We start from the raw sequence: 113961 nt of genomic DNA on the forward strand, positions 1-113961 counted from the left end.
TGTCAACGCCGGACGAAAACTGACCCCCTGTTGCCGATCGAAAATTGACCCCTCTCATGGTTGTTGTTGGTTCTACTTGGTTGGTTGGCGACGGTGGCCGCGGGTGCGGTAGGAGTCGCCGTCGAGCCCGATGACGTGGGCGTGGTGGACGAGGCGGTCGATGGTCGCGGCGGCGACGACGTCGTCGCCGAGGGTTTCGCCCCAGCGGCTGAAGGGCAGGTTTGAGGTCACGATGACGGTGCCGGTCTCGTAGCGTGAGGCGATCAGTTGGAAGAACAGGGCCGCGGCGGTGGTGTCGAAGGGCAGGTAGCCGACCTCGTCGATGATCAAGGCGCGGTAGCGTTTCAGCCGGCGCAGCTCGCGTTCGAGGGCGCCGGAGGCGTGGGCGGCGGCGAGCCGGTTGATCCAGCCGGTGGCAGAGTCGAACAGCACGGGATGGGCTGCTTCGGCGGCCTTGATGCCCAACGCGATCGCCAGGTGCGTCTTCCCGGTGCCGGGTGGGCCGAGGAGGACCACGTTCTCGCGTTTCGGGATGAACGTGCAGGTGGCCAGGTGCGCGATCAGGTCACGGGACGCGGCGGGGATGTGGTCGAAGACGAAGTCCTCGACGGTCTTGACGGCTGGAAGGTGAGCGGCCGAGATCCGCAGCCGGGTGCCGTTGGCGGTGCGGGAGGCGACCTGGCGGCCGAGGACGGCGGCGAGGTACTCCTCGTGGGACCAGCCCTCGGCGCGGGCCCGGTCACCGAGGTCGGTGAACGTCTCAGCGATCACCGGGGTCTTCAGCTCCCGGGCCAGGAACCCGATCTCGCCGGTCAGGTCCCTCGCGGTGAGGCTCATCAGGCCACCGCCCCGGACGCGCTCGCCGGGTCGATGCCGGGCAGGTCGAACAGGTCGTCGTAGACGCTCAACGGCCGGAGTCCGACGTCTTCGCCCACGCCGCGGGCATCGACGCGGACAGCCTTCTGGTGCGCCGCCCGCAGCGTCTTCGCGGTCGCGACGTGGGCAGGGTCGGTGAGGGTGCGCCGCTGGTCCCAACACCGCGCATGAGAGGCCACGGGTTGGCCGGCGCAGGTGACGGTGACGGTGTCCATGTCACAGCCGACGTCGACGAACCGGCCGATCACGGCGGGGTCGACCGAGTAGTCGTTACCCGCGACCCGCACGTAGTAGTCACGGCCCAGCCGGACCCGGCTACTCGACCCGACCAGCGGCGCCACCGGCGGCAGGCTGCTCATCGCCGCCACCTCCGACGCCAGCATGTCTGCTGGTCTAGCGCCGGTGCGGCGCAGCAGCCGCTGATTCGCCCGCGGTAACCAGTCCGCGAGTTGGGTGTTGAAGTCGGCCGGGGAGACGAACTCGCGGCCCGGCATGAACGACGTCTGCAGGAACCCGTTGGCCCGCTCCACCACCCCCTTCGCCTCCGGGTCACGGGGATTGGTCTGATAGATCCTGGTCCCCAACGTTCCGGCGAAGCCCCTCGCGGGCACCGTGAGGCGTCGGTGCTGCCCGATCCCTGCCTCGTTGTCCCACACCAGCATCCGCGGGACCGCCCCGAAGCTCCCCGCCAATAGCTGCCACATGCCCGCCAGCAGGTCCCCGGTCTGACGGGTCGGCAGCAACAGGGCGGCGATGAACCCCGACCAGGCGGCCACCATCGTCAACACCGGCGGCGCCGCGAGCACCCCGTCAGCCACCGGCACGACCCTCGGCGGGAACCACAGATCGCACTGCACGATCTCCCCGGCCCGATACTGGGTCCGATCCGCCGGGTCCGCCGGCAGATACAACGGCCGCAACTCAGCCACCCTCGCCCGCAGCACCGACGACGAATGCTCCCAGCTGATCCGCTCCGCGATCACCGTCGCCGGCATCCGCGGCGTCGCCGCCAACAACGCCCGGATCTGCGGCTCGACGGCATCGACCAACGACCCCGGCGACTCCCGCTCATACCTGGGCGGAACGTCCGAGGCCAACGCCGACCTCACCGTGTTCCTTGCCACCCCCAACTGGCGCGCGATCGCCTTGATCGCCAACCCCTCCGACCTATGAAGCCGTCGGATCTCGGCCCAATCCTCCACACTGATCACTCCCTCACTCTGACGGAGAGGGGTCAAAATTCACTCGGCGCCACGGGGTCAGTATTCACTCGGCATCGACATGGGGTGGTGTGGCGGGCGTGCGCGGCTCGTCCCGGCCAGGGTTGGTGTTTCCCATCACATGCGCGGCGCTGGTCCGCGGTGCGGTCGAGGTAGCTGGGCAGGGCGTAGCGGTGCCATTCCTCGAGCGGCATGGGGCCGAGGGCTTCGCCGGCTTGGTAACGCAGGGCGGCGAGGGTGGAGAGTTCGCGGATGAGGCCGGGGTGTTCGGGCCAGCAGGCGGGTGTGTGGTCGGCGGAGTACCAGGCGTGTTGGGTGTTGAGCCAGGTGACGAAGGCGTCGAGCCACTGCCAGGTGTCGGATCGCAGGTGGGGGTCGGCGATCGTGGTGAGGTCCCAGGGTCGGGGCAGGATCTCCCCGGTGGCCATGATCGCTTCAGCGCCGCCTCCACCGCGGGCGAGGTAGGCCAGGTTGACGTAGGCGGCGAGCATGCGTTCGCTGGGTTCGGGGAACGGTTCGAGCTGGGCAACCATGGGGGGTCCTTCGTCTAGTCGGTGAGGCCGAGTTGTCGGGAGTAGGAGTGCGCGAGCCGGGTCTTCTCCCCCACCGTCAACGGCTGAGCAGCTCCACCATCTGCTGTGGCGAGGAGGGCGCGGGCTACGCGCTGCTGCGCGAGGAGCTGTTTGCCGGGTTTGCCGTCGATGGCGCGGTGGAGGGTGGTGAGGATGGGTTTGCCGTTCTCGGCGACGATGAGTGCGGTGCGGGTGGGGAGTTCGCGGAGTTGTTCGGGGCGGATGACGGGGGTGTCTTCGCCGTGGGTGGAGATCGAGCCGTGGCCGCCGTGTTGATGGTTTCGGCGGGTGACGCGTCGGGTGCCGAGCAGGTCGCTGATCTCGCGGTTGAAGGCGGCGTCTTTGGAGCCGCCGAAGATGATCAGCGAATTGGTCAGGTCCTTGATCGCACGGGCCTGTTGTTCCCCGAAGATGCGGGTGAGCTGCGCCCACGTCTGGGAGGCCCAGATGAACGAAATCCCCAACGCCCGCTCGTTCGCCATCCGCGTTGCCAACGTCGGCAGCGGCGCCGTCGACGGGAGCTCGTCGAGGCAGGCCAGCATCGGCGGACACAACCTGCCGAACCCGCTCCCATTGGCCAGCTGGAGGGCGGTGTCCAGGACATGCTCGGCGACGGCGGTCATCAACGGGGACGCGGACACGTAGGGATCCTCGCGGCCGAGCAGGTAGATGGTGCCACCCTGTCTGATGACCTCCGCGATGTCGACGGCAGGCCGGCCTTTAGTAGGCACGCAGCGTTCGCGGCGATCCTTGGTGGCGAAGAGGGCCAGGGCTTGGTCGACGGTGGATTTGGTGTTGCCAGCGGTGCGCTCATCGGTGTTGCTGACCGCGCCAGCCAGCAGACCGGACCAGTTCGGCTCGGCCATGGGGTGGGCGCGGAGGATTTCGGTGGGGGTGGTGGCGGTGCGGGGGTTGGCGGCCCATTGCAGGACCTGGTTGAGGGTGTGCCCGGCCAGGGCTGCGGCGTGGAGGTAGCACTGGATCACTTTCGCGGCTTCGGCGGCGTAGAAGCGGGCCGCCGAGTCCCCACCCTCGATGTTGCCGAGGGTGCCGGCGCAGAAGGCTTTGGCGCGTTTCTCAGCCACCGTCGCGTCGACGCAGCCATCGATCGGGTCCCAGATCAGCTCCGGCAACCCCGGCGCGGCGCCGAAGGGGTCGAGGACAGCGACGGGGCCGCGGGCTTGGCGGGCGGCGAGGGTGAGGAGCAGGTCGTCGGGTTTGGTGAGGGTGACCAGCGCGGCGCCGGGGGCCTGGAGCAGCGCTGGGGTGAGGATGTCGAGGGTCTTGCCCGATCCTTGGGGGCCGATGACGCCGGCGGTGCGGTCCCACGGCTGCCACAACGCGACCCCGACCGGCACCTTGCTGGTGCCGATCCGCCACCCGACCTCAGTTGGCGTGAAGCGTCGTCTCATGGCCGGCGTGTCTTGCGGTAGAGGTCGGGGCGGATGACGGCCCGGTTAGCCCGGAGGCGGCCGAGGCCGAGGAGCTGTTCGGCCTGTCCGGTGGTGGCCATGCCCTTGAACCGGCGCCCGGCCGTGACGCGCAGCGCGATGATGATCGCCGTGGTCAGGCCTGCTGTGAACAGGAGGCCGGCGATGATCCAGGCCGTCCATACCGTGCCGTCGGGGGTGTGGGTGGTGAGGCCGGCGTGGAGGTTGCCGGTGAGGATGCCCCAGCTGCTGGTGACCAGCGCGGCCGACGGTGGCCAATGCCAGCCGGCGCCGGCGGCCGCGAGGGTGAGGCTGCGGCCGCCCTGAACCGCGACCACCGCGAGGAGCGCGATGGCGGTGAAGGCGCCAGCGGCGGGTTCCCACGTCCAGGCGTAGCCGTCCTCGTGCTGAGCATCTGTCATACCCCTGACGAACCCGGACTTGGCCGGCCTACAGCGTGACAAGCGGCTGCGGGTGGGAGCGCGGAAGCCTCCGGCGATGGGGGGTTCGCTGGAGGCTTCCGGCTGGACGGTGTCGCGTTGGGGGTCGACACCGGTTCTGGGTGTGCGCTCGACGTTAGTCGGTCACCGCATGAAGGGTATACCTACCATCGGCTGGACCTGCGCCTCCCCTTCGGGGGGATCGGGTCCCCGGGGGCGGGTCGGGTGGTGATGGTGATGGCGATCCAGCCGTGGGTGGCGTCGGGGTCGAGGATGAGGGTGACGTCGACGACGGTGCCGGTGTCGAGGCGGTGCCGGGTGGTGATCTGCATCGGGTCGGCCTCGATCACGTGTACGGGGCCGTGCTGGGTGACGGCGACGGGGGTGAACCGGGGATCGTCGAAGGCGGCGATCAGCGCCTCCGCTGCCACACCCTCCAAGCGCTGCCGGCGCAGTCCTTGGTCCGGGGTGAGCCAGCCGAGGATGAACTCGGTCGCGGCGGTGACCGCGGCCGCGAGCTCGGCATCCTCGGGCGACTGGGGATGCACGTCCACCTGCGAGTGGGTGGCGTGGAGTTCGTCGTCGCCGATCCAGCCCTCGGCCGGGCCGCTCTCCTCCACCGACGCGGGCGGACTGACCGGGTGGGAAGCGGGCGTGGTGGCGGGTGGGGTGGGCGTCTCGGTGGGGTCTGGTGTGGTGGTGCAGCCGGCGAGCAGCACGGCGAGCAGTGTCGCGGTGAGGAGGCGGGCGGCTGGGTGTGGGTTCATGGGGTGAGTCCTTGGGTGCGGAGCCAGCGGTCGGGGTCGGTGGGGATGCCGGCGATGCGGACTTCGAGGTGGAGGTGGGCGCCGGTGACGTTGCCGGAGGTGCCGACGCGGCCGATCACGGTCCCGGCGGTGACGCGTTGTCCGGTGGTGACGTGGATGGTGGATTGGTGGGCGTAGTAGATGACGGTGCCGTCGGTGGCTTGGATGGTGGTGAGGTTGCCGTAGGCGCCGGCGGGGTCGGCGCGGGTGATGGTGCCGTCGGCGATGGCTTTGATGGGGGTGCCGGTGGGGGCGGCGAAGTCGAGGCCGGTGTGGGCCTTCTTCCAGTGGGGTCCGGTGTCGCCGAAGCGGGAGGTGAGCCGGTACTGGTCGAAGGGCAACACGACAGAGCCCTGCCCAATTGAGGTGGTGCTGGTGCCTTGGTTGCCGTGGACGGAGATGTGGACGTGGTCGAGGTGCGCGGCGGACGGGTCGGGGCCGGTGTAGCAGGACGCGGCCTGGCCGCAGCGTCGCCACCCTTCGCCGGCCCTTGCGGTGGACCAGAGGTGCTCGCGCCAGATCACGTAGGTGACGCCCAGAGCGGCGGCGTTGGCGCGGGCCCATCCCGCGATCTCGGTACCCAGCGCGATCCCGGCGGGTGAGAAGTAGTTGGGGATCATGACGTCGACGGCGCGACCGGTCCCGTGATCGCGTGGGTCGCCGGGGCGGACGCCGAGCAGCGATCGGATCTGCGGCCACCGGCTGTGGATGCAGCGCATGACGCGCAGCGCGTCGGGGGTCTGGCCCTGCTCGGAGGGCAGGCCGGTGGGGGCGCAGTCCAGGTCGGCGTCGAGGGGTCCGCAGGTGGCGAGACCTGCGGGTTGGCCGGCGAAGAGGGCGACGAGGGTGCGGGCCAGGGCCTCGTGTTGGGCGTAGGCGTCGGGGTAGGCCGATACCTGCACCTTCTGCGCCGCTTGGGTCACCGTGAGCTGCTGCCAGCCATCGATGTCGGTCAGGCCGGGGATGTGCCAGCCGCCCGTGGTGGTGTGGCCGAGGAAGAAGCTGCGGGCCTGATACCCGTGGTCGGCGAGGATCGTGAGGTTCTCTTGTTGGGTGTTGCCGTCGGCGTACCAGCCGACCAGGGAGCGTTGCTGAAACAGGCCGACATCCCCATCCTGGTTGGGGGTACGACTGGCGGGGTGGGCGCCGAGGGTCGATTCCTGCATGGCGGTGGCGATCCCGACCACCGCCCCCGCCGGCCCGGCGCCGGTGTCGAGGGCGGCGGCGTAGATGATCGCGGCGGCGTTCATCTGCCCCGCATCCAACTCGATGCCGACCGGGGTGTCGCCCGTCCACCCGGCACAGGTCGCAGTGATGGTCTGGCTCTGGACTTGGGGTCCGGTGAGGGCGCCGGCGAACACGAGGATCGGGGCCAGGGGCAGGGTGAGCGCCGCCCCGATGGAGAGCAGTGCCTTCCACATCAGGTCTGGAGTTTCTGGTTGGTGTCGGTCAGTGGGAGTTCGAGATCCGGGTGGAGGGTGAGGGCCACTTTGTGGAGGCGGGGTCCGACGGCGATGAGGGCTCGGCCTGTGCCGCCCATGGCCCAGCCGGTGACCAGGTCGCGGGCGATAGGGCCGAGGTCGAGGAGCTGCTCGAGGTCGTCGGCGACCTCGGCGTCCTGGCCGAAGAGGACCTTGATGTCACCCAGGTGCAGCAGGTCCTTGGCGATCTGCTGCGCCTGCGACCCGGCATGCCCCGCCCCGAGATAGTCCGACGGCTTGTGGGCGTTGGCGATCTCAATGTCGCCATGCGAGCGCGACAGCCGCAGATCGGCGTCGAAGGAGGACACGGCCCCGGTGCCGAGGCGGAGTTGGCGCCAGACTTCGTCGCGGACGTTGATCCTGCGCCGACCGGACACGTGGCGCATGGCGGTGCCCCAGGAGTTGAGGCACATCAACGCCATCCCGACAGCATCATCCCCCAGAGGCATCAATCGCGAGAGGGACAGGGACTGGATCGGGGCGGTCCAGTCGATCGTCACGGTGGTGGGGGCGTCGAAGATCCCCGCGAACACACCCGAGATCAGTTGCGCCACCGCATCCCGCAGCAAGCGGGTGTCGGCGAGGAAGCTGTGCCGGTCGGGGTAGCGCAGCTCCGCGATCAGCGAGTCGCTGGGTGAGTGCAGCTGTTGCCACACCTGCGGGATCACGATCGGCCGCAACTCCCGCACATCCGTCCCAGTGAGCTCGGTGAGGACGGCTTTGAGGACCTGCTCCTCAGTCGGGCCCACAGCGACCTTCTTGTCGCCGATGCTCTGGGACCCGACCAGCGAACGCAGCAGGACCAGCCAGCGGCCGACGATGATCGAGGCGCGCCGTTCGCGCTCGTCACGGTCGAGGTGGCTCCAGCCGGTGGCGAGGGGTCCGGGGTCGAGGGGGTTGAGGCGGGTGGGCATGCCGGGGCCGATCGCGAAGGGTTCGACGCCGAAGTGGCGGCACATCAGTTCGTACTCGTCCTTCGGGTCGCCCAGGATCAGCGCCTGGTAGCCGAACGCGAACATGCGGTTGAGGAACGCTTTGACCCATGCCGACTTACCCCGGCCGGGTTTCCCGAACACGAAGATGTTCGGATTGGTGACCGGGATGGCGTCGTTGAGGACCCAGCCGTGGGGGTCGACGTAGAAGGTGGCGCCGTTGCTCAGGTCGGTGCCCATGGCCGCCCCGGTCGGCGGCAACCCGCCACCGGTCAGGAACGGCCAGAACACCCCGGCCTGGTCGGAGGTCATCCGATACCGCTTCACCGCCGGCCGCGACGCCACCCACCCCGCCCCTTTCGCCGGGCGGCCGCGCCACGATGGGGCCGTGGTGAACTCCCGCACCGGCCGCTCGTCGACGGTGGCTGGTTTGGTGGGGAGGTCGTGGCCGAAGTCCGCGAGGAGGCGCTGAATGCTGCGGGGCATCACTGCTGCCTGGTGGTGAGGCTGACCCCGAGCGGGAGGGTGCAGGCGGCGAACGCCAGGTCCTGGGACATGTCGAGGCGTTGTGGGGCCATGCCGCCGCGGCGGATCGCCGCATCCAGCCGGCGCCCGAACTCCGCCACCGGCGCGCTGCTGGGGACGGTGACCGAGCAGAGGGCGTAGGGGTGGCTCATCGTGGCGCCCATCGCGAGCTGGGTCTCGACCCGATCCAGTTTCGCCTGCCGTCGCTGGTCCTTCGCGCCGGTGCGGACCCCGAGCCGGTCCTTCAACCCTTGGCCGAGGCTCTGGCCGAACTCCTGCTGCGCCGCCTTCCGATCCGCCGCGGACTGCTTCTCGATCGGGAACACCACCGCCACACTGCGCCGCTCGACCGCCTCCGAGGGTGCCAGCACATTCCCCCACATCCCCATCGACGCGCCCCGCTCCGGCAGCTTCACCGTCGAAGTGACCGTCGCCCACGCATCATGCGCATAGTGCCGAACCGCGGTGTAGGCCTGGGAGGGGCCGGCCAACGCCCACGGCACCCCCGCGTTGACCGACGGGTCGTCCGCGGCCTCATGTGCGGCCCGCACTAGACCGGCGCGGTCGTCAGGGGCGAACCCCAACCGCACTGCCTGGGCGAGTTCCGGCGAGGTCAACCATGAGATGCTGCGGGCGCCGAGGGAGCCCGTGACCACGGCCCCGATCTCGGCGGCCAGGGACAGGAGGGTGTTCATCCGGCCGTCGGTGGCGCCGCCCATGTGACGCGCCTCCTTCGCCAGCCGGTTGTCGGGGATGACGAGGGTGATGAACGCTTCGGTGCGGACCCCGGCCTGGGACCAGCGCAGGTGCTCGATCTGCGTCGCCACGCTCGTGACGGGGGCGTCGGGGGTGATGTTGGCGCGTAGCCACAGTTCCCGTTCCGTGCAATCGTCGGGGGTGGTGCGCACGATCAGGTGGATCTCGGAGATCAGCTCGCCGCGGGCGGCGGTGTCCAGCAGTTCGGTCAGGCCGTCGGCGTAGCGGTGGCAGGCGGCGTCGGTGGCCATCGCGATCCCGTCATGCTCGAGGCGGGCGGTGATCGCCCACGTCCGGGCCGCGCGGTGTTTGATCACCGCGATCCGGCGTTGGGCGAGGCCGACCGGTGGCCCGTCGAGGACCTCCACCCCGGTCAAGGCGCCGGGCATGTCCAGCTCACCGAGGTCCCGCAGGGTGCCGGTGGCGGCCGTCGACCGGAACGCGGACCAGCCGGTGAGGCCGGCGACGGCGAACGCGGTGGCGGCGGCCAGCCAGCCGACGGCGGGGCGGCCGCCGAGGGGGACGACGGTGAGGAACAGCAGCAGCAGCCACACCGGCACCCACACGATCCCCGCCAGCCAGCGCTGCGCACTGATCGCGATCCACGCCGGGAACGTCGCCACCGACAGAAACAACAACTGCGGGACCGTGAGGCCCCAGATCACCCCCGCCTTCGGGGTGGTGAACGCGTCAAAGGTTCGAGCCGCCACTGTGATCCTCCGCTTCTCTCACAGCCACAGGAGGCCGCGCCGCACCCTGCGGCCGGGAAGTTGATGTGCCGGCGCCGGGCGGGGCCGGGCGAGGCTGAATTGGGGTGCGGCGGATGTCGCCGGCCGGGTCATACGGATACGACGGATCCCCCGCCCCCATCCCGGAGGTGGTGTCGTTGACCAGCCCCGTGGCCCGCGCGCCGACCTGCTGGAACCCGTCGACGAGCTTCTTCGCCCCGAGGATCACCCCCGCCGCAACCACCCCCACCGGCCCCGCCACCGCACCCACACCCACCGCCGCACCACCAGCAGCAGCACCACCCGCCGCAGCGCCACCCGCGGCCGCGCCACCGGCACCACCAGCAGCTGCAGCTCCGCCGGCTGCAGCTCCCGAACCGGCCCCGGCACTGGCGGCGCCGGCGGGGGTGAGGCTGGAGCTCTGCGCGGCGGCGGCACGGCTCGCGGTGGCCGACTCCCCCGCACCAGCCACTCCCCCGCGACTGCCGCTGCTGCTGGTGGTGCGGGTGACGGCGGTGTGGGCGTGGCCGGCGGCCGACGACGCGCCGGTGGGGGCGGCGAGGCCGGCGCGGAACGATGCGCCGCTGGTGGTGCCCGGATCCACGAACGCCAACAGCCGAAACAGCGCGACCGGGGACACCGCTGCGACCGCGATCATCACCACTGACGGCAACGCCAGGGCGACGGCCTCCTGGGCGGAGTCCTCCAACCCCAGCGACACGCCGGTGGACAGCTGCACCCCCAGCCCGAGCATCAGGGTCATCAGCAGCGGGGCGATCGCGGCGGCGTGGAACCAGCGAAACGCCTTCCAAAACCAGGCCTCGAACGGGGTGAACATCAACCCGGCCGCGGCGATCGGTGCGGTCGCGGCGATCACGATCAGCGACACCGCCCGGCCCAGCATCACCACCAGATGCGCCAACCCGGCCAGCCACAACACCAACCCCAGCAGCAACAACACCGTCGCCGTGGTGCCGGTCATCACGCCCTCGGTGAAATCCAGCCCCGCCGGCTCCCACCCGGCCAGATCATCGGTGCCCAACAGCTGACGCCGCAGCGCAGTGTTCAGGCCCTCGACGGCGGTCACCACCGCCGCGCCGTAGGAGTACCACAACGCGCACACCAGCAGGAACTTCACCGCACCCACCAGCGCGCTACCCAACGAGGCGGCGTCGCGGCGCAGCACCGTGCCCACCAGCTGCACCATCATCAAGATCAGGGCCAGGGACAGACCCAGCCACAGCGTCACCGAGTACACCGACCACAACGCCGACGACCCGTCCGGGTTCAGGTTCGGGGTGAGGAACCAGTCCCCCAACGCGAGGATCGCCCGCATCACCCACAGCCCGGCCCCCCACACCGCCATGCAGATCGCCACCCACGCATCCACCACGATCTGACCCCCGGCGGCGGCCAGATCACCGAACAACTCCCCAATCTGCTCCCACACGGCTGTTACACGTCCCGCCAGGTCAGCCAGCCAGCCGCCACGGCGAGCTCCGTGCCCGGCCACGTCGACGGCCCCGGCACCGGATGCACACCCTCGGCGATGACCCACCGGTCCTGCTGCCAGGTCATGCGTTCGCAATGCCCATACGCGAGGCGGGCCTGGTCACGAAACGTGTAGGTGATCTCCACCAACACGCACACCACATGCCAGCCGTCGCCGTCGGAGCCCTTGATCTGCCCTGCGGCCGGGATCACCGTCAGCGACGCCCCCGGCTCCAGCCCGCTCGGCATCTGCCCGGCGGTCAGGAACGACTGGATCAACCCCAACACCGGCCACGACCCCGCAGCGGCAGTGGGGTCCTCGAACCAGGTCTGCTGCACCCGCTGCGCATGACCCAGATCCATGGCGCCGAGGACGGAGACCAGGATCTCCCCCAACTGCCCCACCGCCCCCTCGGGCGTCTGCGGATACCCGGTCGGGATCCCCTGAGGCCCAACGCGATCGGCCAGGGGGATGTCGATCGTCGGCAGTTGCCCCAGGGCAGGGGTGCCGCCCGTCGCATCCGACGGCGACGCCGCCAGCATCGGCGCGGCCGCGATCTCATCGCGCACCGAGACATCCCCGGACGGCAGCGCCTCGACCGTGTCAGCTGCGCCGGGGGTGGGTGGGTCGGTGATGGCGAAGTAGGCGGCGAACCCCAGCCCGGAGAGCAGCAGCAGCGCCACCGACGTCACGGCGGCCAGCAGGGTCAGATGCGCACGTGCGGGCTTCATGGTTAGCGGGTGACGCAGCCGTCGCCGAGGAACCCCGACAAGATGCCGGGGATCACGAGGTAGAGCAGGGCGGCGCCGAGGACCACGAACACCCCGATCAGGCCGCCCTTCGACACGTGCGGCATCGAGAACACCTTCCCCAGGATCACCGCCGCCACCGCGGCCAGGATCCCCGCCGGGAACGCCACCCACACCAGAGCCCACGAGAACCAGCCCAGGAACTCATCCACCAGCACCTGCGCCCCTGCCGGCGCGACCGGACACACCATCCCCCGCCCCTCCGCCGGAACCAGCACACCCGCCGACACGGCCGCTACGAGTTGATTGATCATGAGAGTTCCTCCACACACGACACGATGGCGCCGGCCGCGGACTGCAGCCGACGCGGAAGCGGACCAGCGGTAACCCCACCGACCCGAAGACTCGAACACTCCGGCACCACCACCAACCGCCCACACCCTGCGGCCGCCCGCAACAGCGGGCCGAACGCCGAACCGACCGGCTTCGGCAACGCCCGCCCCGGCACGCCCGTGATCACCGGCACCACCGGAACCGACGAGTCGAGCAGCTCCAGGCGCGCCTCGAGGCGCCGCACACCAGGCACCGAACAACCCGCCACCCCCACCAACACGGCAACGCCGGTGCCGGCCAGGGTGTCCGGCCACACACCGAAGTCCACGACCGTCACCCCGCCAAGATCCGTTGGGGTAAGGATCAGCGCGTCCGGGGTGACGCGGCGCGCCAGCCGCAGCCCTCCACGAGTGCCGATGGTCCAGCCGTGCTGGGTGCCGAGCTCGGCCGACGACGCGGCCGCCAGCCCCGACAACCCAGGGTCGCTGAGCTCGACCAGCCGTGACGCGCCCATGGCCTCAGCGACAGCCAGCGCCACCACCGTCGCCCCGACCCCACCAGAGACCCCCACCACCCCCACCACCGCACCCGTGATCGACCTGGCGGTCGGCGGCGCTGGCACCACGGCGTCGGCTGCGGTCGTCGGGTCGATGTCGGTGGTGAAGGTGCCCTCCTGGAGGGCCGCGTAGGCGGCGCGGAGTTCGGCCAGGGAGCAGCCGGTGACCGTCACTTGCCCTCCAAGGCGGCCTTCAGGCGAGCCGGGGGAACCTCCAGCAGCCGACGGCGAGCCTCCAGCGCCTGCCGCAGCCGCTGGGACCAGAACACCAGCTGATCACACGCCTCCGCCTCACCCTTCGCCACCACAATGAGCTGCTGCGTCTCGTCATCCGCCATGACCGGCACCACCCTTCCAACCCGTCCTGCCACCCAAGAACCCCCACCCACCCCCGCCAGCGCGTCACCACCCCGGCACCAATCCCCTCAACCCGGCATGAACGAAGAAGGGGCGGTCTGCCGGTCGGCGGCGGCGTGGTTAGGCGGCGGCGCTGCTGCGGGCCGCGGCGCGCAGCACCTTCAGCGCCTTCCTCGCGCGGTACTGCACCTGGTCGGCAGTGTGACCCGGTTCGACCACCTGCAGGCACGCCGCCCGCGCGGTCAGGCCGGCGCTCCCCCGCGCAGCGATCCCGTCATCGGCCGCGGTCACCGCCAACGCCACCAGCAGATCCATGTCCTCGCGGGTCAGCCCGGCCTCGCTCAACGCCCACCAATACACGTCGCTGCTCTTCAACGCGTCACGGTCCTGCCCCGGCACGGTCCGCTCCAACACCCCCGGATCCACCGCCGCCCGATCCCGCCACACCCGCTCCGCCGACATCCCCCAGCCGAACTCCCGATCCAACGCCCGACCCACCCGCCGCGCTACCCCCTGCGGGATCCACCCCTTCAACGGGTCATCCCACGGATACTCCGCCACCTCCGCCCACAGATACCCCGCCGCCACATCCTCCACATGCCGCACATCCCCGCTGTTCCGCGACCGGAGCGCCACCACCGCCTCACACGCCGGCAACAACAGATGCACCAACACCGCCGTGGCATCCACCCGGAACTCCTCGACCCGAGTCAACCGGCCCAAAGCCAGCAGAACCTCCCGATCCTCCCGCCACTCCGCGTCCACCCGCCACTCCGCGACATCACCACACGACCCGAACCGCGACAACACCGGCTCACCACTCGTCCACACCCCCCAACGCTCATCCGCAGCATCCAGCAGGGGATCGATGTTCAACGCGGCCCGCACACTCATCACGAGGTCCTTTCGAGTAGGTTCACACCGCAGAACCTCCCGCCCCCGCATCCCCCTTTCCCTACCCCCCACCCACCCCACGCACCCCCAACCCAGCCACCGAAACGGCGCTGACTAGGGCCGACAAACCTACCCCCAGAAGTTCGTGGCAACTCTCAGACGAAGAGCCACCCGCGACGGCCCAGCCGTCGACACGTGCGCCCGCACGTCACCGCAGGCGCCGCCCGGCGTCACGTCGCCCCTGAGTTACACGCACCCCGCACCTCAGCTGTGGACGACACTGTGCACAACTGCACCCGGCTCGGTTGAGTTCCTGTCCCGCTCAGCGCCGCGCAGTGGTCTTCCAGTCAGGACGCGGGAAGTTCCGCACCATCCACTTCCGCCGGCGGCCCAACACCTCGGCGATGGCCACCGACGTCACACGACTCATCTGCAGCTCCGGTACCAACACCGCGAGCTCCTCAGGCCCAGCACAACGAAGCGCCTCACGCTCCGCCTCCGTCAACACCCGCCACCGCTTCCGCGGCGGCTTCGGCACCAGTGCAGCGGCCCGCCGCTCCTCCAACTCCGTCAGGCGTTGCTCCCGACTCGCCCCACACAGCTTCCCCGGCACCATCAACGACACCCCACACCGCCGACACGGATGCGGCCTGCGTCGCGGCTCGCCCGGTGTAGTCACTGGAAGCGCCAACGACTCTCCCCTGACGATGCCGTGCCGCTCCCGATACACACCCATCCCAAGACGATGGGCGCGCACCACATGCGGGCCCACCTTGACGAACCTCTCGCCGCACTCATGACACAACACCCCATCCGGTGCGACATCCACCACGCCAAAGACCCCGAAGCCACTCCGATCACCGGGCCTGGGGTCGGCAGCCGTAGGCAGACCCAAACCCAGCCTCAGCCGCCGCGCATGAAAACGACACAACCGCCCACGCGTCTCCGACTCACACACGGACGCCACACACCCCGACATGCGCCAGACACTAGCCGGACCCACCGAGCACCCACACCTGCAGGTGCACAATCCTGGTCTTGGCTGGTTTCGGTTCCAACCCAAGCCCAGCCAGCAAGTATCGCAGCTGCGCGAGCGCAGCCTCGGCCCGCCGCTGGGTCTTGCACATCACCACGAGGTCGTCGGCGTCCCGGATCAGTACCCCGTATCGACACGCGTCCCATGCCCGGTCCAGCCGGTGCAGGTACACGTTGGCCAACAAGGGCGACACCACCCTGAACCGCCTGAGGTTTCGTGCCGGTTCTTTCTGAGTCAGGAAGGATGGCGCTATGCCAAAGAAGATCGATCCCGCGGTCAAGGAGCGGGCGTTGCGGTTGGTGCGTGAGTACCGGGGCCAGTACCCGTCGTTGACGGCGGCGTGCGCGGCAGTTGCCCGGCAGGAACGCGTCGGCGCGGAGACCGTGCGCAGGTGGGCGGTGCAGGCCGAGATCGACGACGGAGCCCGCCCCGGGACCACCAGCGAGGAACACGAGCAGATCAAGAAGCTGAAGGCGGAGAACGCCAGGCTCCGTGAGGACGTGGCGATCCTGAGAGCTGCAACGACTTTCTTCGTGTCGGGGAACTCGACCCCCGCAACCGCTGATCGCGGGGTTCATCGACACCATGAGAAGCGAAGGTCACGCGGTCGAGTCGATCTGCCGGGTCCTGTCCGACCAGGGCTGCCAGATCGCCGCGCGCACCTACAGGGCCTGGCGCACCAGGCAACCCTCCGCCAGAACGCTCAGCGACGCGACCGTGGTCGAAGCGATCACACAGATCGCCTACACCCTCGACATGCGCGGTCGGCGGCGGTTGACCGCTGAGGGCCTCTACGGGCGACGCAAGATGCTTGCCTGCCTGCGACGCCATGGGGTGGCCGCGACACCCGGTGCGGTCGACCGCGGGATGCGGCATCTGGGCTTGTCGGGCGTGGTGCGCACCAAGCAGGTCCGCACCACCATCCCGGGCAAGGACGGGCATCGAGCCGGGGACCTGCTCAACCGCAACTTCCGGGCCGCGGCCCCGAACAAGGTGTGGGTCAGCGACTTCACCTACGTGCGCAGCTGGGCCGGGTTCGTCTACACCGCCTTCATCGTCGACGTGTTCTCCCAAAGGATCGTGGCCTGGCACTGCGCTACCACCAAGCACGTCGAGCTGGTCGCCACCCCGCTGCGGATCGCGTTGTGGGACCGTGACCGGCAAGGCCACCCCGTCGGCCCCGACGAGCTGATCTGCCACTCCGACGCCGGCTCCCAGTACACCGCGATCCGGTTCACCGAGCATCTGGCCCTGGAGGGGATCTCCCCATCGATCGGCAGCGTCGGCGACGCCTACGATAACGCGCTCATGGAGACCATCAACGGCCTCTACAAGGCCGAGTGCATTCGCACCACGGTGTTCCGCGACGGGCCTTACAAGACCCTCGCGGACGTCGAGTACGCCACCGCCGGCTGGGTCGACTGGTACAACCAGCGACGCCTCCACTCCACCCTCGGCTACCTCACCCCAGCAGAGTACGAGGACACCCATTACGCTGCTCTCAACCAAGAGCTGCTCCCCACATGAGAGCGGCACGAAACCTGGGGCGGTTCACCACCGCAACCTTGCTGATCACCGCGGGAGACAACCCCGACCGGCTCCGCACAGAAGCATCCTTCGCCGCACTCTGCGGAGCCGCCCCGATCCCCGCCAGCTCCGGGAAAACGACCCGGCACCGCCTCAACCGCGGCGGCGACCGGCAAGCCAACTGGGCCCTACACCAGATCGCGCTCGTCCGGCTGTCCACCGATCCACGCACGAAGGCCTACGCCGCCAAGCTCACCGCCGCGGGCAAGAGCAAGAAGGACGTCCTGCGCTGCCTCAAACGCGCCATCGCCCGCGAGGCCTGGCACCTCCTCGTCCACCCCGCACCCGCACCACGCATCGACGACCTCCGTCCCCTCCGACACCTGCGAGGGCTCACCCTCACCCAGGCCGCCGAACACCTCGGAACCGTCCCCGCACGCATCAGCGAACTCGAACGCGGCACCCGCCTCAACATCCCACTCGCGAACGCCTACCGCGAATACCTCAACGCCGCTTGACATCCATAGGATTAGACACCTTCATCCTGCCAACCCGAGGGCCCCCACCCGCCCCCGGCCCCGTCGAGATCAGCGCGCCGAGCCAGTCAACCACGCCCCTTCGCTCCACCGCCATCTGTGAAGAGCCGGATTACTGATCCTCCCACCGACGGAGGGTCTCCAACGTAGTCTGCTTCTTGGGATGTGTCGGTTCCAAGAATCTCGCTTGGTCGTTTGCGACCGCACGTAGCTCATCAATCGCCCGATCCTTCAATCCCTGACGATAGTGAGCGTAAGCCAGCCTGCCTCTTGCAGTCAGCAACTGCGGGTGCCTTCTCTCTAACACTGCCGGTTTCCCTGCGTCGCCTACCATCTCCGCGTTAACAATTGTCAATAACTCAGCCGCCCGACCTGCGTCTTGCTCGATCAGCCAGCGTCCATGATTGGATCTGAGGAAGAGCCATTCTGGATGGCGAGCCACCCAGATCTCGCTCGCCTCATTGCTGATCTCGTCGTATAACGCGCATGCTGACGCAACCTGCCCAGTAGCACCCAGACAGAAGGCGCGATTCGCTTTGATTTGCAGAAGCTGTGGATGCGTGATTGACAGTCGGCTTATGCGTCGCCTGAGGCTATTGTATCCATCCAGGGCTTGCCGTTCACCTCGCGGCCCCGTCTTGCTCAACCAGTAATAGGCGGCATTCTGCGCCAATATCGTCTCCACTTCCTTCTTGCCGAACTGCTGTGTCATAACGTCGGCCACTCGTTGAAAGAGCTGCGAAGCTCTTTTGGGATTACCTAGGTTTCCGATGGCCTCGAACTGCCATTCCCACACCGAGTACGTCTGCGGATGCAGGAATCCATGTGCGGAAATGACGTCATCAGCCACGCTTCGAAGACGAGACAGGGCCTCGGTGGGGAATCCACTCCGGCATCGCCACTTCTCGCGGTTCTTCTTCGCCGCAACTACCCTTGGTGCATCCTGATCCATCACAAGCTCAAGGGCCTCAATAACCTCGTCATGCGCACCCACTGCCGCCCATGGACTTCCCGCGTTGCCGAGCCAGTCAGCTAGGAACCTTCGCGCGTCTAGCGTGTCTAGATGGTCATGACCAAGTTCCATCTCCATAGCCGGCAGGATTGCTGAGAGTGCAACGACGGCCGCCTCGGGATCCCCGGCATGACCCAGCATCACCGCTCTGGTTCGGCGCGCCGCCAGCGTTTCCCCATGCTCGTCGCCCAAGTAATGCCCAGCCTTCTCAACGACGTCGGCCATCAGACTGACCGCGATCTGCGGATACCCCGCCTGGCCGCACCAATAGGCGTGATTACGGGAAACCCTGATCGTGTCCTCGTTCTCTTCGCCCAAGACCGCAATTGATTCCGCAAGGAGGTCAGCATTCAGAATCCATGCCAAAGCGGCCTTGCCCGACTTTCCTGACCAGTAGGCGAGCTTCCGGCGAAAAGCCAGAGTCGAGCGTCCATTCGGCCCGTAAAGTTCGACGTAGGTGTCGGCAAGACGGCTCAACGACTTCACCGCGGCGCTCGCGTCACCGGAATGACCGATCCACCGCCCCAACTCAGTCTTCGTCTTGATAATGTGTCTAAGGCTGGCGCTTCCGCATCGTTCTTGTTGCTGGACGAGTTTCTTCAACCGCCGGATCGCTTCGTGAACGCGTCCTAATTCCCCGGCGGCTCGAGCAAGTTGATATGAACACTTGAAGTACTCACCGGAGTCCGATCCGCAGGCCTGGGCATACGCTCTTCGCAATCGGCGAAATAGTGGCACTGCCTCATCGTATCGGCTACTCTTCGCCTCCCAGCGGGCGAGGCGGTACCAAGCTTTGAGAGCTAGATCACCACACGCTGTCGGTTGGTATGGGATTGGCCCGATCTGGTCACATAATGCACGCAACTCGCGGACTGCCTCTCTTGCGCGGCCCCGTTCACCGAGTATGTCTGCCAGTTCCACCCGCACGCGAAGGGAGTCCTCAGAACGCTGCGGACCCTCGCTGTCCAGCCAGCGCAGAAGGTCGCTGTAAAGTTCTTCAGGGCCCTCAATTCTACCCGCGTCGACCAGTTCATCCTGCAACCTGTACAACAACCGATGAACTACGGGCGAAATCAATGCTGAGTCAACCGCGGCTAGCGAGAGATTGCTGGAGCCCGAGAGAACTAAGTGGTATGCATTATCTCGAATCTCCGTCGCTCCACTGAACGTTAGATGCGGATCCTGCCACATCTCCGACAGGATGTCGGCACAAATTCTCGCCGTCGAGTGGCGGACATCATTTGGCTGTGACTCAAGAAGCAATCGTTGGGGCAACCCGTGCATCCGATATCCTCTCGTCGCCCCGCCAGTGATTTCTATAAGCGAGCGATCCGCGAGATGCCTCAGAGCGTCGATCACCAAGCGCCTCGGCGGTGCTTCCTTCGACAGAGGGTCACTGAGGTAGTCGACACATGAATGCGCGGTCCAAAACGCATGTGGGATATGCGTTGGATCGAGATGGAGGGCGAGCGACATTATGCGCCTTGCAAGGCCCGTCCCATCACTCTCCATTGCACTTTCGTAGGCGAGAGACCAGAGGGCGCCCAGACTAGGAGCCATCGGCTCCGTTGGCAGCACGTCAGCCAATCTCCTGCCGCGATCGTCCAGGAGGTCCAGCAGTGCCCTCGGGGTGAGGGTGGGGTTTTTCAGAAGTAACCGAGCCGCTGCATCCAAGGCGATCGGGATACCATCAAGTCTCTCCGCTAACTCAGGAAGGGCTTCCGCACGAACATCGTGCGATTCGAGCAAGAGCCTGCTGGTCAGTAGAGACAATGCTTGATCTGAATCAAAGTTCCGGACGGGGATAGAGTCGACGTGATCGAACACCTCAAGGTGAACGAGTTGATCGACGGGTGCTGCAACTTGAGTGGTGATTATCACCCTGCCACGTCCCGCGGGGAGCCACTCAGCGAGCTCGTCCAATCTCCCACGAGCCCCATCCAAGACAATCAGCCACCCCTCATTGCGTCTCAATAGGTCAAGTAGTTGGCCTGCCGTTTCTTTGAGTTCAGACGAGTGACTGCCGGTCAATCCAATCGCCGCTGCGACCGCGGCATACTCGCCGATTAGCCTCTCCGCTGAGTCAGCTCGAAGCCATAGAGAAAATGTGTGGGTCGAGCTACGTTCGCGGCGTCGAAGCAACTGGGCCGCAAGGTAAGATTTTCCCATCCCTACGCCTCCGTGGAGGAGTACGAGTGAAGAGGGGTGCGCGAGTACGGTAAGAGCTTGGTCTAGTTCGGGACGGCCGATCGAGAACGCTATTGGCCGAGGGAGGCGACCGAAGATATGTCCACCCGCCTCAAGTCTTTCATTCACCGCCGTTTGCGTTATTTCTTGCGCCGAAAGTAGTTGCGAAAGGGCTTCATTGGATAGGTCGAGTTTCGCCTCTATCCGACTATTGCTCGTGAACAGACGGAGGAAAGCAGCCTGCCGCCCAGGGACCGGGCGGGTCCTGTCAAGAACGCTGGCCGTGGCAGACAGCAAATCCTCGAAGGCCTCGCCGAACTCGAGGTAGTTGTGTTTCAACTCTGCCCCGCCATGGTCCCGGAGATAGGTGAGCGCGTCCGTCTCCTCTAGTTTCAGGGCCCATCCCAAGTCGCCGGCGTTCTTCGTGATCAATCGACTTACCCCGTCAGCAACGCTGCGCTGCTGCTCGGGGTTGAGGCTTCGATACTGAGACCCCGCACGCAGTTCGTCGGCCAATGCGGTAGCGATCGCATCTGCAAACTCACGATCCTGGGACTTCCGTCCCGGAAGAAGGGCCAGACTGTGACCAAAGGTCGCCTCCGCATCGCCAACCGCGTCGGCAAGGTCCGCATTGTCGGTCATGCGCATGTAGATCCTTGCGATACCGAGTCCCAGACCGGCCAAGGAGAGGATCAGGCTCATGGAAGCTGATTCTTCCTCATCCGTCGCTTTCCGGGGCTGCTTTCTGAAGTGCGACCCAGCTCCTTTTTTGGACGACTGGAGACGTCCGACTCTCGGCATGTCCGCGAGGTCAGGCCCGTCGACGTCCGCTACTGGGCATCTCCGGACGTCCGACTCCCGGCGGTCCAGCCTCGCTCATCATGTGTGCAGCTGGCAGCCACGGCGGATTCATCATCCAGTGCGGAGCCAGTCCTTGCCGTTGAGGATTTCTGTGGCGCGTGGGGTGGGGTCGAGGTCGGCCTGGTCGCGGAGGGCGTCGGTGAGGATGCGGCGGGCGGAGGTGGTGTGTCCTTCGTGGACCATGATGCCGGCGAGGTCGAGTCGGGCGGTTTCGGAGTCGGGGTCGGCTTGGAGGGCGGTGGTGACGGCTCGTTTGGCGGCTTCGATGTCTCCGGTGTGGAGGTGGTGGGTGACGAGGATGTGGGCGACGTCGGTGATGGCGCAGGTGAGGTGTTGGTCGGTGCGGTCGCCGTCGATGAGCCAGGTCCAGCCGGCGGGGCGGAGTTGGTCGAAGGGTCGGCCGGTGACGAGTTGGAGGGCTGCTTCGAGGTCTTCGATGCCGTCGCGGCCTGCGGCGGTGCCGCGGGCGCGGAGGCGGCGGAAGAGGTCGGCGTCGATGAGGAGGTCGTCGACGAGGTAGAGGCCGACGCCTCTGGCTTTGGCTTGGGGGGAGTTCTTGGCGTCGGGGATGTGTGGCTGTCGGGTTCGGGGGTTGGTTCCGAGCCATTGGCGTAGGTCGGACATGACGGTGCGGGCTCGTTCGACGGTGGTGCCGAGCGCGTCGGCGACCTGGTCGCCGGTCACACCGTGGGGGTGCAGCGCTAGGTAGGTGAGGGCTTCGGTGTAGTAGGCCTTGCGTTTCGTGACTGGTTTGCCGTGGCAGCGGGCCGTGACGGGACCGAGGAGGGCGAGTCGCGGGTAGGGGCAGTGTGGGGAGAACCAGGCTCGCACGTCGGCGTCGAGGCCAGGGTCCCGGTCTTGCAGGGCTGCTGCTGTGGTCTCAGGCGTGCGGGGGGCGAGGATCGTGAGGTCGTCGGTGGTGACGACGGCGGTGTCGATGTAGGAGTCGTCTGGTTCGGGGAGGACGGGTTCGACGGTGCCGGGGGCGGTGTGGTGGCGGGGGGTGCGGTGTTCGGGGAGGAGGTTGCCGGTGACGTCGACCAGCTCGTCGGCGGGCTGGGGATCGGTGTCGTGGTCGGTGTCGGCTGCGGCGAGGAGGTCGGCGCAGCCGGCGGCTTCGTCTTCGGTGAGGCCGACTGCGGTGAGTTCGAACCCGGGTGCGGTGAGGCGGCCCGCGGTGGTGAGGGTCCAGTCCCCTCGGGTGGGGTGGAGGGTGATGAGCGCGGTGCCGGTCTGCTGGGGGTGGTCGGCGATCAGATCGTCGAGGGTGTCGAGGGTGTCGGGCTGGTCGGTGATCACGGCTCCGGCTGTCCAGGTGTCGTCGCCGACCTGCTGGGCTCTGCCCACGGCGGCGGTCACGTCGGCGTCGGTGGCACGGCAGGCGTTGGTGCGGGCGATGGTGAGGATTTCGTCGGGGTGGGCGTCGAGGCGTGCGGGGCACATGCCGATGACGTGGGCGGCTGGGCCGTGGCAGGCGATGCGGACCTGTTCGGACCAGGGGTTGACGGCGAGTTCGGCCGCGAGGTAGCGGGCGAAGTCGGCGCTCATCACGGGGTCGCCGGTGATGCTGATGGTGCCGGCCTGGTCGAGGTTGTAGAGCACGACGCGGTCGTGGGCGTCGGCGCCGATGGTGACCAGCAGCGGCCACGGGCTGGGCCGATCCGCGATCTGGTCGCCGATCGCCTCCACGGGAACGGTGTTGGGCAGCAGCCAATGGTCCCCAGCCTTGGTCCACGGCGTTTCGAGGTGGGTGGGGCTGTAGAGGTGGAGGGTGCCGTCGCGGGCTACGGCGATGGCGGTGATGGTGGTGTGGGGGTCGAGGCGGCGCAGTACCTGGTCGAGCCGGGCGACGAGGCGGGAGGACAGTCCGGTCGCGAGGCGGGCGGTCTGCTCGATGGTCGCCACGGCCGGGCTGGGGTTGGCGATCATGCGGCCGGGGCGTCGGGTGCGGAACTGCTCACGGCGACGCGCAGCGAGGGCGGCACCGACGCCGACACCCAGGAAGGTGCCGGCGCCCAACAACCCGGCCACCTCCCACACGAACCGGGGAACCTCGACCTGCTCGGCATCGTCGGCGACCTCCGCTGCGGCGGCGTCGGCCCGCAACGGTGTCACCGGCGCAACGCTCGGCGCCGCGGTCGACGGCAGTGCCGCGGGCGGCGAGGCTTCCGCAGTGACTCTCGTCGGGGTCGGTGCGGCGGACGGCTGCGGTTGTGGTGCTACGGGCGGGGTGGCGGCTGTGTCGTCGGTGTCGGCGGGAAGGAGCGCGGTGCTGGCCGCGTCGTCGGCGGCAGCTGGACTGCTCGGCGGGTCTGCTGCGGGGGCCGCGTGGCTGGTGTCGGGGAGGGTGAGGGTCCAGCCGATGTCGATCTGGTCGGGGTCCTCGAGGGTGTAGCCACTGGGCTGTGGGATGCCTTTGTTAGCGTCGTAGAGCTCTGGCCAGCGGTGGGGGTCGCCGAGGTGTTCGTCAGCCAGATCCCACAGGGTGTCGCCCTTCTCGACGGTGACCGTAGCCGCCTCCACCGCCGCAGGGGTTGCGGGTGGGGCGGGTCGGACGGCCCGGGTCGGTTGCACGCTCGAGGCCGCGGCGGCGGGGCCGGCGAGTGGGGTGGCTGGCTGGTGGGGTTCGGCGGCGACGGTGTGCGGGGCGGCGATGAACGCGGCCGCGGCGGCGACCACCAATGCCCGCGCCAGGCCCTGGGGCACGGTGGCGGCGGGCAGTCTGGGTGCTTTGACGCCGCGCAGCAGGGCGACGGCCTCGACGGCGATCAGTGCGGTGAGCCACGCCCACAGGAGCCAGGCTGCGGCCCAGACGAGGACGAGGAGGAAGCGGCCGCTGTCTGGGGACAGCAGCATCGACGCGAGCCTGTCCCAGGAGGGCAGGAAGCCTGGTAGTTGTGCGAGTTGGAGCAGGAGCCAGGGGGTGCCGAGGATGATGGCGGCGATCGCGGCGATCGCGGCGAGGCTGCGCAGGATGCGGGTCATTGCTCGGTGCCTCCGAGGACGGACTTGACGGTCGCGGTGCCGGTCTCGTCGACGCGCAGCGTGGTGATGCCGATGATGGAGAGGAACTGGCAGGTGTAGTGGCCGGTGGCGGTGACGGTGATCGTGTCCCCGCCGCGGATGCTGGTGGTGCCGGTGTAGGGGGAGGCGGCGACGTAGGCGTTCGCGGCGGTGATCGCTGCGTGGATGTCGGGGCGGGCCCTGCCGGTGGCGAGGGTGAGGTGTTGGCCGCCGGCGCGGGCGGCCTCGTCGGCGACGGCGCTGGCGTCCTGGGAGGCGCCGGCGTGGCCGGCGAAGTCGACCCCGATCCCGATGATCACGATGAACGCCACCAGCGCCACCGATACCCACACCGACACCATGCCCCGCTCCCCACCACTCGGATACCTGGTGGAACCCGGTCGGGGGCGGGCTGGGGCGTGGCGGGGGGTCATCGTCTGCTCCGATACGTGTCCACCGGTGAGGACTTGGTGGCGGTCAGGGTGCGGGTGGCGGGGAAGCCGGGCAGTCCGACACCGAAATCGACGGTGCAGGAAACGGTCACCGACACCGTGGCCGGGGTACCCAGCGGGGCCCGCAGCCCGGCTGTGTTCACCGTCACCGACGAGCTGCGGCAGGTGGTTCCCGACTCGACCAGTGTCGAGGCGGCCACCGCCCGGGCCGAACTCGTCGCCGTGGCGGCGTCTCGTTCGATGGAGGCGGCGCGGGCGGCCTGGGAGGCGGCAGAGGTGACCGTCATCTGGGCCAGCGCCTGGGTGGCCAGCACGATCAACAGCCCGACGATGCCGAGCAGGACGGGCAGGATGATCGCCGTCTCGACGGCCACCATCATCCCCCGCTGATCCTCGGACCTCGTCATGGCAGATCAGCCCCCGGTGACGACGTTGACGACCTGGACCTCGGCGATCCGCAGGGTCGCGGTGTCGTCGAGCTGCGGCGTGATGGTGCCGCTCTGGCCGATGCCGGACCAGTTCACCACCCAGTGCGTGGTGGCGGTGACGGTGTACTCGCCGTCCTTGGCATACATGTGGCCGCAGTCCGGGGACGGTTCGTTGTGGACCCAGATCGACCGCCACGGCTTCCCCAACCCGCACGTCACTTCGGTGCCGTCGCCCATGTCCCACACCACCTTCGCCACCTGGCCGGTGGCGGTCACGGTGTAACCGGCCTCAGACACCGACTTGGTGATCGGCCCCCACGTCGAAGGTGACGGGTTCGACACCCACATCCACGCGTTCCACCCTACGTAGCCCAGATCCTGGGGTGCGCGTTCGGCCTGCTCCGGGAAGGTGCCCATCCGGATCGCGGCGAGCTGCATCCGTTCCACCGCCCGCCGCGCGAGGACCGCCGGATCCGGCGGGGCCGGCAGCGCCAGAGCGGCCACCCAGATGTCCCACGTCGTGGCCCAGCCACCCTCGACACCGTTGAGGCACTCCACGATCGAGCCATCCGTGCGGCCGTTCCAGATCGCATCAGTCAACGGCGGCTGGGCAGCCTTCACGCGGGCATAGCACTGCAGATCCGGCCGCCACGCAAGCCCCCACTGAAAACATGGCACCTCCGCACCCATCGCCGTGTAGCAACCCGACGGCGCCGACCCACCACCTCCACTCCCCTGCCCACGACCCCCGCCACCAGACGAGCCAGGAACCTGGACAGTCACCACGATCGTCTTGTAGTCGTCGAGCACGGCACCGCCGGATCCTTCTGCCGTCGCCGGCGGAGCTGAGATCCCGAGCATCACCACCCCGAGAGTCACGCCACTCAGCCAGAGGCGCTTCAGCATGATTCGACCGCTTCGCTCTGGCCGCCGGAGATCCGCCAATTGGTGCCAACCTCGATGACGTCCCACCGGTAGGAGATGAGACCCCTTTGACCTGGTTCGAGCACGGAGATGCCTTCTGCGTTGACGAGGTCGCTTTGACTGCTGTCGCCGCAGACGTGGACTTCAATCGAGCGCACTCCCTCAACCTCTACGACCGGCCCAACGCCCTTGTACAGGTAGGTGTTCTCACCGACCTGGACGACGCCATCGTTTCTGTAGTTGTTGATTAGCTCCGCGACTGCGGAGGTGAAGGTGCCGGTGGTGACGTCCGCGATCGGCTGGAAGTCTGCGTCTGGGTTGCTCCGCAGCTCGTTGAGGGCGCGGAAGTACTCCACCACGACGGCCTGGGCGGCCTCCTGCTCGGGTGTCAGGGTGCTGGTGGGTGACGGTGACGCGCTCGGTGAAGGGCTTGGCGACGGGGTGATCGAGGGGGTCGCGGCTGGCGTGCTGACCACGGGGGACGGAGTGTCCGTCGGTTCCGGGGTGCAGCCGCCGAGCAGGAGCAGCGCGGCGAGGGCGGCGGGTGCGAGTCGCTTGATCATCTCTTCGTCTCCGTCAGGATGGGGTGAGTCGTTGGGTGGGTGCGGTGGCTGTCACGTCGATGGTGACAGGGAAGCCGGGGATCACGCGCAGGGCCGTGCCGGTGACGGTGACTGTGGTCAGTCTGGCGGCTCGGTGGGTGGTGACCTGGATGGTGTCGAGGGATCCGTTGCCGGCCGCGGCTGCGGCGGCGGCTTGTCCGTGGGCTGGGGTGGCGTTGAGGGCGGCGGCGGCTCTGGCTCCGTCCTGGGCGGCGGCGTGGGCGGTGGCTTGGGCCCAGCTGAGCATGGCCCACTGCATCTCTAGCCACAGGGCGCTGAGGACGAGCGGGAAGAGGATGGTGGCCAGGACGCTGGAGCTGAGGCCCCGCTGGTCCTGGTCAGGAGGGGAGGTTGGCCTGCACATATGCGGTGATGGCGGAGATGATCAGCACAGCGATCCCGACGGCGCCGGCCAGCAGGATCGCGTTCTCGGTGGACTGGGACAGACCCCGCTCATCTGTGACGCGCGGCTGCTGGAGGGTGTGGAGGGTTGCGGTGAGGTAGCTGTAGAGAGCAAGCATCGGGGTTTTCCTTTCGTGTCAGATCATGCGGAGGACGGCGGGGACGACGAGGGTGACGGCCAGGACGAGGACGAGGCCGGCGACGGGGACGGCGATGCGTTCGCCGGCGGCGTTGGCGCGGCTGATTTGGGCGTTGAGGGTGGCGTTCCGCATCGCTGCGGCGCGGGCTCGCAGGGAGTCGTAGACGCGTGTGCCGTCGGAGCCGCCCAGGCGCATGATGTCGGCCAGGTCGATCAGGTCGGGCAGGTCGTAGTGGGCGCCGAGGTCCGCCAGCGCGTCCCACGGGTTCTGGCCGGTGTACTGGGTGCGGCGCAGTGTGGTGGCGAGGCGTTGGAACACCCACGAGTCGCCGGTGTCCGCGGCGCGGATCAGGGCTTGGGGGACGGTGGCGCCGGAGAGCCGCTCGAGGGCCACCATCTCGACGAACGCCCCCAACGCATAGGAGAACTCTTCGCGGGCTTTGGTGGCCTGGTCACGGAGCTCGTTGTTGGGCAGGAACCACATCACCAGCGCGAAGCCGAGCGACCCGAGGACCGGGACTGCGATCGGGATGGGCAGACCCACCAGCATCGTCACCACCGAGATGACCGGGACGAGGAGGAGGCCGAGGAGCCCGGAGATCAGTTTCGAGCCGTAGAACGCGGCGCGGGTGCGGCCCAACAGGGCCAGGTCCTTCTCCGGCGCGGTGCCCCACACGACCGCGGGAAGGTGCTGTTCGGCCCACCGGCCGAGGCGAACCTCGGAATCGACCGTCCCCACCACCGGATGCGACCCCAGGGGGGTGGCCTGCAGGCGGCCGATGGCGTCCTTCAGATGGACCGGGGCCGGGATCAGGCCCGCGACGATCATCACCACCCCGGCCGTCAACAGCGCCCCGGACAGCATGGCCAGCTGGAGGCCGGTCATCGCCCGCCCCCCGGCTGGCGGCTGCCGTCGCCGATGAAGCGCGGCAGGGGTTTGGCGGCCGAGATGCGTCCCATCCACACCAACGCCAACAGATACATGCCCATCAGGACGGTCAGGAGGACCTGTCCCAGGGGGGTGCGGTAGGGCTCGACGTAGCTGCCGGCCAGGAACAGCCCGCCCAGCAGGAGCGCGGAGATGACGGTGATCATGCGGGCGGCGGTGCGGGCCTTCTGCTGCTCGGACTCCACCTGCCGGCGGGCCCGGACATCCGCATCGATCGACTCTGCGAGACCGGACATGGCCGAGGCCACGCCCGGGCCGCGACGCTCGGCCGCCAGCAGCAGCGTGGCGACGAACAGGTCCCCGGTCGCATCATCGAGCTCGTCGGCAAACGACCTGAGCGCGGTGCCGGTGGCCACGCTCGCCCGGACCCTCGCGGCCAGTCTGCCGATTTCGGGAGCCAAGGCGGTGGGGGCGGAGCGGGCGGCGTGGAGGATGGCCTGCTCCAGGCCCCGGCCCGCGGTCAGGACGCCGCCCAGGCCGCGGGCGAAGTCCGCCAGCGCGTTGAGGCGCTCGATCCGATTCTTCGCCCGTCCCTTGACCACCCGAAACACCATCACCGACACCGCCGGCACCAGGATGAGCGCGACGAGCCAGCCGGTCACCCCAGCCACCACCGCTCCCGCGGCCAGCCCGGCCACAGCCACGGTCCGCGCCGTGGACCAGGGCTGTGTGCGGCGGGTGCGGGGCGGTTTCGCCGGCATGACCGGCTGGGGGGTGAGAGCGTAGATCAGGCCGAGGATGCCGGCGACGATCAACGCGCCCGACAGGGCTGCCGCGAGCATCATTGGCGGATTCCCTTCTCGGCGTTGAAGCCGGCCAGGTCGAAGCCGTGGCGCTCGAGGGTCCGGAACCGCGGTGGCAGGATCTGCGCGGTGGCGCGGTGGCTGCCCGGCTCGGCGGCGAAGATCGTGGTCGTGGCATAGCCTTTGGCGTCCTCGCCGGGTTCGACGGCGATGATCTCGCTCACCCAGCGGCGTTTCCGCCAGGTGCCATCCGGCTGAGGGACGGATTCGACCTGGAGTTGGACGATCACATCGATGTCCTCGGCGATCACGTTGAGGGCGTACTCGCGGGTGATGTTGGCTCCCTCCTGCGTCGCGCACGTCACGAGCTTGCGGATCGCGCCCTCCGCCGTGCGGGCGTGGGTGGTGGACATGGACCCGGAGCCGGACTGCATGCACTTGAACATGGTCACGATCTCCGAGCCGCGGACCTCACCCACGATCGTGTAACTCAAGTTCGCGCGCAGGGAGTCTTCGAGGGCCTCACGCACCGTGTACTCGCCGGCGCGTCGGCCGTTGAGGCCGATCTCTCCGGAGCCGGGGTTGGCCTGCCACTCATGGACCACCTGATGATCCCCGGTGTCCTTCAAGTACAGCTCGTACTCCGTCTCGATGGTGCCGATCTGCACATGTGAGGGCAGCTCGTGCGCCAACGCCCGCAGCATCGTGGTCTTGCCCGTGCCCTGATCCCCGGAGACGACCAGCGACATGCGGGACTGCACCACCGCCGACAAGAACGACGCCGCGACCGAGGAGAGGGAGCCGAGGGCGACGAGTTCGTGCAAGCCCGCGTCGACCAGGCGGTTGCGGCGGATGATCACCGTCGGCCGCGACGTGACCCACGCCGAGGCGAACAGCCGGGCCCGGCCCGGCAACGCGAGGTGCAGCTTCGTGGCCGCCTCGGAGAACTCGCGCGGTTTGGGTTGGTGGGCGGCCATGAAGGTCAGGTACTCGATCAGCTGCTCATCGCTGGACGCGACCGGGGGTGCGGGGACCAGTTCGCCGTCGCTGTTCTCGACCAGCACGTTGTCGAAGCCGGAGATGATCACGTTCTCCACCGCCTCGTCATCGAGATACGGCTGCAACCGGCCGAGGCGAAACACCGCGTCGAACAAGGCCTGCGCGAGTTCCTGCTGGTGGTCCAGGGTCCAGGTCAGCTGGCCGCGGACGGTGGAGGCGCGGGACTCCTCCTCCAGCACCGCCGCGATGATCTCCCGCCCCACCGCCTCCCGTGAGGCCTGGTCGGGGTCTCGTTCCGACAGTTCGGCCGAGACGCGTTCCCGGAGCGTGTCGACCAGATCCCAGTCGATCTCGCCGGAGATCCTGCGCTGGACCCGGGGCGCCGGCGCAGGCCGAGCCGACGACTCCCCTTGATCGATGCTGTGGGGTGTGGCGTGTCGGCGGGCGGGGGCCTCCCCGGGGAGCATGCGGAAGCCGCCGCGGGTGCGGCCCGCAGGTGGGTTGGGCTGGGTGAACAGGGCCAGGGTGCCCGGATCCAGATCGGCGGCGTCGCTCATCACGACACCTCCGACCACACCGACACAGCAGCAGCATGGAGTTCCTCGGCCGCCTGCCGATACGCCTTGCGGAGCTTCGCGCCGCGTTTGGGCTCCGGTGCGCCCAGGCTCAGCGTCTCGGCCTCTTCCGGCGCCCACGGCAGGGTCACGGCCACCTCCCGCTTGATCACGGAGGCCACCGCTCGCGTCGTGTAGGGACGGTTCGCCCCCACCAACAGCGCGCGCACCGGCACATCGGCGGGGATCTCCGCCGCAGACGCGCCGGCCACTGACGGCAGGTCGGAGCGCAGCACCAGCAGCACCTCGTCCGCCGCCCGCGCCAGCGGCGTCGCGAGATGGGTGTGGCCGAGGCGCCCCAGATCGATCAGGATGTCGACGCCGGCATGGGACAACCCCCGCAGTTGCGCGGCCAGCGCCGGCCACAGATCCGTCAAACCGCCGGCCTGCGCGGCGCCCGCGGGGCCGGGGATCAGGGAGGCAGTCTCCGAGACCCGCAGCGGCAACTCCCGCACCGCCGCCTCGAGGCCGCCCTGGCGGTGAGCCGACCACAGCTCCACCAAGGTGCCCGGATGCGCCACCGTGCCCCGATAGAACCCCGCCAGGATCGGTGAGCCGCCGACCGGGTCGGCGTCGACCAGCAGCACCTGATTCGGCCACCCCAACGCCAACCCCAGCGCGGTGGTCGTCACCCCCGGGGATCCGGCGGCCGAGGTCAGCGCGTAGACCGCCATCAGATGTCCCTCGAGTCCAACACCAGCGCCGCACGCCCCAACGCGGCAGCCGCCGCGGTCCGGGGGGCATCGGCCTCGGCGACATCCACCGACACCGACACCTGACCAGACGCCTCATCGCGCGCCGTGGCGACCACCACGGCCGGAATGACCACGTTGACCGTGCACCCCGCAGTAGCCGATGAGCCGTCCAGGGAATCGGTGGTTTCGCCGGCGGCGCAGGCGTAGGCGGGCTCGGTGAGGATCACCCGGACCCGGTCACCGACCTGCAGCGGGATCGCCGGCTCCGCCCCCGGCGGCAACGACAGCCCCACCACCGTGCGGCCCGTCGCCGGAACCATGACCTCCACCCCCGCCTCCGGGGACACCAGCGAGCCGGCCGCCACATCGTGCGCGGCACGCTTCCCCAGCAGCGCCGGCAACTCGGATGCTTCCAGGAACGACAACTGCTGATCCGGGGCGATCTGGACCGTGGTGAACATCTCCGCCGTCATCACCTGACCGCGCGCCACCGGCACCCGGGCCGCGACCGCCTCCACACTCGAGCCGGCCGAGAGGAACACCAACGCTCCCCCGGCCGCGCCAAGCAGGATCAACAGCCCGGCGAGCACCGCGAACAGCGGCCGCCGCTGCGTCCTGGCAGCCGCCACGATCGGCGGCCTCGACGCCGTCGGTTCATCTCCCACAAGATTCTGTTGCATGATCACACTCCCCCATAACCCGGAAACACTGGGCCGATAGCGTGAACCTATCTGCAACGTATTTTTGCCGCTAGTGTCTTTCGGTCATTTCGGGGAGGGTGGAGACGCCGTAGAGCTGCGCCAGCCGGTGCGCGTGGAGCGCCCGCGGCCGGTGAGCCCCCGACTCCCACCGCCGCACCGTGACAGCCGCAACTCCCAGCTCCGCAGCCACATCCTCGGGGGTCAAGCCACGACGCAGTCTAAGCGACCGCAGGGTCACCTCCCCTGGCTCCTCCAGGTCCGTGTCCAGCAGTAGACAGATCGCCGCCCACGTCGCCGGATGCGGTATCGCGCGTCCGTGCTCCCACGCCGCGACCCTCGTGCCGTCCGCCACCCCTAGCCGGGCCGCCAACTGCGCCTGGGTCAAACCAGCGGCCACCCTCGCCTCACGGAGCCGCTGTGCCACTGACATGCCCACATGATAAGGGCCTGAATCACCTCGACACCCCCGGCACGCCCCCAGGGCCACGCCTCTGGTGTCGATGCTCCGGCCGGGACGATACCGACACCGCCGGCGCCCCCTCCCCAGAAGCAGGCTGCAGAACCTGAGCGAGCTGCCGCAGCGTCACAGCGGCCGACGCCGGCGACGACTGACGGTCCTGCTGGGCGAGATAGCGCTCCTGCAGCAGCCGGGTACCCTCGCGGTCGTCACGGTGAACGGTGGACTGGGATGACCCCGCCTCCTCCCCGATGACAGCCAGCGTCTTGCGCTGTCCGGCCAGTCCCAGACGACCCGCCATCACCTCGCTCAGTCGCCCGGGCAGCCCGTCCACCAGCTGCGCCACGCGCTCGCGCTCCTCCCGGAGCAGCACCATCTCCTCGGGCGAGACACTGACCGGGCCCACCGTACGGTCCAGCCCGCTGGCGAAGTCCCCGATCCGGTCACTGACCACCTCCCGGCTCTGTGCCCGACGGTGGTTGCTGTCCCAGAACTCGTAGCCGGCCTCCCGGAACGCGAACGACCCCCACGTTGCGCGACGCGGGTCCCACCGGTCCACAATCTCCGCCATCCGCAACGACGCCTCCGCCACGTACTCCTCACGCGCATGGACAAGGGCCGGCGGGATCCTCCTGCTCCAGTGTCGTGCGGCCGCCACACCTGAGGCCACGATCGCCGCCCGCGCCAACCGGCCCCGCTCCACCAGGGCATCCAACTCGCCGGGCGAGGCTCCCGCCACCAGGTCCTGGGCCTCCGCGACACCCGACTGGGCCGCCGCGGCGATCACCCCAGCGTCACGTTGCCCCGCGAGCTCAACCAAGGCCGCGTGATCCTCGATCCTCGGCCGCTCCGGATCCGGCGACGAACCCCCCGACGCTCGCTCCAGCCGCGAGCGACTCGAGTCCGCAGTGAACACCACCGCCGGCCCCAAGCGACGCGTCGGGCGCTGCGTAGGCTCCGGTCGGAGCGCCGGGCGGGGTTCGACCTTCGTGGCGAGATCGCTGCGCGCCTCCAACGTGACCGCCGCGGACACCAGCGCCGAGTGCCGGCGCATGTCCGGTGGGGTCACCGCCATCGCGGCGGACAAGTTCCCGCCGAAGCCCGTGCCCAAGAACCCCAACAGCTTCTCGGGATCGCCAGTCTTGCGGGCCGCAAGTCTGACCGCCAGGGTCGCCCGACCGATGTCGCCCGGGACCGTCGCCTGCCGCGGCACCATCGAGCGCCACGCATCGTAGGCGTCCTCCCACGACAATCGGCTTGCCTCCACCGCCGCCTGCAGCCGCTCATGGCCCACCCCATCGGGAACCTCGAAGGCACCCATCAGATCAGCAGCTCGCCGCATCAACGCCCACTGCGTCCGGCACACCGCCAACGCCGTCGCGGGCGTCATCGACTCCACCGACGCGACCACCACCGAGCTCCACTCCCGCAACCCGCCCTCAAAGCCGTCCAGCCCAGGCGTGGACTGCAGCAGGCGCCGCTCCACCCCCGACAACAGCAACCGTGCAGCCGGATCCTCCACACCGGACGACGCAGCACGCGTCACATACAGCGCGACGAGCCGCACCTGCTGCCGATCCTGCCGCGTCAACCCCTCCCCCGGCTCACTATCAAGGCTAGGCAGCGCTGGAGCGACGACCTCGCGACGTTCGGGCTCGACCGCCAGGAGAGGGACCAGCGCCGATGCATGCCGCACCGCGGGATCCCTCCCATCCAGCAGCTCGTCGCAGCGGCGCATCGTCGCAGCCCAGGCCCCGATGTGGAGCGGGGACCCGCCCATCAGCACGGAGGCGTGTCGCACCGAGTCGTGGAACCTGGACATGTCAGGCCCTGCACAGTTCGAGACGCAACTCCAGGACGATCACCACGAGAACCAGCGCCTCGGTGCTCAGCTCGGACGGCTCCCACCGCATCACCACACGCTCGGCCTGCTCAAGACACCCCGCCACCGACGACGGCAACTCGACCGGTGACTCCGCAACGCCCGCGGCGAGGTCCGAGGCGATCGCGTGACCCGCAGCGATGTCGAGCGCGGCGGCGCCGGAAATCGACTCGTCCCGGACCATCAGGTCGCTGGCGTGATCCAGCAGGACAAACACTTCGTAGAAGCCATCAACCGACACAGGTCCTCCTCCAAGCGGGGCCGTGGAGACGTTCTCCATCAGCCTTGATCGCAATCGCGGACACGTGCCTGCCGATATCCACAGCCGCGACCCGGAAGCCTCACGCCTCCTACCCCTTGAACCCCAGCCACACCCGGCCAACGCGCGAGTGCCCACCTCACACGCAGCCGCTGCTCGCTGGGTCGCCTCGGGGGCATTCCGCCACGCGGTCCCGCACTTGGGGTTCATTGGGGGCACAGGAGGGGATGCCATTCCCACGCCGCCCGGAAGGAGCGCTGCCATGGCTCAGAGCGACCGTCATGAGGCCCGCGTCAGAGTGCGGAGCCAGCTCATCAAACGCCACGAGGCACTCATGGCCCGCGAGGCGAGGATCCGCGCAGAAGTGCTGGAAGCGGCTGCGGCCATCCTCACGCGCGACAGAGCCGTGCTGGAGGCAGAAGCTCGACTCGGCCAAGCCCTGGGGGCGCTGACATCCAATGAGGGAATGCCGGTCGATGAGGCGGCAGAGCTGTGCGGACTCCACGTCAAGGAAGCAAAGCGGGTACTCCGCATGCGCGGGGATGGCCCGAACCAGCAGGAACTGGCAGAAGAGGTGGCCCAATCATGAAGCGCGCCGTGCTTGACGTGGCGGAGCTCATCGGCAGCTACGGCCGATTCGTCTCATATCCCCAGGCGGCGGAGATCACGTCCTTGAGCGTCCGATCACTCAAGCGGGAAACCGCCGCCGGCAACCTGCCCTGTTACCGCTTGGGAAGCGCACGCGTCTTCCGGCTCAAGACAGAGGACGTCGCCACGTTGATTCAGCGCGTAGCCTGAGGCCCGTCGGCGCTGCGAATCGCCCCCGCAGGGTGACCCGCAGCGCCGACGTGGGGTCAGTGGTCGTGACGCTCCGCGCGAAACTTTCTGACCCTCAATCAGCAACACGGCAAGGCGGTGCTGCGTCGTGTCTCTGCGCAGGCACCGACGGAGGCTGACCGCGCGCGTCGGCCCGGGGTCGGCGGCCGAAGATGGCTATGCGGTGATCACGCCTACCGATGACCGCGATAAGCGCGCCAAGTACTTGGTCGCCGACGATCCCTGCGCGGCCAGGCGGGGGGACACGGCGACCGGGCAGTCAGCAGACGTGACACGAATCTGCCGATCGATGCCCGCGGATGCATCAGTGAGCTCGTCGGCAGCCCGAGGGGTTCCATCAACCACCGATCCGCTTGGGAGAAACGTCCTCTATTTGTCCTCTCCCGAAGAGGGAAATAGTAAAGCCCCTAGTCAGCTGGGGGTTTCATGGTGGGCCTAACTGGACTTGAAGCATGTAGGCCCACCAGGCACAGTTGCCGGACCATGACCGCGGAGTCCTGGAAACCTGGAGTCAGCCCTCAACCTTGCGGGAACGACGCAACGAGCAGCGGAGGGGAGCTGGCGATGTCGATCGGCCGTTCGATAACCCATCGAGTTCGATCGAAGGGCCCGCGCCCATCGACGCTCTCGGCGAGCATCACGCCCGATCCCCCGGCGAGCATACCTCCCCGAATCCTCCCCAACACGGGAAGAAATGAACAAAACCCCTTGTGAAAGGGGTTTTGTTTGGCTCCCCGGACTGGACTCGAACCAGTAACCCTTCGATTAACAGTCGAATGCTCTGCCAATTGAGCTACCAGGGATTGGTGGCATGCCACGCGAGAAAGAACGTTAGCAGATCGGTCCGGGACGTGCGAATCCGGGAGACACGGCCCGAAGGCACGTCAGAAGTACTCGGCCGCGAGCCTGTCGGTCTCCGCGACGACGGCGTCACGCGTCGCCGGATCCTCCAGGTCGGCGCCTCCTGAGGGCACGGCGTACCAGTGGAGCTTCGACTCCTCGCCAAGGCTGCGCCGGCCGACGATCTGCACCTGTCCCCTCGTGCCGTCCACCACGCTCTGGACGACGGTGGAGGCCTGCACCCGCTCCTGGAACAGCTCAGGCAGGCGGCCCGCGTCGCTGAGCCGGGCCTCGAACCGCTCGCCCTCGACCGTCCGCCAGCGGAAGGTGTTGGACTCGCCCACCCAGGAGCCGCTGCCGATCTCCTCCCAGCCCCACACCCGCCAGGTGTCCCCGATCAGGCGGGCCAGGGCGGAGCGTGTGCCCACCAGCACCACCCCCTCCCCCACGCCGTGTGCCAGCACATCCGCGCGGTGCCCAAGGGCCTCGTTCAGCCCTTCGTGTACGGCCGGGTCAAGACGGTTGAACAGTTCCATGCCCCCATTGTGCTCCGTGTGGATAAGAAGTGTTGTCCGTCTGGACTTGTCCACAGTCTGCTGCCGGCCCCTGGCCCCGGACATCGCCCAGGGGCAAGGCTGGGCCCATGGATCTCAACGAGTTGCGGCTCCCCGACGCCTGGTTCGGCCCCGGGGAGGACCTCGCCTGCGCGAAGGTCGTCGAGGCCGGTCTGTACGCGGCGCACCTGCTGGACCTGCACGGGCCGGACCCGGAGCTGACCCGCCTCGTCGCAGCCGCGGCTGAGGCCACGGACCGCTTCTGGGCCGTCGGGCTGAAGGTGGCCATGCAGCAGGCCCGGCGCCTCGCGGTCGCCTACGACCTCCCCTCCGAGGACCTCTTCCAGGACGGGTGCGTCGCAGTTGCGGAGGCGATCGAACGCTTCGACTTCACCCGGGGCGTCAGGTTCACCACGTTCGTCTTCGAGGGAGTGGCCCGTATGCTGGCCGAGGGGGCCAGGCACCGGATGGGTCGTCCCACGGCGTCGCGGGCCGACCGCCGGGCGGCCCGGCTGGCCGGTGCGGAGCGGGACCGCGAGGCCGCGGCCGGCAACAGCATCGATATCGCCCGAGCGGCGGCCGCGGTGGGGGTCTCCCCCACCGCCGCCGGCCGGGCGCTGGTTCGGATGATCAGCCTCGACGACGTCATCGCCGCGGACCCGTCGGCAGAGGCCGGGTTCGCCCGGGTGGACTCGCACGGGCTGGACTTCCTGAGCCTGCTCAGCGCCCGACACCGGCTGGTCCTCGAGCTCCGGTACGGGCTGTGGGGGGAGGCGCTCACCCTGGCGGAGACCGCACGTCGGATGAGCGCCTCACAGTCCACGGTTCACCGGTGGGAGGGGGAGGCCATCGCTGCCGCCCGGGACCTCCTCGCTGGCGAACGGACCACGCGGGTCAGTGCGAGATCGCCTCGCCTGCCCCCGCCCCGGTCATGGAGCGCACCTCCATCTCCACCGCGAACTCCTCATCGCCCCGCTCGGGTGAGGTGACCGTGCCCAACCAGCCGGCCAGGAACGCCAGCGGCACGCTGACCAGCGCCGGGTTGTCCAGCGGGAACCAGGCGAAGTTCACGGCCTCACCCATCATGGACGTCTTCGATCCCGAGATGGCCGGGGAGAACACGATGAGCAGGACGGCCGAGATCAGCCCGGTGTAAATGGACCACACCGATCCGCGGGTGTTGAACCGCTTCCAGTAGAGCGTGTACAGGATCGACGGCAGGTTGGCCGAGGCCGCCACCGCGAACGCCAGCGAGATCAGGAAGGCGATGTTCTGGCCGTTTGCCGCGATGCCGCCGAGGATGGCCAGGACGCCGACCACGATGGAGGTGTACCGCGCCACCTTCACCTCCTGTGCCGGATCCGCCTTGCCGTCCTTGAGGATCGAGTTGTAGACGTCGTGCGCGAAGGACGCGGAGGCCGTGATCGTCAGGCCCGCCACCACGGCGAGGATGGTCGCGAACGCGACCCCGGAGATGACCCCCATGAAGATCTCGCCACCGAGGTTGAGCGCCAGGAGCGGCGCGGCCGAGTTCGCCCCACCCGGCGCGGCCAGGATGTTCTGCTGGCCCACGAGCTTCGCGGCTCCGAGGCCGAGGACCAGGGTGAACAGGAAGAACACGCCCACCAGGATGATCGCCCACACCGCCGACTTGCGGGCCTCCTTGGCGGTGGGCACGGTGTAGAACCGCATGAGCACGTGCGGGAGGCCGGACGGGCCAGCGATCAGGGCGAGCGACAGCGACAGGAAGGACAGCTTCGTCCAGTCGGTCGCGCCGTAGCGCCCCATCGGCTCCAGCAGGTCCTTGCCGGTTCCGGTGGTCGCGTCGAGAGCGGCCTGCTGGGCGGCCAGGGCCAACCCGTCGAGGTTGAAGCCGTTGCCCATCAGCACGAGGAAGGTCATGACCGCCGCGCCGCTCACGAGGAGCACCGCCTTGATCATCTGCACCCACGTGGTGCCCTTCATGCCCCCGATGAGGACGTAGACGATCATGAGGACGCCCACCAGGCCGATGACGAGGCTCTGCATGTTCCTGTCCGACACCCCCAGGAGCAGGGCCACCAGTCCACCGGCTCCGGCCATCTGCGCGAGCAGGTACACGAAGGAGATGACGAGGGTGGAGGTGGCCGCCGCGGTGCGCACCGGCTTCTGGCTCATCCGGAAGCTGAGCACGTCGGCCATCGTGTACTTGCCGGTGTTGCGCATCGGCTCGGCGACGAGGTAGAGGGCGATGAGCAGCGCGACGAAGAATCCGACGGAGTAGAGCAGGCCGTCGTAGCCGTAGATGGCGATCGCGCCAGTCACTCCGAGGAAGGCGGCGGCCGAGAGGTAGTCGCCGGTGATGGCCAGGCCGTTCTGGCGGCCGGAGAACTTGGCGCCGCCCGTGTAGAAGTCTGACGCCTTGGTCTTCTGGCGGCTCACCGTGATCACGACCGCCAGCGTGGCCGCCACGAAGAGGGCGAAGACCGCGATGTTGATGACGGGGTTGCCGTACTGCGGGGTCTCGAGGAGCGTGATCATGCCGCACCCTCGTTCACGATGTGCGCCTTGATCGAGGCGGCCAGGGGATCGAGCCTCCGGTTGGCGTAGTTGACGTAGATGGCCGTCCAGATCCACACGACGGCGAACTGGAACAGGCCGAGCATGATGCCGGTGTTGAGACCCACCATGCCGAGGAAGGGCGAGGCCATGAAGTCCACGGCGTAGATGGAGAGCACCACGTAGACGAAGTAGGAGGTGAGCCCGGCGATCGTCATCGGAAAGGCGAAGCGCCGGAAGCTGTTGCGCAGCTCCCGGAACTCAGGGGTCTTGGCGATCTCGACGAACACTGCTCTGGAATCGACTGAATCCAACGGATCCACGGTACGGCCTTGGGACATGATTCTCCTGAAGGTCGGCGAGACCACAGTGTCTCGACGTGAAGATACTTTAAGCACGCGGGGCATGACAATGCAATCCCGGACTTTGTCAGTATCCGAGCGGCTGCGCCGACGGCGTCAGCCGAGGCCGACGGCGAGGAGCTCCTTGCGTCGCATCTCCAGTCCGGTCAGCTCCGCGAACTGGGCGCGGTGGCCGGAAGGGTCCTTGACCGGATCGGTCCGCTGGAGACGGGACTTCAGGTCCGCGATCTGTCGCGTCACCCGGGCCAGCCTCAACCGGGAGGTGTGCGCGAGGGAATAGGTCTCGTCAGCCTCCCGGAGCAGAGGCTCCACGATGAGAGCCACCAGCAGTTGCCGCACCAGATCCCCGGGCGCGGCGTCACGCAACCGCGCCGTCCACCCGTCGCCGTACTCGACGGTGGTGAGCAGCCGGAACACCGCGGCGTAGCCGGGGTGGGTGAAGTCCGCCTCCTCCACCGCGTTCCAGGCCGCGTCGAAGGTGGTGGGGTGCTGCAGCATGAGCTTCAGCGTGTCCCGCTCCAGGCGCAGCGCCGGGTCGTCGGGGTTGGGCCATGCGGGATCCGGCGCAGGGCGCTCGTGCGGATCGTCGGGGAGCGGCCCGTCGTGCGTGCCCCGGTGGCGGGCCCGAGCCGCCTCACGCCGGACGTCGTCGAGGTCCATGCCCAGCACGCCCGCCAGCTCGCGCAGGTACTGGTTGACCAGCGACTGGTCGCGGATCGATCCCACCAGTTCGGCGCCCTCGCGGGCCGCGGCAAGGCGTCCGTCGGCCCTGTCGAGGTCGTGGCTCTTCGCGATGTTGGCCATCACGAACCTGTAGAGCGGGATGCGCCGGGCCACCAGCTCCCGGACGGCCGCGTCACCCTGCTGAAGCCGCAGGTCGCACGGGTCCAGGCCGGTGGGTTCGACGGCGACGTAGGTCTGGGTGATGAAGTTCTGGTCCCCCTTGAACACCTTGAGCGCGGCGGCCTGGCCGGCCTTGTCGCCGTCGAAGGTGAAGATCACCTCACCGTGCAGCCCGTCGTGGGTGCCCATGAGACGCTGGAGGAGGCGGGCGTGATCGTCGCCGAACGCCGTGCCGCACGACGCGACAGCCGTCTCCACACCGGAGAGGTGGGCCGCCATCACGTCGGTGTAGCCCTCGACGATCACGGCCTGCGCCTTGCGGCCGATCTCTCGGCGCGCGAGGTCCAGCCCGTAGAGGACGTGCGACTTCTTGTACACCGGGGACTCGGGGGTGTTGATGTACTTGGCCGGCAGCCGGTCGTCGTCGTAGATCCTGCGGGCCCCGAAGCCCAGCACGGCCTGCGCCGAGTCCCGGATGGGCCACAGCACCCGTCCGACGAAGAAGTCCCGTCCGCCCTGGCGGGTGAGGCCGGCGGCCTGGAGCACCTCGTCGGAGAAGCCCGCCGCACGCAGCGTCTGCCTGAGCGCTCCCCCGTGCCGGGGCGCGTAGCCGATCCGGAAGCGCTCGGCCACCTCCCTGTCGAAACCCCTGCCGTGCAGGAACTGGCGGGCCTCGATGGCCTCCGCCGACTCGAGCTGGCGGGCGTAGAACTCCTGCGCGGCCTCGTTGGCCTCCAGTATCCGCCTGCGCTGGCCGGGGGCCTGGCCGGGTGTGCCGTCGTCCTCCACCCGCAGCACGAGGCCCGCGCGATCCGCCAACACCTGCACGGCCTCGGTGAAGGAGAGGTTCTGCTGCTTCTGCAGGAACGTGATGACATCCCCGCCCTCCCCGCAGCCGAAGCAGTAGTAGAACCCGCGGGAGGGGGTGACGGTGAACGACGGCGTCTTCTCGTCGTGGAACGGACACAGCCCCTTGAGGGAACCGCCGCCCGCGTTGCGGAGGGCGACGTAGCCGCCCACCACATCGTCGATCCGGCTGCGCTCACGGACGGCCGCGATGTCCTCGTCGTTGATCCGGCCCGCCACGGTGCCACTGTACCCGGGCCGCTCGGCAGGTGCGGAGTCAGGCGCCGCGGCCGATGCCCCGCGGGAGCTTCCGGGGGTCCCAGCCGAGCAGATGCCGGGCCTGCTCGAACGCGAAACGGTCTGTCATGCCGCCCACGTAGGTGACGACGCCGCGCAGCAGGTCGTCGCCGCGGTACTCGTGAGGCAGCGCGGCGGGCGTGGCCAGGTAGTACTCGACGAGATCCGTCAGCACGCGCACGACCGTGTGCGACTGGGCCACCGACTCGGGCCGGGTGTAGATGCGCTCGTAGTTGAACCGGCGCAACTCCCCGAGCGCCTCCGCCGTCGCCGGGTCCATGCCCACGACCCCCGTGGTCGAGGTCGTCGCGATGACGGCGGTGATGAACGTGGACAGCTGCCGGGTCCTGGTCACCCCCGCCACCTCCCGCACCACCGGCGGCAGGTCGGCGACGGCGACGATGCCGGCGGACACGGCGTCCTCCAGGTCGTGCGCGCAGTAGGCGATCCGGTCCGCCCAGGACACGATCTCCCCCTCGAGGGTGGCCGGGGCGGGCCGCGACCACGAGTGGTTGCGGATCCCGTCGAGGGTCTCGACCGTCAGGTTGAGGGGACGGAGCACCACGTCCGCGCCCCAGGGACCGTGGTCGTAGCCGCCCTCGATGAACTGGTCGAAGGCGTCCTCCGAGGCGTGGCCCCCCGGCCCGTGACCGCAGTCGTGGCCGAGCGCGATGGCGTCGACCAGGGTGACGTTGGCGCCGATGCCGCGCGCCATGGCCACGGCGGCCTGGGCCACCTCGACGGCGTGCGTCAGCCGGGTGCGCTGGTGGTCCGTGGGATAGACCACCACCTGCGTCTTGCCCGCGAGGCGGCGGAAGGCGGCCGAGTGCACGATCCGGTCCCGGTCCCGCTCGAAGCAGGTCCGGAACTCGTCCGGCTCCTCGGGCCGCTCCCGCTCCCCCGCACCGACCGCGTGGCTCGCCTCGGGGACCAGCGTCAGATGCTCCAGCGCCTCACGCTGCTCGCGCCGCCTCGGGTCCCGCGCCGAGGTGCGCGCCGACGACGTGGCGTGCGCGGTGATGACGCCCCGGCCGTGGCCCTGCATGGTGGAGGCCCAGAGCCTGGTGCGCGGAAGTGGAGTGTCCATCGCCTCCAACCGTAGCGACCTCAGCGCTCGGCGCGGGGCACCCACTCGGACAACTGGTTGCCCACGTACACCTGACGCGGCCGGTAGATGCGCTGCTTGGGGTTGTCCGAGACTTCCTTCCAGTGCGCGATCCACCCCGGGGTGCGCCCGATGGCGAACATCACGGTGAACATGTCGAGCGGGATGCCGATGGCGCGCAGGATGATGCCGGAGTAGAAGTCGACGTTGGGGTAGAGCCTGCGCGACGCGAAGTAGTCGTCGGCCAGCGCCGCCTGCTCCACCTGCCGGGCGATGTCGAGCAGCGGGTCCGTGATGTGCATCGCGTCGAGCAGCTTGTCGGCGGCCTCCTTGAGGATCTTCGCCCGGGGATCGAAGTTGCGGTACACGCGGTGACCGAAGCCCATGAGCTTGAAGCCGGAGGAGCGGTCCTTCACCCGGTTGACGTAGGACTGGGGGCTGGTCCCGGTGTCGCGGATGTACTCGAGCATCTCGATCACGCCCATGTTGGCGCCACCGTGCAGCGGGCCCCAGAGCGCGTTGACGCCTGCCGCGACCGAGGAGAACATGCTGGTCCCAGCGGAGGCCACCATGCGCACGGTCGAGGTGGAGCAGTTCTGCTCGTGATCGGCGTGCAGGACGAGGAACATGTTGAGCGCGTGCGCCACCTCGGGCGTCGCCTCGTAGTCCCGGTAGGGGACGGAGAACATCATGTGGAGGAAGTTCTCGGCGTAGTTGAGGTCGTAGCGGGGATAGGCGATCGGCTGCCCGATGTGGGACTTGTACGAGGCGGCCGCGATGGTGCGGGTCTTCGCGATCAGTCCGGCGGCGGCTGACTTGAAGCGCTGCGCGTCGGTGAACTGGATCTCCGGGACCTCGTGTGTCTGCAGCGCGTTGACCATCGCGGAGAGGATGGCCATCGGGTGCGCAGTGGCAGGGAATCCGTCGAAGTGCTTGCGCATGTCGCGGTGCAGCGCCGCGTTCTCGGTCAGCAGGTGCCGGAACTCGGCCCTCTGCTCCTCGTCCGGCAGTTCGCCGAAGATCAGCAGCTCAGCGGTCTCGATGAAGCTCGATCGCTCCGCCAGGTCCTCGATGGGGATGCCCCGGTAGCGCAGGATCCCCTTCTCGCCGTCGATGAACGTGATGGCCGACTTGCACGAGCCGGTGTTGCCGTAGCCGTCGTCGAGGGTGATCAGTCCTGTGCTGGAGCGCAGCGACGAGATGTCGATGGCCCGCTCGCCCTCACTCCCGGTGATGACGGGGAGTTCGTGGCTCACTCCGTCGATGATGATGGTCGCGGTCTCGCCCATGGAACCTCCTGGGGCCGGGGCCGGCCCAGGGGGGCCGGCGTTTGCCCCACAATAACGATGGGATCGGACCAGGCCCGGGTGGGGCCTACTTTCGGGTCTGCGCCCGCCCGAGGAACAGCAACGCCACGCCCATCACGGCGATGCCGAAGGCGCTGCTGCCGATCCGCTCCCAGTTGAGCGACTCCGCCCCTGTGGTCGTGGACTGGAAGTACGCGCTGACGAACAGCACCAGCACCGACAGCAGGGCGACGGCCCGGCCGATCTGGGCCCAGATCGGCAGCTTCTTCTTCGCGTCGCCCGTCGCGTCGTCCGTGGGGTCGCCCGTGGGTTCGGTCATCGTCATCCTCCGCTCACGCCGATCTCGGCGTCAGATAGGTCCAGCTCACACCCGGAGGTGTCGTCGTACCAACCGTACGGCAGCACCACCTTGCCGCGCGGCGACCCCTGGCGGCCCCGGGGAGTGCCCAGCTCCGCGGCGGGGAAGTCAGCGTCCTGCTCCAGCTGCGCCACCAGGTCCCGCAGCTCGTCCATCGTCGAGACCATGGCGAAACTCCGGCGCAGTTCCCCCACCGGATAGCCCTTGAAGTACCAGGCCATGTGCTTGCGCAGGTCGGTCAGCCCATGCCTCTCCCCGACGTAGCCGGTGAGCAGCTCGGCGTGGCGCAGCAGCATGCCCCCCACCTGCCCCAGCGTGGGCCGGTGCCGGAGCGCGTCGCCGGAGAAAGCGGCGGCCAGGTCCCCGAACAGCCAGGGCCGGCCGAGGCATCCGCGGCCCACGACCACGCCCGCGCAGCCGGTCTCGTCCATCATGCGCAGCGCGTCCTCCGCCTCCCAGATGTCGCCGTTTCCGAGGACCGGGATGTCGACGGCGGAGACCAGCTCGGCGATCCGCGTCCAGTCGGCCTCCCCCGAGTAGGCCTGCTGCACGGTGCGCCCGTGGAGCGCGATGGCGGCGGCGCCCTCCTCCTGGGCGATGCGCCCGGCGTCGAGGAACGTCTCGTGCGCGGCGTCGATGCCGATCCGGGTCTTGATGGTGACGGGCACGCCGAACTCGTCGGCGGCCCGGACCGTCTCCCGGACGATGGCGCGCAGGCGGTCCCGCTTGTAGGGCAGGACGCCGCCGCCGCCCTTGCGCGTCACCTTGGGCACGGGGCAGCCGAAGTTGAGATCGATGTGGCCCACGGCGAAGTCCCGGGCGAGGATTCTCGCGGCGTCAGCCATCACGTCAGGGTCGACGCCGTACAGCTGCACCGAGCGCGTGGTCTCGCCCGGGTCGAACTGGAGCATGGCCCGGGTCTTGGGATCCCCCACCACCAGACCGCGGGAGGTGATCATCTCGCAGACGTACAGCCCGGCCCCCTGTTCGCGGCACAGCTGCCGGTAGGCGGCGTTGGTGACCCCGGCCATCGGCGCGAGGACCACGGGAAGGTCCACGACGACGGCGTCGCGGCGGCTGGGCGCGTGCAGGCGCAGCGGCTGGATGACGGGCAACGGATCTCCTGGGATGTGGGCGGCGACCCCCCAGCCTACGTCAGACGGGCGAGGTGAACCTCTGCCGGATGGCCGCCACGGCCGCTCCGCGCGCGTAGTCGTGGAAGTCGAGGGGGGCCAGGACAAGCTCCGGGAAGAGGAGGTCCTCCCGCCAGTCGTGGGTCAGGACCTCTCGCACGACGTCCAGTGAGCCCCGCAGGACGTGGATCCCCTCGCCGGTGATGAGGATCGACTCGGGTGCGAACGCGATGGCCGCCCCGCGCACCAGCCAGCCTATGGCGCGCTGCGCGTCGTCGATGGCGGGTTCGGCCTCGGCCGTGCAGAGCGCCTCCTCGAACGTCAGCGGCCGTCCGGCGAGCTCGCTGGCCGCATCTGCCACGGCGTCGAAGGACAGCACGTCGCCGAAGACGCGCCCGTCGGGCAGCCAGAGCCGGCCGAGGATGGCGGCCGCCCCCTGCCGGCCGAGGAGGAGCTGGTCGTCGACCACGGCTCCGCATCCCACGCCCATGCCGAAGGTGACGACGGCGAAGTGCGTCAGCCCGCGACCGGCACCGAACCAGTGCTGGTACAGCGTCAGACCGTCGATGTCGTTCGTCGCGGCGCAGTCGACGCCGGTGAGCTCCGTCACGCGCCTGGAGAGGTTGCCGCCCCCGGGCCACCGGAGCATCCGGGTGGCGTGCAGGACACCGTCCGGCTCCACGGAGGCCGGCAGGCAGACCCCGACCGCCGCGAGCCCCGGGGCGTCGCGCACCACCTCGGCGAGCCCCTGAGCCGTGGATTCGAGCGTGGTGGTGTCCAGGTCGAGCTCCGACGACTGATGCACCTCCCCGGCCAGGCCTGTGCGCACCACCCACGCGTGTCCTGGCACGACCTTCACCCCGAGGAAGCTGGCCGACTCATCCACGACGCGCAGCGGCAGCGGGGGCCGACCGATCTCGAGGACCGACGGCGGGCCCTGCTCGAGGACTCCGCTTCCGAGCAACGGCTTGGTGATCCGGGTCAGTGACCCCGACGAGAGCCCCAGCAGCCTCGCTACATCGGCCCTCGAGATCGGCCCGTGACGCAGCACCGCGAGCGCGACGCTCCGCGTGGTGGCGTCCACGGGCCAGTGGGTCATGTCACAGCCGCTCCAGCTCGAAGATCACTGCGGTGTCCGGCTGCATCTGGGGGGCCCTGATGCCGGCGTGCATCAGCACGTGCCCGGGGAGCACCAGCGGGCTCCCCGCGGCCTCCCATGGCACGATGTGGATGGCCGGGACGAGCTGGCGGTCGATGACGGTGACGCGATAGGTGGCGTCGGGATCCAGGCCGGGGAAGGGCAGCATCCCCAGTGAGACCACAGGGCTGGCCGACAGCACCGACAGCGAGAAGATGGCCTTGCTCTCAGTCACCACGCCCTTGAAGTAGCAGTCCGGCTCGCGCATGTCCACGCGCACCTGACGCCCTGCCAACAGGACCCCGCGGTTGGCCTTGTACCAGTCGATCCACCACCGCAGCTGCCCGAGCTCCTCATCCGTGGCCTGCGCCAGGTCCCACTCGATGCCGAGATGCCCGAACACCGCCGTGGCGGCCCGGAAGTCGATGTCGTGCCAGCGCGCGGTGCTGTGGGAGCGGCCGGACGCGATGTGGCTGCCCTGGAACTCCGGGGGCAGCAGCTGGCTGGTCCAGGTCAGGAGCCGTTGACGCTCATGGGGGTCGATCACGTCCGAGACCCAGACGCGCTCGACCCGGCGCATCACCTCCAGGTCCACCCGCGCACCTCCGGAGCTGCACGATTCGAACTCGACATCGGGATGGTGGTGGCGCAGCGTGTCGAGGAGCCGGTAGTAGGCGATCGTATGGGCGTGCACGGCCGGCTCACCGGACGGCGCGGTGCCTGCGTCGATGAGATCGCGGTTGTGATCCCACTTGACGTAGTCGATGCGGTACTCGGTCAGGATGGCGTCCATCTGCGAGAACACGTGCCGCCAGGCGCCGTCGATGGACAGGTTGAGGACGTGCTGCTGGCGGGCCTCGACGGGCAGGCGGCCGGAGGGCTGCATGATCCACTCCGGGTGCGCCCGGGCCAGGTCCGAGTCGAGGTTGACCATCTCGGGCTCGAACCACAGGCCGAACTCCATCCCGAGGTTCTTCACCCGGTCGACGAGCGGGTGAAGGCCCTCGGGCCACACGTCTGGCGAGACCACCCAGTCACCCAGGCCGGCGCGATCATCGCGGCGGGCCCCGAACCAGCCGTCGTCGAGCACGTAGCGCTCCACGCCGAGGGCGGCCGCCCGCTCGGCGAGGTCGATGAGCCGATCGGCGTCGTGGTCGAAGTAGACGGCCTCCCAGACGTTCAGCGTGACGGGCCGCTCGGGGGACGGCGCGTGGGGCAGGGACCGCAGCCAACCGTGGAAGCGGTCCGCCTGCTCGTCGAGCCCGTCGGCGTAGTTGAAGAACAGCCACGGGGTCCGGTAGCTCTGGCCGGCGCCGAGGATCCCCTCGCCCGGCAGGAGCAGCTCGCCCCCGGCGAGGACCTGATGCCCGATGAAGTCGCGCTCCGCGACGTGGAGGTGGTTGCCGCTCCATGCGGTATGGACCGACCACACCTCCCCCGAGCGGAAGCCGAGTCCGGGAGCCGAGGCGTGGAGGACGTAGGCCGCGTCGGCCCCGGTCCGCCCGTGCCGTCCCTCGCGCCGGTGCTGGCCGACGGTGAACTCACGCCGCTGCGGGAACCGTTCCACTCCCCAGCGACCGGCGAAGTCGAACAGCTCCGATGCCCTGCTCGGCACGGGCAGCGCGAGGGTGAGCTCGTCGACGGAGAACGGCGCCTCGTCGAGGTTCGTCAGCTCGCCGCGCAACCGCACCAGGCCCTCCGAGGTGAGCTCGAGCGTGATCCTCAGGTCGAGCCGCGACGTGGCCGAGTGCGCCTGGAACTCGACGGTGCACGGCCCGAGGTTGGCCAACGGCTCCGCGGGGCGTCCGTCGACCAGGACGCCGGTGACCGCCCAGTCCGGAGTCCAGTCCCGGCCGGCACGGGAGCCGACCAGGCCGGGGCGTCCGGCCCAGGCGTGGCGTCCCTCCAGCAGGATGCCGAAGCGGGGCGGCAGATCGGGGTTGTTCGGCCCCACCTGGACGACGTTGGCGAGAGCGAGGGCGTCGAACTGGTCGGCCGTGAGCGCTTGGAGCTCGTGGCCCCAGTGCAGCACCTCGGGCAGGCGGGACGCCGCCACCGACACGGCGATCGAGACCCCGGCGGCGGTGAGGAGAAGGCGGGTGTTCATGTGGGACCCCCTGGGTTCAGTAGGTGCCGCGAGGAAGGTTCTCGCCGACCTCGTCGGCGGGGAGATAGGCGCTCGGCTCGTCGACGGCGCGGGACAGCAGGGGCGTGAGGATCATCTTGGCCTCGTAGCCGTTGAAGGAGCGCCGGTACTCCCCCACACTGGCCCACCGCCCGACGAGGGCGAAGAGCCCGGGGTCGTCGAGGTTGCGCACGAGCTCGATCCCCAGGCATCCGGGGCGCGCGGACCACCATCGGACAACGGCCATCGCCTCGTCGACGAAGTGGGGACCGGGGGCGGAGAAACGTGTGATGACCAGCACGGGAGTGAAGGCTACCCCGGGCCGGGGAACGCTGTTCCACCGGCCCGGGGAGCGGCTCAGCCCTTGACCGCGCCCGAGGTGAGGCCCCGGACGAAGTACCGCTGCAGTGCGAAGAACACCACGAGCGGGAGGATCATCGAGATGAAGGCACCGGCGGTGAGGAGGTGCCAGTTCTCGCCGCGGGTGCCCAGAACGCCGGCCAGCGCGATGGTGAGCACCGCGTTCTCGCCCTGGCCGAGGAAGATCAGGGCCACGAGCAGGTCGTTCCAGACCCAGAGGAACTGGAAGATCGCGAACGAGGCCAGCGCCGGCATCGACATGGGTATGATGAGGCGCCAGAACGTCTGCCAGTGCGACGCGCCGTCGATTTCCGCCGACTCCACGACGGACTTCGGCAGGGACGCCATGTAGTTGCGCAGGATGTAGACCGCCAGCGGCATGCCGAAGCCGGTGTGCGCCAGCCAGACGGTGGCGAACTGGCCGTTGATGCCGAGCTGCTGGAAGATGATGGACAGCGGCACGAACGAGACCGAGTTGGGCACCACGAGGAGGCCGACGATGACGATGAACAGCACGTCACGTCCCTTGAACTCCATGAAGGTGAACACGTACGCGGCGAATGCGGCGATGAGGATGGGGATGATCGTCGCCGGGATCGCCACCGTCATCGAGTTGATGAACGCCTCGCCGAAGGGGGTGGCGCCCGTGGTCATGACCTCGCCGTAGTTCTCGATCGTGATCTGGGTGGGGTTGGCGAACACGTTCCACCAGCCGTTGGAGTTGGCCTCGGAGCGCGGCCGGAGCGAGGTGATGAAGAGGCCGATGGTGGGGATGAGCCACAGGAGGCACATGATCACGACGACCGACTCGATCAGCCACAGGAACTTTCCCGATCCGACCGAGCGAGCCGATTCCTCGCCGCGCTTGACCTTGACCTTCTTGGGGGAAACGACGACGCTCATGAGTTCGCCTCCTGGAGCCGGAACTGCCGGACCTGGTACACCAGGACCGGGATGATGGCGATGATGAGGATCACGACGATGGCCGACGCTGTGCCGGGATCACCGTTGCGGAACAGCGCCGCGTAGAACGCGTTGCCCAACACGTTGGTGTTGTAGTTGCCGTTGGTCATCGCATAGACGATGTCGAAGATCTTCATCACGCCGATGAGCACGGTGATGAACACCGTGATCACGGTCGGCCACGCCTGCGGGAGGATGATCCGCCAGAAGATGGCGCCCTCCGAGGCGCCGTCGATCCGCCCGGCCTCGATGGTGTCCTCCGGTACGCCCTTGAGGGCGGCCGACAGAAGGACCATCGCGAAGCCCACCTGGGTCCAGATGTAGACCACCATGAGCAGGAAGGTGTTGAACCTGACTGCGTCGATCTGCAGCCACGTCTGGGGCGAGCCACCCAGCGCGACGACGATCGCGTTGAGCAGACCCACCTGCGAGGAGCCCTCAGGACGCCAGGCGTAGACCAGGTTCCAGATCGTGGAGGCGCCCACCATGGAGATGGCCATCGGCAGGAAGATGATGGACTTGGCCGTCTTCTCCGCCATCGGCTTGAGCTTGTCCACCAGCACGGCGACCAGCAGGCCGAAGGCCACGATGGCGGCCGGAGCCACGATGATCCAGAGCACGTTGTTGATCAGCGTGTTGATGAATCGGGGATCGGCGAACAGACGGGTGTAGTTGTCGAGGCCGACGAACTCCAGCAGCCGGCCGTTGCGGCCGCGCCGGAAGCTGGCCGTGACTGTCTCGACGGCGGGATAGAGGAGGAAGATGCCGATCGCGGCGTAGGCCGGCAACAGCAGCGCGTAGGGCTTCAGGCGGAGTTCCCACTTCTTCGGGAGGAGCTCACATGCCTTGTTCAACAGCCAGAACAGCGCCACCGCACCCAGCACACCCACCACGACCGCGCCGAGCGCGAGGCCGAGTTTTTCAAACATGGGGTTGCTCCTGAGTGGTGAGGTCGGCGGTGGTCCGAGCGTTCTCGGGCCACCGCCGACACGGATTGGAGGGGGCGCCGACTAGCTCGCGGGCCAACTGGCGTCGATGGCCTGCAGGGTGGCGTCGAGGTCGGTGCGGCCGCTGGTGTAATCCACCATGCCGGTCCAGAAGCTGCCGGAGCCGACGGCACCGGGCATCTGGTCGGAGCCGTCGAAGCGGAACACGGACGACTCGGCCACCGAGGCGGCCACGTCCTTGAGCACCTGGTTGGGGTACTTCTCGGCGTCGAAGGTCTTGAGCGGGGACAGCCATGCCCCCGTGCCGACCTGGGCGTCGCCGAACTCCGGATCGGTGGTCATGAAGGCCAGGGTCTTCTTGACGTTGGCGTCGTTCTTGGTGAACGCGGCCGCGAGGTCGCCTCCGCCGAGCACCGGGCTCTCACCCTTGACGCTGGGGGTCACGAACATGCCCACGACGGTGTCGAGCTGGGCGAAGATCTCGTCCGGGAAGAAGCCCTGCTGCGTGATGAAGTTGCCCTGCTTGCCGAGGTAGCACTTCGGCTCCGGGTCGAACATCGGGTTCAGCGCCGTGGCGAAGGCGTTGGACGACGAGTTCTGGATCCCGCCGTACACGTTGCCCTCGGTCATGAGGACCTCGTCGTAGATGGCGTATGCCTCGCGGATCTCGGGGCTGTCGAACTTGATCTCGCCGCTGACCCACTTGTCGTAGACGTCGGTGCCGCCGGTCTGCAGGACGTAGTCCTCGATCCAGTCGGTGGCCGGCCAGCCGGTGGCTGAGCCGGACTCCATGCCGTAGCACAGAGGCGCCACGCCGTCGGCCTTGATCTGGTCGAGCAGCGCCAGCAGCTCATCGTGGGTCTTGGGCACGGTGTACCCGGCCTCCTCGAAGGCCGGCTTGTTGTACCAGTAGAACGACTTGCCGTTCATGGCCATCGGGGCCCCGTACACCACGTCGTCGACGGTGGCCGCGTCGAGGAAGCCCGGGATGATGTCCTCCTGCAGCTGGTCCAGGTCCACCTGGGTGCTGAGCTCGGCGAGTTCACCCTCCTCGGCGAGCGCCTTGAGGATGCCGGGCTGGGGGAAGATCGCGATGTCCGGAGCGTTGCCGGACTGGACCTTCGAGTTGATCTGGACCTCGAACTCGTTGGACTGGATCCAGTCGAAGGAGATGCCGTTGGCCTCTCCCCAAGCGTCCATGTCCGACTGGAAGGCCGTCGACTGGTCGCCCGAGAAGGCGTACATGATCTGGATGGTCTCCTTGGCGGTCTCCTCACCCGCATCCTCTGAGGCGTCTGGGGTGGATCCGCCGCCGAGACACCCGGTGGCCAGCAGGCTCACGGCCGCGAGGCCGGAGACCAAGGAAAACGTCTTGCGCATAACAGATCGCTCCTTTGCGTGTGGAGTTGTCTCTCCGCCCGACGATCGCTGTCGGGCGCGCTCCTTTCCTGATCCTGCCACCGCGGCCCGCTCCGCCGCCTTACTTTCGTCGGGGAGTTATCAAACCGTGACTTTGCCTGCCGAGTTGACCCACATGCCCCTGCAATTGATAATGGTTCTCATGACTGTTCCGCTCCGTCTCCTCGCCCTCGGCGCCGCCGCGACCCTCGGGCTGGCCGCCTGCTCCGCCCCGGCGCCCACAGATGGGCAGGCCGCGCCGCACGTCGTGGCGGCGTTCTACCCCCTGGAGTGGGCGGCTGCTTCCGTGCTCGGCGAACACGGGTCGGTCAGCACGCTCACCACCCCAGGGGCCGAGGCCCACGACCTCGAGCTCACGCCGCAGCAGATCGCCTCTCTTGCCGGCGCCGACCTCGTGGTCTACCTCGAGGGCTTCCAGCCGGCCGTCGACGACGCGATCGAGCAGTCGGGGGCCCAGAACGTCCTCAACGTCGCGGACGTGGTCGATCTGCTTCCGGTGGCCGACGAGCACGCCCACGACGGTGAGGCCGAGGAGCATTCGGCCGATGACGGGCACGATCACGGTGACCTCGACCCCCACTTCTGGCAGGACCCCACCCTCATGTCGGCCCTGGTGCAGGAGCTGAGCTCCCGGCTGACCGCCATCGACCCCGACAACGAGGCCGACTACGCCGGGCACGCCGCCGACACCGGGACGCTCCTCGCGGACCTTGATGCCGAACTCGCCTCCGGGCTCCAGGAGTGCGAGCGGCGCGAGTTCATCACCACCCACGCCGCCTTCCACTACCTGGCCAGCCGCTACGACCTGACCGAGATCGGCATCTCCGGCGTCAACCCCGACGCCGACCCCTCACCCGCCCGGATCGCGGAGATCCACGAGGAGGCCGAGGCCCACGGCATCACCACGATCTTCTTCGAGACCCTCACCTCCGACGCCGTCGCGACATCCATCGCGGGCGACCTCGGCCTGAAGACCGCCGTGCTCGATCCCCTCGAGGGGGTCACCGACCAGTCCCCCGGCACGGACTACCCTTCCATCATGCGCGCCAACCTCTCCGCCCTCTCCTCCGCCAATGGCTGCTCCTGACCCGCTCAGCGCCCGGGGGCTCTACGTCTCCCTGGGCGGGCTGCCCATCCTGCGCGACGTGTCACTGTCTGTGTCGGCCGGCGAGGCGGTGGCGCTGCTGGGCGGCAACGGGTCCGGCAAGTCGACGCTGATCCGCACGCTGCTGGGGCTGGTGCCCCACCAGGAGGGCACCGTCGAGTTGTTCGGGGAGCCGTTGGAGGAGTTCCGTGACTGGCACCGGATCGGCTACGTTCCGCAGCATTCGGCGGTCGCCGTGGCCAACGCCACCGTGCGCGAGATCATCTCCTCCGGGCGCCTCGCGCACCGCAGGCCGTTCGAATGGCTGCGCAAGGCGGACCACGCCGCGATCGACCACGCCCTCGACCTCGTGGGCCTCTCCGACCGGGCAGGGTGGCCCTACTCCTCCCTGTCGGGCGGCCAGAAGCAGCGCACGCTGATCGCCCGGGCGCTGGCCTCGCAGCCGGACCTGCTCGTCATGGACGAGCCCCTCGCGGGGGTGGACCTCCACAGCCAGGCCGGGCTGGCGGACCTACTGGCCCGGCTGGGCGATGAGGGTCTGGCCCTGCTGGTGGTGCTGCACGAACTGGGGCCGATGGAGGCCGTCCTGCACCGCGCGGTGACGCTGTGTGACGGCCGCACCGTCGACATCGAGGCATCCGGCGGGCACGAGTGCGGGCCAGACGAGGAACTCGTCTCTGTCGTCGGCCTGACCGATCCGATCTCCGGAACCCTCCGATGATCGACGCACTCAGCCTGCCCTTCATGCAGCGCGCACTCCTCGCAGCCCTCCTGAGCGGGCTGGTGGCGCCCGCCATCGGGACCTTCATCGTGCAGCGGCGGATGAGCCTCCTCGGCGACGGCCTGGGGCACGTCGCCATCATGGGCGTCGGGCTCGCCCTGATGACCGGGTGGGCACCCCTTCCCGTCGCGGTGGTCACCGCGACGGCCGGCGCGGTCCTGGTCGAGCTGCTCAGGCAGCACGGCAAGGCGTCTGGAGATCTGGGGCTTGCGATCCTCTTCTACGGGGGCCTCGCCTCGGGCGTCCTCATGGCCGGGGTCGCGGGACAGGGCGCGGGCGGCCTCTCCGCCTATCTCTTCGGTTCCCTGACCTCGGTCAGCGAGTCCGACGTGTGGATCATCGGGGTGCTGGCGGTCGTCATCCTCGTGGTCACCGTCGGCCTGGCGCCGCGGCTCTTCGCGGTCTCGGTCGACGAGGAATACTCACGCGTCCTCGGCATCAAGGTCCGCGTGCTCAACCTGCTCGTGGTGGTGCTGGCCGCGATCACGGTCACCGTCTCGATGCGGACGGTCGGGCTGCTGCTCATCAGCGCCCTGATGGTCATCCCTGTGGCGACGGCCCAACAGTCGTTCGTGGGCTTCACCTCATCGTTCTTCGGGGCGATGGGGCTGGGCGCGGTGGCCGCCGTCGGCGGCACGGTCGGGTCCTTCTACCTGGACACCGCGACGGGCGCCACCATCGTGGTCACCGCCATCGGGCTGCTCGCTCTGTCCTGGGTGTTCGGCCGATGGCTCCGCCGTTCGGCGCGCTTCATCCCCTACGTGGAGGACCACGGTCACCACGACTACCGCGCCGCCGAGACGCACGACGACAGCTTCGCCCACACCGCAGGCGTGAAGGTGATCCAGCACGGCGACCACCTCGACTACGTCCACGACGGCCACCGGCACGCCCGGCATGGAGACCACTATGACGAGCACTAGGCCGGCCACCCGGCACACGTGGCAGCGCGCCGCCATCAGGGACCTGCTCGAGGGCGGCGAGGAGTTCCGCACCGCCCAGCAGCTGCACGACCAGCTCCGCGAGGTCGGCGCCAAGGTGGGTCTGGCCACCGTCTACCGCGCGCTGCAGGCCATGGCGGAGGCGGGCGAGGTGGACCTCCTGCGCAGCTCCGACGGAGAGGCCTCGTACCGACGCTGCTCGTCCGGCCACCACCACCACCTCGTGTGCCGCTCCTGCGGGTACTCCATCGAGATCGCCGCCCGCGAGGTGGAGGAGTGGGCCGCGGGCGTGGCGCACGCCAACGGCTTCACCGAGGTGGTGCACGAGGTGGAGGTCTTCGGCCTCTGCAGCGCCTGCTCCGCCGCCTGACGAACCACTGACCACCCGGCTCCCGCCGCAGTGATCAGTGGTTGTCTAGCGCTCGAAGTACGGCAGCGACCGCAACGCCTGGTCCATGTGCCAGGTGGCGTAGGCCACCACCATGCCGTCGACCCGCTTCGCCGTGGCCAGGTCCGTGGCCAGGGCCCCGGCCCAGTCGCCGCTCAGCAGCGAACCCAGGTGCGCCCGGGAGGCGTCGTCGAGCTGGCCGGAGCCCGAGGTGCGGCAACGGGTGCACACCGCCCCGCCTCCCATCGGGGAGAACCAGGGGACCTCCGCGTTGCCGCAGCCCGCGCAGGCGGCCGTCGCGACGGCGTAGCCGGCCACCGCGAGGGCACGCAGGAGGTAGGAGTCCACCACCAGAGGCGCCGGGCGGTCGGCCGCCTCAAGCGCCCGCAATGCCCCCAGCAGGAGCCGGTACTGCTGCAAAGCCGGGCTGTGCTCCTCGGCGACCAGCCGGTCCGCGGTCTCCACCAGCACCTCGGCGGCCGTGAACCGCGAGTAGTCCCCAGCGAGCCTGCTCACGTGGAGGGCCTCCACCTGGGTGACCACCTCCAGCGACCCCCGGCCCTCCGCGAACTGGATGTCGACGTGGTGGAACGGCTCAAGGCGGCCACCGAACTTGCTGGAGGTCTTGCGCACCCCCTTCGCGACGGCCCGCACCTTGCCGTGGGACCGGGTCAGCAGCGTGATGATGCGGTCCGCCTCGCCCAGCTGATGCGTCCGGAGCACCACTGCTTGGTCGCGGTAGGTCGGCACGCACCGAGTCTAGGCGGCTAGGCTCGGGACGTGCCCACACCCCGCCGCCTCCCCACCCCCCACCCCAGCGGCGCGACCGCCCCCCGGATCCCGAAGGCGGCGCTCCCGCGCCACGTGGCCATCGTGATGGACGGCAACGGCAGGTGGGCGAAGCAGCGGGGGCTCAAGCGCACAGAGGGCCATGCGCGCGGCGAGGCGTCACTGCTGGACGTGATCCATGGCGCAGTCGAGCTCGGCATCCCCTACCTCTCGGCCTACGCGTTCTCCACCGAGAACTGGAAGCGGTCCCCCGACGAGGTGCGGTGGCTGATGGGCTTCAACCGCGACGTCATCCACCGTCGCCGCGACGAGCTCAACGACCTCGGCGTCCGGATCCGGTGGGCGGGCCGCCGTCCCCGCCTCTGGGGATCGGTGATCAAGGAGCTCGAGGTGGCCGAGGAGATGAGCCGGTCCAACGACACGCTCACCCTGCAGTTCTGCGTCAACTACGGCGGCCGCGCCGAGATCGTCGACGCCGCCCGCGAGATCGCCCGGCTGGCCAAGGCGGGCAGACTGGATCCGGACCGGTTGACGGAGGACCGGTTCGCCCGGTTCCTCGACGAGCCCGACATCCCCGACGTGGACCTGTTCCTGCGCTCCTCAGGCGAGCAGCGCACCTCGAACTTCCTGCTCTGGCAGTCCGCCTACGCCGAGTTCATCTTCCTCGACAGGCTGTGGCCGGAGTTCGACCGTCGCGACCTGTGGGCAGCCGTCGAGCAGTATTCCACCAGGGAACGGCGGTTCGGCTCCGCGTGAGCCTCCGCGTCACAGGTCCGGCGGAAGCTCCTTGGGGACCGGACGCAGCAGCCGCTGCCTGATCTCGATCATCGCCCGGGCATGGGCGTCGAGTGCCACGTCGCCAGGAAGGGCCGGCTCCCACGGCGGCACCGGACGCTTGCGGCCCAGCTCGTCGACCCCGCAGTAGACGATGGTGCAGTGCGTGGTCTCCCGGAGGTCGCGGGTCCGCGGGTCGCCGGAGCGCACGTGCACCGAGACGTGCATGCTCGTGGTGCCGGTGTGGAGCAGGCGCGCGCTGACCTCCACCAGGTCGCCGATGAACATCGGCCGGTAGAACCGCACCCCGCCGGCGAAGACCGAGGCGACGGGTCCCGCGTGCCAGCGTTCGGCCACCACCTGGGCGGCCTGGTCGATCCAGTTCATGACGTAGCCGCCGTGCACCTTGCCGCCCCAGTTGACGTCCGTGGGCGCCGCGAGGAACCGCAGCGTCTCGCGGCAGGACTGCGTCTCGAGGTCGTAGTCCTGGCGCTGCATCTCCTCCTCGATGGCGCGGCGCGCGACGTTGATCTCGACGGCCCTGTCATGTTGGCCACGCTCCCAGTCCTCGCGCGGCTCGAACGGGGGCACCTCCACCGGGCGCCCGTCCTCCATCGCCACGAACTGGAGCACGCACTGGGTGTTGAGCACCCTGACCGACGACCGCGGGTCCCCGCTGCTCACGGTGCACACCACCTGCAGAGACGTCCGCCCCGTCAACACGACGCGCGCCTGCACGACGACGAGGTCCCCCACCTCGATGGGGCGGGTGAAGTGGATGTTGCCGACGTACCCGGTGACCGCGTAGGTGCCGGCCCACCCGACGGCGGCGGCGTACCCCGCCTTGTCGATCCACTCGAGCACCTTGCCGGCGCTCATCACCCCGCGGACGTTGGCGTCCATGGGCTCGGCGAGAAATCTCAGGGTCACGCCCCGCTGGGTTCCAGGCATCGGGTCTCCCTCCCGCGGGCATCGTATCCACAGCGGGCCGGCCGACGGGCGGTCAGTCCAGGCGCGCGAACCCGGCCGCGCGGACCACCGCGGAGCCCGCCGCGTCGCTGGCCGGCAGGTCGGCCTCCGCGCGGATCATCCAGTCGTGGTTGCCCGCGGGGTCGTGGATCACCTGCAGGACTGTCCAGCGGTCGCGGCCCTTCTCGATGCGGAACAGCCCGGGGCCACGGGCGTCGCCGTCGGTGAGCAGGTCGTCGTGCTCGTCCCAGTACCGTCCGAGCGCCTCGTCCCAGGCATCCGCGTCCATCAGGACCTCCAGGGGCGGATCGGCCATCGCCGAGGCCGCGGCCTCCATGGCGGCGAGGCCGTCGATGTCGTCCCTGGCCGCCAGCTCGACCCTCCTGAACATGGCGGTGCGGATCATCGCGGTGAAGGCGCGCTCGTTGCCGGTCACCGGCCTGGGCGGCGGCGGGGGCGCGCCCTGCGCGGCCGCCGCCACGGCGGCCGCGACCTTGTCCGGGTCCGTCAGCGCCTCCCACTCGTCGAGCAGCGACGAGTCCGTCTGCCGCACCGTCTCCCCCAGCCACTCGACCAGGTCGTCGAACTGCTCGCTGCGGTGCTCGTCGGGGACGGTGTGCCGCAGCGCCCGGTAGGCGTCGGACAGGTAGCGCAGCAGCCCGCCCTCGGTGCGCTGCAGCTTGTAGAAGGCGACGAACTGGGTGAAGTTCATCGCGCGCTCCCACATGTCTCGCACCACCGCTTTGGGGGCGAGCGCGGAGGCATCCACCCACGGATGGGACTGCGCATAGATCCCCATGGCGTGCTCGAGCAGCTCGTCGAGGGGCTTGGGCCAGGTGACCTCCTCGAGGCGCTCCATCCGCTCGTCGTACTCCACCCCATCGGCCTTCATCTGCGCGACGGCCTCCCCCCGTGCCACGAACTGCTGGGCCAGCAGGACCTGGAAGGGGTTCTCGAGGACCGCCTCGATGATGGACACGACGTCCAGGTGGTGGGTGGGCGAATCCGGATCCAGCAGGGCCAGCGAGGCCACCGCGAACGGTGCGAGCGGCTGGTTGAGGGCGAAGTCGTCGCGGACGCCGTCGGCCATCGCGCACCAGCGGCCGTCGGGGTCCGGCGCGGCGAGCTTCACCAGCACGCCCGAGTGCAGCAGCCCCCGGGTGAGCGCCAGCGCCCGCCTGGTGAGCGCGCGCTTGCGGTCCGGCGGCTCGTGCGACGAGCCGATCAGGGTGCGCATGGCCTCGGCGCCGCTGCCTGGCCGCTGCGCGATGTTGAGGACGGTGGCGTGGGTGACCTGCATCCGCGACACCAGCTGCTCGGGCTGCGCCACGACGATGCGCTCGTAGGTCTCCTCGTTCCAGCCGACGAAACCCTCTGGCGGCTTGCGGCGGACCACCTTGCGGCGGGCCTTGGGGTCGTCGCCGGCCTTGGCGAGGGCCTTCTCGTTCTCGATGACGTGTTCGGGTGCCTGCACGACGACGAAGCCGACCGTGTCGAACCCGGCCCGGCCCGCGCGGCCGGCGATCTGGTGGAACTCCCGCGACCGCAGGCGCCGGACTCTCGTGCCGTCGTACTTGGACAACCCTGTGAACAGCACCGTGCGGATGGGCACGTTGATCCCGACCCCAAGGGTGTCGGTGCCGCAGATCACCTTGAGCAGGCCGGTCTGGGCGAGCTGCTCGACGAGGCGCCGGTACTTGGGCAGCATCCCCGCGTGATGGACGCCGATGCCCCGGCGCACCAGGCCGGACAGGATCTTCCCGAAGCCGGGGCCGAAGCGGAACGCGCCGATCTCCTCGGCAAGCCGAGTGGCGTCGTGTTTCGTGATGAGGTTGAGCGACAGCAGCGACTGGGCACGTTCGAGCGCCTCGGCCTGGGTGAAGTGCACGATGTAGACGGGCGCCTTCTGCTCCTGGATGAGGTCCACCACCCGCTCCTGCAGCGGCGTCATCGACCACTCGAAGAGCAGCGGGACGGGTCGCTCGGCGTCGCTGATCAGGCTGGTGGGGCGCCCCGTGCGCCGGGTGAGGTCGTCGGCGAGCGCCGAGACGTCGCCCAGGGTCGCGCTCATCAGCAGGAACTGGGCCTGCGGCAGCTCCAGCAGCGGCACCTGCCAGGCCCAGCCCCGGTCCGGCTCGGAGTAGAAGTGGAACTCGTCGGCGATGACCAGGCCCACATCCGCCGAGCGGCCCTCCCGCAGCGCGATGTTGGCCAGCACCTCGGCCGTGCAGCAGATGATGGGCGCGTCCGCGTTGACGGAGGCGTCGCCGGTCACCATGCCGACGTTGTCCGCCCCGAAGACCTGGCACAGCGCGAAGAACTTCTCGCTGACCAGGGCCTTGATGGGGGCGGTGTAGAAGCTCACCCGATCCGTCGCCAACGCCGCGAAGTGCCCCGCCAGCGCCACCATCGACTTGCCCGACCCTGTCGGGGTGGACAGGATCAGGTTGTTCCCGGTGAACAGCTCGATGGCGGACTCGTCCTGGTGGGGGTAGAGCGAGACGCCCTCCCCCTCCGCCCAGTCCGTGAACCGGGCGTACAGGGAGTCGGGGTCAGTGGCGACGGGATCGGTGAGCTTCGGCATGCCCCTGGGGCGATCAGGCGGGGGCCATGACCCACGACGCCGCGCGGTTCAGGGCACTCAGGATGGCCTTCATCGAGGCGCTGGTGATGCTCGGGTCCACGCCCACGCCCCAGAGGACGGTCGCGTCGTCGCCCTCGCCCACCTCGCACTCGACGTAGGCCGCGGCCTTCGCGTCGCCCCCGGCCTCGAGCGCGTGCTCGGCGTAGTCCAGCACCCGCACGTGCGCCCCCGCCTGCACCAGGGCGTCGACGAAGGCCGAGACGGGACCGTTGCCCTCGCCGTCGACCTCCACACCCTTGCGGGTGGGTCCGTCGATGACGGCCTTGACGTGGAACTGCCCGTTGCTGGAGGTGGACCCGGCGGAGGTGAGGCGCCACGGCCCCTCGCCCAGGTACTCCCGCTCGAAGATGTCGAACATCTGTGCGGCGGTGACCTCCCCGCCGGTGCTGTCGGTGTGGGCCTGGACCACGCGGGAGAACTCGATCTGCAGCCTGCGGGGCAGGTCCATCTTGTACTCGTTCTTCATCAGGTACGCCATGCCGCCCTTGCCGGACTGCGAGTTGACGCGGATCACGGCCTCGTAGGTGCGGCCCACGTCGTGCGGGTCGATGGGCAGGTAGGGGGCCTCCCAGTCGATCTCGTCGACCAGCTTGCCCTGCCGCTGCGCCTCCGCCTCCAGGTACTCCAGGCCCTTCTTGATGGCGTCCTGATGCGAGCCGGAGAAGGCGGTGTAGACCAGGTCTCCCGCGTAGGGGTGCCGGGGGTGCACCGGCAGGCCGGTGCAGTACTCGACGGTGCGGCGCACGTGGTCGATGTCGGAGAAGTCCACCTGTGGGTCAACGCCCTGGGTGTACAGGTTGAGCGCCAGGGTGACCAGGTCCACGTTGCCGGTGCGCTCGCCGTGGCCGAACAGGCAGCCCTCGACGCGGTCCGCCCCTGCCATCTGGCCCAGCTCGGAGGCCGCGACGGCGGTGCCGCGGTCGTTGTGCGGATGCAGCGATACCGCCACGTGCTCCCGGTTGCGGACGTTGCGGATGAAGTACTCGATCTGGTCCGCGTAGGTGTTGGGGGTGGAGCGCTCGACGGTGGCCGGCAGGTTGAAGATGATCTCCCGGCCCTCGCCCGGCTGCCAGACGTCCGCGACGGCGTTGCACACCTCGACGGCGAAGTCCGTGGGGGTCTGAGTGAAGATCTCCGGCGAGTACTGGTAGCCGAACTCGACGTCGCGCAGGTGCTTGTCGGCGTACTTCATCACCAACTCGGTGCCGCGGGTGGCCAGCTGAACGCACTCCTGCTCGCTGATCCGGAAGACCACCTTGCGGAACAGCTCCGCCGTGGCGTTGTACATGTGGATGGTGCCGCGCCTGGCGCCGATCAGCGACTCGGCCGTGCGGCTGATCAGGTCCTCGCGAGCCTGAGTCAGCACGGAGATGGTGACATCCTCGGGGATCTTGTCGCCCTCGATCAGCTGGCGCACGAAGTCGAAGTCCGTCTGCGAGGCCGACGGGAAGCCCACCTCGATCTCCTTGTAGCCGATGTCGACCAGCAGCTCGAACATGCGCATCTTGCGCGACGGCGTCATCGGGTCGATCAGCGCCTGGTTGCCGTCACGCAGGTCCGTGGACAACCAGCGCGGGGCCTTCTCGATGCGCTTGGAGGGCCACGTGCGGTCCGGCACGTCGACGGGGATGAAGGGGGTGTAGCGGTGCACCGGCATCGGTGTGGGCTGCTGCACGGGGGTGGGCTGGGGGCGGGTGGTGAAGCTGTTCATCTGAGTGTCTCCTGGGCTGGGATGGTGCGCCAGACGCGTACAAGCACCGCAGCGAGGGGATCTGGCTCAGAGATTCTGGGCCCCGCTGCGGCAGCCAAGGAGGAGGGTATGCCGTGCCACGTTCGCCACTGTAGCACCCGTTCCGCGGCTGTCCACTACTTGACCGAGCCCGCGGTCAGCCCGCCGATCAGCCGCTTCTCGATGAAGCTGAACAGGACGACCACCGGCACGATGGCGATCATGGCCACCGTGAACAGGTACTGCCAGTCCTTGATGTAGAGGCCCAGGAAGCGGGGCATCGAGACCGTCAACGGTTGGAGGTTCGTCTGTTGGACAAGGATGAACGCGGCCGAGAACTCGTTCCACGTGTTGACGAACACGAAGACGATGGCGGTCACGATGCCCGGCCACACCAGGGGCAGGGAGATGCGGAACATCGTCTGCAACCGCCCCAGACCGTCGATCAGCGCCGCCTCGTCGATCTCCTTGGGCACCGAGGCGAAGAACGCCTGCATGATCCAGATGGCGAACGACAGGTTGAAGGCGGCGTTGATGAGGATCAACGCGGCCCACACCGCGTAGCCCTGCCATCCCTTGAACTGCTGGAAGAGGCCCACGGCGAGCACCGTCGGCTGCAGCATCTGGGTGCAGAGCACCAGAAGCAGGAAGACCATGCGGCCGGGGAACCGGAAGCGGGCCACGTAGTAGGCCGCGGGGGTGGCCACCAGCAGGACGAGCAGGGTGGCGCCCAACGAGATCACGGCGGTGGACAGCAGCGACGACGCCGGGTCCACCTCCGAGGCCCAGACCGTGAGGTAGTTGTCCCACCGGGGCGTGGCCGGGAAGTAGGCGGGAGGGATGTTGGTGATCTCGAGGCGGGTCTTGAGCGAGCTGATGAACATCAACGCGTAGGGGAACCCGAAGAACACGACGATGGCCAGGGAGCCCAGGGCGATCAGCCAGGGGCTCGGCGGGCGGTTGATGCCGCCGCGGACGGCGCGCGGGGACCTTGACGTTGCCATGGCTCAGGCCACCTCCTTCGTGGGCTGCACGATGATCAGGTAGATCGCGATGATGACGAGACAGAAGATGAAGTTCAGCACCGACAGCGCTGACGACACGCCCGGCCCGAGCGCCCGTTGATACTCGAACATCAGCGTGGTGGTGATGTGGCCGGTGTGGAAGCCCGGCGTCTCCTGGAGCAGCCGCAGGATCGGCAGGGAGTTGAAGACGTTGATGATGTTGATCAGCGCCGCCACCGCGATCGCCGGCCGCAGCAGCGGGAGGATGATGTGCCAGTACCGCTGTGGTCCGTTGGCGCCGTCCATGTGCGCCGCCTCGCGCACGTCCTCGGGCACCGCCTGGAGCCCGGCGAGGATCGTGTACGTGGTGAACGGCAGTGAGACGTAGATGGCCACGAACACCGCGACCCAGAAGGCGCTGGTGGGGTCCTTCGTCCACGCTCGGGCCGTCTCGATGATGCCCGTGTCGACCATGAGGCGGTTGAACAGCCCCACGTTCTCCTGCAACCCGTAGCGGAAGACCGTGGCCGTCATCACCACCGAGCAGGCCCACGGCAGGATGATGAACAGCCTCAGGGCCTTGCGGCCACGGAACTCGATGTTGAGGAACTGGGCCAGCAGCAGCGACAGCACGACGGTGAGGGCCACCACGACGACCACCCACACGACCGTGTTCAGCAGGATGCGCTCGACCGGCACCCCGGGGAAAGTCAGTGCCCCGGCCGGCCCGATGTAGTTGTCGAGGCCGACGGGCCCGTCGCTGCGCCTGATGCCGCGGTTGTTGTACTTGAAGAAGGAGGTGTAGATCATCAGGGCGGCGGGGAAGAGCACCACCCCCGCGATGAGGACGACCGTGGGGAGGAGCCACGGCAGCGACGTGAGCGCGGCCCGGCTTCCGGTGTTCCTCGACCGGCGGATGGGCGCCGTCGTGGGTGGGGCCGTCATGGTCACGTCTGTTCCTCCTCTGTGGGGCCATGGTGCGGGGTGGCACCGGCGACCGGTGCCACCCCGCGCGCGCTGGTCAGGCCTGCGCGTCGACCTGGGCCTGGATCTCGGCGAGAACCTCGGCCGGATCGCCGGAGCCGACCTTGTACGCCGAGCCCTGCAGTGCCGTCTGGAGAGCATCCCACGCGGGGTTGCCCACCGGCAGGAACTTGACGATGGACAGCGCCTCGAGGAACGCCGACCCGATCTCGTCGGATTCGGCCTGCCCCTTCTCGATCATGGACGTGGTCACCGGGAGCAGCCCGGTGCCCTTGTACCAGCCCTCGTACTGCTCGTCCGAGTACAGCAGGTCGAGGAAGGCGGCGGTGGCGGCCTTGCGGTCCGCGTCCCCGTTGTCGAACGCGACGATGAAGTCGGTCACGCCGAGTGCCACGCCGTCGCCCCCGTCCTTCGACGGGATGGGCGCGAGCGCCACGTTGACGCCCTTGGCCTGCGCGTCGGCGACGATCGCGGAGTGCGCCATCATCATGCCGAGCTTGCCCGCCTGGAACAGGTCCGCCACGTCCACCCGGTTGTCCTCAAGGTTGGCCTGGGTGTAGCCGGCCTCGAACATCTTCTTCATCTGCCCGAATGCCTCGGTCGCCTCGGGCGTGTCGGCCTTGAGCGCCTCGCCGTCGGCCCAGTCGCCGCCGGCTCCCCAGAGCCAGAGGGAGGACTCTACCTGCGCCTCCTCGCGACCCAGGGGCATGCCGTAGCCGCGGACGTCGCCGCCGAGGGCCACGAGCTTCGCGGAGGCCTCCTCCAGCTCCGCCCAGGTGGCGGGGGGCTCGGCGATGCCGGCCTGCTCGAACAGGTCGACGTTGTAGGCCATCATGCGTGCGGTGGCGATGTCCGGCGCCGCCCACTGGACGCCGTCGGTGCCCATGCCGTTGGCCAGCAGTGACGGCTCGATGGCCGCCAGGGTCTCGGACGAGAGGACCTCGTCGATCGGGTAGAGGATGCCGGCCTCGGCCGACGCGGCGAACGCGTTGTCGTTGAGGATGTCGGGGTAGTCGTTGGCCTGGATCCGGGCGGAGACCTTGTCGGAGAACCCGTCCCAGCCCTCGATCTGCAGCTCGACGGTCACGTCCGGGTAGGTCTCGTTGAACGTGGCGATGATCGCGTCCCAGTCGGACTTGGACGTGTCCGAGTACGAGGGCGCGAGGATCTTGATGGTGGTCTCGAGCGAACCGGGATCCACCGAGGTGGCGTCACCGGTCGCGGAGGGGGTGGTGTCGCCGCCGCAGGCGGCGAGGGCGAGGGCGCCGACGATGGCGACCGCGCTGATCTTGAGGACACGCTTGTTCACGTGCGCTTCCTTCCTGTCTTCAGATCAACCAGGAATGGTTGTTGTCCGCGATATTAGGAGCGCCTCACCCCTGGGCGCGCGAATCGCCCGCGCCGTAACCAAATAGTTATCGTTAACAGGTCAAATGCTCACAATGGGTGATCGTGGACGATCAGAATCCCAGGCGGTTGAGGTATTTCGCGTCGCGTTGCCATTCCTTCATCACCTTGACGTGCAGGTTGAGGTGCACGCGGGTGCCCAGGAGTCGGTTGATCTGTTCGCGCGCCTGGGCGCCGATCTCACGCAGGCGGGCGCCCTTGTGCCCGATGATGATGCCCTTCTGCGAGTCCCGTTCCACGACGATCGAGGCGAAGATGTCGGTGAGGGGCTTGTCCTCGGGGCGGTCCGGGCGCGGGAGGATCTCGTCGATGATGACGGCGATCGAGTGCGGCAGCTCGTCGCGCACTCCCTCGAGCGCGGCCTCCCTGATGAGCTCGGCGATCAGAGTCTCCTCAGGCTCGTCGGTGATCTCCCCGTCGGGGTAGTAGACCGGCCCCTCGGGGAGCAGGGAGACGAGGGAGTCCCGGACGAGATCGACGTGGTCGTCGGCCACCGCCGAGCAGGGGATCACCTCGGCCCACTCGAAGCCGAGCTCGGTGGCCACCTCGCCGATGTCCACCAGGTGCGACAGCTGCCGCTCCTTGCTCACCAGGTCCGTCTTGGTGGCCAGCGCCACCAGGATGGGCCGACGCGGCAGCTTGGCGATCTCGCCGAGGATGAACTTGTCACCGGGGCCGATGCGCTGGTCGCACGGCAGGCAGACGCCGACGATGTCGACCGATCCCCACGTCTCGAACACCAGGTCGTTGAGGCGCTGGCCCAGCAGCGTGCGGGGGCGGTGCAGCCCCGGCGTGTCGATGAGGATCAGCTGGCCGTCCTCGCGGGTGATGATCCCGCGCACGGCATGCCTGGTCGTTTGGGGCTTGCTGGAGGCGATCGCGATCTTCTGCCCCACGAGGGCGTTGGTCAGCGTCGACTTGCCGGCGTTGGGGCGCCCCACGAAGCAGGCGAATCCGGATCGGTGCACGGGCTCAGTCATCATCGTCGCCTTCCGGGGACTCGGTGGGGGTGAGGTCCGCCTCGGTGAGGCGGCGGGCGAGGACGGTGCCGATCTGGTGACGGCGGCCGACGGCGCGGTCGGCGATCAGCTCGATGTCGCCGACCACGGTGCGCGCGCCCGGGATGGGCACGACGTTGAGCTGCTTGGCCATGAGGCCTCCGACCGTCTCCACGTCGTCGTCGTCGAGGTCCACGCCGAAGAGGGCGCCGAGCTCGTCGACCGGCAGCCGGGAGGAGATGCGGTAGCGCCCCTCCCCCAGGTCCGCCACGGTGGGGGCGTCCTGGTCGTACTCGTCGACGATCTCGCCGACGATCTCCTCCAGGATGTCCTCGATGGTGGCCAGCCCCGCGGTGCCGCCGAACTCGTCGACGACCACCACCAGGTGGGAGTGGCTGAGCTGCATGTCGCGCAGGAGGTCGCTCACCGGCTTGGAGTCCGGGCAGAAGGTGGCGGGCCGCATGAGCTCGGCCACGCTCTCGTGCCGCTCGGCGTCGGGGAAGTCGTAGACCCGCTTGGACACGTCCTTGAGGTAGACCACGCCGAGGATGTCGTCGAGGTTGGTGCCCACCACGGGGATGCGGGAGAACCCGGAGCGCAGAGCGAGCGAGAGCAGTTGGCGCAGGGTCGTGTCCCGGGTCACGAACACCACATCGGTGCGCGGGACCATGACCTCCTTGACCAGGGTGTCTCCCAGCTCGAACACGGAGTGGATCATCTTCGACTCACCCGCCTCGATGAGCTCCTGCTTCTCCGCGATGTCGACCAGGTCGCGCAGCTCGGCCTCAGTGGCGAAGGGCCCGTCCGCGTAGCCCCGGCCGGGGGTCAGCGCGTTGCCCAGGAGGATCATCAGCTGTGCGACGGGCCCGAAGATGGTGGTGAGGCCCGAGACCAGCGGCGCGAACATCCGCATCGTCTGCTCGGGATTCTGCCGGCCGAGTGTGCGCGGCGCGACGCCCCACAGGATGAACGACACCGCCAGCATGACGCCGATGGTGACCAGCGCCCTCTGCCAGTCCATCTGGAACTGGGTGAACACGACGAGGCTGGCGATGACGATGGAGCTGGTCTCCAGCGCCATGCGGGTGAACATCACGGCGTTGATCGACGGGGCGGGGTCCTCTGCGATGAGCTTGATCCGCTGGGCCCCCCGCTGGCCCTGCTCCACGAGCCGCTCGGCGCGTGCCCTCGTGAAGACGCCCAGCGCCGTCTCGACGGCGGCGAGGACGGAGGCGGCGAGTGCGCACGCGAGCGCGATACTCAGTTCGATCCACTCGGACTGTGTCACTGGGGGTAGTCAACTCGCTCGGTCGGGGATGCTGTGTGCCGCCCGAGTCTATCGCAGCGGCGCTCGGGTGAGGATGCGCCAGGCGACGCCGACGCCGAGCACCGCCAGGCCGCCGACGATCGACTGCCACGGCAGCGTCGCCACCAGGAGCAGGCACAGCGCGGCGCCGAGGATCTGCCACGCCTTCGCGTAGCGCCGCTCGGCCGCACCCTGCGTGAAGGCGGCCACGTTGGCGACGAAGTAGTAGAGGAGGACGCCGAACGAGGAGAAGCCGATCGCGCCGCGGAGGTCCGCCATCAGGAGGATCGCCGTCAGCGCCACCGCCAGAGTCAGCTCGATCCGGTGCGGAACGAGCGTGCGTGGGTGGGTGTGGTCGAAGAACCGGGGCAGGTCGCCCTCCCTGGACATGGCCAGCCATGTCCGGCCGATCCCCGACAAGAGGCCGAGCAGCGCCCCGCCCACCGCCGCGGCCGCTCCGACGACCAGCACCACCCGCGCGACGGGGTGGTCCCCGACCAGCAGCCCCAAGGGCGCCGTCGACGCGGCCAGCGCCTCGGCGCCGACCAGGCCCAGGAGGCTGACGCCGACGACGGCGTAGAGCACCAGCACGACGACCAGGGCGGTGATGATCGCCCGGCCGATGGTGCGGCGGGGATCGCGCACCTCCTCGCCCATCGTGGCCACGCGGGCGTACCCGGCGAACGCGAAGAACAGCAGGCCCGCCGACTGCAGAACGCCGTACCAGCCGGGCGCGCCCTCAGGGAGGGTCAGGAGCTCGCCCACCGGCCCGCCGGCACCAGCCCAGCCGAACGCCAGGGCCACGGTGAGCGATAGCAGCGCAAGCGAGGCCAGGACCATGGCCGCCTTCGCCGTCCGGGTGACCCCGAGGAGGTTGACCCCCACCATCAGCCAGACCGCCGCGATCGCAACGGGCACGCGCCAGGGCTCCGGCGCGGTGTAGGCGGCCAGCGTCATGGCCATCGCGGCCACGGACGCGGTCTTGCCGATGACGAAGCTCCAGCCCGCCAGGAAGCCCGGCCATCCACCCAGCCGCTCCCGGCCATAGACGTACGTGCCCCCCGCCGACGGGTACTGGGCCGCGAGCTGCGCCGAGGACGTGGCGTTGCACCAGGCCACGAGGGCGGCCAGCAGCAGGCCGATCAGCAGGGCGCCCCCTGCCGCGGCGGCGGCCGGCGCCCACACCGCGAACACCCCGGCCCCGACCATGGACGCGACGCCGATGGCGATCGCGTCGGCCAGTCCGAGGCTGCGGCTCAGCTGCGACCGCGCGCCTGATCCCACGCCGCGATGATCCTGTCGTTGAGACCGAACATGACCGCCTTCTCCTCGGGTTCGGCGTGGTCGTGGCCGAGGAGGTGGAGCAGCCCGTGCACGAGCAGGTACTCGGCCTCACCGTCGACGCTGCGCCCGTTGTCCGGCGCCTGGCGGGCCGTCACCTGCGGGCACAGCACGATGTCGCCGAGCAGGCCCATGGGCGGCTCCTCGTCGTCCTCGGGGGCGCGGAGCTCGTCCATCGGGAAGCTCATCACGTCCGTGGGGCCGGGCAGGTCCATGAACCGCTCGTGGTAGTCCGCCATCGTGGGCTCGTCCACCAGCAGGATCGAGAGCTCGGCCTGCGGATGGATCCGCAGCTTGTCGAGTGCGAACCGCGCCAGCTCGACGAGGCCCAGCTCGTCGGCCTCGACGCCGGACTCGTTGTTGAGGTCGATCACTTCGCCCCCCTGCGCCGCTCGGACAGGCTCTCGAACTGGTCGTATGCGGCGACGATCCTGCCCACCAGACGGTGCCGCACCACGTCGCGGCTGGTCAGGGTGCAGAACTCGATGTCCTCGACACCGTCGAGGATGCTCATCACTCCCCGCAGCCCGCTCTTGACGCCGCCGGGAAGGTCCACCTGGGTGATGTCACCGGTGACCACCACCTTGGAGCCGAAGCCGAGGCGGGTGAGGAACATCTTCATCTGTTCCATCGAGGTGTTCTGCGCCTCGTCGAGGATGATGAACGCGTCGTTGAGGGTGCGGCCGCGCATGTAGGCCAGCGGCGCCACCTCAACGGTGCCGGAGGTGAGCAGCTTGGGCACGGAGTCCGCGTCGACCATGTCGTGGAGCGCGTCGTACAGGGGCCGCAGGTACGGGTCGATCTTGTCGTTGAGCGTGCCCGGCAGAAACCCGAGCCGCTCCCCCGCCTCGATCGCCGGCCGGGTCAGGATGATGCGGCTGACCTCCTTGGCCTGCAGCGCCTGGACGGCCTTCGCCATGGCGAGATAGGTCTTGCCCGTGCCGGCGGGGCCGATGCCGAACACGACGGTGTGCCGGTCGATGGCGTCGACGTAGCGCTTCTGGTTCAGCGTCTTGGGCCGCACTGTCCGTCCCCGCGAGGAGACGATGTTCTGGGTGAGGATCTCGGAGGCCGGCGCATGGGGATCGTCGGCCATCTGGATCACCCGCTCGACGGTCTCGCCGGTCAGCCCCTGGCCCGTGCGCAGGATGGTGACCAGCTCGGTGATGACCTCGGCGGCCTTGGCCACCTCGTTCGAGGGACCGGACAGCGTGATCTGCCCGCCCCGGACGTGCAGGTCCGCGTCGAGCTGGTCCTCCAGGATGCGGAGGAAGTCGTCTCGGGGTCCGAGCAGGTTGACCATGTCGATCGACGGCGGCACGGCCACGGTCCGGGTCGCGTGCTGCTGGTCCAACGAATGCGTGTTCAGGGTGCGTGTCCTTGTCTGGGTGCGGCCGGCGCACTCCGCCGGCGAGGACCCAGTCTAGGCCGGATCTCCAGCGGTCAGCGTTCGAGCAGCGAGAGGTCGTCGTCCTCGTCGGAGATGATGTGCATGGCCGCCTCCTCGGCGCTGGCGGCACCGCCGCCGTAGCCCACGTCCACGCCCAGGGTGTGCTCGATGCCGCCGCCCCCCTGGACCGCCATCAGGCGCCCCGCCCTGGCCGCGCCGACCTCACGTGGCTCGTGGGTGGGGTTCCAGTCCTCCACATCTGCGACCAGCTCGGGCTCCTCCTGCTTCATCCGCATCTCGAGGGTCTCCCCCTGCCTCATCTCCTCGGGCGTGTTGCCGAAGCCCTGGGCGGGCGACCACTTCTCGGGGGTGATGTACCCCTCGTCCAGGACGTCCTCGACTCCGCGGTCGATGAGCGAATCACCGGGCTGCAACTGATCGAGCTGCTCGGATTCGTCGGGCATGTAGTCGGCTGCCATGTCGTCCATGCATGAATCTTGCCACCGTGCGGCACGCCCCGGGGCGTAACGCGCAGGCTCCCGGTGAAGTGGTCAGCACCCAGTCGACGACCCGGGCCACCGGCCCGTGACGGCGTATAATGCGGCGGTGCAGCAGATCCAGGACGCCTCCAGCCCCGCCTCGGACGTCCGGTTCGCCGAACGGCCCAGAGGCGTCTACGACGTGGTCGTCGCCCTCTTCGTGGCGCTGCTGCTGATCAGCAACGTGTCCGCGGTGAAGCTGATCCAGTTCGGCCCGGAGTGGACGCCCTTCGGGATCCCCGTCCTGCCGATCATCACCGACGGGGGCGCGTTCCTCTTCCCACTGACCTACATCCTGGGCGATGTCCTGGCCGAGGTCTACGGCATGAAGGGCGCCCGACGAGCCATCCTGCTCGGCTTCGGCACCTCCATCCTCGCCTCGGTCACCTTCCTGCTCGTGGGCGCCGCGCCCGCGGCGGCGGACTGGCCCAACCAGGAGGCCTACGCCGCCGTCCTCGGGTTCGTCCCCCGCATCGTGCTGGCGAGTCTGCTCGGCTACCTGGCCGGCCAGTTCCTCAACGCCTGGGTCCTGGTCAGGCTCAAGAACCGGGCGCCCGAGGGCTCGCTCTGGAGCCGGCTGCTCGGGTCCACCGTGGTGGGCGAGGCCGCAGACACCACCATCTTCTGCGTGGTCGCGTTCGCCGGCATCATCTCGGGCGGCACGCTGCTCAACTACATCGTGGTGGGCTACCTGTACAAGGTCACCATCGAGGCGCTGTTCCTGCCGGTCACCTACCGGGTGATCGCGGCGGTCAAGCGGCGCGAGCCCAGCTACCCCCTGGCCGCGTAGAACCGCCCCAGGAACTCGTCGCGGAAGGCGGGGAAGTCCCCGGACTTCAACGCCTCGCGCATCCGGTCCACCAGCCGCACGGTGAACCGCTCGTTGTGGATGGTGGCCAGCGTGGCCGAGAGCATCTCCTTCCCCTTGAACAGGTGGTGGAGGTAGGCACGCGTGTAGTGGGTGCAGGTGTAGCAGTCGCAGCCGTCCTCGAGGGGCTCGAACGAGCGCCGGTGGCGGGCCGTGTTGACGTTGTAGCGGCCGTCGGCGGTGTAGATGGCGGCGTTGCGCGCCACCCGGGAGGGGTTGACGCAGTCGAAGGTGTCCGCGCCGCGCTCGACGGCGGCGAACAGGTCGTCGGGTTCCGAGATCCCCAGCAGATGCCGGGGCTTGTTCTCGGGCAGCTCGTCGACCATCCATCCGATGATGGTGCCCAGGTTCTCCTTCTCCAGGGCGCCGCCGAGGCCGAAGCCGTCGAACGACTGCCCGTCCACGTCGAGCTCGGCCAGGTCGCGGGCGGCCCGGCGGCGCAGGTCCTCATACTGCGCGCCCTGGATCACGCCGAAGAGCGCCTGGTAGGGCTTGCCCGCGCGTTCCTCGGTCAGCCGGCGGTGCTCCGCGAGGCAGCGGGCCGCCCACCGGTGGGTGCGCTCCACCGATCCCTCCTGGTAGCCGCGGGTGTTCATCAGCGTGGTGAGCTCGTCGAAGGCGAACATGACGTCTGCGCCGAGCTCGTGCTGGATCCGCATCGAGACCTCCGGCGTGAACCGGTGGCGGTTGCCGTCGAGATGCGACTTGAAGGTCACGCCGTCCTCGTCGACGTGGGCCATGCGCGTCTTCCCCTCGGCGATGACGTCGTCGTCCGCCAGGCCCGTGGTGTTCATGGCCAGCACCTTCTTGAACCCGGCTCCGAGGCTCATCACCTGGAACCCGCCGGAGTCGGTGAACGTGGGCCCAGGCCAGTTCATGAACCGGCCCAGCCCGCCCGCCTCGTCGACGAGGTCCGAGCCGGGCTGGAGGTAGAGGTGGTAGGCGTTGGCGAGCACGGCCTGGGCCCCCAGGTCCGCCACGGTCTCGGGCAGGACCGACTTCACCGTCGCCTTGGTGCCGACGACGATGAACGCGGGGGTCTCGATGTCGCCGTGGGGGGTGTGCATCACGCCGGCGCGCCCGGCCGCCTCCCCCAGCTGGTCGGTGACGTCGAAGGAGAAGCCCGTCACGGGCGCCTGGCCAGCACGTCCAGCTGGCCCAGCGCGACGGCGCCCGCCGTCGAGGTGCGCAGCACGCCGTCGCTGATGCTGACCAGCTGGGCGCCCGCGGCGACGAACCTGTCCAGCTCGGCGGCCGCGATGCCGCCCTCCGGCCCGACGATCAGCAGGCCGGTGCCCTCGGCGGGCAGTTCGACGTCCGCGATGTGCTGCGAGGCGTCCTCGTGCAGCACGAGCGCGAGGCTCACCCCCGCGATCGCGGCCACCACATCCGCCGTCGACACGGCCAGGACCTCCGGGACGAAGAAGCGGCGCGACTGCTTGGCCGCCTCGCGCGCCGTGGCCCGCCACTTCTCCAGCGACCGGTCGGCGCGGTCCCCCTGCCACCTCACGACGGACCTCGCAGCCTGCCAGGCGAAGATCTCGCGCGCCCCGAGCTCGGTGGCCATCTGCACCGCCAGGTCGCTGCGATCCCCCTTGGCCAACGCCTGCACCACGCCCCAGACCAGGAGGGGCGACGGCGCTGCCATCACCTCCAGTATCCGGGCCGTCAGCTGACGACGCTCCGCCTCGATCACCTCGGCCCGCACTCCGAGCCCCCGGCCGTCGGACACCAGCACGTTCTCGCCCACGCTGACGCGCTTGACGGCGACCGCGTGGTGCGCCTCCTCCCCGGTGACCACCACCAACCCGCCGGGGGCCAGGGTGCCGGGGAGGTCCGCGATGAACAGGGGATCGGTCACGAGAACCACTCGGACAGCTTGCCGAACACGCCCTTGTGCCCCTTGGCCGCCACGGCCTCCGGCACGGACTCGTCCCGCTCGTCCGCGAGTTGGCGGAGCAGCTCGCGCTGCCTGTCGTCCAGCTTCGTGGGCGTCTGGACGAGCAGCGTGACGCCGAGGTCGCCGCGTCCGCCGCCCCGGAGCCGGGGTACGCCACGGCCCTTGATCGCGATCCGCGTGCCGGACTGGGTGCCGGCGGGTACCTCGACGGCCACGGTGCGGTCCGCCGGGTCCGACTGGTCCCACTCCGCCTCCAGCGTGCCCACGCCGACCGTGGTGCCCAGCGCGGCCGCCGTCATGGGGAGCCTGACCACCACCTCGAGGTTGTCCCCCTCGCGCCTGAACGTCTCGTGGGCCTGGACCGTCAGCTCGACGTACAGGTCCCCCGCGGGGCCGCCGCCCGGCCCGACCTCGCCCTGGCCCTCGAGGTGGATGCGGATCCCGGTGGACACGCCCGCGGGGATCCGGACCTGCAGGGTGCGGGTGCTGCGCACCCGTCCCTCGCCCGAGCACTCCCCGCAGGGCCGGGGGATGACGGTGCCGTAGCCGCGACACGTGGGGCACGCCTGGGACGTGCGGATGTCGCCGAGGAAGCTGCGCTGGATCTGGGTGACCTCGCCGGCTCCGTCGCACGTGGCACAGGTCACCGGCTCCGAACCTGGCTCGCCGCCTGCGCCGCTGCACTTGGGGCAGACGACGGCGGTGTCCACCTTGACCGGCTTGGTGACGCCGAACACCGCCTCGTGCAGCTGGAGGGACACCCGCACGAGCGCATCCTGGCCCTGGCGCACCCGCGAGCGTGGCCCGCGGCCGCCCGCCGCGCCGAACATCGCGTCCACCAGGTTGGAGAAGTCGAAGCCCCCGGCGAAGCCCCCTCCGAACCCGGAGAACCCCGCCCCCTGGCTCATCGGGTCTCCGCCGCGGTCGAACACGGCCCGCTTGTTCGGGTCGCTCAACACCTCGTAGGCCTCGTTGAGCTCCTTGAACTTCTCCGCCGCGCCGTCCTCCTGGGCGACGTCCGGGTGCACCTTCATGGCGCGCCGGCGGTAGGCCTTCTTGATGGCTTCGGGCGTCGCGTCTCGCTCGACGCCCAGGATGTCGTAGTAGTCCTTGCTCATATTCTTCTGCATCAGCCTTCGGGTGGGGGTCTCTGACCGGTGGGGTCTCTAGCCGTGGGTGAGGTACCGGCCGACGTACCGGGACACTGCCCGGACGGCGGCGATGTGGGACGCGTAGTCCATGCGGGTGGGGCCGACGACGCCGAGGCTCGCCGACAGGTCGGCGCCGTAGCCGGAGGCGATGAGGCTGGTGCCGCGGAAGCCCTCGGCCGTGTTCTCCTCGCCGATCCGGACCGTGACGTCCTCCCCGGCCGCCTCACCGAGGAGCCGCATCAGCACGACCTGCTCCTCCAGCGCCTCGAGGAGCGGGCGGAGGTTGGTCTCGAACGCCTGGCTGGACGCGAGGTTGGGCAGCCCCGCCACCACGACGTGGGCCGCCGGTTCCGCGGCGATCGTCTCCAGGACCGCCGCGACGACCGGGCCGGCGAACGGCCGCTCGTCCGGGGCGACCCCCTCGAGCACCGTGGAGAGGGCGCTGGCCGCATCGGCCGGAGACCTGCCGATGATGGCCTCGGCGATCCGATGGCGCAGCGCCGGGAGCCGGGATTCGTCGATGGCGGGGGTGTCCATCATGGTCTGGTCCACCCTGCCCGAGGACTGCACGACGATCACCATCATCCGTTCGGGCGTGAGCGCCAGCAGCTCGACGTGGCGCACCACGGTCCGCTGGGCCACGGGGTACTGCACGATGGCGACCTGGCGGGTCAGCTGGGCGAGGAGGCGGACGGTGCGCATCACCAGGTCGTCGACGTCCGCGGTGCCGTTGAGGTAGGTGGTGATCGCCGTGCGTTCGGCGGGCGACAGCGGCTTGATCTGGGCCAGCCTGTCCACGAAGAGGCGATACCCCTTGTCCGTGGGGATCCGCCCGGCGCTGGTGTGGGGCTGCATGATGTAGCCCTCCTCCTCCAGCACCGCCATGTCGTTGCGGACGGTGGCCGCGGAGACGTCGAGCTTGTGGCGCTCCACCAGGGCCTTGGAGCCGACCGGTTCGCGGCTGGAGACGTAGTCGGTCACGATGGCCTTCAGAACGTCGAGCTTGCGGTCGTCGAGCATGTCACCTCCCAGCTGGCACTCACAGACGGCGAGTGCCAGTGTAGCTGCATCTATGCTGGCAGCCATGACGCTGACCTGGACCCCCGTGACGAGCCGCGTGCATGTGACCACCGTCGAGCCGCACCGGGTGAACGTGGGCCTCATCGTCGGGGATCACGCCGCGATGCTCGTGGATTCCGGCAACAGCGAGGCGCAGGGGGCGGAGCTGCTGGCCTCGGCCTCCGCGCTGGCGGGGGTGCCGGTGACGCATGTCGCGCTGACACACGGCCATCATGATCATGTGGGCGGTGTCGCGGCCATGCCGGGCCTGGAGGTGCTGGCCCACGAGGACATCGACGCGGCCGCCGGAGCCACGCGGACGTTCTCGATGGCGCTTGCCGTGGACCTCGGCGGGCAGCGCGTCGAGCTCCTGCACTTCGGCGAGGCGCACACCCGCGCCGACGTCGTGCTCTTCGTCCCCGAGGAGAACGTGGTCTTCGCCGGAGACCTGCTCGAGGAGGGGGCGGACCCCCAGGTCGACGCGTCCACCTCGCTGGCCAACTGGCCCACGGTGCTCGACGGGGTCCTCGGCGCCAGCAACGCCGGCACCCGATTCGTCCCGGGCCACGGCGCCGTCGTGGACCGTGACTTCGCCTTCGTCCAGCGTGCCGAGGTAGCGATGATCTACAGCTCCAGCGAGATGCTCATCGAACAGGGCGTCCGCGCCGACGAGGCCGCCACCGCCGTCGAGTGGCCGTTCACGCCCGAGACGCTGGCCGTGGCGCTGCCCAAGGCGTACGCGGAGCTGGCCGCGAAGGGAGTCGAGCCCAAGCGGCAGCTGCCGATCTTCGGCCTATGAGCCGGTGGGCCAGCTCTGCTGCGCGGTCATCCAGGTGAGCGTGTCGCGGGCGACGATGAGCCCGGCCGACGTCGAGCGCAACGAGTAGGCCAACCCGTCCATCGTGCGGCTCACGCCCCCGGACTCGGTGACCATGAGCGAGCCGGCGAGGTGGTCCCACGGATGCAGCGTGGTGTAGACGATGAAGTCGACGTCCCCGTGCAGGACCATGGGGTAGTCGAAGGCGCAGCACCACGCGCTGCGCGTCACGGGGCTCAGCCGGCCCTCGGCCGTGAACCCGTGGATGGCCCGCTTCGCGGTGGCGCCCAGGGGCGCCCGGTCTGTCGGTTGGCGCTGGATCGGCGCGCCGTCGAGGCGGGTGCCGGCGCCGCGCTCGGCCGCATAGGCGCGGCCCGTCTGCGGCTGGTAGATCCAGCCGCGGGTGGTCACGCCGCCGCGCACCTCGGCGAGCATGACGCCGTACTCGTCGCGGCCCGAGACGAAGTTGCGGGTCCCGTCGATGGGATCGATGAGGAACGCGTGCTCGGCGCCCCGCACTCCGGCGAGCAGGGTCGGGTCCGCGAAGACCGCCTCCTCGCCGATGATCACGGCCGAGGGGTAGGCGCCGCGGAGCAGTCCCGCCAGGTACACCTCCGCCTCACGGTCCGCCACCGTGACGAAATCGCCCGGCCGCTTCTCCTCGATGTCCCCGGCGGACAGCTGGCGGAACCGGGGCACCACGACCTCGGCCGCCGTCTCGCGCAGCAGGTCCATGACGCCCTCGGTATCCATGGGTTCACCCTACTGGGGCGCGGGGGGAGTCAGTCGTCGGCGAGATGGTCCTGGGTGACGAAGTCGATCAGGGTCTCCACCTTGGTGAGGAGCTGGGGCTCGAGGTCCTTCCACGACCCGACCCTGGCGAGGATCGCCTGCCAGCCGCGCGCCACGTCCGCCTGATCGGCGTGCGGCAACCCCAGCGCCTGCAGCGTGCCCTTCTTGAAGTCGACGTCGCGGGGCACCTCCGGCCAGGACTTCCGTCCCACGCGGGCCGGACGGACCGCCTGCCAGATGTCGATGAACTCGTGGCCCTCGATGAGGACGGTGTCGCGGTAGCCGGCGCGGTAGACCTGCTGCGCGATCCGCGACTCCTTGCTCCCCGGCACCAGATGGTCGACGAGCACCCCGAGGCGGCGGCCCGGTTCGGGCGCGAACTCTGCGACGATCGCGGGGAGGTCGTCGATGCCGCCGAGGAACTCCACCACCACGCCCACGTGACGCAGGTCGCCGCCCCAGACCTTCTCGATCAGTTCCGCGTCGTGCCGGCCCTCGACGTAGATGCGGCTGGGCAGCGCCACCCTCGCCTTCGTCGGCCCGTCGGAGACCCGCGACCCTGAGGCGGTGTACTTCGGCGCGGCCGACCCCCCGCGCAGCGGGGCCCGGAGGGCAACCGGCTCCCCCTCCAGGAGGAAGCCGGGCCCGAACGGGGCGGAGCGGCGCTTGCCCCGGCGATCCTCGAGCAGTACCAGGCCGTTCTCCCAGCCCACCACCGCGCCGCAGAAGTCGTCGAACTCCAGCACCATGTCAGCCTCGACGGGGACGTCGCGGGTCTGCTTCAGGTGCGCCTTCTGCCAGCCGGGGGTGAGCACGTCTCGTGAGTAGCGATCCACGGGGTGCGACGCTATCAGCGCCTCCCCGCCGGGCCGTTGAGCGACACCCCGGGCGCGGCCGCCGGGCACGTGCGCATCCGACATGGGGGCGACTAGTCGAGGAGGTCGCGGACCACACCGTCGGCGAGCAGCCGCCCGGCCCGCGTGAGCCGCAGCGTCGCGTCGACCACCTCGGCCAGGCCGCCGTTGACGATGGCGGGAACGCGCATCGCCTCCGACGGGGACAGGACGGCCATCGGCACGCCCTCCGCCAGCCGGAGCTCGAGCAGCACGCGCTCCAGGTGCCGGTCCGAGTCGTCGAGCACCTCGCGGGCCAGCGCCGGGGACTCCCCCGCGGCGAGCGAGGCGGCATAGCTGCGGGGATGCTTGCGGTTCCAGAAGCGGACGCCGCCGATGTGCGAGTGGGCGCCGGGGCCGATGCCCCACCAGTCGGCCCCGTGCCAGTAGGCGAGGTTGTGCCTGCACTCCCCTCCCGGGCGGGCCCAGTTGCTCACCTCGTAGTTGCCGAGGCCCAGAGCCGTGAGGGCGTCGTCGGCCATGAGGTACTTGTCGGCGAGGTCGTCGTCGTCGGGGAGGGGCAGCTCGCCCCGCCGCACCTGCGCGGCCAGCCGGGTGCCGTCCTCGACGATGAGCGAGTAGGCGCTCACGTGGTCGACGGGGGCGGAGGCCACGGCGTCGAGGCTGTCGCGCCAGTCGTCGAGGGACTCCCCCGGGGTGCCGTAGATGAGGTCGAGGCTGACGTGCTCGAATCCCGCCGCCCTCGCCCACCCGGCCGCGTCGAGGCCGCGACGCGGGGTGTGCTGGCGCTCGAGCACGCGCAGCACGTGCGGCACCACCGACTGCAGCCCGAGGGAGATCCGGGTGAACCCGGCCGAGCGAAGGGTCTCGAGGTAGTGCGGGGTGAGCGTCTCCGGGTTGGCCTCCGTGGTCACCTCGGCCCCGTCCGCCAGCTCGAATCGTTGGCCGACGGCGGCCAGCAGCCCCCCGAGCCCCTCGGCGGGCAGCATCGTGGGGGTTCCCCCTCCGAAGAACACCGTCTCGACCCGGCGAGGCCCCAGGATGCGCGCGGCGAGGTCCAGTTCGGCCAGCGCCGCCCCCACGTACGTGTCCGGGGACAGATCGCCTAGTTCGCTGGGGGTGTAGGTGTTGAAGTCGCAGTAGCCGCACCTCACCCGGCAGAACGGGACGTGGACGTACAGCGACAGCGAGTCCGACCGTGCGAGCGCCTCCGCCGGGAGGGAACCGTCGCGGGGCGCTGGGTCGCCGTCTGGGAGGTGTGCCACCCTGCCAGCCTACGCACCTCCGCGCCTGTCTCAGCCCAGCTTCCGGAGCAGGAGCACGAGGTCCTCGTGGGAGGGGCGCACGGGGTTCGACGGCGTGCACCCGTCCTCCAAGGCCGAGGCCGCCATCGCGTCCACCGCGGCCCGGAACTCCTGCTGCGGCACGCCGGCCTCGACGATCAGCTCGGGGATGCCCAGGTGGTGGTTCAACCGCCGGATCCCGGCCACGAGCGACGTCACTGCGGCGGCCCCGGAGGCCGAGGGAGCGACGAGGCGGCCCAGCCGGGCGTACCGCTCCTCGGCCACGGCGCTGTGGGCGGCGTTGAAGACCACGACGTGCGGAAGCAGCATGGCGTTGAGCCGGCCGTGCGCGATCGGGAAGTGCCCGCCGAGGGCGTGGGCCAGGCTGTGCGTGATGCCGAGGCCCACGTTGTCGAACGCCATGGCCGCCAGGCAGGAGGCGTTGTGCATGTGGCCACGGGCGTCCCGGTCCGACCCGTGGGTGTAGCAGCGGACCAGGTGGGCGAAGACCAGTTCCACCGCCTTCTCGGCCAGGGCGTCGGAGAAGTCGCAGGCGCCCACCGAGACGTAGGCCTCGACGGCGTGCGTGAGCACGTCCATCCCGGAGTCGGCGGTGATCCGCGGCGGCACGCCGACGACGGCGTCCGGATCGAGGATGGCCAGCCTCGCCACCATGTCCGGGGAGACCAGCGGGATCTTGGTGTGGGTGCGCTCGTCGGTGAGCACGGCGAAGGACGTGACCTCGGAGCCCGATCCGCTCGTGGTGGGGATGGCCACCAGCCCTTCCGTCGCCCCGAAGCCCGAGTCGAGCGCGGCCTTGTGCATGGCCTTGGCGGCGTCCATCACCGACCCGCCGCCGTAGGCGACCACCACGTCCGGCCGGGCCTCCAGATACACCGCGACACCCCTGCTGATCGTGGCGATGGTGGGGTTCGGCACCACGTCGGTGAACCTGGTCACGTGGTTGCCCAACCTCGATTCGACGTCGGCGAACACCGGGGTGGTGGCCAGGAACTCGTCGGTGACCAGGAAGACGCGGTCCGCGGCGAACCGATCAAGCGCGGTGAGTGCGTCCGCGCCGATGCGCACGTGCGTGCCGAGGCGGAACTCTCTCATGGCTGGCCGTTCTGGGAGTGCTCCACCCGGTACTCGCTCGGGGTGAGCCCCGTGGCCTTCTTGAAGGTCCGGGAGAAGTAGTTGGCGGGCTGGAACTCGAGCTCCGTGGCGATCCGCAGGACGGGCTTGGTGGTGTGGAGGAGCATGAACTTGGCGCGCTCGAGCCGCTTGGCGGTGACGTAGTGGATGAAGCTCTGCCCCGTCCTGTCCTTGAACCTGCGGGCGAAGTGGGACTCCGACCACATGAGGTACTCGGCGGCCTTGCTGCAGGTGAGGAAGCTCGTCGGGTCCTTCTCGATCTCGTTGAGGAGCGTGGCGATGGTGCGTTGCCGGGGCAGCAGCTCGGGCTCCACGAGGTTGTGGAGCATGATGATGAGCTTCTCGCAGTACACCTGGCACTCGTAGCGGTTGAGGTCCGGCCTGCGCTTGTTGCGGTTGCGGATCACCACCTGGGAGATGTCGCGCCCGTGATGGACGCCCTCGCTGGAGGCCAGCCCGATCAGCAGGTCCTCGAACTCGGCGAGCTTCGAGGCGTGGATCTTCTGGCTCCACCTCGGCAGCAGCCGGTCCAGGTACAGACCGAGGAGTTCGAGGTTGGCGGCCACGTTGGCGTCGTGCAGGTTGGCGGCGATCCGGCTGGGGTCCAAGGGCGCCGGCTGCTCCTGCGGAGCCGCCTGGATGGGCACCAAGGGGAGGGGCTTGGACTTGCCCAGCAGGAGGGGCGCGAGCACCTGGTTCTGGGGTGAGGCGGCCACGGCGATGGGTTGGAGCCGCCCCAGGTACGGGCCGGTCGAAGCCGGCAGGTGGTAGCTGGTCCCGCGCCTGGTCAGCGAGTCGTTGGCGAGCCGGACGATGGCGTCGGCCGCAGACTCCAGCTTCGACAGCTCGACGACCTTGACCTCGTCGAGGAGGTCAGCCACGGGACCGGCCTCGGCGAGCGAGTCCGTGCTGCCGAGGATCTTGCCGAGCTGTTCCTGCCCCTTCGTCAGCAGGACCTGCCCGGCGAGGATGGCGCCGAGGTAGTGCTGGCCCATCATGATCGACACCGAGAAGTCGACCAGTCCGGCGTGGCAGCGGTAGATGAACGGCCTGCCCTCGATGGCCGACTGGAACCCGCCGTGCGCGTCGCAGGAGAAGCAGCGACGACGGATCTCCGGGTCCTGGCGCAGGAACTGGCACAGCGCGCTGAACTCGGAGGCGCGGGTCACGGGAGTGCCCATCGAGTCGACGGTGATCATCGCGATGCCGGTCTCGACGGCGAAGTCGTCCTGGATGCGCTGCAGCTGCTCGAGATCGATCAGCGTGCGCAGGTCTACCCCGGCCAGGCGGTCGTCATGCACCTCTACGACTGACACAGCACCTCCCGGACGGCGTCGAAGCCTGCTCCGCTGAGCGAATCGACACGCAGGACCGGCTCAGCGCCCGCGGCGGCCAGCAGCGCGGCGGCGGCGGCGATCTCATCGGCTGTGGCCAGGTCGGTCTTGGTCACCACGCCGACGACGGCCCGGTTGAATGACGTGGCGAAGGCCGGGGGGATGTGGGAGTCCGCGCGCGTCGGGTCCACCAGCAGAACCACGACGTCGACGTCGAAGGACACCACCTGGAGCGCGCTCCGGAGCCGTCCGCGTTGCAGGAACTCCCCCGGGCTGTCGACGACGCCGTCGAACGCCTCGATGGCCTGGGTCTTGACGTACTCGATGTCCTCCCCGCGCAGCCGCTGGCGGAAGGTGGTCTTCCCTGAGCCGACGCCCCCCACGAGCAGGATGGTGCGGCTGCACAGGCCGGCGGCCGTCATGTGCGCGTGACCGGCGCCGGGGTGAACCCGAGCACCGTCTCCAGCGTGTCGACCACCCCGCGCACCGCGGCCTCGACGTCTGCCAGCCGGCCGACGATCAGCAGGGACCCGGAGAACCGGTCGACGAAGGCCAGCTCGACGGCCGAGGCCTTCGTGGCGGCGTCCGCCGCGATCACGGCCGCCTCGCCGGGGGTGATGGTGAGCACCCCGACGGCCCCGCGATTCTTGGAGGTGAGGCCGATCTTCGCGTACAGGTGCTCGTCCGGGTTGGCGATGATGTGGGCGAGCGTCACCTGCTTGCCAGGCACGAACTCCTGAATGATGCGCTGCTTGTCCTGCACGTCCATGAACCACCTCGTTCCCTGTGCGAGGACCACACTAATCGGCTCCGTCGGAACCTCAATGGCCGGGGGCGAGCTGAGCAGGAATGTGTAACAAGTGGCCGACTGTGTGTAGCCCGACCCTGCCTATGGTGACCTGCGAGTGACCAGAGTCGGCCACTTTCGAACGACGAAGGAGTCGAGTGATGCAAGAAGCACTAGGCATGGTCGAGACCAAGGGTTTCGTGGCGGCTGTCGAGGCGGCTGACGCGATGGTCAAGTCGGCCAACGTCCAACTCATCGGCAGCGAGAAGATCGGCGCGGGCTTCGTGACCGTCCTCGTACGCGGCGATGTCGGCGCGGTGAAGGCGGCGGCCGACGCGGGCGCCGCGGCCGCAAGCAAGGTCGGCGAGCTGGTGAGCGTGCACGTGATCCCGCGCCCGCACACCGACGTCGAGAAGATCCTCCCGGGACAGGCGAAGTAGGACCACCATGTCGGATGAACTGATCAACAAGGTCATGGCCGAAGTCATGAAGAAGATGGGCGACGCGGCCCCTGCTGCCGCCGCCCCCGCCGCGCGGCCGGCCGCCACCGAGTTCGTGGGCACCAACGCCCTGGGCGACACGATCGGCCTGGTCATCGCCAACGTCGACCCCCAACTCCACCAGATGATGAAGCTGGACCCGAAGTACCGCTCCATCGGCATCGTGGGCGCCCGCACCGGCGCCGGCCCGCACATCTTCGCCGCCGACGAGGCCGTCAAGGCCACCAACTGCGAGATCCTCACCATCGAGCTCCCCCGCGACACCAAGGGTGGCGCCGGCCACGGCTCCCTCATCGTGTTCGGCGCCGAGGACGTCTCGGACGCGCGCCGCGCCGTGGAGGTGACGCTGTCCGAGCTGGACCGCACCTTCGGCGACGTCTACGGCAACGACGCAGGCCACCTCGAGTTCCAGTACACGGCCCGCGCCTCGCACGCTCTCGCGAAGGCGTTCAACGCCCCCCTGGGCAAGGCTTTCGGCATCACCGTCGGCGCCCCCGCCGCCATCGGCGTCGTGCTGGCCGACACCGCGGTGAAGGCCTCGACGATCGACGTCGTCGGCTACGCCAGCCCCGCCGCCGGCACGAGCTACTCCAACGAGGTCATCTCCTTCTTCAGCGGTGACTCCGGGGCGGTACGCCAGGCCATCGTGGCCGCACGCGAGGTGGGGCGGGCGCTGCTCGGCTCCCTCGGCGCCTACCCCGAGTCGTCCACCACCCCCTACATCTGAGGACGAGCACACCCATGAGATCCAAGAGGTTCGAGGCGCTCGACGCGCGCCCGGTCAACCAGGACGGGTTCGTCAGCGAATGGCCTGAGGTCGGCCTCATCGCCATGGACAGCCCGAACGACCCCAAGCCGTCGATCCGCATCCAGAACGGCAAGGTCGTCGAGCTCGACGGCAAGGCCTGCGCGGACTTCGACATGCTCGACACGTTCATCGCCGCCTACGGCATCAACCTCGAGCGGGCCGAAGAGGCCATGGCCATCGACTCGCTGCAGGTCGCCCGCATGCTGTGCGACATCAACATCCCCCGCAGCCAGATCATCCCCCTCACCACCGCCATGACCCCCGCCAAGGTCACCGAGGTGGTCGGGAAGATGAGCGTGCTGGAGATGATGATGGCCGTCACCAAGCTCCGCGCGCGCAAGCAGCCGGCCAACCAGTGCCACGTCACCAACGTGCAGGACCACCCGGTCCTCATCGCGGCCGACGCGGCGGAGTCTGGCATCCGCGGCTTCGCCGAGATGGAGACCACCGTCGGCGTCGTGCGCTACGCCCCGTTCAACGCGCTCAGCCTGCTGGTCGGCGCCCAGATCGGCCGCCCAGGCGTGCTGACCCAGTGCGCCGTCGAGGAGGCCACCGAGCTGCAGCTCGGCATGCGCGGCCTGACCGCATACGCCGAGACGGTGTCGGTCTACGGCACCGAAGCCGTGTTCATGGACGGTGACGACACCCCGTGGTCGAAGGCGTTCCTCGCCTCCAGCTACGCGTCGCGCGGCCTGAAGATGCGGTTCACCTCCGGCACCGGCTCCGAGGTCCAGATGGGCTACGCCGAGGGCAAGTCCATGCTCTACCTCGAGGCCCGCTGCCAGTTCATCACCAAGGCGGCCGGCTCCCAGGGCACGCAGAACGGCTCCGTGAGCTGCGTCGGCGTCCCCGCGGCGGTGCCCCAGGGCATCCGCGCCATCCTGGCCGAGAACCTCATCGCGATGATGATGGACCTCGAGTGCGCCTCCAGCAACGACCAGACGTTCACCCACTCGGACCTGCGCCGCGTGGCCCGCTCGCTCATGCAGTTCGTGCCCGGCACGGACTTCATCTGCTCGGGCTACAGCGCCACCCCGAACCTGGACAACATGTTCGCCGGCTCCAACTGGGACGCCGAGGACTACGACGACTGGAACATCATCCAGCGCGACCTCCACGTCGACGGCGGCCTCGTGCCGGTGCTCGAGGAGGACGTCGTGGCGGTGCGCCGCAAGGCGGCGCGCGCGCTGCAGTCGGTGTTCCGGGAGCTCGGTCTGCCGGCCATCACCGACGCCGAGGTCGAGGCGGCCACGTACGCCCACAGCTCCAACGACATGCCCAAGCGCAACGTCGTCGAGGACCTGAAGGCGGCCGAGGAGATGATGAAGCGCAGCGTGACCGGCTTCGACGTGGTCCAGGCGCTCATCAAGGGCGGCTACGACGATGTGGCCGAGTCGGTGTTCAAGCTGCTGAAGTGCCGCGTCGCGGGCGACTACCTGCACACGGCCGCCATCTTCGATGAGCAGTTCAACGTCAACTCCGCCGTCAACTACCCCAACGACTACGCGGGTCCGACCACCGGCTACCAGATCTCCGACGAGTTGTGGAACCGGATCAAGGACATCCGTCAGGCCGTCAGCCCGGAAAGCATCTGAGGTGACCGCAATGAGCATCGATCAATCCACCCTCAAGCAGATCATCGAGCAGGTGGTCCGGGAGATGGCCGGAGAGGCCGCGGCCGCGCCGTCGGCAGCCTCCGCACCCCCGGAGTCCCTTGCCGGGCGCATCACCGTCACCGAGACCGGGCCGGCCGAGCGCGGCACGGACCCGAAGGAGGTGGTGATCGCCCTGTCGCCGGCATTCAGCTCGCAGATCTTCGCCACGATCATCGGTCTCCCCCACGGTGAGGTCCTGAAGCAGATCTGCGCCGGCATCGAGGAGGAGGGCCTGCGCTACCGCATCCTCAAGGTCTTCCGCACCGCCGACGTCGGTTTCATCGCCCACGAGGCCGCCAAGCTCTCCGGCTCCGGCATCGGTATCGGCCTGCAGTCGCGCGGCACCACGGTGATCCACCAAAAGGATCTCCCCCCGCTCAGCAACCTGGAGCTGTTCAGCCAGTCCCCGCTGATCGACCTTCCCGCGTTCCGCGCCATCGGCAAGAACGCCGCGAAGTACGCCAAGGGCGAGTCCCCCTCCCCGGTGCCCACCCGCAACGACCAGATGGCCCGGCCGAAGTACCAGGCGATCGCGGCACTGCTGCACAACAAGGAAACGCGGCTGTGCGACCTGACCAAGAAAACCCAGACGCTGCAGGTCAGCCAGGCCTGAGGAATCGACATGGATCAAGAACAACTCATCCGACAGATCATGGCCGAGGTCATGGCCAACCTCAGCGGCGAGCAGGTCGCGTTCGCCAGGAAGCCCGCCGCGGCGGCGACAGGGGGAGGAACCCACATCGGGGTCCAGCACTACCCCCTGGCCGAGAAGCACCCCGAGCTGGTGAAGACCGACAACGGCAAGCCCCTCGCGGACCTCACCTTCGCGGGCCTGCGCTCCGGGGCCCTGAAGCCTGAGGACTTCCGCATCTCCTCGGAGACGCTGGAGCTCCAGGCCCAGGTGGCCGAGGACTCGGGCCGCGTCACACTGGCGCGCAACCTCCGTCGTGCCGCCGAACTGGTGAAGGTGCCCGACGAGCGGCTCCTGGAGATCTACAACGCGCTGCGCCCGTACCGCTCGACGAAGGCCGAGCTGTACGACATCGCCTCCGAACTCGAGGGGATGTACGGGGCGAAGGTCTCGGCGGGCTTCGTGCGCGAGGCTGCCGACGTCTATGAGGGCCGGGGACGCCTCCGCGTCGACTGACCCTCCGCCTCCGCACACACGAAGAAAGGATCTCCGACGATGGGGATGGTAGCCGGCATCGACATCGGCAACGCGACCACCGAGGTCGCGTTGGCCGAGCGCCGCGGCGATGAGCTCGTCTTCCTGGCGAGCTCGACCATCCCCACGACGGGGATCAAGGGCACCGACGCCAACATCAAGGGCGTGGTGCACGCGCTCCGCGTGGCCCTCGACAGGGCGGGTCGTTCCATGGACCACGTCGAGGTGATCCGCATCAATGAGGCTGCGCCCGTCATCGGCGACGTGGCCATGGAGACCATCACCGAGACGATCATCACCGAGTCCACGATGATCGGGCACAACCCCGCCACCCCGGGAGGGCTGGGCATCGGGGTGGGGATCACCATCTCCATCGACGACCTGGACTCCGCCGGCACGGCCGAACCGCTGATCGTGGTGGCCGACAGCACCCACCCCCACGACGACGTGGCCCGCAGACTCAACCACGCCTCCGGGCACCTCACCATCACCGGCGCCATCCTGCAGGCCGACGACGGCAACCTCGTCCACAACCGGCTGCACACCAAGATCCCCATCGTCGACGAGGTCTCCCTCATCGACAAGGTTCCCCTGGGAATGCTGGCGGCCATCGAGGTGGCGGAGGTGGGCAGGATCGTCGAGACCCTGTCGAACCCGTTCGGGCTGGCCACCTTGTTCGGGCTGGACTCCGGCGACACCAAGCAGGTCGTCCCGCTGGCCCGCTCGCTGGTGGGCAACCGCTCCGCGGTGGTCATCAAGACCCCCGCGGGCGACGTCAAGGAGCGGCGCATCCCCGCCGGCACGTTGACGTTCCGGGGGGAGAACCGCCAGGTCGACGTCGACGTGGACCGCGGCTCCGATGAGATCATGGCCGCCGCCCAGCAGGTCCGCCACGTCGAGGACATCGTGGGCGAGCCCGGCACGAACGTGGGCGGGATGATGGAGAAGGTCCGCGTCACGATGGGGCAGCTCACCGACCACTCCCCCCGCGACATCCGCATCACCGACCTCCTCGCCGTTGACACGCAGGTGCCGCAGCAGGTGGCAGGCGGCATCGCCAACGAGTTCTCGATGGAGGCCGCCGTCGGAATCGCGGTGATGGTCAAGACCGACAGGCTCCAGATGCAGCGCATCGCCACCGACATGGCCGCCGAGCTGGGGATCCCCGTCGAGGTCGGCGGCGTGGAGGCCGACATGGCCATCCGCGGCGCGCTGACCACCCCCGGGACCGCAGTCCCCCTGGCCATTCTGGACATCGGAGCAGGGTCCACGGACGCCTCCGTCATGCACGCCGACGGCTCGGGCACGTCCATCCACCTCGCCGGCGCCGGCAACATGGTCACGCTCATGATCCAGTCCGAGCTGGGGCTGGACTCCTGGGACGCGGCGGAGGACATCAAGCGCTACCCACTCGCCCGCGTCGAGACGGTGTTCAACATCCGCCATGAGGACGGCACCGTCCAGTTCTTCGAGGAGCCGCTGCCACCGCACGCCTACGCCCGGGTGGTGGTGCTGAAGCCCGAAGGCATGGTGCCGCTGGACATCGACCTGCCCCTGGAGACCATCCGTCAGGTGCGCATCCGCGCCAAGGAGCGGGTCTTCGTCACCAACGCCGTGCGCGCGCTCCGTAAGGTCAGCCCCACCGCCAACGTCCGCGACATCGACTTCGTCGTGCTCGTGGGCGGCTCCGCGCTGGACTTCGAGATCCCGCAACTGGTCACCAAGGCCCTGGCCGAGTACCGGGTCGTCGCCGGCCGCGCCAACATCAGGGGCACCGAGGGGCCGCGGAACGCCGTCGCCACGGGACTGGCCCTCAGCTGGGCTCAGGAAGCGGGTGCGCGGTGATCGACGGGCCGCCCGCCATCTGCGTGCACGTCCACGAGGCCACGCCGGAGACCCAGCTCGCCGATCTGCTGCTCGGCATCGAGGAGGAGGGGGTGCCCGTGGAGGTGTCGCGGCACGACCACCTCAACCCGCTGGTGCTGGCTCACGACGCGGCGGTCACCTCCCGGCTCGGCATCGGCTTGGGCGTGTCCCTCGACTACGTGGTGATCACCACCGACAAGCTCCCCGAACACCGCCCCTACGTCGCCCGGCTCTTCGCCCACGGCGGCACCGCCGACCGGATCGTCGGATCCAACGCGGCCCGCATCGTCAAACGCATCCCGCTCCGGGACTTCGCACCAGGCACCTAGGAAAGGACCCAACCATGCAAGCGCTAGGCACGATCGAGGTCGTCGGTCTCGCCGCCGGCATCGAAGCGGCGGACGTGGCCTGCAAGGCCGCCAACGTCGAGTTGGTCGGCTACGAGCTGGCCAAGGGCGGAGGCTACGTGACCATCAAGGTCCTCGGCCAGGTCGGCGCCGTGACGGCCGCCATCGACGCCGCCGCGGTGGCCGCCGCGCGGGTCAGCCGGGTCGTGAGCAGGCTCGTCATCCCCAGGCCATCCGACCAGATCGAGGCCATGGTGTTCAACCGCACCACCGTCGGGTACCGGGCACCCGAGCCGCCCGCCCCGGCCGACCAGACGGTTGTGGCGACGCCCGCGCCGGAGCCGGAGCCGGCCGCCACCCCAGAACCCGCCGAGGCACCGGCCCCGGCGACGGCGGAGACCCCCGCCACCACCACCAGCAGGAGGAAGCAAGCATGAGCCAAGCGCTCGGTCTCGTCGAGACCAAGGGATTCGTCGGGGCCGTCGAGGCCGCCGACGCCATGACCAAGTCCGCCAACGTGACGCTGATCGGCAGCGAGAAGATCGGCGCCGGCTTCGTCACCGTCATGGTCCGAGGTGACGTCGGCGCGGTGAAGGCCGCCGTCGACGCCGGTTCGGCTGCGGCCGCCAAGGTCGGCGAACTGGTCAGCCAGCACGTCATCCCGCGTCCGCACGCCGACGTCGAGAAGTTGCTGCCGAAGGGCTGAGCCATGACCGAAGCCCAGCTGATCTCCGAGATCGCCGACCGGGTCCTCGCCCGCATCGGCGAGGCCGACCCGTCCCGCGTGGTCGTCGGAATCTCCAACCGCCACGTGCACCTGTGCGACGCCGACTTCCAGACGCTGTTCGGCTACGCCGTACCCGTGGTGCGCAAGATGGTCCGCCAGCGCGGCGAGTTCGCGGCGGAGGAGACGGTCACGCTCCACGGCCCCAAGGGGTCGATGGAGCGGGTCCGCGTGATGGGGCCCAACCGCCCCGCGACGCAGGTCGAGTTGAGCCGCACCGACGCCTACGCGTTGGGCGTGTCCGCGCCGATGGCCCAGTCAGGCCATCTCGACGACGCGGCGCCGATCGAGATCTCGGGACCAGCTGGGCGCGTCTCCTGCGCGCACGCGGCCATCGTGGCCGGGCGCCACATCCACATGGGCCCCGACGACGCCGCCGCGCTCGGCCTCGCCGACCAGGACCGCGTCAGCGTCCTGTTCGAGGGCGAGAGGGGCGGCCGCCTGGACCACTTCCTCATCCGGGTCAAGGACTCGTACCTCGCCGAGCTCCACCTGGACACCGACGAGGGCAACGCCGTCGGCGCCCGCACCGGTGACCGAGTCCGGATCGTGAAGGACTGACCCATGCTCGCCTCCCCCACCCGCCACCTGCAGACGTTCGCGCACCTCGTGCGGACCGAGGAACTCGCCCCCGCCACCGGCGCGCTGCGCCTGGGTGTGGACCTCGGCACCGCCAACATCGTGCTGGGCGTCGTCGACGAGACCGGCTCCCCGGTCGCCGGCGCGTGGCGGCGCGCCACCGTCGTCCGCGACGGCGTGGTGGTGGACTGGATGGGCGCGGTCCGGGTGGTCGCGGCCCTCAAGGCTTCACTCGAGCAGCGCGTCGGCGCCCGGTTCGAGGAGGCGGCCGTGGCCGCCCCGCCCGGCATCGACGCCGGCACCGCAAAGGTGTTCGGCAACGTGCTGGAGTCAAGTGGGCTCAGGCCCACCGAGATCGTCGACGAGCCCGTGGCCGCGGCGACCGCGCTCGGCGTCACCGACGGCACGGTCATCGACGTCGGGCACGGCACCACTGGCGTGTCCCTGCTGCGCGACGGCCAGGTGGTGTTCTCCCTCGACGAGGCCACCGGAGGCCATCACATGACGCTGGTGATCTCCGGCGCCCTCGGCCTGGACTACGACGCGGCCGAGGACTTCAAGCGCGATCCCGCCAACGCCGACCTGGTGTTCGGGCTCGTCCGCCCCACGCTGGAGAAGATGGCCACCATCGCCCGCGACGCGCTGCGCGGTGCGGGCGACCCCGGCACCGTGCACCTGGTGGGCGGGTCGAGTTCCTTCCCGCGCGCCACAGAGGTGTTCGACGAGGTCCTGGGCCTGCCCGTGGTCAGACCGGTCGAGCCGCTGTTCCCCACCCCACTCGGCACCGCGATGCGGAGGATCTGTCCATGAACGAGTCGCAGCTGCGCGACCTCATCCGTGAGGTGATCGCCGGCCTCCTCCCCCGTCCGGCGGCCCCCGGCACCTCGTCCACCACCGCGCTGGTGCTGTTCACCGGCGCCCTGCTCGGGTTCGAGGAGGCGTGCGCGTCGCTGACGAGGCTCAACCCGCAGCTGTCGCTGGACTGGATCCAGACGCCCTCGGCCACCCGGATCCTGGACCAGGAGGCCATCGCCGCCATCGGCATGACCCCCGCCGAGAAATCGCTCGTCGCGAGCCATGACCTGCTGGTGGTGCCCACCCTCAGCGTCAACATGGTGGCCAAGGTGGTCCACGGCGTGGGCGACTGCCTGGCCTCCAACGTGATCGCCGAGTTCATCATGAGCGGCAAGCCGGTGGTCGTGGCCACCAACGCGGCCTGCCCAGACAGCGAGGGCAAGCGGTCCTGGTTCCCCCACATGCCGTCGGGCTACCAGGCGATGCTGCGGAAGAACCTGGCGACACTGCGCTCGTTCGGGGTCCAGCTCGCCGACGCCTCCCGGCTCGACCGCGCGGTCCTCCGGCGCGCCTGCGCGCCCGAAGCCCCGGCCACCCCCACCCTTCCGGCCGAACGCGTGGTCACCGAAGCCACCGTCGCGGCCGTCCCGGACGGGGCCGTCGTACGGCTCCAGCCCCGCGCCATCGTCACGGACCTCGCCCGCGAGGCGGCGGCGAAGCGTCACATCACACTGCAGGAAGGTGCCTGAGATGTATCTGGCCAAGGTGATCGGCACGGTCGTGTCGACGAGCAAGGACGAGAGGCTCATCGGCTTCAAGCTCATGCTGACCAGGCGCGTGGACGCGGACGGCGCCGCCACGGGCTCGCCCGAGGTCTGCGTCGACACCGTCGGGGCGGGCACAGGCGAGACCGTCCTGGTGACGAAGGGGTCCTCGGCCCGGTTCGCCGCGGACCGGGCGAACGCCCCGCTGGACGCCACGATCGTCGGCATCGTCGACTCCGTCGAGATCGAGATCCACTAGCCATGCCCGCCGTCTACACCCGCACCGGGGACAAGGGCGACACCGGCCTGTTCGGCGGCTCCCGCGTCGCCAAGCAGAGCCTGCGGGTAGAGGCCTACGGCACGGTCGACGAGGCCAACGCGGCGCTGGGCGAGGCGAAGGCGGGCCTGGACGACGGTCCCTGGCGCGCCCGCCTGCACCAGGTCCAGCAGCGGCTCTTCGTGCTGGCCGCAGAGCTCGCCAGCGACGCCTCGGGCGCCGCCACCCTCGCCCACACCATCGACGAGGACGACGTCACCGACCTGGAGCGCCTGATCGACGACTGCCTGGCCATCACCGGACCGCAGCGCGCCTTCGTGGTGCCCGGGCGGGACCGGCGCTCAGCGGCGTTCCATCACGCCCGGACCGTGGTGAGGCGCGCCGAGCGCCGCACGCTGACGCTGGCCGAGTCCGAACCGGTCCGGCCCGAGCTGATCAAGTACCTCAACCGGCTCTCCGACGCGGTCTACGCGATGGCGCGGCTGACTGAGACGTGGGCCGACCGCGACCGCATCGAGCGCATCGTGCGCGCGGCGGTCGCCCGGGCCCTCGAGGAGCCCGGGACCGCCCGACACCTGCCTGCGGATCCCTGCCTGGCGCGGGCGAAGGCCCTGACCGCGGCCGCCGAGCGACGTGCCGAGGATCTGGGCGTGCCGGTGGTGGTCGCCCTGGTCGACGCGGCCGGCCATCCGGTGCTGCTGCACCGCATGGCGGGCTCGCTGCTGGCGTCCATCGAGATCGCCTCGAACAAGGCCTGGAGCGCCGCGGCGTTCCGCAAGCCGACGGCGGAGCTGGGCGCCCTCGCGGCAGCCGGCGGCCCGCTGCCCGGCCTGGCCGACGGCAACTCCGGGCGCGTCGTGCTGTTCGGCGGCGGCGTGCCGCTGTTCGACGGCCCCGAACTGCTCGGCGGCCTCGGAGTCTCGGGCGGCACGGTCGAGGAGGACTGCGACATCGTGGAGCATGCAATCAACGCTGTGATGGGAGAACACCGATGAAACTCGATACCGCGGTCCTCGAGGCCACGATCCGGCGGGTGCTGGCACAGCTGCCCGAGACCGGGCCGGCCACCGGCGACGGCGTGTTCCCGGACATGGACTCGGCCATCGCGGCCGCGGACAAGGCCGCGCGGGAGTACCGCACGGCCTCCATGGCCGAGCGGCGCCGCTACGTGGCCGCACTGCGCGAGGTCATGCTGCGCCCCGAGAACCTGGACCACATGGCGGTGCAGGCCGTGCAGCAGACCGGCATGGGCGACGTCGCCCACAAGTATCTGAAGAACAAGATGGCGGCCGAACTCACCCCTGGCGTGGAGGATCTGGTCACCGACGCCTACTCGGGCGACGACGGTCTGACCACAGTCGAGTACTCGGCCTACGGGGTGATCGGGGCGATCACGCCCACCACGAACCCCACCGAGACGATCACCTGCAACAGCATCGGGATGCTCGCCGCCGGCAACGCCGTGGTGTTCAGCCCGCACCCCCGGGCCAGGGACCTGTCCGTGTGGCAGGTGCAGCAGATCAACCGCGCCCTGTGCGCCGTCGGGGCACCTGCGAACCTCGTCGTGACCGTCGCGGAGCCGTCGATCGAGAACACCAACGCCATGATCGCGCACCCCGACGTCCGGATGATCGTGGCCACCGGCGGCCCCGGCATCGTCAAGACCGTCCTGAGCTCCGGGAAGAAGGCCATCGGCGCGGGCGCGGGCAACCCGCCGGTGGTGGTGGACGAGACGGCCGACATCGACCGCGCCGCGAAGTGCATCGTCGACGGCGCCAGCTTCGACAACAACCTGCCCTGCACCGCGGAGAAGGAGATCGTCGCCGTCGACGCCATCGCCGACCTGCTCAAGTTCTCCATGGTCAGGCACGGGGCCTACGAGCTCTCCGCCGACGAGCGCTCACGCGTCGAGCGCGTGATCCTGACCGACGGGCGGCCGGCGCTCGAATGGGTCGGCAAGCCGGCCTCCGCCATCCTCGAGGCCATCGGGGTGGAGCCCCCGGCCGGGGTGCGGCTCCTGGTGTGCGAGGCGGACCGGGACCACCCCTTCGTCGTGCACGAGCTCATGATGCCCGTGCTCGGCCTGGTGCGCGTCCCTGATGTGGGAGCGGCCATCGACCTGGCGTGCGAGCTCGAGCACGGCAACCGCCACACGGCCATCATGCATTCGCGCAACGTGTCCAACCTGACCCGCATGGGCAAGCTCATCCAGACCACCGTCTTCGTCAAGAACGGCCCCTCGTTCAACGGGATCGGCATCGGCGGGGAGGGCTACTGCACGTTCACCATCGCGGGGCCGACAGGCGAGGGGCTCACCCGGGCACGCAACTTCGCCCGGTCGCGGCGGTGCGTGCTCGTCGGCGACCTGAACGTGCGGTGACGATGACGCCGATCAGGATCGCGGTCACGGGGGCGGCCGGGCAGATCGGGTACTCGCTGGTCTACCGGATCGCCGCGGGGGACGTGTTCGGGGACCGGCCGGTCGAGCTGCGGCTGCTGGACCTTCCCCAGGCGGTGCCAGCTCTGGCCGGGGTCGCCATGGAACTCGAGGACTGCGCCTCGCCCGTTCTCGCGGGGATCGAGGTCGGGGACGACCCCCGCCGCCTCTTCGAGGGCGTGAACGTGGCGATGCTCGTCGGCGCCTCCCCGAGGACCGCGGGGATGGAGCGTTCTGACCTCCTGAAGGCGAACGGCGCCATCTTCGCCGCCCAGGGGAGGGCGCTGGCCGCCTCGGCCGCGTCGGACCTGAGGGTGGTGGTCACGGGCAACCCCGCCAACACCAATGCGCTGATCGCGCAACGAAATGCCGACGGCGTGCCGCCGGAGAGGTTCACCGCCCTGACCCGCCTCGACCACGACCGGGCCGTGTCGCTGCTGGCCCGCAAGGTTCGCAGGCCGGCCTCCGACGTGACGCGGATGACCATCTGGGGCAACCACTCCACCACTCAGTACCCGGATGTCTACAACGCGCAGATCTGCGGCCGGCCGGCCACGGACTGGGTGGACGACGGATGGGTGGCGTTCGACTACATCCCGCAGGTCGCCCGACGGGGAGCGGCGGTGATCGCCGCACGCGGGAAGTCGAGCGCCGCCTCGGCCGCGAACGCGACCATCTCCCACGTCAGGGACTGGTTCGCCGGCACGCCGGTTGGCGGCTGGACCTCCATGGCGGTGGTGAGCGACGGCTCCTACGGGGTCCCGGAGGGGCTGGTGAGTTCCTTCCCCGTCTGCGCCGGCGAGGGTGGGTGGTCGATCGTGCCTGGCCTCGAGCTGAATGCGTTCTCGCGCACCAAAATCGCGGCGTCGGTGGACGAACTGCGCCGCGAGGAGGAGACCGTGAATCGGCTAGGACTCATCCCCGGCTGAGGCGCCCGGCCCCAGCACAACCCCGTAGTCGACCCAGTGGTGGCTCACCGAGCCCGGTGCCGAAAGAGGGGTTTCACTGACCCACCCCCTGTGCTATCAAGGACTTGTACCGGCCTCGCCCGGGGGCTGTACCGCCCGAAAGCAGATGTCACTGCCGACAGGTTGCTCCAGTGCCCGACCCCGAATCGGGGCTGTCTACAGGGGGGATTCTTGATGCCAGGGCTTTACCACCTCAGTGTCGATGTGGGTGCCAGCCAGATCAGCGCTGCCACCGCTCGGCTGGCTCGCGACGGCGGCATCACGGCCGACGCCGTGCCGCTGGGCCGCCGCAACGACCAGGTGCCGGCCGTCGCCTTCATCGAGTCCGACGGCAACGTCCTGGTCGGCGACGAGGCGCAGCTCCTGGGCCACTCCGCGCCGGAGAGACTGATCAGGGAGTTCACCCGCAGCGTCGGTGACGACGTTCCCCTTTCCGTGGGCGGGTTGACGATCACCGCTGAGCATCTCTTCGCCACTGCTGTCGCGGCCGTCGTCGACGCCGTGAGAGAGCGCGAGGGTGAGCCTCCCGCCGCCGTCGTCGTGACCTATCCCACCAACTGGGGCCCACACCGCCTCGGCCTCATCCGGTCCGCTCTCACCGAGGTCGGGCTCGACGACGCAGCACTCGTCCCCGGGGTTGTGGCCGCGGCGCTCGACCACGACTCCGTGCACCCGCTCGAGGTCGGGCAGGCGATGGCCGTCCATGACATGGGCGGCACCTCGTACCACGCCGCCGTGCTCCGCAAGGCCGAGGACGGTTCGCTCGAGGTGCTCGGGCAACCGCGCGACATCGAGGACCTCGGCGGGCTGGACTTCGACGACGCCGTCCTCCGCCATGTCCTCAAGGCGGCCGGTGTCTCCCCCGCCGCGATAGTCGACGGACCCGATGCTCAGGCCGCCCTCAGGCAGCTGCGGGGCGAATGCGTCGACGCCAAGGAGTCGCTCTCCTTCGACGCGCAGGCCACCATCCCGGTGCTCCTTCCCGGGCATTCCACGGCGGTGCGGCTCACCCGCTCCGAGTTCGAGGCCATGACCGCACACCTGGTGGATCGCACGGTGGACAGCCTCGACGCGACTCTCGAGTCCGCCCGTGTCGAGCCGGAGCAACTGGCCACCATCCTGCTGGTCGGCGGCACCTCGCGCATCCCCCGGGTCGCGCAGCGGCTCTCGGAGGCCTTCAACCGACCCATCAGCATGCCCGAGCACCCCGCCTCGGCCATCGCCGTCGGGGCTGCCCGCTCGTCGCTGGCGATGGCGCACAGGCGCGCGGTCCCCGCTGTCGTGGACCAGACACCGGCGACGGTGGCCGTGGTTCCCCAGGCCCCGCACGCTCTCGCCGCCCCACAGCCGCCGGTGGCCTCCTCGCCCTGGATCCGGGTCCTGTCGTTGGTGACACTCAGCTCCGTCGCCGTCGCGGCGACGGTCCTACTGACCAGTTCACTGACGGGAGGGTTCGGTTTCCTCGGCAGCGCCGCACCGGCCGCGCTCCTGGGCAACCCGTCTCCTACGCCCACTCCCTCGGCCTCGGCGCCGGCAGACCCCACCGCCCCGGCGTCCGAGCCGGCGGCCGTCCCCGCCGGCGCCGCCCCCGAGCCGGTGGACGCGGCGCCGGGCGTTCCGGCAGAGGTGACCGTCGTGCAGCCGGCGACCAGCTCCCCCGGTCTCACCCCTCGCCCGGTGAGTCAGTACGTTCCGAGCACGCCTGAGGACGCCGCGAGCCCCACGCCGCGCTCCTCGACACCCGCCACGTCCCGTCCTCCGTTGTCGACGCCCACCACCCCCGGCACGCAGCTGCCCCCGAATACCAGCGTGCCGCCCCCCACCACTCAGCCGCCCACGTCGAACCCCACAACGCCCGGTCCGACCACCCCGGCACCAGATCCCACCACCGCGGCACCGGACCCGACGACGCCGGCACCGGACCCGACGACACCTGCACCGGACCCCACCACCCCTGCACCCGACCCCACCACACCGGCACCGGACCCCACCACACCTGCACCCGACCCGACGACGCCAGCACCGGACCCGACGACGCCTGAGCCGGATCCCACCACCCAGGAGCCCGCGCCGACCTCGGTGGCCCCGCCTGAGCCCGATCCGGTTCCGACGCAGGATCCGACGCCTGAGCCGCCTCCGTCCACCACACCGGAACCCGTGGCGGTGTGACCATGCACGTCACACCCTCCGAGGCGCTGAGGACCCCGCTGCTCGCAGCCCCGGGGCAGGCTCGGTCGCACATCCGCGACATCAGCGAGGCACCCCGGCCGCGCGCCTACATCGTCGGCGCCGCGGGCTCCGGGAAGACGGCCCTCCTGCGTCAACTGCGGGACCTCCTCGGTGCGCGGGGTGCCGTGTTCCATGTCCTCGACGAGAGAATGGACCCGGCTTCGGTCCCCCCGTCGGAGGTGCTCATCGTCGACGGGCTCCACCTGCTGGACGCAGCCCGGGTCGAGGCGGTCCGGCTCCGGGCCCAGGATCCCGAAGCCGCCCTCGTCGTGGCGACCCGCCCATGGCCGCGCTCCAGCGCCGGGTCGGCGATCGCGCGCCGCCTGGGCGCGGACTCGCCGTCGATCGTGCTTGGCCCGGCCACGCGTTCGGAGGTCGTCGACCTGCTGAAGGAACAAGGTCGTACCCTCTCTTCGGCCTGCATCGACGCGATCCTCGCGCTCACGGGTGGGCTGGGCTGGCTGGTGGCGCGGGCGATAGACGCCCATGACTCGGGTCCCTGCACCGATCCGCTCCGTCACGCGGACCTCTGGCGATCGGTCGAGGCGCACGTGAGCCACCGCCTGGACCTTCTCGACGACGGCCGGCTCGCGCACTTCCTCGAACTGCTCGCGCTGGTCCGTGACGGTCACGCCGGCCCTGACGGCGAGGACGTATCGGACCTCATCGCGCAGGGCTACGCCGAGGGACTGCTGCTGCGCAACGGGACGATGGTCCCGGTGGTGCGGTCCGCCATCCGCGAGGCGCTGCCCCCCCAGCGCCTCGCGGACCTCGGCGCCGACGCCGTCGACGAGATCGCGGCGGCCGTGGCAGCCGGGGACGAGCCCTCCCGTGCCTGGGTCCTGGCCGCGGGTGACGCCAGGCTGGGTGCCTCGCTGGCCGAGCACGGAGATCACCTCCTGCAGGCTGATCCTGAACGCGCCGCGGACCTGTACGACCTTGCCTCGAAGTACGGCTTCGCCGGGCGGGACCTGAACCTGCATCGGGCGATGGCTGCATGGCGCGTGGGAGACCTCGACGCCGCCGCGGGCTTCGTCGACGCCAGTTGGCCGCAGGCCGACCCCGCCCAGCGCATGGCTCTGGCAGACGTGTCGGCGGCCTGTTGGGCCGCCCGCGGGATGATGAGCACCGGCAGCGACGTCTACTCGCTTCTGACCACGACCGACGGCGAGACCTCGGTCAAGGCGACGATCGCCGATGTGGCCGCCGGGTCCGCGGAGAGGCTCGCCGATGTGCGGCACTCCGTCTCACCCGATGAGGCCGGATCGATGTCGACCCTGTCCATCGCTCTGCGGGAGTTGGAGAGCGGTCTGCGCGCGTCCCTTGACGCGGCGCCCTCTTCGTCGGCGCTCACCCACCTTGTCAGGGCCTCCGAGTTGCACACGGCAGCCCGTACCTCGGATCCCGTGCCTGAACTGCCCGCTGTCGTGGCCGCGTCGGTGGCCCTGGGCTCCGGAGACCTCGCGACCGCGCGGCGTGTGATCGACGGCGCAGTCGCGGGTTCGCAAGGCGGGCAGTGGGCCCACCGACGGCTCCTCCTCTGGCAGGCCTGGATCGCCATTCAGGGCGAGCGCCCGACGGACGCCCGCCAGGCCCTGCAGAGGGCGGAGACGCTCCCCCCGCCCACGTCGCCGCGTGATGAACTGCTACGTCAGAGCGTGCTCGTCTCGCTCGCGAGGCGGTATGCGGACATGGCCAGCCTTGAGGCGGCCTGGGCCGAGGCCATGCCGGGCGTCCGACACGTTGAGGTCGACCTCTACACCATCCTGCCCCTCAGCTCCCTGATATGCGCCGCTGCGCGCGTGGGGGATGCCACCACTCTCCACCCCCATTTCGTGAGCGCTCTGGACATCCTGGGCAGGCTCGGCGAGCCGCCCCTCTGGTCTGCCCACCTGCGGTGGGCCGGCGTACAGCAGGGCATCGTGCTCAACAGGCCTGAGATGCTGAAGCCCCACGCCCGTGCACTCGTCGCCGCGGCTGCGCACAGCACACTGGCGTCGGCGATGGCGCGTGCAGGCGGCGTCTGGGTCGCGGTGCTGGGCGGGTCCGTGGACCCGGACGCCGTCGAGACCGCCGGCCGTTCCCTGGCCGCCGCGGGACTGGCCTGGGACGGCGCCCGTCTGGCCGCGCACGGCGCGCGTCGCACCGACGACCGGAAGGTGTCGTCCCGGCTGCTCTCCTGCGCGCGGGAGCTGCACCCCCAGGACGTGACCCCCCGACCCGAGCGGGTGACACCTGAACCATCGGGCGCCCCGGCAGCGCCGCACGCCGCAGGTGTACCGCTCAGCGAGCGTGAGGTGGAGGTGGGCCGGCTGGTGCTGGAGGGGCGCACCTACGCCGAGATCGGCGAGGTCATGTTCATCTCCCCACGCACGGTCGAGCACCACGTGGCGCACATCAAGCGACGCCTGTCGGTCACGTCGCGCTCTGACCTCATGGCGAAGCTGCGGGTGTCCGTGGAGTTGGCCACGACCACCCAAACCTCGTCCAGAAGGGCGATCTCGTGAATCCCCCTACCTGTACGCACCGGCATCGGGTCTATCCCCGATGCAGCACCCACACCCGCCGCACTAGCGTGACAGCTAGCGTCACCCAGACCTCAGGAGACGAGAAATGACCACCACACCGCTGACCACTATCGCCGACGCGCTGATCGAGTTCATCCTCAGTCTGCTTCGGGACCCGATCGCCGCACAGGAGTTCTCCGAGGATCCGGAGGAGAGTCTCAACCGCGCGGGGCTTGCAGACGTGTGCGGCGATGACGTGCGCTCCGTGCTCCCCGTCGTCGTGGAGCACCCGGACGTCGTGATGCGCCCGCCGGCACCGCAGCCGATCATCGTCCACGTCCCAGGAGCGCCGGCGCCGTCGAAGCCGGACGTGGTGCGCGAGATCACCAACGTCGCCAACAACTTCCACATCGACAACAGGTCCACCATCATCGATCAGTCCGTCAACCAGAACATCTGGGCCGAGGGAGACGTGACCCAGATCTTCGATCAGGAGGCCGTCCTCGCGGTCGGCGACGATTCTGTCGCAGCCGGCGACAACGCGCTCCTGGACGAGTCCAACACCGATGTCACCATCGGAGACGTGGCCATCGGCAACACCGAGACCAACGTCGACATCGAGGACTCCTTCAACGACGAGTCCATCGACGTCGATGTCAACACCGAGGCCGATGTCGACGAGTCTTTCAACGACCAGTCCACCGAGGTCGACGTGGAGACCGACATCGACGACTCGTTCAACGAGACCCAGACCACGGAGGTCGCCGTCGACACCGAGATCGTCAACAACGGCAACATCGAGTCCCCCGTCGAGATGGCGCCCGCCGCGGTGATGGCGGAGCCGGTCGAGGAGCCTGAAGCCGACTACAGCAGCTACGTCGAGCCGGAGCCCCCGGTCGAGATGGATATCGACGAAAACTAGGCCACGCAGAACAGTGACAGAACCCAACACACGCAATGCGCCGACAGCCCGTCAGCCCCGGTCGGGGCCCGACGGGCTGAACGGCGCTACGCCAACGCCACGCCCCGATCGTCCGTCCCTGCGCAGCGAGAACCTTCCACCGGTGCTGGTCAAGCATCCACCGCCCCTCTCCGTTCGCCTGAGCCAACTGCTGTGGGCCTTCAGCTTCGTGGTGGGGGCCGTCGGCATCGTCTACTTCTTCATCGTGCGTGAGGATCAGCTCCCGCTCATCGCCGCGTCCATCAAGGCGGTGGACGGGACACGGAGCGAGGAGACCTACTCGTCGGCGGCAGACATCGTCTTCTGGTCCTTCTTCGGGATCATGGTCACCCTGGTACTGATCCAGATCACGCTGCTGGTGTCCTTCATGAGCCGCCGAGACGGCATCCGCTGGTGGCAGTTGGGAACTCTGATCGTGCAGGGACTGGTGTTCGCCCTGATGACCGAGATGGTGGGCGGAGGCGAGCACGCCACCAGCCTGCGGCAGGTGTTGCTGGGTCAGTGCGGGCTCGTGCTCCTCGCTCTAGTCTCGAGCGTGTTCCCCGGCGCCATCAAGTGGACGGCTCGCCATCACGACGTCCGTCGCGGCACGGTGGCCTCTGGCGGAGGCGAGCTGTGAGGAGACCTCCTCCAAGCTGCGGATGACCACCCGCCCCACCTCGAGCGAAGCCCGGTCCAGGATCGGCGACTGCCCACGGGCGCGCCAGTGGGCCAGTTGGGCATCAACCCGTTCGAGGATCTGGTCCTCGCCCGCGCCTGCCGGCAGCCCGAGGCGTGCCTCTGCAGAGGAGCCCAGGCCGCCGATCACCCGCACCACTGCCGCGGCCTCCTCCGGCGGGAGATGAACGTCCCCCACCCTCAGCGTGGACAACAGCGACAGTTCACGAAGCCCGTGGGCGGTCGCCCTGATCCGCTCGATGCCGGCGACGATGGCCTCCGACCCCTCGATCGGCCTGTCCCGAAGGAGCCGCTCAAGGGCGTCCAGCACGGCTCGCACCTTCAGGGTGGGCGTGCGCGGGCCGAAGTGGGTCTCGACGAAGCGGTTGAGCTCGTGCAGTCCGCTGTGCTGAATCAGCCTGTTCGCCAACTCGGTCGAGTCGGACACCCCCGTCCGGATCAGGGACGTGGCAAGGCGGACGCCGAAGATCCCGAAGCGTGCGAGCAGTTCCCGCCGCGCCGGGACGTCAAGCCCGGAGGTGTCCGCGGCACCCACGAACCGATCCGACGAGAGCAGCAGCCGCTCCCTCTCCCGCCTCTCGAGCGACGCCAGCCTCCGGAATGCCGCGAACTCACTCTCCCGCAGCGTGCGCGCACCCTCGGCCAGGAGCCCCGCCACGGGCACCACCCCGAGGGCGAGGGAGTTCAGGTCCCCGTCCAGCTCATATCGCTTCGACACCTTGCCCGCGGAGAGCAGCGAATCGATGCGTCCCGATCCGATCTCGTCCGCGCGTGAGAGGACCGCGACTGCGTTGACGGTCTGGGACGGACCGGCGGCCGTGTCCCTGAAGGCCTCGAGGAAGCGCATGTCCGACGGGTGCAGGTGCCGCAACAGGTAGACGATGGCGTCAGCCGAGGACGGCGCGTCCTCGGGGGCCAGGAAGGTGGTGGAGCGCGCCGACAGGTCCTGCGAGAGCGAGGCGATTCCAGGCGTGTCGATCAGGATCATGGACCGGAGAACCCCCGACGGCCAACCCACTTCGATGCGGTCCACCTCGCCGGACGTGAGATCCCCCAGGTCGAGGATCAGCTTGCCGTCGACCCGGCGCACGGGAAGTCGGCGCTCCTCGCCGCCGCTGAGGTGTGCCGTGATCGACGGAGTGTCGGCATACCGGTACCAGGTCACCACGCGTGTGCACTCCCCCGCGTCAGTGGGTGCGATCTGCTCACCAAGCATGGCGTTGAGGAGGGTCGACTTGCCGGCCTTCACGATCCCCGCGAGGGCCAGCCGGAGTGGTTCCTGCAGTCGGCGGTCCAGTTCCCCGAGCACAGCCAGGGCGGTCTGGTCACGGGCGTACAACTGACGCCCGGCGGCGACGAGCTCCGTGGCCTCCGAGAGCACGTCCGATCTCACCGCTCGACTGCCTTGACCCGCTGGGGTGGCAGGGCCGGGAGCTCCGCGCTCAGCTGCTCAAGCTGTTTCAGCTGCCCCTGGAGCAACGCGACGCGCTTCTCCCGCTGCTCCGAGAAGGTCCCCGCCGCCCTCTTCGCCGCAAGGACCGCCTCTGCCAGCGACCGGTGCAGTTCCTCGGCTATCCCGCCGAAGTGATCGCGGGAGGTGCGCTGCACGATGCGCAGGCGGTCCTTGAGCTGCTTGGCCACCTGGAACGTCACCTCGTCGATGTAGCGTCGGACGATGTTCTTCGCCTCGAACCGGCGGCGCATCAGGCGATTCGACGAGTCCTCGCGGTAGGCGCGCCGCCCCACGAGCACGCCCGCCATCAGCGACAGCGGATTGATCAGCGACAGGCCGATCAGCCCGGTGGCCAGGCCCACCATCAGAACGCCACCGTAGGAGCCTCGCACGCCGATGTAGATCTTCTCCGCGGCACTCATGGATCCCGGCTCGAAGTTCGGCAGGGGGTCAACCGGATCAAGAAGGCCCTCTGTGCCCCCCACCTCGATGGTGGGCAGCTCGATCTGCTCCTCGGCGAAGAGGGTGCCGATCTCCTCGGTGAGCCACCGGGAGCGTTCGTCGGTCCACACGAACGTCTCGGACACCGCGTCCGCGACGCGCTGGTCGATCCATTCGGTGATCTGGTCCCAGATGGGCCCCGGATCACCCTCGTCGATGGCGCCCTCTGCCTCGCGCTGCACCCGCCGCAGCCGGTCGCGCAGATCGTGCTCCATGTCGGAGATCAGATCGGAGATCCCGTCGGACAGGGCGACCTGCCACCTGGAGGACCTGCTGCGATAGTCATCGGCGCGGTTCTTGGCGTGCTCCAGCTCGGCGATCAGCGTCGGCGTGTCCTCCGGGTGCAGGATGGCGCTCAGCTCGGACCTGATCGAGACGCTCATCTGTTCCACCACGAAGGTGAGGTCATGGACCGCTGCGCGGACCCCGATGGCCTCCGCACGCGCCAGCACGTCGGCTCTCAGGTGGGCCACCAGCGCAGGGAAGCCCGACTCCGCATTGAGCTCGCGATCCTGCTCCGCCGCGGCGATGAGCCGCAGATCGCTGGAGACCGCGAAGATCGGCATGTCGCCGATGCCCTTCAGATGGCCCCGATCGATACGCTCGATCGTGCGCCACTCGGGGTACAGGTCGGTCTTGGCGAGCACGGCCGCCACGTTCGGCGAGATGCGCATCGCGTGCCGCAGCAGCTGGACCTCCGGCTCGGTGTACTCCTGGGATGCGTCAGAGACCAGGAGCACGGCGTGCGCCGAGGACAGCGCCGACAGCGTGGTCAACGCGGTGGCCGAGTCCATACCGCCCACACCCGGCGAGTCGATGAGTCGGAGACCTCCCTTGAGGATCTCCCTGGGGAGCATCACCTCGGCGGCCACGATATGCCGCTCGTTGCCCGGGTTGCCCAGCTCGGAGACGTACTGCGGGAGCTGGTCGATCGGGATCGGGAGTCGTTCGATGGTGGGCGAGGCGTCGTCCTCCCCCGCCGGGCGCATCAACACATAGGCGGCGGGCTCCTCGCCGTAGCCGACGGCGGTCGGGACGCTCGTGGCCACATCGTCGTCGATGGGGCACACGGGAGCGTTGACGAGGGCGTTGATGAGCTTGCTCTTGCCCTGCTTGAACTCGCCGACCACCACGACACGCACGTTCGGGTCCCGCAGTCTGGCCTGGGTGTTCTCCAGCCGCTGCACGAGGTCCTGCCTGCCCGTGTTGGCCGCGAGCTGGCCCACGCTCCCGGCGAGGGCCACGAGGTCCCTGCCCTTGGCCTGAGCCGGCGCACCTGCGGCGGGAGCCTTCGCCTCCAGAGGCCCTCGGCGCGGCGCGGACGGCCTGAGCGCCCCTGTCTGCCCCTGCGTCCCCGCTTCACTCACGATGGTCTCCCCTTCGACGACAAACACCCAGCAGACACCCGCATACTAAGGCACCCCCCACGCACGGGTCCTGGAACGGCCGAAGCCCGGCCGTCCCGAAGGACGGCCGGGCTTCGTGCTTGGAGCGAGAGGATCAATCGATTTCGATGTCGGTCTCGCCACCGGTGGTGGCAGCTCCGGGGCTGAAGATGTTGCCCTCGTTCTCCCACTCCCAGCTGTTCTCGAAGGTGGCGTCGACCTCACTGGTGAAGGAGTCCTCGATGTCGACGTCGAGGTTGGTGGTCTCCGACTCGTCGTTGAACGAGTCCTCGATGTCGACTTCCATCTCCCACTCGTTGCTGACCGAGTTGTCCTGGAACGAGTCCTCGATGCGCGTGTCGATCCAGGTGTTGCCGATGGAGATGTCGCCCATCTCGATGTCGAACCGAGTGTCGACCACGGTGAGGTCGTCGCCGGCCGCCATGGAGCCGTCACCGAACGCCACCGTGGCCTCCTGGCCGAACTCCTGGTGCACGTGGCCGCCGCCGTTGCCGGTGTCGATGAGCTGGTTGACCGACTGGTCCAGCTGCAGCGAGCGGTTGTCGATGTCGACGTCCACGTCGCCGGCGCCGCCGCCGTGACCGTAGCTCTTGCCGGCCGCCGCCATGCCGCCGAGACCGCCGAGGTTGAGGTCGCCGAAGCCGGTGTTGTACTGGCGGATGCCGATCGAGGTGGAGTTGTCGTTCAGCGTCTGGGTGTTGAACGAGCTGGTGATGTTGAAGGAGTCGGTGTTGCGGACGGAGTCGTCCTCGTTGAAGGAGTCCTCGATCTCGACGTCAGTGTTGGTCGAGTTGTCGGAGTTGTCGTTGAACGAGTCCTCGATCTCGACCTCGAGGTCGACGTCAAGCTCGTTGGAGTTGTCGTTGAAGGAGTCCTCGGCCTCGTTCTCGACGGAGTTGTCGACAGAGTTGTCGGAGTTGTCGTTGAAGGAATCCTCAGCCTCGTTCTCAACGTCGGTGTTGAACGATTCCTCGTTCTCGACGTCGGTGTTGAAGGAGTCCTCAGCCTCGTTCTCGACGGAGTTGTCGACCGAGTTGTCGTTGCCCGAGTCCTCGACATCGAGGTCGATGTCGGTTTCGATCTCGGTCTCGGTGGAGTTGTCGTTGTGCGAGAGCACGTCGTTGTTCGACATGACGTCGTCGGTGACCGTCTGGATGCCGAGAACGTTGTTGTTGTCGTCTGCCATGGAACTATCCCTTCTCGAGACGGAGCCGGCTCTGGCTCCCTCAATCGCCCGTTTGGCGTTGACACAAGTCTGCGCCCGACAGTGGCCCGTAGCAGCGGGGGTGACCCCGGAAACTCCCCCTCCCGGTATGGGGGTTGGGGAGGGGGGTATCGGGGTTTGGTACGGACCTCCCCCGCACCCGGGCCCGAAGATCGCTCGGGGATGGCGTCAGGAGGGCTTCTTCTGGCCCGTCGGCTCGGACGTGGACAGAGCGGCGACGAAGGCCTCCTGGGGCACCTCGACGCGTCCGACCATCTTCATCCGCTTCTTGCCCTCCTTCTGCTTCTCGAGCAGCTTGCGCTTCCGGGAGATGTCGCCGCCGTAGCACTTGGCGAGCACGTCCTTGCGGATGGCGCGGATGGTCTCCCGGGCGATCACGCGTGATCCGATCGCGGCCTGGATGGGCACCTCGAACTGCTGCCTGGGGATGAGCTCCTTCAGCTTCGAGGCCATCAGCAGCCCGTAGGAATAGGCCTTGTCCTTGTGCACGATCGCGGAGAAGGCGTCCACCGGGTCCCCATGGAGCAGGATGTCCACCTTGACGAGGTCGGAGGCCTCCTCGCCGTCGGGCTCGTAGTCGAGTGATGCGTAGCCCTTGGTGCGCGACTTGAGCGCGTCGAAGAAGTCGAAGATGATCTCGCCGAGCGGCAGCGTGTAGCGGATCTCCACCCGGTCCTCGCTGAGGTAGTCCAGGCCGCGCTGGATGCCGCGGCGCGTCTGGCAGAGCTCGAGGATCGTGCCGATGTACTCGGCCGGCGCCAGGATGGTGCCGCGCACCACGGGCTCGTAGACCTCGGCGATCTTCCCCTCCGGGTATTCCGAGGGGTTGGTCACGCTGTGCTGCGTGCCGTCCTCCATGACCACCCGGTAGACCACGTTGGGCGCGGTGGAGATGAGATCCAGGTTGAACTCACGCTCGAGCCGCTCCCGGACGATCTCCATGTGCAGGAGCCCCAGGAATCCGATGCGGAATCCGAAGCCGAGTGCGCTGGAGCTCTCCGGCTCGTAGGTAAGCGCCGCGTCGTTGAGCTGCAGCTTCTCCAGAGCCTCCCGCAGCACGTTGAAGTCGTCCCCGTCGATCGGGTACAGGCCCGCGTAGACCATGGGATTCGGGTGCCGGTATCCGCCGAGATCGTGAGTGGCCGGATGCGCGTCGAGGGTTACGGTGTCACCCACCCGCGACTGCCTCACGTCCTTGACTCCCGTGATGAGGTAGCCGACCTCTCCCACCCCGAGCGCGTCCGCCTTGACCGGCTCGGGAGAGATCACCCCCACCTCGAGCATGTCGTGGGTGGCCTTGGTGGACATCATGAGGATGCGCTCGCGGTGGCGGAGCGCGCCGTCGACCACCCGGACATAGGTCACCACGCCGCGGTAGGTGTCGTACACCGAGTCGAAGATCAGCGCCCGGGCCGGAGCGTCCGGATCTCCCTGGGGATGCGGGATCTGCTCCACGACGGCGTCGAGCAGCTCGGCCACACCCGCCCCGGTCTTCCCGGACACCCTCAGCACCTCGCTGGGGTCGCAGCCGATGATGTGCGCCAACTCGGCGGCGTACTTCTCCGGGTTGGCGCTGGGCAGATCGATCTTGTTGAGCACCGGAATGATGTGCAGGTCGGCCTCAAGCGCGAGGTACAGGTTGGCCAGGGTCTGGGCCTCGATGCCCTGCGCGGCGTCGACCAGGAGCACGGCGCCCTCGCAGGCCTGGAGCGATCTCGACACCTCGTAGGTGAAGTCCACGTGGCCAGGCGTGTCGATCATGTTGAGCACGTGCGTGACACCGTCCCTGGTCCACGGCATCCGCACGGCCTGGGACTTGATGGTGATGCCCCGCTCACGTTCGATGTCCATGCGATCCAGATACTGGGCGCGCATCTGACGCGCGTCGACGACCCCAGTCAGTTGGAGCATCCGGTCTGCCAGGGTGGACTTCCCGTGGTCGATGTGCGCGATGATGCAGAAGTTGCGGATGATCGCCGGGTCGGTCTTGCCGGGGCGCGGAGCGGGCATGCGTCTCCTCGTCGATGAACATGGGACAGGCCATAATCTCATGGATCCGACGGCGGGGCGAACCGTGGCGGGGCCCTACGCCCTGCCGGCGATTTGGCTCCCCCCGAGGGGCTCAGGTAGTCTTGACCGTCGCGTGTCCCACGCATGACCGAAGACCATCATCACCCGTGAAGAGGCTTGCCCAGTGGCGAACATCAAGTCCCAGAAGAAGCGCATCAAGACCAACGAGATCTCGCGCCAGCGCAACAAGGCCGTGAAGTCGGAGCTGCGCACCCACATCCGCAACTTCCGCACCGCTGTCGCTGAGGGTCAGGCCGAGAAGGCCGTCGAACTCTCCAAGGTCGCGAACCGCGCCCTGGACCGCGCCGTCAGCAAGGGCGTCATCCACGCCAACCAGGCGGCGAACCGCAAGTCGGCCATCTCGTTGGCCGCTGCCGCGCTCTGACCCAGACCGCACTTCTTCCGCAGCAGCGCCTTGGCCCTCGGTCGCCAGGGCGCTGTTTCGCGCGTCCGCTCAGTGGCGGCGTAGGGCAAGCACCCCCAGAACCATCCGCTCCAGCGCGTACTCCGCGTTTGTGGCCGCGCCCTTGACCTCCCCGTCGGCAATGGCGACCAGCCTGATGGCCTCCGCGACCCCTGCGACCTGCCAGTTCCGCGAGGTCTTGGCGTAGTCCTTCAGCTTCCACGGCGGGAGACCCAGCCGGCGGGCCAGATCGGCGTCGCTCATCCGCGAGCCCTGAGCCTCGAGGTACTTTCCCATCCCTCGGACGGCCCCCGCCATGGCGCTGCTCACCAGCACCGGCGCGGCGCCGGTGCCGAGCGCCCAGCGGAGGCGCTCGAGGGCAAGGCTGGTGTTACCGGCGAGCACCGCATCGGCGACAGCGAAGCTCGACACCTCGGCCCGCCCCGCGAAGTAGCGCTTGACGAGGGAGGCGTCGATCTCGCCGGTGTCGGCGTCCGAGGCGAGCTGGCTGACCGCGGCCGCGAGCCCCCGGAGGTCATGCCCGACGGCGGCCACCAACTCCCCTGCGGCGTCCTGACCGATGCGCACGCCCCGGCGACGCGCCTCATCCGCCACGAACTTCGGCAGTTCCCAGGCCTTGAAGGCGGCGACGCTCTCCGTGCGCACCTTGGCCTTCTTGAGCTTGTCGATGAGCCCCTTGCCCTTCATCCCGCCCTGATGGATCAGGATCAGGCACAGCTCCTCGGGCGGGTCTGACGCCACCGCGACAAGCTGGTCCACCACGGACGGCGGGCACGCGCCCACGTCGTCGATGATTGCGATGATGTGGGTGGAGAACAGCGACCCACCCACCACCTCGGACAGCATCGAGGTCTCCAGCTGGTCCGCGGTGATCTCGTTGACGTCCGCCTCGGGGTGCGCGGCGAGTGCACGGGCCCTGGTGTCGGCGACCAGCCTCTGCGCGAGCAGGGCTTCGGGGCCCGTGATGAGCAGGCAACTGCCGAACGCCGATGAAGTCACGAGCCCAAGCATGCCAGTGACCACCGACGGCCCGCGCGTTCAGCCACTCCGCCACGTGCGGACTCTCAGCCGCTCCCCTGCGAGCTCGACCGCGATGGAGCCGTGCTGGTCGGTCCGGACCACCTCCATACCCAGGCGTTGGGCCAGCTGCACGGTGCTCGGCGCGGGGTGCCCGTAGTCGTTGTCGAGGCCGGAGGATGCGACGCCCAGCGCCGCACCCGACGCCGCGAAGAACCGGGGCTCCTGCCGCGAGGAGCCGTGATGGGGCAGCTTGAGCACGTGGGCGTTCAGGGACACGCCGTGGACCTCGGCGGCGCGCAGCGCCACGGACTGTCCGGCCGGCTCCGCGTCGCCCGCCAGCAGCACCCTGAGCCCGCGAACCTCAGCCACCCCCACCACCGAGGCGTCGTTCTCGGGCGAGCCCTCTCCCTCCGCCTCCGGCACACCTCCCCCAGCCGGCTCCCACACCGACGCGGTTCGCCACCGCACCTCGCCCACCGTGAGCTGCTGACCGGGTTCCGCGCGCCGCACCTCCGCCGCCACTGCCCGGGCGGCGTCCAGCAGCCATGGTGGGTGGGTTCCCGCCCGGGTGAGGATCAACTGGGGGCGGTACCGGGCGATGATCTCCGCTGCTCCCCCGGTGTGGTCCGCGTGCCAGTGGGTCAGGATGAGCAGCGGCACGGATGTGACGCCCAGGGAGGTCAGGCACTCCTCCGTGGGAGCAGCCTCAGGCCCCGCGTCAACGAGCACAGCCGCCCCCTGGCCGGCCGCCAGCACCGTCGAGTCGCCCTGCCCGACGTCGCAGAACGCCGCTGCCCAGGGCCCCGGCCACCCCAGCGGTATGGGGCGCACGAGCGTGGCCGCGATGACGACCACCAGCAGGGCCGCCCCACCCAGGGGAGACCTGAGGATCGACGGAAGCACCATCGCAGCGGCGGCCACCGCCACCACCACCACGGCCATCCCACTCGTCGACGCCTCCCAGTCCCACGTCGCCGATGGAAGGGCGGCCCCCGCCTCCGCCAGCCACAGGATGGGCTGCGAGCACCATCCGGCGAGCCAGCCGGGCCCCGCGGCCAGGGCCGGCACCCACCACAGGAGCGCCGCGGCCAGCCCGAGGACTGTCGTGGGGCCGACGAAGGGGCCGGCCAGCGCGTTGGTGAGAACGCCGACCACCGAGACCTGGTCGCTGATCCGCGTCACGAGCGGCTGTGTGGCGAGCTGGGCCGCGAGGGGGACGGCCACGGCCTCGGCAGCCCACCTCGGCATCCACCGCGCCATCGCCCGGACCAGCGGCGGACCGAGCAGCACGATCCCGACGCAGGCGGTGACCGACAGCGCGAAGCCGACTGACCTCGCAAGCCACGGATCCAGCCACGTCAGGGCAAGCACCGCGACGCTGAGCGCCCGGACGCTGCGGTGTCCCGCTGACACCCCCACGGCCGCCAGGGCGACCAGCCCCATGGCCGTCGCCCTCAGCACCGAGGGTTCCTGGCCGCACACCGCGACGAACACGGCGACGCCGACGATCGCCGCGGCACGGACGGACCACCCTCGGAGACCCACCGACCTGGCCACGGTGAGGATCACTCCGAGCATGAGGGTGAGGTTGGCCCCCGAGACCGCCATGAGGTGCGTCAGCCCCGTGGCCTGGAAGCGCCGCTTCATCTCTTCATCGACGCGGGACGTGTCCCCCACCACCAGAGAGGGGACCAACGCGGCCTGGCTCGGTGGCGAGTGGGCGACGGCGGCCCGGAGGCCCTGCCGCATCGCACCCGCACCCGCATCCACCACCGAGGGCCCGCGCGCCAAATCGCCGAACTGACGGACGCTGAGCACCGCCGCGACCCCCTCATCCGGCCTGGGCGCGCGGAGCCGGACGCCTGCGACGTACTCGGCGCCGGCGACGGCCTCCCGCATGGCCTCGCCCGTGTCCCCTGTGCCCAGCAGGACGACCGGGACCGCCGCCTCGATCCGCTGACCGCGCGCCTCCACCCAGACCAGTCCGGCCCTGGCCACCACGATGCCCGACGTCACCTGCGGCTCACCCTGGATCCGGACCCTCACTGTGCCCACGGCCCCGGCGGACGCCCACTCCGACACCGTCGAGGTATGGCGTTGCCAGGATTGGACCCCGGCGGTGAGCCCCGTCACCGCGAACACGACCAACACGAGGCAGGTCCACATCCGGCCCAGGCGCGCGGCCACCGACGCGATCAGTCCGAGCCCCACGACGATGGCGATCAGCGGCCCGGCATCGGGACGCCAACCCGAGGTCCCGATCCATGAGGCCGCCCACGCCGCGGCGGCGACGGGTACCATCCGCCAGTCGTGGCCGGCACCAGGGAGAGCCGCTTTCTCGCGGCCGACCTCGGTCATGCCTGGACCCGCACCAACGGCTTGAGCTTCTCGAACGTCTTCGGCCCGATGCCGCTGACCTCCTGGAGCTCCTCGACGAAGGTGAAGCGGCCGTTCTCCTCCCGCCATGCCAGGATGGCGGCGGCCATCACCGGTCCGACGCCGGGAAGCGTCTCCAGCTCTGCGGCGGTGGCGGTGTTGAGATCGAGCGCGCCCCCGCCGGCCCCGCCGCCCGGCGCCGGGGCGGCGCCGTTGAGATCCCCTCGCGGCTCGGCGGTGCTCCCGATGATCACCTGCATGCCATCGCTCACGGGCGCCGCCAGGTTCAGCTGCGCAGGGTCCGCCTCCGGGGCCAGCCCACCGGCCGCCGTGATCGCGTCGAGGACGATGGCCCCTTCAGGCAGGGTCACCACGCCCGGCCGGACAACCTCCCCAGCGACGTGGACCCGCGCCACCGGGGACGGGCTGGGGGTGGGCGTCTCTGCCGCCGGGGAGACGGACACCGACGGCGGCGCGATGGGCACCTCCGTGGCGGAGGATCTGGCCAATGCCGTGACGGCAACCCCGACACCGCACAGGAGGAGCACCC

The 113961-nt window shown here is 69.3% G+C and carries 109 protein-coding genes, 1 tRNA gene and 1 pseudogene (1 of these 111 only partly in view); 33 read left to right on the top strand and 78 right to left on the bottom strand.

All coding sequences use genetic code 11. The features are described from left to right. Window positions 1–72 precede the first annotated feature (72 nt). From istB to ACZK5D_RS07215, 16 genes are all read right to left on the bottom strand, one after another. On the bottom strand, window positions 73–837 hold the full coding sequence (gene istB, locus ACZK5D_RS07140; protein ID WP_463664796.1) for an IS21-like element helper ATPase IstB: 765 nt from the start codon (window positions 835–837) through the stop codon (window positions 73–75). Continuing rightward, window positions 837–2087, bottom strand: a complete 1251-nt coding sequence (gene istA / locus ACZK5D_RS07145) for an IS21 family transposase (protein ID WP_463664797.1) — start codon at window positions 2085–2087, stop codon at window positions 837–839. Before istA ends, istB begins: the two co-directional genes overlap by 1 nt. Before the next feature lie 23 nt (window positions 2088–2110). Next, window positions 2111–2629: a hypothetical protein gene (locus ACZK5D_RS07150; RefSeq protein WP_463664798.1), complete on the bottom strand. Its 519-nt coding sequence runs from the start codon at window positions 2627–2629 to the stop codon at window positions 2111–2113. 14 nt (window positions 2630–2643) lie between these two features. Then, window positions 2644–4080 (bottom strand): type IV secretory system conjugative DNA transfer family protein, encoded by a 1437-nt coding sequence (locus tag ACZK5D_RS07155; RefSeq protein WP_463664799.1) that lies wholly within the window; start codon window positions 4078–4080, stop codon window positions 2644–2646. Further along, on the bottom strand, window positions 4077–4520 hold the full coding sequence (locus ACZK5D_RS07160) for a hypothetical protein (RefSeq protein WP_463664800.1): 444 nt from the start codon (window positions 4518–4520) through the stop codon (window positions 4077–4079). The genes ACZK5D_RS07155 and ACZK5D_RS07160 overlap by 4 nt, the downstream gene beginning before the upstream one ends. A gap of 182 nt (window positions 4521–4702) precedes the next feature. Continuing rightward, window positions 4703–5305: a hypothetical protein gene (locus ACZK5D_RS07165; protein WP_463664801.1), complete on the bottom strand. Its 603-nt coding sequence runs from the start codon at window positions 5303–5305 to the stop codon at window positions 4703–4705. After that, on the bottom strand, window positions 5302–6765 hold the full coding sequence (locus tag ACZK5D_RS07170) for a M23 family metallopeptidase (RefSeq protein ID WP_463664802.1): 1464 nt from the start codon (window positions 6763–6765) through the stop codon (window positions 5302–5304). Before ACZK5D_RS07170 ends, ACZK5D_RS07165 begins: the two co-directional genes overlap by 4 nt. Further along, window positions 6765–8243 carry a putative type IV secretion/conjugal transfer ATPase gene (locus ACZK5D_RS07175; protein WP_463664803.1) on the bottom strand — a complete coding sequence of 493 codons (1479 nt, stop codon included), beginning with the start codon at window positions 8241–8243 and terminating at the stop codon, window positions 6765–6767. The genes ACZK5D_RS07170 and ACZK5D_RS07175 overlap by 1 nt, the downstream gene beginning before the upstream one ends. Beyond that, entirely contained in the window at window positions 8243–9748 is a 1506-nt protein-coding gene (locus ACZK5D_RS07180; protein WP_463664804.1) for an SCO6880 family protein, read from the bottom strand. The genes ACZK5D_RS07175 and ACZK5D_RS07180 overlap by 1 nt, the downstream gene beginning before the upstream one ends. Next, window positions 9729–11216, bottom strand: coding sequence for a hypothetical protein (locus tag ACZK5D_RS07185; RefSeq protein ID WP_463664805.1), 1488 nt, complete (start codon window positions 11214–11216; stop codon window positions 9729–9731). Before ACZK5D_RS07185 ends, ACZK5D_RS07180 begins: the two co-directional genes overlap by 20 nt. Window positions 11217–11221: 5 nt before the next feature. Continuing rightward, window positions 11222–11989, bottom strand: a complete 768-nt coding sequence (locus ACZK5D_RS07190; protein WP_463664806.1) for a hypothetical protein — start codon at window positions 11987–11989, stop codon at window positions 11222–11224. A 2-nt stretch (window positions 11990–11991) separates the two neighbouring features. Further along, entirely contained in the window at window positions 11992–12321 is a 330-nt protein-coding gene (locus ACZK5D_RS07195) for a hypothetical protein (protein ID WP_463664807.1), read from the bottom strand. Then, window positions 12318–13070, bottom strand: coding sequence for a hypothetical protein (locus ACZK5D_RS07200; RefSeq protein WP_463664808.1), 753 nt, complete (start codon window positions 13068–13070; stop codon window positions 12318–12320). The genes ACZK5D_RS07195 and ACZK5D_RS07200 overlap by 4 nt, the downstream gene beginning before the upstream one ends. After that, window positions 13067–13234: a hypothetical protein gene (locus tag ACZK5D_RS07205; RefSeq protein WP_463664809.1), complete on the bottom strand. Its 168-nt coding sequence runs from the start codon at window positions 13232–13234 to the stop codon at window positions 13067–13069. Before ACZK5D_RS07205 ends, ACZK5D_RS07200 begins: the two co-directional genes overlap by 4 nt. Before the next feature lie 139 nt (window positions 13235–13373). After that, window positions 13374–14147: a hypothetical protein gene (locus ACZK5D_RS07210; RefSeq protein WP_463664810.1), complete on the bottom strand. Its 774-nt coding sequence runs from the start codon at window positions 14145–14147 to the stop codon at window positions 13374–13376. A 989-nt stretch (window positions 14148–15136) separates the two neighbouring features. Further along, on the bottom strand, window positions 15137–15367 hold the full coding sequence (locus ACZK5D_RS07215) for a hypothetical protein (protein WP_463664811.1): 231 nt from the start codon (window positions 15365–15367) through the stop codon (window positions 15137–15139). A 67-nt stretch (window positions 15368–15434) separates the two neighbouring features. Here ACZK5D_RS07215 and ACZK5D_RS07220 point away from each other — a divergent pair. Together ACZK5D_RS07220 and ACZK5D_RS07225 are read left to right on the top strand one after the other, a co-directional pair. After that, window positions 15435–16710, top strand: a protein-coding gene (locus ACZK5D_RS07220) for an IS3 family transposase (protein WP_463664812.1) whose coding sequence is annotated in 2 segments (ribosomal slippage) — window positions 15435–15722 and window positions 15724–16710 — 1275 coding nt in all. Because the reading frame shifts where the segments join, the coding sequence is not laid out codon by codon here. Then, window positions 16698–17066: pseudogene (locus ACZK5D_RS07225) on the top strand (transposase); the annotation flags it as partial. The gene ACZK5D_RS07220 and the pseudogene ACZK5D_RS07225, both read left to right, overlap by 13 nt. Before the next feature lie 292 nt (window positions 17067–17358). On the opposite strand, the gene ACZK5D_RS07230 reads toward ACZK5D_RS07225, so the two are convergent. The 16 genes from ACZK5D_RS07230 to ACZK5D_RS07305 form a co-directional block, all read right to left on the bottom strand. Further along, a complete protein-coding gene (locus ACZK5D_RS07230; RefSeq protein WP_463664813.1) occupies window positions 17359–21147 on the bottom strand; it encodes a tetratricopeptide repeat protein in 3789 nt (1262 codons plus the stop codon). Between the two features lie 210 nt (window positions 21148–21357). Then, window positions 21358–24291, bottom strand: coding sequence for an AfsR/SARP family transcriptional regulator (locus ACZK5D_RS07235; RefSeq protein ID WP_463664814.1), 2934 nt, complete (start codon window positions 24289–24291; stop codon window positions 21358–21360). Further along, window positions 24288–24671: a pilus assembly protein TadG-related protein gene (locus ACZK5D_RS07240; RefSeq protein WP_463664815.1), complete on the bottom strand. Its 384-nt coding sequence runs from the start codon at window positions 24669–24671 to the stop codon at window positions 24288–24290. The genes ACZK5D_RS07235 and ACZK5D_RS07240 overlap by 4 nt, the downstream gene beginning before the upstream one ends. A gap of 68 nt (window positions 24672–24739) precedes the next feature. Then, entirely contained in the window at window positions 24740–25168 is a 429-nt protein-coding gene (locus ACZK5D_RS07245; protein ID WP_463664816.1) for a TadE/TadG family type IV pilus assembly protein, read from the bottom strand. A 6-nt stretch (window positions 25169–25174) separates the two neighbouring features. Further along, entirely contained in the window at window positions 25175–25810 is a 636-nt protein-coding gene (locus ACZK5D_RS07250) for a hypothetical protein (protein WP_463664817.1), read from the bottom strand. A gap of 278 nt (window positions 25811–26088) precedes the next feature. After that, window positions 26089–26469, bottom strand: a complete 381-nt coding sequence (locus tag ACZK5D_RS07255) for a hypothetical protein (RefSeq protein WP_463664818.1) — start codon at window positions 26467–26469, stop codon at window positions 26089–26091. A gap of 220 nt (window positions 26470–26689) precedes the next feature. After that, window positions 26690–27079, bottom strand: coding sequence for a pilus assembly protein (locus ACZK5D_RS07260; RefSeq protein ID WP_463664819.1), 390 nt, complete (start codon window positions 27077–27079; stop codon window positions 26690–26692). Continuing rightward, on the bottom strand, window positions 27054–27236 hold the full coding sequence (locus tag ACZK5D_RS07265; protein WP_463664820.1) for a hypothetical protein: 183 nt from the start codon (window positions 27234–27236) through the stop codon (window positions 27054–27056). The genes ACZK5D_RS07260 and ACZK5D_RS07265 overlap by 26 nt, the downstream gene beginning before the upstream one ends. Before the next feature lie 18 nt (window positions 27237–27254). Then, the gene (locus tag ACZK5D_RS07270; protein ID WP_463664821.1) at window positions 27255–28142 is read right to left on the bottom strand and encodes a type II secretion system F family protein; all 888 of its coding nucleotides are present in this window, start codon (window positions 28140–28142) and stop codon (window positions 27255–27257) included. Further along, window positions 28139–28990, bottom strand: a complete 852-nt coding sequence (locus tag ACZK5D_RS07275) for a type II secretion system F family protein (RefSeq protein WP_463664822.1) — start codon at window positions 28988–28990, stop codon at window positions 28139–28141. Before ACZK5D_RS07275 ends, ACZK5D_RS07270 begins: the two co-directional genes overlap by 4 nt. Then, window positions 28987–30504 (bottom strand): TadA family conjugal transfer-associated ATPase, encoded by a 1518-nt coding sequence (locus ACZK5D_RS07280; protein ID WP_463664823.1) that lies wholly within the window; start codon window positions 30502–30504, stop codon window positions 28987–28989. The genes ACZK5D_RS07275 and ACZK5D_RS07280 overlap by 4 nt, the downstream gene beginning before the upstream one ends. Continuing rightward, window positions 30504–31235, bottom strand: a complete 732-nt coding sequence (locus tag ACZK5D_RS07285) for a CpaE/TadZ family protein (protein WP_463664824.1) — start codon at window positions 31233–31235, stop codon at window positions 30504–30506. Before ACZK5D_RS07285 ends, ACZK5D_RS07280 begins: the two co-directional genes overlap by 1 nt. Next, a complete protein-coding gene (locus ACZK5D_RS07290) occupies window positions 31235–31936 on the bottom strand; it encodes an SAF domain-containing protein (protein WP_463664825.1) in 702 nt (233 codons plus the stop codon). Before ACZK5D_RS07290 ends, ACZK5D_RS07285 begins: the two co-directional genes overlap by 1 nt. A gap of 70 nt (window positions 31937–32006) precedes the next feature. Continuing rightward, entirely contained in the window at window positions 32007–32387 is a 381-nt protein-coding gene (locus tag ACZK5D_RS07295; protein ID WP_463664826.1) for a helix-turn-helix domain-containing protein, read from the bottom strand. A 22-nt stretch (window positions 32388–32409) separates the two neighbouring features. Continuing rightward, entirely contained in the window at window positions 32410–34236 is a 1827-nt protein-coding gene (locus ACZK5D_RS07300) for a hypothetical protein (RefSeq protein WP_463664827.1), read from the bottom strand. Between the two features lies 1 nt (window position 34237). After that, window positions 34238–34576 carry a hypothetical protein gene (locus ACZK5D_RS07305; RefSeq protein WP_463664828.1) on the bottom strand — a complete coding sequence of 113 codons (339 nt, stop codon included), beginning with the start codon at window positions 34574–34576 and terminating at the stop codon, window positions 34238–34240. Between the two features lie 241 nt (window positions 34577–34817). On the opposite strand from ACZK5D_RS07305, the gene ACZK5D_RS07310 reads away from it, so the two are divergent. Then, window positions 34818–35144 carry a hypothetical protein gene (locus ACZK5D_RS07310; RefSeq protein WP_463664829.1) on the top strand — a complete coding sequence of 109 codons (327 nt, stop codon included), beginning with the start codon at window positions 34818–34820 and terminating at the stop codon, window positions 35142–35144. After that, window positions 35141–35353 carry a hypothetical protein gene (locus tag ACZK5D_RS07315; protein WP_073187645.1) on the top strand — a complete coding sequence of 71 codons (213 nt, stop codon included), beginning with the start codon at window positions 35141–35143 and terminating at the stop codon, window positions 35351–35353. Before ACZK5D_RS07310 ends, ACZK5D_RS07315 begins: the two co-directional genes overlap by 4 nt. Window positions 35354–36119: 766 nt before the next feature. Here ACZK5D_RS07315 and ACZK5D_RS07320 read toward each other — a convergent pair. Both ACZK5D_RS07320 and ACZK5D_RS07325 read right to left on the bottom strand, forming a co-directional pair. Then, window positions 36120–36195 (bottom strand) — tRNA-Asn (locus ACZK5D_RS07320). Window positions 36196–36276: 81 nt separating this feature from the next. After that, window positions 36277–36768 (bottom strand): hypothetical protein, encoded by a 492-nt coding sequence (locus ACZK5D_RS07325; RefSeq protein WP_458994124.1) that lies wholly within the window; start codon window positions 36766–36768, stop codon window positions 36277–36279. A 107-nt stretch (window positions 36769–36875) separates the two neighbouring features. On the opposite strand from ACZK5D_RS07325, the gene ACZK5D_RS07330 reads away from it, so the two are divergent. Beyond that, complete coding sequence (locus ACZK5D_RS07330; RefSeq protein ID WP_463664830.1) at window positions 36876–37775, top strand: sigma-70 family RNA polymerase sigma factor; 900 nt, start codon at window positions 36876–36878, stop codon at window positions 37773–37775. Here ACZK5D_RS07330 and ACZK5D_RS07335 read toward each other — a convergent pair. The 13 genes from ACZK5D_RS07335 to ACZK5D_RS07395 form a co-directional block, all read right to left on the bottom strand. Further along, window positions 37681–39306 (bottom strand): monocarboxylic acid transporter, encoded by a 1626-nt coding sequence (locus ACZK5D_RS07335; protein WP_463664831.1) that lies wholly within the window; start codon window positions 39304–39306, stop codon window positions 37681–37683. The genes ACZK5D_RS07330 and ACZK5D_RS07335 overlap by 95 nt on opposite strands. Further along, window positions 39303–39638, bottom strand: a complete 336-nt coding sequence (locus ACZK5D_RS07340; RefSeq protein ID WP_463664832.1) for a DUF485 domain-containing protein — start codon at window positions 39636–39638, stop codon at window positions 39303–39305. The genes ACZK5D_RS07335 and ACZK5D_RS07340 overlap by 4 nt, the downstream gene beginning before the upstream one ends. A gap of 144 nt (window positions 39639–39782) precedes the next feature. Next, on the bottom strand, window positions 39783–41615 hold the full coding sequence (gene dnaG / locus ACZK5D_RS07345) for a DNA primase (RefSeq protein ID WP_458994128.1): 1833 nt from the start codon (window positions 41613–41615) through the stop codon (window positions 39783–39785). A gap of 37 nt (window positions 41616–41652) precedes the next feature. Then, the gene (locus ACZK5D_RS07350; RefSeq protein ID WP_463664996.1) at window positions 41653–42717 is read right to left on the bottom strand and encodes an HD domain-containing protein; all 1065 of its coding nucleotides are present in this window, start codon (window positions 42715–42717) and stop codon (window positions 41653–41655) included. Window positions 42718–42779: 62 nt separating this feature from the next. After that, window positions 42780–44066, bottom strand: coding sequence for a citrate synthase (locus ACZK5D_RS07355; RefSeq protein WP_463664833.1), 1287 nt, complete (start codon window positions 44064–44066; stop codon window positions 42780–42782). A gap of 85 nt (window positions 44067–44151) precedes the next feature. After that, window positions 44152–44403, bottom strand: coding sequence for a hypothetical protein (locus ACZK5D_RS07360; protein ID WP_463664834.1), 252 nt, complete (start codon window positions 44401–44403; stop codon window positions 44152–44154). Between the two features lie 2 nt (window positions 44404–44405). Then, complete coding sequence (gene dusB, locus ACZK5D_RS07365; RefSeq protein WP_463664835.1) at window positions 44406–45557, bottom strand: tRNA dihydrouridine synthase DusB; 1152 nt, start codon at window positions 45555–45557, stop codon at window positions 44406–44408. A 40-nt stretch (window positions 45558–45597) separates the two neighbouring features. Further along, a complete protein-coding gene (locus ACZK5D_RS07370; RefSeq protein ID WP_463664836.1) occupies window positions 45598–46674 on the bottom strand; it encodes an ROK family protein in 1077 nt (358 codons plus the stop codon). 1 nt (window position 46675) lies between these two features. Next, on the bottom strand, window positions 46676–48820 hold the full coding sequence (locus ACZK5D_RS07375) for an alpha-galactosidase (protein WP_463664837.1): 2145 nt from the start codon (window positions 48818–48820) through the stop codon (window positions 46676–46678). A 16-nt stretch (window positions 48821–48836) separates the two neighbouring features. Next, a complete protein-coding gene (locus tag ACZK5D_RS07380) occupies window positions 48837–49139 on the bottom strand; it encodes an antibiotic biosynthesis monooxygenase family protein (protein WP_463664838.1) in 303 nt (100 codons plus the stop codon). Between the two features lie 56 nt (window positions 49140–49195). Next, entirely contained in the window at window positions 49196–50101 is a 906-nt protein-coding gene (locus ACZK5D_RS07385) for a carbohydrate ABC transporter permease (RefSeq protein ID WP_463664839.1), read from the bottom strand. Then, entirely contained in the window at window positions 50098–51090 is a 993-nt protein-coding gene (locus tag ACZK5D_RS07390) for a carbohydrate ABC transporter permease (RefSeq protein ID WP_458994136.1), read from the bottom strand. Before ACZK5D_RS07390 ends, ACZK5D_RS07385 begins: the two co-directional genes overlap by 4 nt. 81 nt (window positions 51091–51171) lie before the next feature. Further along, window positions 51172–52488: an ABC transporter substrate-binding protein gene (locus ACZK5D_RS07395; RefSeq protein ID WP_458994137.1), complete on the bottom strand. Its 1317-nt coding sequence runs from the start codon at window positions 52486–52488 to the stop codon at window positions 51172–51174. 181 nt (window positions 52489–52669) lie between these two features. Here ACZK5D_RS07395 and ACZK5D_RS07400 point away from each other — a divergent pair, with 181 nt between their 5' ends. From ACZK5D_RS07400 to ACZK5D_RS07415, 4 genes are read left to right on the top strand one after another with little or no spacing between them, the layout of a single operon-like run. Continuing rightward, window positions 52670–53614, top strand: a complete 945-nt coding sequence (locus tag ACZK5D_RS07400; RefSeq protein ID WP_463664840.1) for a metal ABC transporter substrate-binding protein — start codon at window positions 52670–52672, stop codon at window positions 53612–53614. Continuing rightward, entirely contained in the window at window positions 53601–54353 is a 753-nt protein-coding gene (locus ACZK5D_RS07405; protein ID WP_463664841.1) for a metal ABC transporter ATP-binding protein, read from the top strand. The genes ACZK5D_RS07400 and ACZK5D_RS07405 overlap by 14 nt, the downstream gene beginning before the upstream one ends. Beyond that, on the top strand, window positions 54350–55336 hold the full coding sequence (locus ACZK5D_RS07410; protein WP_463664842.1) for a metal ABC transporter permease: 987 nt from the start codon (window positions 54350–54352) through the stop codon (window positions 55334–55336). Before ACZK5D_RS07405 ends, ACZK5D_RS07410 begins: the two co-directional genes overlap by 4 nt. Further along, complete coding sequence (locus ACZK5D_RS07415) at window positions 55323–55724, top strand: Fur family transcriptional regulator (protein ID WP_458994141.1); 402 nt, start codon at window positions 55323–55325, stop codon at window positions 55722–55724. The genes ACZK5D_RS07410 and ACZK5D_RS07415 overlap by 14 nt, the downstream gene beginning before the upstream one ends. Window positions 55725–55769: 45 nt before the next feature. Here ACZK5D_RS07415 and recO read toward each other — a convergent pair whose 3' ends face one another. Continuing rightward, window positions 55770–56492: a DNA repair protein RecO gene (gene recO / locus ACZK5D_RS07420; RefSeq protein WP_458994142.1), complete on the bottom strand. Its 723-nt coding sequence runs from the start codon at window positions 56490–56492 to the stop codon at window positions 55770–55772. A 30-nt stretch (window positions 56493–56522) separates the two neighbouring features. Between recO and ACZK5D_RS07425 the strand changes: the two genes are divergently transcribed. Further along, window positions 56523–57287 (top strand): isoprenyl transferase, encoded by a 765-nt coding sequence (locus ACZK5D_RS07425; protein WP_458994143.1) that lies wholly within the window; start codon window positions 56523–56525, stop codon window positions 57285–57287. Between the two features lie 9 nt (window positions 57288–57296). On the opposite strand, the gene ACZK5D_RS07430 is transcribed toward ACZK5D_RS07425, so the two are convergent. The 12 genes from ACZK5D_RS07430 to ACZK5D_RS07485 form a co-directional block, all read right to left on the bottom strand. After that, on the bottom strand, window positions 57297–58235 hold the full coding sequence (locus ACZK5D_RS07430) for an acyl-CoA thioesterase (protein WP_463664843.1): 939 nt from the start codon (window positions 58233–58235) through the stop codon (window positions 57297–57299). 73 nt (window positions 58236–58308) lie between these two features. Then, entirely contained in the window at window positions 58309–60858 is a 2550-nt protein-coding gene (locus ACZK5D_RS07435) for a DEAD/DEAH box helicase (protein WP_463664844.1), read from the bottom strand. 13 nt (window positions 60859–60871) lie between these two features. Next, entirely contained in the window at window positions 60872–62629 is a 1758-nt protein-coding gene (gene leuA / locus ACZK5D_RS07440; RefSeq protein ID WP_458994146.1) for a 2-isopropylmalate synthase, read from the bottom strand. A gap of 155 nt (window positions 62630–62784) precedes the next feature. Further along, a complete protein-coding gene (locus ACZK5D_RS07445) occupies window positions 62785–63651 on the bottom strand; it encodes a carbohydrate ABC transporter permease (RefSeq protein ID WP_463664845.1) in 867 nt (288 codons plus the stop codon). Between the two features lie 3 nt (window positions 63652–63654). Continuing rightward, window positions 63655–64596, bottom strand: coding sequence for a carbohydrate ABC transporter permease (locus tag ACZK5D_RS07450; RefSeq protein ID WP_458996547.1), 942 nt, complete (start codon window positions 64594–64596; stop codon window positions 63655–63657). Window positions 64597–64672: 76 nt separating this feature from the next. Beyond that, window positions 64673–65944 (bottom strand): extracellular solute-binding protein, encoded by a 1272-nt coding sequence (locus ACZK5D_RS07455; protein ID WP_458994148.1) that lies wholly within the window; start codon window positions 65942–65944, stop codon window positions 64673–64675. Window positions 65945–66095: 151 nt separating this feature from the next. Continuing rightward, window positions 66096–67025, bottom strand: coding sequence for a GTPase Era (gene era / locus ACZK5D_RS07460; protein WP_458994149.1), 930 nt, complete (start codon window positions 67023–67025; stop codon window positions 66096–66098). Further along, a complete protein-coding gene (locus ACZK5D_RS07465) occupies window positions 67015–68328 on the bottom strand; it encodes a hemolysin family protein (protein ID WP_463664846.1) in 1314 nt (437 codons plus the stop codon). Before ACZK5D_RS07465 ends, era begins: the two co-directional genes overlap by 11 nt. Before the next feature lie 48 nt (window positions 68329–68376). Beyond that, on the bottom strand, window positions 68377–69630 hold the full coding sequence (locus ACZK5D_RS07470; RefSeq protein WP_463664847.1) for an APC family permease: 1254 nt from the start codon (window positions 69628–69630) through the stop codon (window positions 68377–68379). Then, window positions 69603–70061 (bottom strand): rRNA maturation RNase YbeY, encoded by a 459-nt coding sequence (ybeY, locus tag ACZK5D_RS07475; protein WP_463664848.1) that lies wholly within the window; start codon window positions 70059–70061, stop codon window positions 69603–69605. The genes ACZK5D_RS07470 and ybeY overlap by 28 nt, the downstream gene beginning before the upstream one ends. Beyond that, a complete protein-coding gene (locus ACZK5D_RS07480) occupies window positions 70058–70990 on the bottom strand; it encodes a PhoH family protein (protein ID WP_463664997.1) in 933 nt (310 codons plus the stop codon). Before ACZK5D_RS07480 ends, ybeY begins: the two co-directional genes overlap by 4 nt. A 140-nt stretch (window positions 70991–71130) precedes the next feature. Further along, window positions 71131–71565, bottom strand: a complete 435-nt coding sequence (locus tag ACZK5D_RS07485; RefSeq protein WP_458994153.1) for a DUF5709 domain-containing protein — start codon at window positions 71563–71565, stop codon at window positions 71131–71133. Between the two features lie 118 nt (window positions 71566–71683). Here ACZK5D_RS07485 and ACZK5D_RS07490 point away from each other — a divergent pair, with 118 nt between their 5' ends. Further along, entirely contained in the window at window positions 71684–72406 is a 723-nt protein-coding gene (locus ACZK5D_RS07490; protein ID WP_458994154.1) for a queuosine precursor transporter, read from the top strand. Here ACZK5D_RS07490 and tgt read toward each other — a convergent pair. From tgt to hrcA, 4 genes are read right to left on the bottom strand one after another with little or no spacing between them, the layout of a single operon-like run. Further along, on the bottom strand, window positions 72388–73614 hold the full coding sequence (gene tgt / locus ACZK5D_RS07495; RefSeq protein ID WP_463664849.1) for a tRNA guanosine(34) transglycosylase Tgt: 1227 nt from the start codon (window positions 73612–73614) through the stop codon (window positions 72388–72390). The genes ACZK5D_RS07490 and tgt overlap by 19 nt on opposite strands. Further along, a complete protein-coding gene (locus tag ACZK5D_RS07500; protein WP_463664850.1) occupies window positions 73611–74345 on the bottom strand; it encodes a 16S rRNA (uracil(1498)-N(3))-methyltransferase in 735 nt (244 codons plus the stop codon). Before ACZK5D_RS07500 ends, tgt begins: the two co-directional genes overlap by 4 nt. Further along, on the bottom strand, window positions 74342–75502 hold the full coding sequence (dnaJ, locus tag ACZK5D_RS07505) for a molecular chaperone DnaJ (RefSeq protein WP_458996549.1): 1161 nt from the start codon (window positions 75500–75502) through the stop codon (window positions 74342–74344). Before dnaJ ends, ACZK5D_RS07500 begins: the two co-directional genes overlap by 4 nt. A 48-nt stretch (window positions 75503–75550) precedes the next feature. Further along, window positions 75551–76555 (bottom strand): heat-inducible transcriptional repressor HrcA, encoded by a 1005-nt coding sequence (hrcA, locus tag ACZK5D_RS07510; protein WP_463664851.1) that lies wholly within the window; start codon window positions 76553–76555, stop codon window positions 75551–75553. Between the two features lie 64 nt (window positions 76556–76619). Between hrcA and ACZK5D_RS07515 the strand changes: the two genes are divergently transcribed. Beyond that, window positions 76620–77393 (top strand): MBL fold metallo-hydrolase, encoded by a 774-nt coding sequence (locus tag ACZK5D_RS07515; RefSeq protein WP_463664852.1) that lies wholly within the window; start codon window positions 76620–76622, stop codon window positions 77391–77393. Here the strand turns inward: ACZK5D_RS07515 and ACZK5D_RS07520 are convergent. The 7 genes from ACZK5D_RS07520 to ACZK5D_RS07550 form a co-directional block, all read right to left on the bottom strand. Further along, window positions 77388–78164, bottom strand: coding sequence for an inositol monophosphatase family protein (locus ACZK5D_RS07520; protein ID WP_458994159.1), 777 nt, complete (start codon window positions 78162–78164; stop codon window positions 77388–77390). The genes ACZK5D_RS07515 and ACZK5D_RS07520 overlap by 6 nt on opposite strands. 29 nt (window positions 78165–78193) lie before the next feature. Beyond that, window positions 78194–79039, bottom strand: a complete 846-nt coding sequence (locus ACZK5D_RS07525) for a DUF3097 domain-containing protein (RefSeq protein ID WP_463664853.1) — start codon at window positions 79037–79039, stop codon at window positions 78194–78196. Window positions 79040–79131: 92 nt separating this feature from the next. Beyond that, window positions 79132–80322 (bottom strand): radical SAM family heme chaperone HemW, encoded by a 1191-nt coding sequence (gene hemW / locus ACZK5D_RS07530; RefSeq protein ID WP_463664854.1) that lies wholly within the window; start codon window positions 80320–80322, stop codon window positions 79132–79134. A gap of 30 nt (window positions 80323–80352) precedes the next feature. After that, complete coding sequence (locus ACZK5D_RS07535; protein WP_463664855.1) at window positions 80353–81456, bottom strand: 1-propanol dehydrogenase PduQ; 1104 nt, start codon at window positions 81454–81456, stop codon at window positions 80353–80355. Beyond that, on the bottom strand, window positions 81453–82811 hold the full coding sequence (locus ACZK5D_RS07540; protein WP_458994163.1) for an AraC family transcriptional regulator: 1359 nt from the start codon (window positions 82809–82811) through the stop codon (window positions 81453–81455). The genes ACZK5D_RS07535 and ACZK5D_RS07540 overlap by 4 nt, the downstream gene beginning before the upstream one ends. Further along, the gene (locus tag ACZK5D_RS07545) at window positions 82799–83251 is read right to left on the bottom strand and encodes a EutP/PduV family microcompartment system protein (RefSeq protein WP_458994164.1); all 453 of its coding nucleotides are present in this window, start codon (window positions 83249–83251) and stop codon (window positions 82799–82801) included. The genes ACZK5D_RS07540 and ACZK5D_RS07545 overlap by 13 nt, the downstream gene beginning before the upstream one ends. Next, on the bottom strand, window positions 83248–83598 hold the full coding sequence (locus tag ACZK5D_RS07550; RefSeq protein ID WP_458994165.1) for a BMC domain-containing protein: 351 nt from the start codon (window positions 83596–83598) through the stop codon (window positions 83248–83250). The genes ACZK5D_RS07545 and ACZK5D_RS07550 overlap by 4 nt, the downstream gene beginning before the upstream one ends. A gap of 176 nt (window positions 83599–83774) precedes the next feature. On the opposite strand from ACZK5D_RS07550, the gene pduA reads away from it, so the two are divergent. The 20 genes from pduA (at window position 83775) to ACZK5D_RS07650 (ending at window position 102877) form a co-directional block, all read left to right on the top strand. Then, window positions 83775–84056 (top strand): propanediol utilization microcompartment protein PduA, encoded by a 282-nt coding sequence (pduA, locus tag ACZK5D_RS07555; RefSeq protein WP_458994166.1) that lies wholly within the window; start codon window positions 83775–83777, stop codon window positions 84054–84056. A 7-nt stretch (window positions 84057–84063) separates the two neighbouring features. Beyond that, window positions 84064–84843 (top strand): propanediol utilization microcompartment protein PduB, encoded by a 780-nt coding sequence (gene pduB / locus ACZK5D_RS07560; RefSeq protein ID WP_458994167.1) that lies wholly within the window; start codon window positions 84064–84066, stop codon window positions 84841–84843. A gap of 14 nt (window positions 84844–84857) precedes the next feature. Then, complete coding sequence (locus tag ACZK5D_RS07565) at window positions 84858–86519, top strand: propanediol/glycerol family dehydratase large subunit (RefSeq protein ID WP_463664856.1); 1662 nt, start codon at window positions 84858–84860, stop codon at window positions 86517–86519. Between the two features lie 10 nt (window positions 86520–86529). After that, complete coding sequence (locus ACZK5D_RS07570; RefSeq protein ID WP_458994169.1) at window positions 86530–87192, top strand: propanediol/glycerol family dehydratase medium subunit; 663 nt, start codon at window positions 86530–86532, stop codon at window positions 87190–87192. Window positions 87193–87201: 9 nt separating this feature from the next. Continuing rightward, window positions 87202–87726, top strand: coding sequence for a diol dehydratase small subunit (locus tag ACZK5D_RS07575; protein ID WP_458994170.1), 525 nt, complete (start codon window positions 87202–87204; stop codon window positions 87724–87726). A 39-nt stretch (window positions 87727–87765) separates the two neighbouring features. Beyond that, a complete protein-coding gene (locus ACZK5D_RS07580; protein WP_463664857.1) occupies window positions 87766–89589 on the top strand; it encodes a diol dehydratase reactivase subunit alpha in 1824 nt (607 codons plus the stop codon). Next, complete coding sequence (locus ACZK5D_RS07585) at window positions 89586–89939, top strand: glycerol dehydratase reactivase beta/small subunit family protein (protein WP_458994172.1); 354 nt, start codon at window positions 89586–89588, stop codon at window positions 89937–89939. Before ACZK5D_RS07580 ends, ACZK5D_RS07585 begins: the two co-directional genes overlap by 4 nt. Before the next feature lie 14 nt (window positions 89940–89953). Next, on the top strand, window positions 89954–90394 hold the full coding sequence (locus tag ACZK5D_RS07590) for a BMC domain-containing protein (protein WP_458994173.1): 441 nt from the start codon (window positions 89954–89956) through the stop codon (window positions 90392–90394). Continuing rightward, window positions 90391–90663, top strand: coding sequence for a BMC domain-containing protein (locus ACZK5D_RS07595; protein ID WP_458994174.1), 273 nt, complete (start codon window positions 90391–90393; stop codon window positions 90661–90663). Before ACZK5D_RS07590 ends, ACZK5D_RS07595 begins: the two co-directional genes overlap by 4 nt. A gap of 3 nt (window positions 90664–90666) precedes the next feature. Continuing rightward, window positions 90667–91302 (top strand): phosphate propanoyltransferase, encoded by a 636-nt coding sequence (gene pduL, locus ACZK5D_RS07600; RefSeq protein WP_463664858.1) that lies wholly within the window; start codon window positions 90667–90669, stop codon window positions 91300–91302. A gap of 3 nt (window positions 91303–91305) precedes the next feature. After that, entirely contained in the window at window positions 91306–92130 is an 825-nt protein-coding gene (gene eutJ, locus ACZK5D_RS07605; protein WP_463664859.1) for an ethanolamine utilization protein EutJ, read from the top strand. Beyond that, window positions 92127–92864 (top strand): flavoprotein, encoded by a 738-nt coding sequence (locus ACZK5D_RS07610; protein ID WP_458994177.1) that lies wholly within the window; start codon window positions 92127–92129, stop codon window positions 92862–92864. The genes eutJ and ACZK5D_RS07610 overlap by 4 nt, the downstream gene beginning before the upstream one ends. 1 nt (window position 92865) lies before the next feature. Next, a complete protein-coding gene (locus ACZK5D_RS07615; RefSeq protein WP_458996550.1) occupies window positions 92866–93138 on the top strand; it encodes a EutN/CcmL family microcompartment protein in 273 nt (90 codons plus the stop codon). Between the two features lie 2 nt (window positions 93139–93140). After that, on the top strand, window positions 93141–94151 hold the full coding sequence (locus ACZK5D_RS07620) for a cob(I)yrinic acid a,c-diamide adenosyltransferase (RefSeq protein WP_458994178.1): 1011 nt from the start codon (window positions 93141–93143) through the stop codon (window positions 94149–94151). Continuing rightward, window positions 94148–95536, top strand: coding sequence for an aldehyde dehydrogenase family protein (locus ACZK5D_RS07625; RefSeq protein ID WP_458994179.1), 1389 nt, complete (start codon window positions 94148–94150; stop codon window positions 95534–95536). Before ACZK5D_RS07620 ends, ACZK5D_RS07625 begins: the two co-directional genes overlap by 4 nt. Continuing rightward, window positions 95533–96522 (top strand): malate dehydrogenase, encoded by a 990-nt coding sequence (locus tag ACZK5D_RS07630; RefSeq protein WP_458994180.1) that lies wholly within the window; start codon window positions 95533–95535, stop codon window positions 96520–96522. Before ACZK5D_RS07625 ends, ACZK5D_RS07630 begins: the two co-directional genes overlap by 4 nt. Before the next feature lie 213 nt (window positions 96523–96735). Beyond that, window positions 96736–98730 (top strand): Hsp70 family protein, encoded by a 1995-nt coding sequence (locus ACZK5D_RS07635; protein ID WP_463664860.1) that lies wholly within the window; start codon window positions 96736–96738, stop codon window positions 98728–98730. A 2-nt stretch (window positions 98731–98732) separates the two neighbouring features. Further along, the gene (locus tag ACZK5D_RS07640; protein ID WP_463664861.1) at window positions 98733–101297 is read left to right on the top strand and encodes a LuxR C-terminal-related transcriptional regulator; all 2565 of its coding nucleotides are present in this window, start codon (window positions 98733–98735) and stop codon (window positions 101295–101297) included. A gap of 106 nt (window positions 101298–101403) precedes the next feature. After that, window positions 101404–102219 carry an IniB N-terminal domain-containing protein gene (locus ACZK5D_RS07645; protein WP_458994183.1) on the top strand — a complete coding sequence of 272 codons (816 nt, stop codon included), beginning with the start codon at window positions 101404–101406 and terminating at the stop codon, window positions 102217–102219. Window positions 102220–102361: 142 nt separating this feature from the next. Continuing rightward, window positions 102362–102877, top strand: coding sequence for a hypothetical protein (locus tag ACZK5D_RS07650; protein WP_458994184.1), 516 nt, complete (start codon window positions 102362–102364; stop codon window positions 102875–102877). On the opposite strand, the gene ACZK5D_RS07655 is transcribed toward ACZK5D_RS07650, so the two are convergent. The 4 genes from ACZK5D_RS07655 to lepA all read right to left on the bottom strand — a co-directional run bounded on the left by ACZK5D_RS07655 (window position 102782) and on the right by lepA (window position 109531). After that, complete coding sequence (locus ACZK5D_RS07655; protein WP_458994185.1) at window positions 102782–104329, bottom strand: dynamin family protein; 1548 nt, start codon at window positions 104327–104329, stop codon at window positions 102782–102784. The genes ACZK5D_RS07650 and ACZK5D_RS07655 overlap by 96 nt on opposite strands. Then, window positions 104326–106257 carry a dynamin family protein gene (locus ACZK5D_RS07660; protein WP_458994186.1) on the bottom strand — a complete coding sequence of 644 codons (1932 nt, stop codon included), beginning with the start codon at window positions 106255–106257 and terminating at the stop codon, window positions 104326–104328. Before ACZK5D_RS07660 ends, ACZK5D_RS07655 begins: the two co-directional genes overlap by 4 nt. 133 nt (window positions 106258–106390) lie before the next feature. Next, on the bottom strand, window positions 106391–107482 hold the full coding sequence (locus ACZK5D_RS07665; RefSeq protein ID WP_458994187.1) for a hypothetical protein: 1092 nt from the start codon (window positions 107480–107482) through the stop codon (window positions 106391–106393). A 207-nt stretch (window positions 107483–107689) separates the two neighbouring features. Then, complete coding sequence (lepA, locus tag ACZK5D_RS07670; RefSeq protein WP_463664862.1) at window positions 107690–109531, bottom strand: translation elongation factor 4; 1842 nt, start codon at window positions 109529–109531, stop codon at window positions 107690–107692. Window positions 109532–109715: 184 nt separating this feature from the next. On the opposite strand from lepA, the gene rpsT reads away from it, so the two are divergent. Further along, window positions 109716–109976 carry a 30S ribosomal protein S20 gene (gene rpsT / locus ACZK5D_RS07675; protein WP_458994189.1) on the top strand — a complete coding sequence of 87 codons (261 nt, stop codon included), beginning with the start codon at window positions 109716–109718 and terminating at the stop codon, window positions 109974–109976. Window positions 109977–110045: 69 nt separating this feature from the next. On the opposite strand, the gene holA is transcribed toward rpsT, so the two are convergent. The 3 genes in view from holA to ACZK5D_RS07690 are tightly spaced (at most 39 nt apart) and all read right to left on the bottom strand, a layout consistent with a single transcriptional unit that may run on beyond the window. Continuing rightward, window positions 110046–111014: a DNA polymerase III subunit delta gene (gene holA, locus ACZK5D_RS07680; protein WP_463664863.1), complete on the bottom strand. Its 969-nt coding sequence runs from the start codon at window positions 111012–111014 to the stop codon at window positions 110046–110048. A 39-nt stretch (window positions 111015–111053) separates the two neighbouring features. Continuing rightward, window positions 111054–113393: a ComEC/Rec2 family competence protein gene (locus tag ACZK5D_RS07685; protein ID WP_463664864.1), complete on the bottom strand. Its 2340-nt coding sequence runs from the start codon at window positions 113391–113393 to the stop codon at window positions 111054–111056. Then, window positions 113390–113961 carry the 3' portion of a ComEA family DNA-binding protein gene (locus ACZK5D_RS07690; protein ID WP_463664865.1) on the bottom strand. The gene runs 22 nt beyond the window's last position, so only the last 572 of its 594 coding nucleotides appear in the window; the start codon falls outside the window, past its right edge; its stop codon occupies window positions 113390–113392. The genes ACZK5D_RS07685 and ACZK5D_RS07690 overlap by 4 nt, the downstream gene beginning before the upstream one ends.

This window comes from Tessaracoccus yangjingae (genome assembly GCF_055326235.1).

What these genes read in the sequence shown, in the direction of transcription:
- istB (WP_463664796.1), bottom strand. Translation starts at nt 837, where the DNA reads ATGAGCCTCACCGCGAGGGACCTGACCGGCGAGATCGGGTTCCTGGCC.
- ACZK5D_RS07150 (WP_463664798.1), bottom strand. Translation starts at nt 2,629, where the DNA reads ATGGTTGCCCAGCTCGAACCGTTCCCCGAACCCAGCGAACGCATGCTC.
- ACZK5D_RS07155 (WP_463664799.1), bottom strand. Translation starts at nt 4,080, where the DNA reads ATGAGACGACGCTTCACGCCAACTGAGGTCGGGTGGCGGATCGGCACC.
- ACZK5D_RS07160 (WP_463664800.1), bottom strand. Translation starts at nt 4,520, where the DNA reads ATGACAGATGCTCAGCACGAGGACGGCTACGCCTGGACGTGGGAACCC.
- ACZK5D_RS07165 (WP_463664801.1), bottom strand. Translation starts at nt 5,305, where the DNA reads ATGAACCCACACCCAGCCGCCCGCCTCCTCACCGCGACACTGCTCGCC.
- ACZK5D_RS07170 (WP_463664802.1), bottom strand. Translation starts at nt 6,765, where the DNA reads ATGTGGAAGGCACTGCTCTCCATCGGGGCGGCGCTCACCCTGCCCCTG.
- ACZK5D_RS07175 (WP_463664803.1), bottom strand. Translation starts at nt 8,243, where the DNA reads ATGCCCCGCAGCATTCAGCGCCTCCTCGCGGACTTCGGCCACGACCTC.
- ACZK5D_RS07190 (WP_463664806.1), bottom strand. Translation starts at nt 11,989, where the DNA reads ATGAAGCCCGCACGTGCGCATCTGACCCTGCTGGCCGCCGTGACGTCG.
- ACZK5D_RS07195 (WP_463664807.1), bottom strand. Translation starts at nt 12,321, where the DNA reads ATGATCAATCAACTCGTAGCGGCCGTGTCGGCGGGTGTGCTGGTTCCG.
- ACZK5D_RS07205 (WP_463664809.1), bottom strand. Translation starts at nt 13,234, where the DNA reads ATGGCGGATGACGAGACGCAGCAGCTCATTGTGGTGGCGAAGGGTGAG.
- ACZK5D_RS07210 (WP_463664810.1), bottom strand. Translation starts at nt 14,147, where the DNA reads ATGAGTGTGCGGGCCGCGTTGAACATCGATCCCCTGCTGGATGCTGCG.
- ACZK5D_RS07230 (WP_463664813.1), bottom strand. Translation starts at nt 21,147, where the DNA reads ATGAGCCTGATCCTCTCCTTGGCCGGTCTGGGACTCGGTATCGCAAGG.
- ACZK5D_RS07235 (WP_463664814.1), bottom strand. Translation starts at nt 24,291, where the DNA reads ATGACCCGCATCCTGCGCAGCCTCGCCGCGATCGCCGCGATCGCCGCC.
- ACZK5D_RS07240 (WP_463664815.1), bottom strand. Translation starts at nt 24,671, where the DNA reads ATGGTGTCGGTGTGGGTATCGGTGGCGCTGGTGGCGTTCATCGTGATC.
- ACZK5D_RS07245 (WP_463664816.1), bottom strand. Translation starts at nt 25,168, where the DNA reads ATGACGAGGTCCGAGGATCAGCGGGGGATGATGGTGGCCGTCGAGACG.
- ACZK5D_RS07260 (WP_463664819.1), bottom strand. Translation starts at nt 27,079, where the DNA reads ATGTGCAGGCCAACCTCCCCTCCTGACCAGGACCAGCGGGGCCTCAGC.
- ACZK5D_RS07265 (WP_463664820.1), bottom strand. Translation starts at nt 27,236, where the DNA reads ATGCTTGCTCTCTACAGCTACCTCACCGCAACCCTCCACACCCTCCAG.
- ACZK5D_RS07270 (WP_463664821.1), bottom strand. Translation starts at nt 28,142, where the DNA reads ATGACCGGCCTCCAGCTGGCCATGCTGTCCGGGGCGCTGTTGACGGCC.
- ACZK5D_RS07275 (WP_463664822.1), bottom strand. Translation starts at nt 28,990, where the DNA reads ATGATGCTCGCGGCAGCCCTGTCGGGCGCGTTGATCGTCGCCGGCATC.
- ACZK5D_RS07280 (WP_463664823.1), bottom strand. Translation starts at nt 30,504, where the DNA reads ATGAGCGACGCCGCCGATCTGGATCCGGGCACCCTGGCCCTGTTCACC.
- ACZK5D_RS07285 (WP_463664824.1), bottom strand. Translation starts at nt 31,235, where the DNA reads ATGGCGGTCTACGCGCTGACCTCGGCCGCCGGATCCCCGGGGGTGACG.
- ACZK5D_RS07290 (WP_463664825.1), bottom strand. Translation starts at nt 31,936, where the DNA reads ATGCAACAGAATCTTGTGGGAGATGAACCGACGGCGTCGAGGCCGCCG.
- ACZK5D_RS07295 (WP_463664826.1), bottom strand. Translation starts at nt 32,387, where the DNA reads ATGTCAGTGGCACAGCGGCTCCGTGAGGCGAGGGTGGCCGCTGGTTTG.
- ACZK5D_RS07300 (WP_463664827.1), bottom strand. Translation starts at nt 34,236, where the DNA reads ATGTCCAGGTTCCACGACTCGGTGCGACACGCCTCCGTGCTGATGGGC.
- ACZK5D_RS07305 (WP_463664828.1), bottom strand. Translation starts at nt 34,576, where the DNA reads ATGGAGAACGTCTCCACGGCCCCGCTTGGAGGAGGACCTGTGTCGGTT.
- ACZK5D_RS07310 (WP_463664829.1), top strand. Translation starts at nt 34,818, where the DNA reads ATGGCTCAGAGCGACCGTCATGAGGCCCGCGTCAGAGTGCGGAGCCAG.
- ACZK5D_RS07315 (WP_073187645.1), top strand. Translation starts at nt 35,141, where the DNA reads ATGAAGCGCGCCGTGCTTGACGTGGCGGAGCTCATCGGCAGCTACGGC.
- ACZK5D_RS07325 (WP_458994124.1), bottom strand. Translation starts at nt 36,768, where the DNA reads ATGGAACTGTTCAACCGTCTTGACCCGGCCGTACACGAAGGGCTGAAC.
- ACZK5D_RS07330 (WP_463664830.1), top strand. Translation starts at nt 36,876, where the DNA reads ATGGATCTCAACGAGTTGCGGCTCCCCGACGCCTGGTTCGGCCCCGGG.
- ACZK5D_RS07335 (WP_463664831.1), bottom strand. Translation starts at nt 39,306, where the DNA reads ATGATCACGCTCCTCGAGACCCCGCAGTACGGCAACCCCGTCATCAAC.
- ACZK5D_RS07350 (WP_463664996.1), bottom strand. Translation starts at nt 42,717, where the DNA reads ATGCAGGGCCACGGCCGGGGCGTCATCACCGCGCACGCCACGTCGTCG.
- ACZK5D_RS07355 (WP_463664833.1), bottom strand. Translation starts at nt 44,066, where the DNA reads ATGGGCGAGACCGCGACCATCATCATCGACGGAGTGAGCCACGAACTC.
- ACZK5D_RS07360 (WP_463664834.1), bottom strand. Translation starts at nt 44,403, where the DNA reads ATGACCGAACCCACGGGCGACCCCACGGACGACGCGACGGGCGACGCG.
- ACZK5D_RS07370 (WP_463664836.1), bottom strand. Translation starts at nt 46,674, where the DNA reads ATGACCCACTGGCCCGTGGACGCCACCACGCGGAGCGTCGCGCTCGCG.
- ACZK5D_RS07375 (WP_463664837.1), bottom strand. Translation starts at nt 48,820, where the DNA reads ATGAACACCCGCCTTCTCCTCACCGCCGCCGGGGTCTCGATCGCCGTG.
- ACZK5D_RS07385 (WP_463664839.1), bottom strand. Translation starts at nt 50,101, where the DNA reads ATGAGCGTCGTCGTTTCCCCCAAGAAGGTCAAGGTCAAGCGCGGCGAG.
- ACZK5D_RS07390 (WP_458994136.1), bottom strand. Translation starts at nt 51,090, where the DNA reads ATGTTTGAAAAACTCGGCCTCGCGCTCGGCGCGGTCGTGGTGGGTGTG.
- ACZK5D_RS07395 (WP_458994137.1), bottom strand. Translation starts at nt 52,488, where the DNA reads ATGCGCAAGACGTTTTCCTTGGTCTCCGGCCTCGCGGCCGTGAGCCTG.
- ACZK5D_RS07400 (WP_463664840.1), top strand. Translation starts at nt 52,670, where the DNA reads ATGACTGTTCCGCTCCGTCTCCTCGCCCTCGGCGCCGCCGCGACCCTC.
- ACZK5D_RS07405 (WP_463664841.1), top strand. Translation starts at nt 53,601, where the DNA reads ATGGCTGCTCCTGACCCGCTCAGCGCCCGGGGGCTCTACGTCTCCCTG.
- ACZK5D_RS07410 (WP_463664842.1), top strand. Translation starts at nt 54,350, where the DNA reads ATGATCGACGCACTCAGCCTGCCCTTCATGCAGCGCGCACTCCTCGCA.
- ACZK5D_RS07415 (WP_458994141.1), top strand. Translation starts at nt 55,323, where the DNA reads ATGACGAGCACTAGGCCGGCCACCCGGCACACGTGGCAGCGCGCCGCC.
- ACZK5D_RS07435 (WP_463664844.1), bottom strand. Translation starts at nt 60,858, where the DNA reads ATGCCGAAGCTCACCGATCCCGTCGCCACTGACCCCGACTCCCTGTAC.
- leuA (WP_458994146.1), bottom strand. Translation starts at nt 62,629, where the DNA reads ATGAACAGCTTCACCACCCGCCCCCAGCCCACCCCCGTGCAGCAGCCC.
- ACZK5D_RS07445 (WP_463664845.1), bottom strand. Translation starts at nt 63,651, where the DNA reads ATGGCAACGTCAAGGTCCCCGCGCGCCGTCCGCGGCGGCATCAACCGC.
- ACZK5D_RS07450 (WP_458996547.1), bottom strand. Translation starts at nt 64,596, where the DNA reads ATGACGGCCCCACCCACGACGGCGCCCATCCGCCGGTCGAGGAACACC.
- era (WP_458994149.1), bottom strand. Translation starts at nt 67,025, where the DNA reads ATGATGACTGAGCCCGTGCACCGATCCGGATTCGCCTGCTTCGTGGGG.
- ACZK5D_RS07480 (WP_463664997.1), bottom strand. Translation starts at nt 70,990, where the DNA reads ATGGTCAACCTGCTCGGACCCCGAGACGACTTCCTCCGCATCCTGGAG.
- ACZK5D_RS07485 (WP_458994153.1), bottom strand. Translation starts at nt 71,565, where the DNA reads ATGGACGACATGGCAGCCGACTACATGCCCGACGAATCCGAGCAGCTC.
- dnaJ (WP_458996549.1), bottom strand. Translation starts at nt 75,502, where the DNA reads ATGAGCAAGGACTACTACGACATCCTGGGCGTCGAGCGAGACGCGACG.
- hrcA (WP_463664851.1), bottom strand. Translation starts at nt 76,555, where the DNA reads ATGCTCGACGACCGCAAGCTCGACGTTCTGAAGGCCATCGTGACCGAC.
- ACZK5D_RS07515 (WP_463664852.1), top strand. Translation starts at nt 76,620, where the DNA reads ATGACGCTGACCTGGACCCCCGTGACGAGCCGCGTGCATGTGACCACC.
- ACZK5D_RS07520 (WP_458994159.1), bottom strand. Translation starts at nt 78,164, where the DNA reads ATGGATACCGAGGGCGTCATGGACCTGCTGCGCGAGACGGCGGCCGAG.
- ACZK5D_RS07535 (WP_463664855.1), bottom strand. Translation starts at nt 81,456, where the DNA reads ATGAGAGAGTTCCGCCTCGGCACGCACGTGCGCATCGGCGCGGACGCA.
- ACZK5D_RS07545 (WP_458994164.1), bottom strand. Translation starts at nt 83,251, where the DNA reads ATGACGGCCGCCGGCCTGTGCAGCCGCACCATCCTGCTCGTGGGGGGC.
- ACZK5D_RS07550 (WP_458994165.1), bottom strand. Translation starts at nt 83,598, where the DNA reads ATGGACGTGCAGGACAAGCAGCGCATCATTCAGGAGTTCGTGCCTGGC.
- pduB (WP_458994167.1), top strand. Translation starts at nt 84,064, where the DNA reads ATGTCGGATGAACTGATCAACAAGGTCATGGCCGAAGTCATGAAGAAG.
- ACZK5D_RS07565 (WP_463664856.1), top strand. Translation starts at nt 84,858, where the DNA reads ATGAGATCCAAGAGGTTCGAGGCGCTCGACGCGCGCCCGGTCAACCAG.
- ACZK5D_RS07570 (WP_458994169.1), top strand. Translation starts at nt 86,530, where the DNA reads ATGAGCATCGATCAATCCACCCTCAAGCAGATCATCGAGCAGGTGGTC.
- ACZK5D_RS07575 (WP_458994170.1), top strand. Translation starts at nt 87,202, where the DNA reads ATGGATCAAGAACAACTCATCCGACAGATCATGGCCGAGGTCATGGCC.
- ACZK5D_RS07580 (WP_463664857.1), top strand. Translation starts at nt 87,766, where the DNA reads ATGGGGATGGTAGCCGGCATCGACATCGGCAACGCGACCACCGAGGTC.
- ACZK5D_RS07590 (WP_458994173.1), top strand. Translation starts at nt 89,954, where the DNA reads ATGCAAGCGCTAGGCACGATCGAGGTCGTCGGTCTCGCCGCCGGCATC.
- ACZK5D_RS07595 (WP_458994174.1), top strand. Translation starts at nt 90,391, where the DNA reads ATGAGCCAAGCGCTCGGTCTCGTCGAGACCAAGGGATTCGTCGGGGCC.
- pduL (WP_463664858.1), top strand. Translation starts at nt 90,667, where the DNA reads ATGACCGAAGCCCAGCTGATCTCCGAGATCGCCGACCGGGTCCTCGCC.
- eutJ (WP_463664859.1), top strand. Translation starts at nt 91,306, where the DNA reads ATGCTCGCCTCCCCCACCCGCCACCTGCAGACGTTCGCGCACCTCGTG.
- ACZK5D_RS07610 (WP_458994177.1), top strand. Translation starts at nt 92,127, where the DNA reads ATGAACGAGTCGCAGCTGCGCGACCTCATCCGTGAGGTGATCGCCGGC.
- ACZK5D_RS07615 (WP_458996550.1), top strand. Translation starts at nt 92,866, where the DNA reads ATGTATCTGGCCAAGGTGATCGGCACGGTCGTGTCGACGAGCAAGGAC.
- ACZK5D_RS07620 (WP_458994178.1), top strand. Translation starts at nt 93,141, where the DNA reads ATGCCCGCCGTCTACACCCGCACCGGGGACAAGGGCGACACCGGCCTG.
- ACZK5D_RS07625 (WP_458994179.1), top strand. Translation starts at nt 94,148, where the DNA reads ATGAAACTCGATACCGCGGTCCTCGAGGCCACGATCCGGCGGGTGCTG.
- ACZK5D_RS07635 (WP_463664860.1), top strand. Translation starts at nt 96,736, where the DNA reads ATGCCAGGGCTTTACCACCTCAGTGTCGATGTGGGTGCCAGCCAGATC.
- ACZK5D_RS07640 (WP_463664861.1), top strand. Translation starts at nt 98,733, where the DNA reads ATGCACGTCACACCCTCCGAGGCGCTGAGGACCCCGCTGCTCGCAGCC.
- ACZK5D_RS07645 (WP_458994183.1), top strand. Translation starts at nt 101,404, where the DNA reads ATGACCACCACACCGCTGACCACTATCGCCGACGCGCTGATCGAGTTC.
- ACZK5D_RS07665 (WP_458994187.1), bottom strand. Translation starts at nt 107,482, where the DNA reads ATGGCAGACGACAACAACAACGTTCTCGGCATCCAGACGGTCACCGAC.
- lepA (WP_463664862.1), bottom strand. Translation starts at nt 109,531, where the DNA reads ATGCCCGCTCCGCGCCCCGGCAAGACCGACCCGGCGATCATCCGCAAC.
- ACZK5D_RS07685 (WP_463664864.1), bottom strand. Translation starts at nt 113,393, where the DNA reads ATGACCGAGGTCGGCCGCGAGAAAGCGGCTCTCCCTGGTGCCGGCCAC.